The sequence below is a fragment of the Capnocytophaga sputigena genome (assembly GCF_002302495.1).
In the GTDB taxonomy this organism is placed as follows: Bacteria; Bacteroidota; Bacteroidia; order Flavobacteriales; family Flavobacteriaceae; genus Capnocytophaga; species Capnocytophaga sputigena.
This window is the reverse complement of record NZ_CP022379.1, coordinates 2,338,014-2,453,356: the sequence shown is the minus strand read 5'-3', so window position 1 is coordinate 2,453,356 and position 115,343 is coordinate 2,338,014. Positions and strand designations below refer to the sequence as shown.

The following is a 115,343-nucleotide window of genomic DNA, read 5'->3' as shown; positions in this document are numbered from 1 at the left end:
TCACCAAAGGCTTTGCTGATTGGCTGAAAAGTGCTAACCCCGATGTACTATGTTTGCAAGAGATAAAAGCCCTTGAAGACCAAATACCTACAGAAGTATTTACTGAATTAGGGTATACTTACCAATATTATCACAGTGCCGAAAAGAAAGGTTATAGCGGTGTGGCTATTCTCTCTAAAATCGAACCTAAACACGTGGAAGTAGGCACAGGAATTGACTATATGGACAAGGAAGGACGGGTGCTTCGTGCTGATTTTGAGACACTCTCAGTAATGAGTCTCTATTTGCCCTCAGGCACCAACATTGATCGTTTGGATTTCAAACTCACTTTTATGGCTGACTTCCAAAAGTATATTGATAAGCTCAAACAAACAGTGCCTAACCTCGTTATCTGTGGTGATTACAACATTTGTCACGAAGCTATAGACATACACGACCCTGTGCGCAATGCTACTGTATCAGGCTTCTTGCCCGTAGAGCGCGAGTGGTTAGACAAGTTTATGAAGAGTGGTTTTATTGATAGTTTTCGTTACTTCCACAAAGAGCCACATCAGTACTCGTGGTGGAGCTATCGCGCCAATGCTCGCAACAACAACAAAGGTTGGCGGATTGACTATCACTTAGTATCAGCCCCTTTAGAAAACCGAATGGAACGTGCGCTTATCCTTCCTGAGGCAAAACACAGCGACCACTGTCCTATTGTATTAGAAATTAGAAGTTAGGAGATAGAAAAAAGCTGTTGAACAAATTATAATGTTCAACAGCTTTTTTTATTGTCTGCCACGCTGTGGCTACCAACGAATGATGGCACTTGCCCAAGTGAAACCACTACCAAAGGCAGCAAGTACTACGAGGTCGCCGTCCTTGATTTTGCCTTGTTGAACTGCTTCAGTAAGAGCAATAGGCACAGAAGCGGCGGTAGTGTTACCGTATTTCATTATATTGTTAAACACCTGCTCATCAGTGAGTTTGAATTGGTGTTGTACAAATTGTGAGATACGCAAATTAGCTTGGTGAGGAATCAGCATATTGATATCTTCGCGAGAAAGTCCGTTAGTTTTTAGTCCTTCTTCAATCACTTCGGCAAAGCGCACTACAGCATTTTTAAATACAAACTGACCGTTCATATTAGGATAATAACTCACATCATCAGGGTCGTTTTCAGCCAATATTTGAGGCACCCATTTGGTACCTACCCCAGGGGCTATCATTGCTAATTGCTCGGCGTGCTCACCTTGGCTGTGCAAGTGAGTAGAGAGAATACCACGTTTGGGGTTATCGGAGCGAGAAACGATAGCAGCCCCTGCACCATCACCAAAAAGCACCGCCATATTGCGACCGCGAGTAGTCATATCTAAGGCAGGTGATTGGGTTTCAGCACCTATCACAAGGATATTTTTGTACATCCCCGTTTTGATATACTGGTCGGCTACTGAAAGGGCATAGATAAAGCCCGAACATTGGTTGCGAATATCGAGAGCTCCCACGTTTGGCAAGCCTAATTCTTTTTGTACTAATACCCCACAACCAGGGAAGTAGAAATCGGGGCTGAGGGTTGCAAATACGATAAAATCAATTTCTTCTTTATTAATTTTAGCGGCTTCAATAGCTTTTAAACTCGCTTTCACCCCCATTGAGGTAGTAGTATCACTGCCTTTTAGGGCGTGACGACGCTCTTTGATACCAGTGCGTTCTTGAATCCATTCATCGCTAGTATCCATTAGTTTCGACAAGTCGTCGTTAGTAACTACATTGTCAGGGACATAAAATCCTAATCCCTTAATTCTTGATGTATACATATTTTTAGTTTTTAGTTGTCTAAATAAACACTTCTAATAAATCCATCCCTTTAGTTTTCACCTCTAACTTGTGGCAAGAAGCAGGGAAAAGCACTGTTTCACCTTGTTTGATAGGCAATTCGGTAGTGCCATCACCGATGGTACCTTCACCTTTTACGCACATATAGATATGGAAAGAATCATCTTGAGCAAGCGACTTCTCAAAACCAGCTGTAAGAGGCAATAAATTAGTAATAAAATAGGGGCAATTCACCACTTTATTCACCTCATTAGCATTTTGAGTGTACTGCACTTTAAAGTCGTCTTTTTTCTCATAGTCGATGGCATCGAGAGCGAGTTCAGTGTGGAGTTCACGCAAGTTGCCATTTTTATCGCGACGGTTGAAGTCGTACACGCGGTAGGTGATGTCGCTAGTTTGTTGTATTTCGGCAATGATAATTCCCTTACCTATGGCGTGCACTTTGCCTGTATTGATGAAGAAAGTATCGCCGTCTTTCACTTTTTCATAGTTGAGAATATCAGTAAGCGTACCATTGTCTAAATGCTGTTGATACTCTTCTTTGGTAACCGTTTTGTTGAATCCTACAATCAATTCAGCACCTGCATCAGCATGAAGCACATACCACATTTCGGTTTTACCAAAAGAATTGTGGCGTTCTTTTGCCAATTTATCGTTAGGATGTACTTGTATAGAGAGGTCTTCACGTGCATCTATAAATTTAATAAGGATAGGGAAATCGCGACCAAAACGCTGGTGTACGTGTTTGCCTAATAGTTCATTAGGGTACAAATCAATAAGTTCTTGGAGACTTTTACCTTCAAGAGCGCCGTTGGCTACTATGGAGATATCGCCTGGTACTCCTGATACTTCCCAGCTTTCGCCTGTAATATCACTTTCAATAGGTTTGTTGAATAATGTTTTTAGTTTAGTCCCTCCCCAAAGACGTTCTTTGAGGATGGGTTTAAATTTTATTGGATACATTTTTATTAAGGTTGTTAATTAAACAGGGCAAAGATAATAAATAATTACGAATGACGAATAATGAATGACGTTTTTTTCAATTAAATAGTCCTTTCTTATACTGTTGATTTCGATAATACAGCATAAAAATATAGGCAGGAATTGCTATAACAGCCGATAAACCCACAGCTAAAGTAGGTAGCATTATAAGTCCGTATATCAAAAATGTGATAACATCTATGGTGAGAAAATAGTTTTTGGAATTGAAAGAAGTTTTCTTTTTTAGAACAATAGGGAGGAGTATATAAAGTAGGAATGGAGCAATAACTAAGAGTTTGTTGAGGGTATTCAGCACCCAATCACCATGTCTATACGATTCAAAGAGCAGCATCATAGGTACAGCAAAAGTTCCTACAAGGGCTTGTAATCCTTCTAATGAAAAGGAATGTAACTCAGGCATTCCTAATTTTGTTATATGATTGAATACATTGTAAAGACAAACTAATATTATATAGCAAATTACCACAATATAGCCATTACGCTTTATATTTTTAGTGAGTAAATTCATATTTTCTGTTATTTATGCCTATACACTTCTTCGAAAGGCAATCTAAACCTTTCACCCCATATACCGCGTTCTTCGCGAAGGCCACAAGCTACAACCATAGTCACCTCAGCCCCATAAGGCAAGTGCAAAAGTTTCTTAATACGACGGCTATCATACCCACCTAAGGGACAAGTATCATACCCTTCCTCTGCCATTGCTAACATAAAAGTTTGCGCTACAAGCCCGCAGCTTTTATGTACATCCACGCGCATATCACTTTCAGAGAGTTCTCGCACCATAGGGCGAAACCAACTGATGACCACCCCAAACAGTTTGCGAAAAGCACCTAGTAAGCCGAAAAAACGACTGTATACAAAGGGGATTAGTTTGCCGTAATACCTCTCTCTATCTTTAATGCGTTTGGCTTGACGTTCAGGCGGACTGTTGCGCTGTATATTACCGCGCTCAAATTCCAAAATCATCTCAGCGTGCTGACGGTGTTTGTCTTGTCGAGTCACGAAAACGACCATCTGTTGTGCCGTGGTTGCTGAAAGCTGCCCCAAACAGACTTGTGCTAATTTTTCTAACAAAGTTTTATCAGTAATATGATAAAACTCATACAGTTGCATGTTGAAACCACTAGGTGCTAGTGTAGCGAGCCTAAGGCATTCACGCACCTTTTCCTCACTAATGGGCGTAGGAGCGAAATAACGTACCGCCCTGCGGAAATTTAAAATATCTTTTAACATAGGATTAGTGTTTAGCAGTCAGCTAAAATTACCGACATTTCTTGTCAATTTTTAGTTTATGGCAGCAAATTTACAAAAAGAAACTGAAAAAACAAACTATTGCTAATTTGCTAATTATTTGTACCTTTGCCCTTTGATTTAGAACATTCTGTAATATGAACGATAATTCCTCTTATCACATTCCCGTTTTGTTGCAACAAAGTGTTGAGGGTTTGGCAATTAAGCCCAATGGCACTTATGTAGATGTCACCTTTGGCGGCGGCGGTCATTCGCGTGAAATCCTCAAACATTTAGGCAATGAGGGGCGACTTTTTGCTTTCGACCAAGATACTGATGCAGCTGCCAATGCAATAGCCGACGACCGTTTTACACTCATTCAGCAGAATTTCAAATATTTGCGACAATACTTGCGTTTCTATGGTGTTACGCAAGTAGACGGGGTTTTAGGTGATTTTGGGGTTTCTTCTCATCAATTTGATGTAGCCGAACGCGGTTTTTCTACTCGTTTTGAAGGTACTTTGGATATGCGTATGAACCAAAATGCAACGGTTTCGGCTAAAGAAATTGTAAATGAATATGATGAAGAAGATTTAAGCCGATTGTTTTTCAACTATGGCGAACTAAAAAATGCCAAAGCTATCGCTCGAGCGATTATCAATTATAGAGCACAAAAGCCTATTCAATTAGGCAGTGAGTTACAAGAAGCTGTAAAGAGTTTTCTACCCAAGTTCAAAGAAAACAAAGTGTTAGCGCAAATCTATCAGGCGATACGCATAGAGGTAAATGGCGAAATGGAGGCTTTAGAATCGTTTTTATTACAACTGCCCGATGTGGTAAAACCTGGGGGACGCATCAGTCTCATCAGTTATCACTCGCTTGAAGACCGTGCCGTGAAACGCTTTATACGCGACGGACAATTAGAAGGCACTCCCGAAAAAGATTGGTTTGGCAATGTGTCAGTTCCGTTTAAAAAAGTAGGCGGACTTATCACTCCTACCGATAGTGAAATTGCAATGAATAACCGAGCGCGCAGTGCTAAACTTCGCATTGCTGAACGCATAAACTCTTAATTCTTAACTTTTAGATAAAAAATGGGAAGAGCTACCGACGAAATTAAAAATATACTACGCGGAAAGTTTTTTGTAGGCAAAGACGCTTTTAAAAGCTGGATGTTTGTAGGCTTTCTGTTTGTGCTGATTATCATAGTGATTACCAGCTCACAGCGGGTAGATGCTAAAGTACACCAAATAGCCAAACTGAATGAAGAGGTGAATGAACTCAAAAGTCAGTTTGTGGATGTGCGTTCGCGTTTGCAGAAAGTGCGATTAGAATCATCACTATTAGAGCAATTAGATTCTAAAGGACTGAAACAGCCAGAGAAACCACCACAAAAAATTAAAGTAATCGTAGAAGAATAACATAACAAAAAGGAGATAAAGCATTGGAAAAAAGCGACAAAAAAATAACGGCTCGCACTTATTTCGTAGCATTGGTAATCCTGCTAATGATTGTAGTGATTGCCATAAAACTTATCAAAATACAAATAGAGGGAGAGGAATATCGCGCCAAAGTAGACGAAACTACCTTGCGCGAGGCTGATATTATCCCCAGTCAGGGCAATTTATACTCCGATGATGGGAGTTTATTGGCTACCTCGGTAACTCGTTACGATATTCGTTGGGATGGGATAGCCCCTTCTAAAGCCAATTTCAACAAATATGTAAAGCCGCTAAGTGATTCACTTTCAATAATGTTTGGTCGTCCAAGTAACTACTATTTGAATCTACTTAAAAAAGAGCGCAATTTAAAGAACAGATATCTACTGATAGCTAGCAATTTAGGTTATAGTGAATACGCGCGTATCAAAAAATTTCCACTGTTTAACAAAGGTCCTTACAAAGGAGGAATCATTATAGAGAAAAACATCAAACGCGAATATCCGTTAGGAGGAATTGCCCACCGCAGTATTGGTTATGCCCGTACCGATGAAACTGGCTACACTACCCGCGTAGGGCTTGAAGGTGCTTATGCCAATTACCTTTTGGGCACCAAAGGACGACGTTTAGAACAGAAAATTGCCAAAGGACAGTGGAAACTCGCTAGTGGGTTTGATATTATAGAACCTAAAGATGGTTATGATGTAGTCTCTACTATCAACATCAACATACAAGATATTGCACACCACGCACTGCTCACCCAGCTTAAAAAATACAAAGCGCAACACGGTTGTGTGATTGTAATGGAAGTGAGTACAGGTGAGATAAAAGCTATTTCTAATCTTGAGTTAAACAAAAAAACCGACACCTATACCGAGCGTTATAACTTTGCTATAGGCGAAGCTCACGAACCTGGATCAGTATTCAAATTGATGACAGTTGTCGCTGCTATGGAAACCCGCAATATCGACACCACTTATGTAGTGGATATAAAAGACGGGAAACAACAGTACTACGATAAGACTTTTCAGGATTCACAACATCACTTCACAGGGCGCATTAGCTTAAACAAAGCTTTTTCGGTATCCTCAAACGTGGGGATGACCGAGTTAGTACACTCACTATTTGCGAAAAACCCTTCGGATTTTACTACCCAATTGCTAAGTATGAACCTCAACCAGCAGTTAGGTTTGCCCATATTAGGAGAAGGAGAGCCTTTTATTCCTACACCACGCGACAAACTGTGGAGTGGGGTAACTCTCGAATCTATGTCGATAGGTTATGCCGTGAAAATCACCCCCTTACAGAGCTTGGCTTTCTACAATGCTATTGCCAATGGCGGAGTAATGGTAAAACCCCGAATGATCAAGGAAGTAAAAGAATGGAATAAGACGATAGAAAAGTTTAATGTTGAGATTATCAACGGAAAAGTGTGTTCTAAACAAACAGCTGATAAAGCTAAAGGAATGCTTGCCGATGTGGTGAGACGCTCATACGGATCAGGACATCGCCTCTATTCTCCCGATTTTTCGATGGCAGGCAAAACAGGAACTGCTCGTAAGAACTACGCCAATGCCGATGCAAGCAAACTGAGTTATATATCCTCATTTGCAGGATTTTTCCCAGTAGATAACCCAAAATATTCTTGTATAGTAGTCATTCACGAACCCGACCGCAGCGTGGGGATTTATGGTGCCGATGTATCGGGACCTGTTTTCAAAAGTATAGCTCATAAAATCTATACCAACTCACTGTTGATGGACACCGTAGAAGATGTAGAAAATGTATCGGAAAAGACTACTAAAAACTATGAAGATTACTACGCTAAGGCTGCAAAATACAAAACTGTAATGCCCGATCTTACGGGTATGAATGTAATGGACGCTATTGCCCTACTCGAAAATATGGGCTTACGAGTAAAATTTTCGGGCGAAGGCAAGGTAAGTAGTCAATCAGTTGCTAAAGGCACCAAAGTAGCGAACAATACCATAGTAGTTTTACAATGTGGAGAATTAACTGATAGAACTAACGACTAAAAATAATGCTCTTTGATGATTGGAAAGACAAATCCCCTTTGAAAATTTCTTCTACTTTACTTTGGGACTATGACCTCTCTACTTTCAATTGGGAGAAAGGGAAATTAATAGTTGTACAACGTATTGTAGAAAGAGGGTGGGACAACGATTTTTATGCCGCTATACAATTGTATGGGGGCTTAGAAGCCTTTATAGAAATAGTAAAACAAGTACCTTATCTTAACGAAAGAGATATGAATTTCGTTTCAAAGGCTTTTCTAATAGATTTAAATGATTTACAATGTTACAAGAACAAACAGTACCGAGAGCAACTTTTGAACTCCTAAAAAAGTTTTTGAACATTCGCCTTTGTAAAATGAAAATATTCTTTATCACAACATTCGTTTTCATCACCTCATTAGCTGTAGCGCAACCTTGCTCTTACAAAGATTTAGAGCAAACAATAACAAGTCTTTATACTAAAGTAAAACCTTGCAATCTCTCTATTGCTAAAATGGATTTTACTCCTGTTCTTTTATATAAAGAAACTGATTTTTTAGGTGCGATTGGCACTCACAAAAAGCGATTGGTAGTTCAGTTTACAAGTATTAAAAAAGATAATACACAACCATCATTATACCAAGTAGAAGGCTGGACACGTGTAGCTAAAAACACCCGTAAGTTTAGAGGAACTATTATTATAAACACACTAAAAACACTTGTAAATACTGAAGAAACCGACTTTAAGGAAGAAGGAATTGCTGAAGGTAACTTTCTTTTTGATGAATATGAAAACCTTCCTGTAACAGGTATTTTTAAGGGGAAAGTATTACTTTGTTGGGCTATTTCTAACAAAGGCAATTTAGAGTATAACGATTTCTATGAAGGAGCTGACCCTTATTTCAACAATGCTTTTATTGGAACGTGGACAAGCAAACAAACACAGAAAACACAACAAGTGAGTTGGGCACATCTTCGCGTACCTTGTTCAGGTGATTTAGATATAGGGGCAGGAGAGTTTATTCCCAATAAGAAATACTTAAAATACGGCTGGGACGAATTTATCAACGAAATGAAAGCCCAATACCCTGGCTATACTCCTTATAATTAGTATAAAAAATACTAACATATACAATAATCAATCAATAAATACATTATGGCTAAAATACAAGTAAAAAATTCAGATATAACTGTAATAAATCAATATGATAACGATTATATTTGTTTGACTGATATGACAACTACTTTTAAGGAAGGAAGTGGCTTAATAGGAAAATGGATAAGTAATAAAAACACTTTAGAATATTTAGGAATATGGGAAAATATCAATAATCCAAATTTTAATTACCCCGAATTCGGGGTAATTGGACAAGAAGCAGGAACAAATCGTTTTATGATGTCTGTTGGTCAATGGATAGAGCGTACTAATGCTATTGGTATGATAGTGAAAGCAGGACGTTATGGAGGAACTTATGCTAATAAAGATATTGCTTTTAATTTTGCAATGTGGTTAAGTCCTGAATTTCAAATTTATCTTGTTAATGAATTTCAGAGACTTAAAGATGATGAAAATAGCAGACTCAAATTAGAATGGAATTTACAAAGAACATTAGCAAAAGTAAATTATCAAATACATACTGATGCTATAAAAGATAATCTTATTCCACAAGAAATCAGTAATGAACAAGCAAAAAACATTTATGCAAATGAGGCAGATTTATTAAATGTTGCTCTTTTTGGAGTTACAGCAAAAGAATGGAGAAATAGCAATATAGATAAAAAAGGAAACATACGAGATTATGCAACAATAGAACAATTGGTTGTCTTGAGCAATATGGAAAGTATAAACGCTTTATTAATTAGACAAGGTTTGTCTCAGTCGGAAAGATTAATTTATCTCAATAAAACAGCTATCACTCAAATGAAATCATTACTTCAATCTAAAACAATTAAACAAGTAAAATCTAATAAATAAATTAGCTAATTAACAGACTTATCATATAAAAACTACTCCCAACAACTAAAAACTAATAACTAATGACTAATTTAAACACATTACTTAAAAACATCTCTATAAAGGCTTCTCTTTATGAAGAAGACAAACCTATTACTTCTGTTTGCTTTGATTCTCGCAAGGTGGAAAAAGGAAGTATGTTTGTTGCTATTTCTGGCACTCAATCTAACGGACACGAATATATAGACCAAGCCACTCGCAGTGGGGCAACCGCTATCGTTTGTGAACAATTACCCCAATTGCTCTTCCCCGATGTGAGCTATATCATTGTACCTAATACCCATAGTGCCTTAGCTCTTATCGCAGCTAACTTCTATGGTAATCCTTCCGAAAAACTTACCTTAGTAGGCGTTACAGGCACTAACGGAAAGACTACTATTGCAACGCTTCTCTACCAATTGTTTAGAAAAGCAGGACAAAAAGCAGGCTTGCTCTCTACCGTAGCAGTATACGTAGACGACCAGCGTTTTGAAGCTACCCACACCACCCCCGACCCTCTTCAACTAAATCATTATCTGCATTTAATGGTAGAACAAGGGGTGAAATACTGCTTTATGGAAGTCAGTTCGCACGGTATCGACCAGCATCGCACCGAAGGGCTACAGTTTGCAGGTGGTATTTTCACTAACCTCACCCGTGATCACCTCGACTATCACAAAACCTTCGCTGCCTATCGCGATGTGAAAAAGCGTTTCTTTGATGCGTTGCCTGCTACCGCTTTTGCCTTAGTAAACAACGATGATAAAAATGGGGCTTTTATGCTACAAAACACCAAAGCCCAAAAGAAAACTTACGCTCTCAAAACCTATTCAGATTATAAAGCTTATATCATCGAAAGCAGATTTGATGGCTTGTTGTTGCGCATAAATCAGCACGAGGTATGGACAAAACTCATAGGTGAGTTCAATGCCTATAACCTTTTGGCAGTATATGCAGCAGCTACACTTTTAGGTATTGATGAAATTGATGCTCTTACACTCATCAGTGCTATAGAACCCGTGGCTGGACGTTTTCAGTACGCCGTATCGGCTACGGGAGTCATTACCATAGTGGATTACGCTCATACCCCCGATGCGCTTGAAAACGTGCTGAAAACCATCAACGATATACGCACTCACAACGAGACGCTCACTACTGTAATGGGTTGTGGGGGCAATCGCGACAAAGGCAAACGCCCTATAATGGCTGATATCGCTACAACCCTCAGCGACAATGTCATCCTCACTTCTGACAACCCTCGCAATGAAGAACCTGAGACGATTCTTGCCGAAATGGAACAAGGGGTACAGCCACAACACTTCCACAAAGTACAAACCATTACCGACCGTCGCCAGGCAATACAATCCGTTTGTAAGAACGCCCAAAAAGGCGATATCATCCTCATTGCCGGTAAGGGACACGAAACTTACCAAGAAATTAAAGGGGTTAGACACCATTTTGACGACTTTGAAATTGTACGCGAGTTTTTAGAATTGTACAAGAAGTAGGGAGTTAGGAATTACGAATTAAAAATTAGACTTTGCTAAGAGTTTTAGGACTCTTAGCAAAGTTTTTTTACATCATCATCCCTCGTCATTATTTTTGCGTTTTCTTCAGTAAACAACCTTCAAAACTGACAATCTTTCAAAAAATATCTTTACAGCGGTTTCTATTTTGATATTCTGTTAAAAATCGAGAATGTTATAAAAAAGTGTTAAAAAGTTAATATTTGTTAATTTTGAAACTTTTATTTTGTTATTACGAAAGATATTGATACTTTTGAGCCGTTAAAACAAATAAAAGTATGGATAACACACACAAAATCGCTTCGTTTATCTTCTGTTTACTTTTTCCTTTTTGGCTAATAGCCCAGGAAGTAACTATCAAAGGTACCGTAAAAGATCAGGACGGTCTAGAATTGCCTGGGGCTGCTATTGTTATCAAAGGCACCAATAAAGGTATGGCTACCGATTGGAATGGAAACTTTGAAATCAAAGCTCATCAGGGGGATATTTTGGTATTCTCAACTATCGGCTATGCTCCTAAAGAGGTAAAAGTAGGTAAGGAACACAACCTAAACATCGTTCTTTCTGTTGATGTACTTGAGCTTGAAGGTACTGAGGTAGTAGCTGTCGCTTATGGAACTACCGATAAAAAATCGTTTACAGGCTCTATGGCTACTATCAAAGCCGAAACTATTCAGGCTAAACAAACTACCGATGTAGCCAAAACCTTAGAGGGGGCTGTAGCAGGGGTACAAATCTCCACTTCTTCAGGGCAACCAGGGAGTAGTTCGGCTATCCGCATTAGGGGGATTGGCTCTATCAATGCTTCTAGTTCTCCACTTATCATCTTAGATGGTGTACCTTTTGAAGGAACACTCAACGCTATCAACAACAGCGATATAGAGAGTGTGAACGTACTAAAAGATGCTTCTTCTTCAGCACTTTATGGGGCTCGTGGCGCTAATGGGGTGGTACTCATCACTACCAAAAGTGGTTCTAAAGGTCGCTTATCTATCACTTTAGACAGTAAGTTGGGCTTCAACTATCGCGGTATTCCTGAGTACGATATCATCAGCAGCCCATCCGAATACTACGAAACCCTTTGGTCTGCACTCTACAATCAGAATTTGTACACTCAAAATCAGGCTGATGCCTTGGCGCGCAGCAATGCTAGTAAGTCGCTCATTGGCAATGTGGGTAGTGGTTACAACATCTATAATGTAGCCGATGACCAAGTGGTGCTCCCTAACGGCAAACTCAACCCTGCAGCTTCTATCAAATATTCTGATGCGGCAACTTTCAACCAATGGGAGAAAGCGCTCTTCAACAACCGTGTGCGCAAAGAACACAATTTGAGTATGACCAAAGGTACAGAACACAATAGTTTCTATTTTTCTTTTGGTTATTTAGGCGATGAAGGGTATAATATGAATACTTATTTCAATCGCTATGCAACTCGTTTTTCTTATAAGGGGGATATCACTTCTTGGCTTAAGACCAATGCTTCCTCTATGATTACTTATACTGAACAACAAGGAAGTACAGAAGATAATGGCTACGACAACCCTTTTGCGTGGACGCGTACCATTGCTCCTATTTACCCTATCTATGAACACGATGCCAATGGCAATCGCTTGAGTACTTACGACTATGGGATTACCCGAAAATTCAACGATAATACCAATCCCGTGGCAACACAACGCGAGAACTTGAACTACAATCGCGATTACTATTTCAATCAGTCGCTTTCATTAGATGCAACGCTACATAAAAATCTTACCCTTTCTGCCAATGGTAATTTCTATGCCAATTTCTACGATGTGAATTACTTCACTACCCCATTAGGAGGAGCTGGCAAGAACTATGGTGGCTCATCTACTAAGTACAAATCGGATAATATAGTAATGACCTTCAACCAATTGTTGCGCTATAATAAAAACTGGGACGACTATGGTTTTGAAGCCTTTTTAGGACACGAAACTTATCTGAAGCGTTTTGGTACCATTGAAGGATCTAAGAAAAATTTTGTAGATCCGCGCAATAGTGAGTTCAACAATGCGGCTGTACTCAGTTCGCTCACTTCATACTCTCGTCGTTATTTTGTAGAAGGCTACTTCGGTCAGATAAATGCTAATTATAAACATAAGTATTATCTATCAGGCAGTTTGCGCCGCGATGGGTCTTCGGTTTTTGCTCCCGAAAATCGTTGGGGTACTTTCTGGTCAGTTGGGGCATCGTGGTTGCTCAGCGAAGAAAAATTCTTAGAAAAAGCGAAATTCGTTGATTTGATAAAACTAAAACTCAGCTATGGGGTACAAGGGAACGATGCTCTTTACCTCCCTGGAGGTGGGCGTTCGTACGTACCTTATATGACGCTCTATAGCGTAAGTACCAATGGTAATACCCCAGGGCTTGAAGCCAGCTATAAAGGTAATCGCAATATTACTTGGGAAGAGAGTGGCAACCTCAATGCAGGGATAGAACTAGGGTTCTTTAGAAACCGACTTACCTTAGAGGCTGACTATTTTGTAAAGAAAACTAAAGATTTGTTATTCAATATGCCGCTGCCTGCTTCTACTGGTTTTTCTTCAGAACCGCGCAACGTTGCCGATATGATGAACAAAGGATTTGAATTTTCACTAGGAATAACCCCAGTACGCACCGACAATGTGCAGTGGACAATCTCGCTAAACGGATTGCACTACAAAAACGAAATCACTCGCCTACCTGAAGAATTGCGCGAAAAAGGACTCTCAAGCGGCTATCAAATACTAAAAGAGGGTGGTAGTATCTACGATTTCTATATGGTGAAATGGGGAGGCGTAAATCCCGCTAATGGTGATGCGCAATTTTATGTAAAAAATGCGACTACGGGTGAATATGAACTAAAAGGCAGTGCTGATTACGATAGTTCTAGCAAACAATATGTTGGCACCTCTATCCCCGATTTGCAAGGAGGCTTTGGCACAACGCTTAGCGCCTATAATTTCGACCTTGCGGTACAATTTTCTTACCAATTCGGTGGTAAATTCTACGACTCTCAGTACGCTAACCTAATGCACTCTGGCGACTTGGGTAGAACTTGGCATACTGATATTCGCAATCGTTGGACTCCTGAAAACACTACCTCCGACATTCCTCGATTGGAGTTTGCAAACCAAAAGGTGCTTAGTCTTTCCGATCGTTTTATAGTATCATCAGACTATTTATCACTGCGCAATGTGAGTTTAGGCTACACTTTCAACCGTGAAGTAATTGAAAAATTAGGACTCACAAAACTGCGTTACTACATCACTGCCGACAACGTATATTTGTGGAGCAAACGCAAAGGATTAGACCCCCGCACCAGCTTGGCAGGTAGCAATGACTATGCAGTATATAGCCCAATCCGCACGGTATCAATGGGATTAACACTCAATTTTTAAAATCGTAAAAGCTATGAAAAAATATATACTTTCCGCCGCTTTTCTATCACTGCTTATTACTGCTTGTTCTAAGAGTGATTTCGACCCCAAGGTAAACGAGTACCTCACCGACCAACGCAAAGAGGAACTCAAAGCCGATGTACAAACTAAAGCCAACCTCCTACAAGTAGAACTCAACGGTATTTACAACAACAATGTAGCACTACAGAGTAACTATCACGATTCGTTTGGGCTGAAGTCTATCCATCTGTCGTCAGACCTTACAGGGCTTGATATGGTACAAGCATCATATCACTGGTTTGGCTATGACTATTATTTCGATATGCGCAATGCAAACTATTCGCGCACTAGCTTTATGTGGTCTTTCCTCTATCGACAAATCAGTGCTATCAACACGATTTTAGCCGATTATTTTTCGGAAGTTCCCGCTGAGCAAGTGCTCTATCAAAAATATGCTGAACTCAAGTCGTTACGCGCGATTTACTATTTCTATTTGGTGAATTTGTATCAACATTCTTACAAAGGCAACGAGTCTAAATTAGGGGTGCCCCTAATGCTCAAACCTACCGATGGCAAACTACCGCGTGCCACAGTAGCCGAAGTATATCGTCAAATGGAAGAAGACCTATCAGTGGTAGATGATGCCCGCTTTACCATCACCGAAAGCAAAGAAGATGTAGACAAAGCTGTCGCTGCTGCTTATTTTGCCAAAGTGTATGCACACAAAGAGGAGTGGGCAAAGGTAGCCCAATACGCCCAAATTGTACTCAACGCAACCGATTTCAATTATACTTCTATGGCTGAAGTGCAAGGAGCTAAATGGGATATCAGTAATACCTCTTGGCTTTGGGGGTATGATATCACTCAGCAGACTACAACTTCCTTTGGGTCTTTCTATTCGCATATCGATAATACCATAACACAAGGCTATGCTGGGGGTTCAGGAGCTTATAAAAATATGTACAGCAACCTCTATGCTAAGATAGCCGATACTGATGTACGTAAGAAAATATATATCAATAGTACACTTTTCCCCACAATCGCCGATCGTTATGGATTACCCAATTACGCCAATGTGAAATACGCTACCGACCAGCGTTTCTTAAGTGATTACTGCTTCATACGCATAGAAGACCCTTTCTTTTTGTATGTAGAGGCTTTGGTAGAACAGAACAATTTGAGCGCTGCTAAAACTGCCCTTGAAGACTTTATGCACGACTATCGCGACCCTTCTTACACGCTCACTGCTACCACTCAAGCGGCTATGCGAGACGAAGTACGCACTCAGCGCCGCATAGAGTTATGGGGTGAGGGTACTTCATTCTTCGATTTCAAACGTTGGCATTTAGGGGTAGACCGAAATGAGGCTGGCAGCAACCATACTTTTATGGTAAAAGTACCCGCTGGCGATAAACGTTGGGTATACCAAATACCACAAGATGAAATAGAATCAAACTCACAAATGGTGCAAAACGAATAAAAAACATAAAAACCTAAATAGACACGAACTACCTAAAAAAGTATCCTTTTTTGGGTAGTTCTTTTTTATATCACGTAAGTATTGGCTAATTAGCAAATTAGTCGTACCTTTGCCCCCTTGATAGTTAAAAATGAAAACCGAAGAAATCCTTATAAAAGGTGCTAAACTGCACAATCTTAAAGATATTACGGTGGGGATTCCCCGCAACAAGTTGGTGGTGATTACAGGGCTTTCAGGCTCAGGTAAATCATCATTGGCTTTTGATACGCTCTACGCCGAAGGGCAACGCCGTTATGTGGAGAGCCTCTCGTCGTACGCACGTCAGTTTTTGGGTAAGTTAGACAAGCCCAAAGTAGACAATATCGTAGGGATAGCCCCAGCTATTGCTATTCAGCAGAAAGTAAACACCTCTAACCCTCGTTCTACCGTGGGCACTTCCACTGAGGTGTACGACTACTTAAAATTACTCTTCGCACGTATCGGGAAAACATATTCTCCTATTTCAGGTCAAGAGGTAAAAAAACATACCGTTACCGATGTGGTAGATGCAGTAATGCAGTATCCCGAAGGTACAAAACTATTACTTTTGGCTCCTGTGAATATCCCCAAAGACCGTACGGTAGAGCAAGTGCTCAAACTCCTATTACAACAAGGCTATGCACGCATTCTGCACAAAGAAGAAATCATCCGCCTTGAGGAAGACAACTTGCCTAAGAATCTCGACAATTTCCAATTGGTAGTAGATAGGGTAATTGTGCGTCACGATGAGGATTTTCAGCACCGCCTTGCCGATGCTGTAGATACCGCTTTTTTTGAAGGCAAAGGCGAGTGCTATATTCAGGAAATAGATGGGGTGGTACAAACGCATTTCAGCAATCGGTTTGAGTTGGACGGCATCACTTTTTTAGAGCCTAACGTACACTTGTTCAGTTTCAACAACCCTTATGGGGCTTGCCCCCAATGCGACGGTTATGGCGATACTATTGGTCTTGACGAAGATCTTATCGTGCCTAACACAGGGCTTTCGGTTTACGAAAAGGCAATTTACCCTTGGCGTGGCGAGACTATGGGCTCTTATCTCGACCAATTAGTGAACAATGCTTATAAATTCGATTTCCCCATACACAAACCTTGGTTTGAACTCACTGATAAACAGAAACAATTGGTTTGGGATGGCAACAAGTATTTCACAGGACTCACCGATTTTTTCAAAGAGTTAGAGGACAAAAGTTATAAAATACAAAACCGAGTGCTCTTAGCGCGCTATCGCGGAAAAACGCGTTGTCACGAATGCCACGGCAAGCGTTTGCGCAAAGAGGCTAACTACGTGAAAATAGCAGGTAAAAGCATTTCGGACTTGGTAGAATTGCCTATTGAAGAACTACAAGTTTTCTTTAAAGAACTCAAGCTCAACGATTACGAGCAAGAGGTTGCCAAACGATTGTTGTTAGAAATCAACAACCGCCTGCAATTCCTTGCCGATGTGGGCTTAGGTTACTTAACCCTCAACCGAAAATCGAACACACTCTCAGGGGGAGAAAGCCAGCGTATCAACTTAGCGACCTCCTTGGGCAGTAGTTTGGTAGGCTCTATGTACATACTCGATGAGCCCAGTATCGGTCTGCACCCGCGCGATACCGAACGACTGATAGGCGTACTAAAATCCTTGCGTGACTTAGGCAATACGGTGATTGTGGTAGAACACGACGAGGATATTATGAAAGCTGCTGACTATATTATCGATATAGGTCCTGAAGCCGGAACGCACGGCGGTGAAGTGGTAGCGGCAGGCACTTATGAGGAACTCCTAAAAGCCAATACCCTTACGGGGAAATACCTCAGCGGACGTTTAGCAATTGAAGTACCCAAAAAACGACGCACTTCTCCGCAACACATCACTCTGGTAGGCTGTCGTGAGAACAACCTTAAGAACATCGATGTTACTTTTCCTTTGGATATGCTCACGGTAGTTACAGGGGTATCGGGTAGCGGAAAATCTACTTTGGTGAAAAAGCTACTTTATCCTGCTATTCAGAAAGAATTAGACTTAGGCGGAGAGAAAATCGGTCAGTTTACCAAAATAGAAGGCAAATACAAGCACTTGCAAAGTGTGGAATTTGTAGACCAAAACCCTATTGGCAAATCAACTCGTTCAAATCCTATTACCTATATCAAGGCTTACGACGATATTCGCGCCCTCTTTGCAAATCAGAAGTTGGCAAAGATGCGCAATTTCCAATCCAAACACTTCTCGTTTAACGTTGATGGAGGTCGTTGTGAAGTGTGCAAAGGCGAAGGTGAAGTAACCATAGAAATGCAATTTATGGCTGATGTGCATCTCACTTGTGAGGCTTGTGGCGGCAAACGCTTCAAAAAAGAAGTTCTTGAGGTGATGTACGAAGGCAAAAACATCGATGACCTGCTAAACACTACTATCGATGATGCCGTAGCCTTTTTCCAAAAGCACAAACAAACCAAAATAGCCGAAAAACTCAAACCCTTGCAAGATGTAGGTTTGGGGTATGTAACACTGGGGCAGTCCTCCTCTACCCTATCGGGAGGGGAAGCCCAACGGATAAAATTGGCTTCTTTCCTATCAAAATCGGATAGCAAAGAAAAAGTGTTGTTCATTTTTGATGAGCCAACCACTGGTTTGCACTTTCACGACATTCGCAAACTCTTAGATTCATTGCAAGCTCTCATAGAAAAAGGGCATTCGGTTATCATTATCGAACACAATACCGAAATGATCAAATCAGCTGACTATGTAATAGATTTAGGTTTAGAAGGCGGCGCCAAAGGAGGCAATCTCGTAGCAACGGGCACCCCTGAGGAAATCGCTAAAAATAAACAAAGCTACACAGGTAAATACTTAAAACTGAAATAGCGATGAAAGAGTTAGGTAAAAATTGAGTTATCCAAGATTTTTCGGATAACTGCCAATGATGGCAAAATGTAAAATGTACAATATTAATCAAATATGGACATTCAATTCAATACAAACGAAGATTACAATAAATTAGCCCTTAGCGAGTTGCGTAAACGCCTGAAAAAAGTAAAAGAAGGCGGGGGCAAAAAAAACCTCGAAAAATTACACAGCCAAGGCAAACTCTCGGCTCGTGAACGCATAGAGTATCTCTTAGACAAAGATAAACCTCAAATAGAAATAGGCGCTTTTGCTGGTGAGGGAATGTACGAAGCACACGGCGGCTGTCCCTCAGCAGGTGTAGTGGTAGTGATAGGCTATGTTGCTGGCAAACAATGTGTAGTAGTAGCCAATGACGCTACTGTAAAGGCAGGTGCGTGGTTTCCTATCACAGCCAAAAAGAACCTACGCGCTCAGGAAATTGCAATGGAAAATCGCTTGCCTATCATCTATTTAGTAGATAGCGCAGGGGTGTACTTGCCTTTGCAGGACGAGATTTTCCCTGATAAGGAACACTTTGGTCGCATCTTTCGCAACAACGCCCTAATGAGCAGTATGGGCATCACCCAAATAGCCGTAGTAATGGGCAGTTGTGTAGCAGGCGGGGCTTATCTGCCTATAATGAGTGACGAGGCTCTAATAGTAGATAAAACGGGTAGTATCTTCTTGGCAGGCAGCTATTTGGTAAAGGCTGCTATAGGCGAAAATATCGATAATGAAACCTTAGGCGGCGCCACTACCCACTGCGAAATCAGTGGTGTAACCGACTATAAGGCAACCGATGATAAAGATGCCCTTGACCGTGTACGCCGTACAATGGCTAAACTCTCCGATGCCGAAAAAGCAGGCTTTAACCGCATTGAAGCACACAAACCGCTGAAAGACCCTAATGAAATTTACGGTATTTTGCCTAAATTGCGCTCAGAGCCTTATGATATGAAAGATATCATCCTTAGATTGGTAGACAATTCAGAATTTGATGAATATAAAGAAGGTTACGGACAAACCATCCTCACGGGCTATGCGCGTATTGAGGGTTGGGCAGTAGGCATTGTGGCGAACCAGCGCAAAGTGGTAAAAAATAAGAAAGGGGAAATGCAGTTTGGAGGGGTTATCTATTCGGATAGTGCCGACAAGGCGACCCGCTTTATTGCCAATTGCAACCAAAAGAAAATACCTTTGCTCTTTTTGCAAGATGTTACCGGTTTTATGGTAGGCTCTAAATCAGAACACGGAGGGATTATCAAAGATGGGGCTAAACTCGTGAATGCTGTGGCTAATTCGGTAGTACCTAAATTTACTGTGGTCATAGGCAATTCGTACGGTGCAGGCAACTACGCTATGTGTGGTAAGGCTTACGACCCGCGTCTTATCGTATCGTGGCACAGTGGAAATATTTCGGTAATGGGGGGCGCACAAGCTGCTAAGGTGCTCTTGCAGATAGAAACCGCCAACTTAAAGAAAAAAGGAGAAGAACTCACTCCCGAAAAAGAAGCTGCTCTTTTTGCGCATATCAAAGAGCAATACGACGAGCAAATATCACCTTACTATGCTGCTGCTCGCCTTTGGACGGATGCCATTATAGACCCATTAGAAACCCGCCAATGGGTAGCAATGGGTATAGAAGCTGCTAACAATGCCCCCATTGAAAAAGCGTTTAACTTAGGAGTGATACAAGTTTAGGTAAGAGATAAGAGGTAAGAGATAAAGCTAGTGAGGGCTCACAGCTGGGTATGTGAGTAAAGCCAGCGAGGGCTCACAGCTGGGTATGTGAGTAAACCTGCAAGAACTGCTGGGTATATGAATAAGAAAATTACTTTATTAACTTTCCGTCATAATCAATGTGGTATTCCTCATAATTAAAATCTACTAAATCAATACCTTGTGAGGTTGTCTTAAAAGCGGGAGTGCGCTCTATAGGCGACACAAAAATATCCTTCCCACTGAACTGCCAGAGGATTTCTCCCTGCTTGTTGAGGCGTACTATCTCCACCTCGCCGTGGGTAATATAATCATCTTGATAGGGGACTATCTCAAAGCAAGTAGCCATATCCACCTGCGTATGCCAAAGGAGTTCTAATGTAGGCAAAAGGACACAAAATACCTCATTGCCACAAGCTATGAGCAGTCTATCGCCGTCTAACAGTGCACTTTTCTCCCACAGACTGCTCACGCTTCCTCCTCCCGTGAGGACTACGTTTTTTATCTCCTCTTCTGTCTGATAGAGATAAACCGCTACTTGTGGTGGGTGAGCTTCTTTTTCTCTTATCTCTATCTGATAAGGATTTTTATAAAGCCAAAGGGTGTTTTTCATAATTTCGATTTTCTTTTATATCCAATAAATAGTATAAAACTCAAACTTACTGCTATATTAATTATAAAATTTAGTAGAGGGGCGTGTTCTAAAAGATTTTCATCTAATAAGAATTCAGCTCCATCTTGTTGCTTAAAAGGTTTGGTAACTACAAACTCATAGAGCGTAAATAACAGCAATCCTAAACTCAGCACAAACAATACATTTTCATAGAGTTTATTTCTATACCTGAGCAAGAAAAGGATGTTAAATACTAAAATGAAAAACGCAAAAAATAGAGGTACAGGATACCATTCTATAAGATCTAACTCCCAATAGGGAATTATTGGTCGCACACACCGGAATAAAAAGATTCCTACAGCTATATTATAGACCATTATGCCCAATGCTAATAAGATTTCAAGTAGAGAGGAAATAGATTTATTCTCTACTTTTTTTGACACGAAAGCAATTAAGAGAAATACTAACAAAGGAATTATAAGTTTCCCTGCCAGTTCTAACTCTGAAGATATAGAAGGATATAAGTGCATAATAACTTCTTTTTAAGGTTTTATAATTGCTCTTTAATAGTGTCTATCAACTCCTCTACTTTCTTGAGTTTCCCTCCAAAGTATTTTTTGTCTTCTATGATTTTTTCATAGATATCCTCTATGCTATGAGCGGGTGAGAGCGTCCATAAACTATAAGGTTTCAACTGTACTGTCCCTATTTTTTTAAGGGAAGGCAGTATCACTCCTAAATCTTTATGGTTGAACCAGCAATCGGTTTTGAGAGCGAAATCTTGATTGTTTTTCCCACAGGCAAGTTCGCTTTGCAGAAAGTCGGTCATTGTAGGATAAGTAGGGGCTAAATATCGAGTAGGAGCAAGATGATACTCTATTTTTCGGGGAGTAACCTCTACAGCTGACACAAAGCAGATGCCATAACGCTCATCAATGGTTATTGACAACACATCTCCTACTTCAAAATAAGGTGTTTTAGGTTTCTTTAGGGCAGGTTTCACAAGAGGTTTGGGGTTGTCCTCTTGCAGTTGCAGTTTGAGCTTATCAAGCGCTTTCTGTCGTTGTTTTTGGGCTTTGTTGTCTATCTCATTCCAGAGCGGTGTTGATCCTTGTTCTATGAGTTGCAAAGCTTTGGTGCGCACTTCATCTTTTGGATAGCCTATTTTCCAGAGAGCGTATGCAAAAGCCGTCCAATAGATTTCTGTAAAAAGTTCATCAATACAAAAATTAGCTTCCTCATTGAGCCAATCCTGTCTGATTGTTTCTATATCCTCACCATCTTTATAACGCTCGGTGATGTTGTTATAAATATCGTAGCCACTATCGCTATCTATGATTTTTACGCCGTCTATTGCCATAGTATTGTGTTTTTAAGGTCATATAATCGTTTCTTCTACTTTGCCTTTAATGATATTTTCAAGGGCGGTATAGAGGTCGCCTCCATAGAAATGGTAATAGGTCTTTCTTGGTGCCCAAGAGGTAAGGTCGAGCACACCCCATACACTACCTACACTATCGATACAGAGAACTTCATCGGCATTGACATCGCCAAAGGGAATAAGCTCGGTAACCCCTGCGTCTGATTCATAGTATAGCATCTCTTGGCGAGTAGGGAGGTTTTGTGAGTATATAAAAGCCATATAGCCGTCGTTGCGCTTGATATCCTTGCCGTCGAATACAGTAAGGAAGGTAACGAGTTCGTGAGGCAAATCGTCATAGCCTGCCTCGCGATAGCGCGCTTTGATAGTTTCGGTACGAGCGCGTCGCTCTTCTTTAGAGAGGGTATTGAGTAAGGCAATACCTTGTTTTTCTAAAAGGCTTTCTAATGATTTTTTCATTGTTTCTGTATTTTTTACCACTCGCGGTATTCATCGGTGATATCTACATTATCGGCTAATTCTAAACCTGTTTTGCGAATGAGTGTATTGAGCCACTCGCAAAGTTCTTCACGCTCCATTGTTTCTATAAGTCCGTATTTGTCATTGATTTTATTGATTTTCTTTACCAATTTGCCCATAGAGTTATAAACGGTAGTCGCATTTTTCTTTTGTATTGCTTCACAAAGCGTTTGCACATATTCCGTAAGGGCTGTTTCTACGGCTGTGATGCTTTCTTCTGAAAACATATCATCGCCCTCAGCCATACGCTGGCGCCATTGAGGGATAGGGATTTCGGAGAGAAAGGCTTGTATTTCAGGAATACGATTAGGGTCTATGTTTTTGTTTTGTGATTTGAGGAGGGCTTTTAGGCGGATGCGTTTCTTTTCATAGAGTTCTAATTTGAATAACATTAGCCTGTCCAGTTGTTCCTGAGGATTCAGAGCCACTAACAAGCTAAATTCCTCAAATAAAACATCATAAGTAGAACCATAATCACTCACTTCTTTACGCGTAAGCTTCTTGCCTATTTTCTGTTCAATGGTTGTTTTATCATCGCCAATGTTCAATCCAAAAGGCAGGTTTATATCAGAAATTTTTCCATCGGGTGCATTCTCAGAATCAATGGTGATTTGATGCAAAATAAGTTGGTCTTTTTCCTTGTTATAATTACCAATAGGCTCTCCATAAGCGGGAGCATATCTCACATACCCAGTAAAGAGGCAGCGAATGGTCTTTTCTTCATTATTAACTGGTACCCAAAACAAGTTGCCGTAAGCATCATATTCAGGATTAGGGTTTTGCGGTAAATGATATTTTGCAAAAAATTCTTTTATTTCGGGAGAATGGATAGGTCTGCCCAACAAATGTTGTATTTCCATATTTTATTTTATCATTTTTTTAAACAAATTCACTAAGCCAAGTATAGGTAATCCTACTATTATTGAAAGGATTACGAGTATAAAGAAAACAAAAAGAGCTATTGTTATTACAACTAAACCTAATAATGGGTTGTAGGCATTGATTTTGATTACTTTATCAATAGTGGTATTTAAGAGCCTTGAATGTATTATTCTATTTAGGTTCATTCTTCACTATTTATTTCCTAAACAAATTCACTAACCCAAGAATTGGCAATGTCACTAACATTATAGGGAATATTAGCACATAGATAATGCAGAAAATAGCTATCATCAAAAAGCAACCCAAGTGCTCGTTATAGGCAAAGGCTTTGTTAAGTCCTTCAACGAGGAGTTTAGTAATCCAAAGGTTTTCTATGGTCTTTTTTAGTTGCATCTTTCTATTTTCTCGCTTCTTCAATGGTGAGACCAAAAGAAGCTAAGCGGTGTTCTAAGTTGGAGAGGACATAGTCTTTCTCTTCAGGGAAACGTTTGGCTATTGCTTTGTAATAAGGTAATAAGCGCTCGTCATCTATCTCAGAAAGGGCTTGCATAACTGTGCAAAGGACACCAGTATCGGTCTCTTGTAGCCCTTTGATAAAGGTATCGAGGTACTGTTCTCTTTTCTTGCTTTTGCCGAGTGTATAGTAGGCAGTACTACGTATTTGGGGATTCTCATCATCGGTGAAGGGCAGGATCACTTCCTCGAAATTGTCATCTCCTTCCGTAAGGAGGTAGGTAGCAAAATCAAAAGTTCTTTCGTCGGTAATGGTAGGCAATAGCTCTTTTACAACAGACACCCAGTCGGCACAATGGTCTTTTGCATACCACCATACGAACTGAAATACCTTTTTAGGATCTTTGTTTACCAAATCTTGCAAGTAAGGTTTGGCTCGCTCATAAGAGGATTGGCTAAGAATTTCAATTAAGAAGGTTCTATCTTCATTATCTAAGGCAATGAGCTTTTCTATCTTGTCTAATAGTGTAGGTTCTAAAGGTGGTTTTTTATGATATACCCCCTCGAGGCAGTCGGTTTGAGTTTTGCGGTCGGTAGTGTGTTCATATTCATTGAGGAGCACCTCAGCGGGTTCGCCACGATGGTAGCCAAACCAAGTAGGACGGTCGTCTATAAGTTGCCCCGAAATGACCTCATCGAGGTAGCGTTCGTACCAATCTAAGAAGTTCGTTTCGAAAGCAAATTTGGGTTGCGCGAGGTCTAAATCAACATTTACTACGCGACCGGCATATTTGCCATTGAGCACCAAGACGTGTTCATAGGTACAGCCCTGACTTCCAAGAGGCAAGAGTCCACCAAATACTTTTGCTCGTTCGGCAAAATACTTATCGTCGTCTTCTTCCTCCTCTTCCTCAGAGGGCAATAGCGGATCAGTGAGTGCATCCCATTCTTCTTGAGTCATATCAGGAGAAAGGTTGCAAGGCGCTTTGAGGTAGATTTCTATTTTTTCGTAGAGCAACTCATCTACACAAGTACCAAAGGCATACAAACCGTAATAAGGTCCTGCTATAAAGTCTGATTTTTTAGCTTTGGCATCGCCTATAGTAAGCATAAAGGCACGATAGCATTCGGGGAGTTGCACGCCGTATTTCTTTTCAAAAGCAAGGACTTCTACCTCACTTACGGGTGGGTTGAGGTGGTACTGATGAGCATCGGCACCAAATACTTCTAAATTTTTATCGGCGGCTTTGGCTTGGGCAAGCTTTTGCTGAATGCGGTGGAGTTGTTCTTTCATTTGTTTATTTTTATATATTCCCATAGACCTCTATATAGGCGCAGGTGGGGAGTTTTTCTTCTAAATTGGCAATGACTTTCTGTATAAAAATCTTTACTTTATCATCGGTAAATGTACGTTGGCGCAGTTGTGTGATGATTTTTCGGTACGTGGTAGAGTCAAAGACATTGCTGGTCGTACAATTGAAATGGGGTTCTATTTTATTCCATTGAGGTTGGTATAGGGGAAATACGGACTTGAAATCTTCTAAAAGATATTGATCAAAATCTTCTATTGGGATGAAGGTAGAGCGCTTGGAAACATTGTTCAAATCGGTATCTAAAGCGCTGATGAGATAGCCCATACCTCTTTCGCTAGTGTCTCTTTTATCTTCAACACTTATAGTTAATGAAGTGCTAAAAATTTGTTTTACAGCCTTTTCGACATTATAATTGAAACGCTCGTATACACTTTTGGCTTCCCAATGCTCGCACTCGGTTTCTGCCATTATAGTGGCTATATTTTCTTGGTGATAGAGGGTTATGGCGGCAGGGATATCACCTGCAGTTTGCTCTAATAGGGTTTTGGCTTTCTGCAAGGGAAGAGCAAGCTCGGTTTTGAGGATTTGTATTTCTTTTAGATAATTCATTCAATTAACGATTAATAATTAACAATTAACAAGAGTGTCCAAAAGGTTTTATTAATAGAAGGGCGTTTGCAGCACATACCCAGCTATCGCTGGCTTTCCTACACAACATACTTCAAAAATGATTGATTATCAGAGTATTCAACTTTGGCAATTAATGTGAGTTCGACGTAAGTAATTGCTTAACAATCAACAAAACATTTTTAATCTCCCACGAATTACACGAATTTTCACGAAATTGGAACTAAAAAAACTCTTTTCTTTACATTATCTCACGAATTTTCACCTGACGGTGAATTATTTTGTAAATATATTATGATACAAAATTGTAAAATCAGTGTTTTATTATATCAAATGCGAATCAAGAGTTGAAAAAGTAGAAAAAATAAAAGTAGTCTGATAAATCACTATCTTTGTGGTGTCAAAAAAAAATCAGATATAAATGATAAATCAGACTACGGCGACAAAATTAGTAAAAATATATTTAACAATATGTCAAAAATACGATAATTATTTACAATATTTTTGTCAGCGATTTAGCAATAACAACGAACCTGTATTTACAGATCAAGAAGTTATTACAATTTATCTATTTTGCACTGGTGTTGAACACAAGTACAAAATAAAAGAAATGTATAATTTCATCAAAGATTACTGGCTTGATTGGTTCCCTAAAATACCTTCTTATCAAGCCTTTAATAATCGTTTAAACAGACTTAGCGAAGTCTTTAAGCATATATCTATTGAACAAATTTTAATAGGAATGTCAGAGCAAAGAGAAATGTCTATCAATATTTTAGACTCTTGTCCTATTGTTACTTGTAAAGGAAATGGCAAAAGAAAAGTAGCTCGTGATTTTACTGATAAAAGCTATTGTTCCTCGAAAAAAAAATGTGGTATTATGGTGTGAAACTACACGCCTTAGGTGCTTATCAAAAAGGTACTCTTCCTTATTTGAAAGATTATATTGTTACCAAAGCTAGTGAAAATGATTTAAGTGTTTTCAAAGAAAATTGGCAAGAGCTAACAGATACTTGTTTTATTGCTGACAAGATTTATCAAAGTACTGCTGTTAATGAAGTTTTGAAATCAAATAATAGTGAAATGATAACACCTATAAAAATGAAAAAGAACAAGTCAGAAGTATTAAAACAGAGAGATTTTGCTTTTGAATCTTTGTATAATAAGGCTGTTTCATTTATAAGACAACCTATTGAATCGTTCTTTAATTGGTTAAATGAAAAGACTCAAATACAATATGCTGGAAAAGTGCGCTCTAGCAAAGATCTTTTTGTCCATATCTTTGGAAAAATAGCTACTGCATTACTCTTTGAAAATTTATTTTAAACCTTGATTCGCATTACTTAATGCTTTTATACGTAATTACATTTTCTCTAAATAAATATGCTTCTGACGAACCAAAATCAACCATCCTATTTAAAATCCAAACATAATCGTCAATTAGTTTTTTGTCGTTTTTGATTTTTGAAATATGATTATAGAAAAGTCGTTTTATCATTCTCTCCGATGAAACAGATGTCAATGACAAAGAGGCAATGTTATTTGATTTGAAAAGGTCTGACAGCCAACTTATTCCTTCGGGCAAAAATTCTTTTCCTCCAATTGTAGAAAACACGTTTATTACTGATGAAGCATTGTTTTTCCCTTTTTCAAGAAACACTTTTTTATAAAACTCTTTTTTCCCATTTAAAACGCTCCAATCACTTTCATTTGGATTACCTTGATAATCCCATAGCAAATATCTAATGTCCAACAGAAGTTTTTGAATTAGCGGGAGTGTTCCATCACTTGGGATTAAATCAAACAGAACTTCCCATAGATTCCAAAAGTTGGTCTGTTGCTGTGAGTATTTTGTTTGATCAATTTTTAAATTTCCATTGTCATATAATTTCAATACAAAATAATCCAAAGTAATATTCACAAATTGAAACAAATCGTCTCTTTCAAATCTTTGTCTTTGCGTATTTTTTAACAATGAATTGACCAATGTAGTTAAAACAGATTTTGAAAAATCAAAATTTGCATCCAAAAATAAATTGGCAAGATATTGTTCAATATCTGAAATTGATTCGTGATGAAATTGTCGAGATTCTCTTCCTCTCTTATATGAATAATCTTCTTCTTTAGCTAAGTCGCCAAGAACTATTGGTAATATGTGGTTTATGAAATATATAAAATCTTTATCTGCTGTGTCGTATGGCGTAATTACAAAAGCTCTTGCCAATAAATAACTCTCTGATTTTTCTAAACTTATTTCTGCAAGGTCTAATTTTAAGTTTTTGTTAGATGCAATTTTCTGAACAAAATCATTTTCCTTTTTCAAACTTTTTTCATCTTGATTTCCATAGAAATTAGGATTTGCTTTTTTGTAACAAGCATACTTAATGAGACCAAGCCAAACTCTTTTTGCTTCATTAGGAAATTGTTTGAAAAATACTTCTCTAAAGTATTGTATGATTTTGTCAAATTCGTGGTCTTGGAACGGTGCGAATAGCATATAAATCATTGTAGTTATTATACCGTTTTTATCTTCTTCGCTATCAACATTTTGCAAAAGTAAATGGAAAGAAGATAAAGCAATATCTTTTTCCATTATGTTGATGCTCATATTAAGGCTATAATCTCTTTTAAATGTATCTTTTAGGATAGAAACTATTGCATCAGTAATTATTTCTATACACTTTGTTTTTTGCTCTTCATTTATGTTTGTTGAAAAATCTCTCAGTCCTAATACAGCTAACGTAATTGGTCTGTCATAAAGGATATTTAAGGATTTTGATGAAGAATATTGCTCATAGCAAGATAACCAAGATGAAAAATCAATAATTTCTTTCTTTTCGTAAGTTTTTAAAAGTTGTCCTGAAATATTCAAAGACTTTGTATCTGCTTCAAAACTTTCTTTATTGAATTCAATAAACTTTACAACTTCATCATCGTATTCAGGTTGAATTAGAAAACCACCAAGTTTTTCATCAAATTCTCCAACTTTATGGTTTCTGATATCCATTTCAGTTAAATTCTTTTTCCATATAACATCTTTACCTTCATTTCGTGCTTTTAGTTTGTCAATTATTTGGTGAATTTCTTTATTTAATTTTCCAACATTAAATTGGTAGTCTAAAATAAAATCTCGAAGCCCTCTTTGATATTTTTTTCTATGTGGAAGTTGATTTGATTCCCAACGCTCTTTTTGTGCAAATGAAATACGTCCATCCATTGGGGCAAGCGCTGAGTTTTCGTGAAGTGCTCGACTTAAATCCCACTCATAAAATTCCTTGACAGACAATAATGGCAACATCGCTTCTTCAACTTCTCCAGGATAAGCAATAGCAACGCTCGTTAAAACTGCTATTGGAGCAACATTATTGCTGTTTTTAAGAACATAAACAAATATAAACTTCAAGTTCTCTCTACTAACATCTGTCTTTCTTTTAGCCGTTTCTAATAAAAACTTCTCAAGGCTCATTAGCAATGATTCCAATGCGTAGTTTGTAACGCTTAAACCTCTGTAAGCCGCCCATAATTCCCACGCCGCATATAGTTTTGTTTTTGTTCCGTCATTCTGTTCTATTTCAATTTGAGAAATTTTATGTTTATATTCACAAGTAGCGTTTACATAAAATTCAACCGAATAATTGATAAAATCAATGATGAACTTCAAACCAACGATTGGGTGAATCCACAATAAATTGTAAAAAGGCGTTTTGTAAATTCCCGAAGGGAAAAAGAAATGTCTATCTCTTATTCCCCAACATTCCTCATCACTCAAAGATTGTCTTGATATAAATCTAATTTCATTTGGATAATCAGATTCTTTTGTTGGTATATATTTCCAACTTTTCCAAGCTGTTTCAATAATCAAATCAGGCAATTCTTTTATCAAACGCTGGTTTCCTATACCTGAAAGACAACTTTCAATTACATTTTTGTAAAAAGAATTTAATCTCCAAGATTCCCGATTTTCTTTCTTGGTAAATGCTCTTGCAATAAGTTGTTTAATCTCTTCCTTTGAAATTGAAGCCAAGTCAAATAAAATTGAAATCAAGTTTGATGATTTACCTTTAGCATTTTCTTCTTGCCAAAATTCTTTTTCTTCTTCAACTTCTTTCAAATAGGTTAGGACAATAGATTTTGCCGCCTCTAATTCTGCGTTTTCAATTTTTTTGTATTGAAAAAGTAATCGGTAATACCAATCAGTGAGAAAATTGAGTATTGAAAGTTTTATTGATTCTAATTGACTATTGTTCTTTTTCGTAAAAAACAATGCTTCTTTCCAACCCGAACCAATTGGCAAAAGCAAATTGCTGTTGTTCGTTTTTGGGTCGCTTTCTTTGCAGCAAGTTTTTATGATATGCAAACATCTATTGAAGAAAACAGAGTTGTCTTCAAGAAGTTCTTTCTCAAAAGAAGTAAAAAATGAATTACTGTTTTCTGACTTAAATACAGCTACCAACAATTCATCTGCCCAATATTTTTCAATAGTTTGGTCAGCAATTGTTACCTTGATCAGTTCATTTATTTTATCGTTGTTGTCAATTAAATAGTCTTCCACCCAAAGACGAAATGCTCGTCTGATAGCCGGCTCGTTTCCTAAATTGCTGAAAAAATCTTTTGGATTTGGAAAGTCTTCAAACTTTGAAGAAACATATTTTACTAATGCCCAATCTTCTAAAATATCGTGAGTAGGGGAATACTTCCTGTTGTTGTTTTCCTGAAATACAATTTCATCATTTTCTAAACAGGCTATAGCCTCTGCATCAGACTTATCGGGTCTAGTAAAGAGTTTCATTTCTCTTGCTCTCTTTACTGCAATTTCTTTAAAAGCTTCTTCACGTTTAATTGGAAGTCCATTTTTCGTGTTGGTAGAATCTACAACTAATGAGTTCCATAACTTGTCCTTAAATTCTGTCAGCGAAACATTAGTATAATCATCGTTTGTTTTACCGATTGCTAAGATTGAGAAATCCAGATATTTTGGACTTTGCAACAACTTGTTGACTTTGTCGTTTTTTAGAACACTATTTAACTGCGGAAACTTTTCAGCTACAAGTTTTAATTCTTCTTCATTAAGCGTTGGAATGTCAATTATACATATATTGTCTTTATCAATACCAAATTTTAATGTAATTAAATCAATCGCATATTTCCGTGACGAAGCAATTAATTTAATTTCTGGGTGCTCTTTAAGTAACGCTAATAACTGTTTAAAGGCACATTCAGGGTCTGCTTCCAATAGCTTTTCCAAGCTATCAACGAAAATAATTTTTTCAGGAATGAGGGAGATACATGAGAAAATATCTTGTATTGTTTCATTTACCCCTTGACTTGAGAAAACATTGGCGAGCGTAGATTCATTGAATTGGTCTGCTCTGAAAACAAATACACTTGCATTAGGATAATCTTTTTCAAGGGTCTCTTTGATTTCAGCTGATTTCCCAACTCCAGGTTTTCCTGTTACAATCGTTAGTTGGGAATTACTTAGACCTACTAAAATTTTTTCTCTTAATTCTGATCGTTGTAAATGAAATTCGCTTTCTCCTTTTCCAATATAAGTTTTTATTGGTCGTAAAATCTCATTGCTGTCTGATTTAAGTTTTTCAACGGCTTTGAAGTATGGAGTTAAATGTGTGTTATCAAAATGCTGAAAGAAATCTTTATCTCTAATACTTTCAAGTGTCACACTTCCACCATTTGGATTAAGCGTAGCAACATAAGCAAAAATACTGTCCCAAATTTCTTTTTCGGTTGCTGCCGATTTTTTGTTTTTACTGAGCTTAATCAGATTGAGAAAATATGTTTTATCAATACTCCCTTCGTTTAGGAAATCATATTCCAAAACATCAACACATTTCAAAAACTCCCAAAGTTCTTTATCTGTCAAATATGTATTATTATTCGCTTCTTTTAGCACCTCACGAAAAACATCTAATCGGTCTTTCTTTCCTCTTATCCTGTTTACTTCGGTAATAAAATCTGCTTCTGTTGCGTGATTTTTTGCCCAATTAAAAAGCGATTTAAGATGATTTCTTTCATCTTTAGTTAAACCATTCTTTACTATAATCAGTTTATCTTTTGATTTGTCAAAAATTGAAGTATTATTATAGTCTTTCCAAAAAGCATTAATTACCTCTTTGAATATTCTATTATCAACAGTAAATGATATGTCGTGTTTTACCTGAATCAATACACGATGTTCACCACTTGCTGATTTTGCCGTAACCATAAAATCATCAGTTTCATAGCCTCTGTTAGTTACTTGTAGTGCAACCTCCAATAATTCAGCAGAATCAAGACATGGAGCATTACCATGAATAATAAGAGTTGTAAGAAACGCCGTTTGAACGAGTTGTTCAAAGTTTGTCCCACCTCCTCCTTTTTGAAATACGCTTCCCTTTTGTGACATATTAAGTTATTCCTTTAGTATCCTCCCCATTTTAGACAATAGGTTGGTGTTTTTTACTGTTACAAATGTACTTATTCTTTTTCTATAACATAGTTATTTGCTGTTGCTATGTAGCTGCTACTGCCCATATTATATGCTACCAATTATTTTTTAATACTTTGGGTAATTTAAAGTTGTAGAACTTTATATTCCTCCCAATACCTTATGAAAAAGTAGAAAAAATAAAAGTAGTCTGATAAATCACTATCTTTGTGGTGTCAAAAAAAAAATCAGATATAAATGATAAATCAGACTACGGCGACAAAATTAGTAAAAATATATTTAACAATATGTCAAAAATACGATAATTATTTACAATATTTTTGTCAGCGATTTAGCAATAACAACGAACCTGTATTTACAGATCAAGAAGTTATTACAATTTATCTATTTTGCACTGGTGTTGAACACAAGTACAAAATAAAAGAAATGTATAATTTCATCAAAGATTATTGGCTTGATTGGTTCCCTAAAATACCTTCTTATCAAGCCTTTAATAATCGTTTAAACAGACTTAGCGAAGTCTTTAAGCATATATCTATTGAACAAATTTTAATAGGAATGTCAGAGCAAAGAGAAATGTCTATCAATATTTTAGACTCTTGTCCTATTGTTACTTGTAAAGGAAATGGCAAAGGAAAAGTAGCTCGTGATTTTACTGATAAAAGCTATTGTTCCTCGAAAAAAATGTGGTATTATGGTGTGAAACTACACGCCTTAGGTGCTTATCAAAAAGGTACTCTTCCTTATGCTGGAAAAGTGCGCTCTAGCAAAGGACTTTTTGTCCATATCTTTGGAAAAATAGCTACTGCATTACTCTTTGAAAATTTATTTTAAACCTTGATTCGCATATCAAACTAACGTTAATTAAAGAGTGTCGTCCAAAAGGTTTTATTAATAAGTTGTCCTTTTATAAGGGCGTTTGCAGCACATACCCAGCTATCGCTGGCTTTCGTACATAACATACTTCAAAAATGATTGATTATCAGAGTATTCAACTTTGCCCAGGGTCGTAGCACGACGAGCAATTAAAACTTTGGCAATTAACAAATTACTTCATTTTGGGGCGGAAAGAGCGTTTTTTGTCAAAGCCTTTGCTGTCTATTTTTAGGTCGTTGGGTAGTTCGGGTGATTGCTCGGCTTGGGTTTTGAGGTCGGAAAGGTATTGCACGATGTGCTGCCATACAAAATCGGGGTCGATATAGATGCCGAGTTCCTGCAAATTTACATAATGGGTTGCTCTATTATCTCCTCTGTGGTCTTTGTTATAAATGAGCAACAACGGACTTTTTAACACTAACCAAGGAGGTCGGTCTTCCAGCTGAAAGATATTCCGCTCGCGCGAGGCTTCCATCTGTTCAAGCAGGGTATCACAAGTAGCCGATAAGTAGGAGGTTATCCTAATTTCTTTCCCGTCATTCATCAGCACATAGCGGTCGCCATACCACAAATCATATATGCTGTAATGCCAATCCTCAGGGTCGGCAAAATCCCAATGAGTGTATATTTTAGAGCGTGTAGCAAAGAGGTGCACAAGCGCAGTGCCCACATAGAGTGCTGAGTACAGTGCCTCATCATCGGTGGGGTCGTCAAAGGTGAGCCAACTTCTCTGAGGGAGGCTCATTCCTACCTCTGGTGGCAAACGGCGGTCATAGATGAGGTTTTCGTCTATGCCGTAGTCAGCGACTTTATAGTCGTAGTAATCTTTGAATTTAGAGATGATTTTCATTTTCAAGGGTTAGGTTTCAGGGGATAGGGGTTAGGGGTCAGACAAATCGGACGGGGCTGACAAGTCTGAGGAACATCTTTTAATTCCTATTCCTTATCTTCTAAATTATTAAGTGCCTAGTTCGGGATAATCCCAAGCGTTGTCGCTATCGGTAAGGTTGTCGTTCTCTTCTCCTTTGCAACACAACCATTCCAAACCTGCACGGCGTTCCATTACGATATCTTCGTCTAAACCTGCTAAGTCTGAACCGTATATACGAGCATTTACTGTTGTCCAGTGGTAGCGATAGTGCAAGTCTAAGGCTTGTAAGATTTCTTCTATGGGGCGCAGGGTGGTATGTGCCATAAAGTCATCAAGCCCCTCAAACTCGCCCATTGTATCCATTATCAAATCGCAATCGCAAATCTCATTGGGGAATGATAGTTCTTCTACGATGCCCAGAGCCCATAGTAATACCCATAATGACTCGTATTTCCAAGTGGCATTCATAGCTCCTGCCTCACTTATAGTACCTGCAATCACCTGCTGTTCCATATGGGTTAGCAACTCAAGGGCATTGTATTTTTCCGAAAGAAAATCTTCTGCATATACTCTATCCTCTTGGGAATATTCACCTTTACTGATAGATAAAGCACACATTATAGAAGCAAATGAGCATACCGCCCGCTCTATGACTTCTTTTTTATCACGAGGGGTTACTTCCTCTGTTTCATAACGAAAGGGCAAATGTTCTATATAAGGTACTCCTTGCGACACAAGTATTGCGATACTTCTGTTTTTGCGCTCTTGCGCAGTGATAACATTATTGTTCATAGGGCATAATTTTTTTTATTTATTCCTCAAAATTCATTTCATCTACAAAGCAATAGCCATTTTTCATAAGCATTTTCAGGTAATCATCAAAGCTGTTGGCTATGACTACCATTTCATCGGGGTCGTGAAGGAATCGTACTACTTGCCCTACTTTACCTGTAGCAGAAGGCGAAAAGTCTATAAAAAGCTGTGAGGTACCTCCATTGTTCATACAATCGGAAAAATGCAACCAATTATGAAGTTGTGAAGCATCACTCGTAATGCGATTGTCTATCTCTACCTCTTCATACTCTCGATTGATATAATCAGCATAAAAATCAAAGGCTTCATTTTGAGTTGCTACAATCTGGTGAACCGAAAGCAGATAATAAGGATAATCTCCCATATCCTCATCAGCTCCTAAAATAAGGTCGCTCACTGTGCCTTTTTCATATTCACGCCAATAAGTGCCGTCAATATGACGGAGTAAGTCCAGCAAACTCTCTGGCACTTGTGGGTAACGATTGCGGAGGACTTGCAAATCGGCTTCGGTAGCGCCGTGGGCTGTAGCCATAAGGTTTTGCCACGCTTCTTCTCCACCGTTATCGATATAGGCTTGTTTCAAGCCTTCAAGGTATTGTTCTACTAAGGTCATAATATTAAATTTATTCCATTTATACTCTCTATTTATTTTTTAGATCTAGAACTATATTCATCTATTATTTTTATCCGTTTCCGCGAGAAAAAAGTCTTTAATAAATGGTAGTTGTCAATACTCAGTTTTATGTGCAATATCCGCTCTATCTTTGAGGTATAGACCTGCATACGAGGATGTATTCTCGTAGACTTTCCTTGCTTTTTGGCAAAAAAGTGAATATGATGAATACTATTTAAGGGAACTGTATGGGTAAGTGCTTCTTTGTAAAAAATATAAAGCGATTCATTTCGTATTTCTAAAGCGTAGAAAGTACCTCTATAACTCCTTATAAAATCATAGATAAAAGCTACTATAATAGCCACTAAAACAGCTATTTCTATATACTCTACAAAAGAACTATTTTCTCCATTCTGCTTCTCTATAATTTTTTGTACTACACTCCACAATATCCACACAAAAAAAGTACAAGAGGAAATAAGTAGTAAAACCTGAATAATTCTATCATTCACGGCTTTAACCCTGATAGGAGGTAACTCTCCTTTTGCATATTGATTATAGGCAATATGCCGATCAAGTGCCCATAAATAAGCAAATAAGTACAATAATATAAAAAAGAGTAACGGCAAGAATAAGCTAATTACCTTACTTATAACATCATCATCACCAAATGCAACTAAAGGTTCTTTCAACAAAGCGTATGATAGATTGAAAATTACCGATACAATTAGTATTATACGTGCTATTTTCAGTAGCTTTTTCGCGAAAATAAATTGATTTTTAGGATCTTTTTTTCTTATTAAACTCATTATTATAAACCTTATTTACACCTATGAGGGGCTTTTATTGCCGAAAGCAGATAATAAGTATAATCTCCTTGCACTTTTAAATTAAAAAATCTTGTTAATAATAGACATCAGACGAGGCTGACAAATCGGATACCTGACACCTGATACCTAACACCTGCCCCCTGACCCCTAATACTTATAATTCACTTTGCCTAAGGCAATAGGTTGAGGATTCTGTACGACCCAAGCGGTCGCCAATTCGCATAGGCGTTTAGTACCTGTTCCATCATCTTCCAAAATATGTTTTTGAATATCGGATACTTCGGCGAGTTCATTTTCTGAAAGCGAATTACCTTGTTGCAGATAACCACTAATAGCATTCAACATCTTACGGTATTCCCTATCCCAGTTGCCCATAGCATTTCGCAGAAGTTCATCATTCACCCTACCTGCAATACGTACTACCTCGCCTTGCGCTGTGGAAGCACTACCATTGCTAGGCACTAAGCTATCCCACGCTTGCATATAGCGTTTCTCCCAAGTATCACCCGTGAGTATAATAGACGATTGTCCGTCGTGCTGGATACGGTGCGGTACGGGAGGTACATTGAAGAGTTTATATAGTTCTTGGAGGGCAGCATCGGTTTCCTCCAAATACTCTGGGTTGAAATCGTTGCGGTGAAACTCAAAATCTTCTCCTATACAAGTGATTTGTTCTTTGGCAAACTTGGTAGGTTTAAGCCCTGCTTTGAGGTATACCTCAGCGGCTTTGGCAGCTTTTACAAGATAGCCATTGCTTAATCTGGCAAGCATACGCTCCATTACATTATGCCCCATATTGTCTTTTGCTTTTATATCAGCACCTTTTTGAATGAATAACTGGGCTACTTCGGCATTGTACTCCGCAAAGTGCAAAGGAGTATTCTTATATTTATCTTGCGCCTCTATATCAGCCCCTTTTTCTAATAGAAGTGCTACTTTTTCTACATTATTCACCTGAGCGTGATAGTGTAGCGGAGTGCGCTCGTATTCATCTTTTATATTAATGTCTGCTCCTTGAGCAATGAGCCAGTCCATTAACTCTAAAGAAATATCATAAAAAGAGAGCGCAGGGGTCTTAAACGAATAGCGGTCATAAGCGTTTAGCTCACATTCATTGAAAACGGCTTTAAGCGCGTCTAAATCATTAGCTTCTAAAAGCTCTCCAAAATTTGCTGGGAGGGTTTTCTTTTTCTTTGCCATCTGTATTAGTGAAAAGTGAATTGTTAAAAGTTTAAAGGACAAAGATAGTAAATAATTGTTTATAAGCAATTGTTAATTATCAATTGTTTTGTATCTTTGCGCCAACTTTATATTTCCTAATGAAAAGAACTATCTTCATATCTTTTTTAATTCTCTCACTTTCAGCATTGATAAGCTGTGAGTCGGATGATCTTTGCGACCACAACGTAAATACGCCTCGCTTGGTGGTGCGATTCTACAACCAAAACAACACTCGTACGCCTTTTAGTGTCGCAAATCTTACTGTCTATGGTGAGGGTAACACGACTCCTTTGGTGAGCAACACTACTTTAGATTCACTTGCTTTGCCCTTGCGATTAGAATCACCTACCACTTATCTGTTTCAAACAGTGGTTTCGGGGACTACCACCAGCACGGCAACTCTTACACTCACTTATACCCCCGAACAATCGTTCGTAAGCAAGGCTTGTGGGGTAAAAATCACTTATAACACTCTTTCGGCTACTATTCAAGATGCAAGCAACTCTTGGCTGAAAGGTCTGAACATCAAGAACACTACCGTAGATAATGAAAAAAGAGCTCATATACATTTGTATCATTAGTATGTTGTGGGTTGCAGGATTAAAGGCACAAACAGCTACCCGTACGACTTCACAAACTACCATCGCCTTACCCGAAAAACAAGAAGCCCCCGTGTACAAACAACGGTATGGCTTGCGCGTGGGTGCCGACCTGAGTAAGTTGGTACGTCCTTTTTTTGACAAAGATTACTACGGACTTGAGTTGGTAGGCGATTATCGCTTGACAACAAACCACTATTTCGCGGCAGAATTAGGACACGAAAAGAGAGATAAAAACGAGGATTTCTATACTTATACTACCCAAGGTCAGTTTTTGCGTGCGGGTTTTGATTATAATACCTATGGCAATTGGTACGGTATGGAAAATATGATTTACGTAGGGGCTCGCTATGGCATTTCGCTCTTCTCTCAAGACCTTACTTCCTATACAATTCACAAGGACAACCAGTATTGGACTGAAAATATCATAGGCTCCGACCCTTCTTTCCTAAAAAAATACGACGGACGCACAGCACACTGGTTGGAATTAGTTGTAGGCATCAAAGCGGAACTCTTGCGCAACCTCTATGCAGGGGCAAGTGTGCGCGTAGGGCTATTGGTAGCACAAACGAACAACAGCGGTTTCCCTAACTACTATATTCCTGCTTTTGGCAGAGTGTACGAAGGAAGCCGATTTGGCGTAGGGTTCAACTACACACTCAGCTACCTGATTCCTCTTTACAAAAAGGAGAAAAAGAAAGAAGAGGCAGATACCCCACAAACTACCTCCTCTCCTACCCCATCGGCACCTGCTAAAAAACCGAAAGGAAGGAGATAATGACAAATTACGAATGACGAGTGACGAATTACGAATGAGTAGATATATTACTTTTTTTCTGTTATTAGTTTTTTCTGTGGTTTGGGGGCAGGATGTGGAAACAACGCTTACTGAAAAAGTAAAACTCCTTGACAAAAGTTATACTACTAAAGAATTACAGACTTTAGCTAAAGATTTTGAAACTCTTGCTACCTCAGCGGCTTCGCATTGGATCGTGAATTATTATGCGGCTTATGTGAACATACGCCTCGCTGATATGTCGCAGGGAGATATGATTGATAGTTATTGCAATCAGGCGGAGAAATATTTGAAGATAGCTGAAAAACAACCTGATGCCGATGTATCGGAAATCAATGCTTTATACGCCTATCTAAACAGTGCTAAAGTGAAAGTAAACCCGATGTTTCGCGGGTCTAAATACGGAAAAATATGTAAGGCATACATTGAAAAAGCTATCAAGGCAAATACCGAAAACCCACGTCCTTATGTGATTCGTGCCATCGGAATTTACTATAAACCTAAAATATTAGGTGGTGGCAAGGAAAAAGCAGCACCTATAGTTAAAATAGCCTTAGAAAAATTTAACCATTTCACTCCTAAAACACCTAATCACCCACATTGGGGGAAAGGAATGATACAATCAATTAACAATTGACAATTAACAATTAACAGATGCATAAAGCTGGATTTGTAAATATTATAGGGAACCCTAATGTAGGGAAATCTACCCTTATGAACGCCTTTGTAGGCGAAAAACTTTCTATTATCACCTCTAAAGCACAAACTACACGACACCGCATTTTTGGTATCGTAAGTGGTGATGATTTTCAGGTGGTTTTTTCGGACACTCCTGGGATTATCAAACCTTCATACGCCTTACAAGCCTCGATGATGGACTTTGTGAAAAGTGCTTTTGAAGATGCTGATATTCTTATCTATATGGTAGAAATAGGGGAAAAAGAACTGAAAGATGAAGTTTTTTTTAATCGCATCAATAAACTGGAAGTACCAGTGTTGTTGCTCATCAACAAAGTGGATACTTCCGACCAAAATATCTTAGAGGAACAAGTAGCCTACTGGAAAGAAAAAGTGCCTCGTGCCGAGATTTTTCCTATTTCGGCTTTACGCAACTTCCAAACTGAAGTAGTGTTCAACCGCATTATAGAACTTTTGCCCGAGTCGCCTGCTTTCTTCCCTAAAGACCAACTCACCGATAAACCAGAGCGCTTTTTCGTGAATGAGATTATACGCGAGAAAATACTATTGCACTACAAGAAGGAAATCCCCTATTCGGTAGAAGTAGAGACCGAAAGTTTTGCCGATAGTGAGACGATTATTCACATTCGCTCGGTAATAATGGTAGAGCGTGAAAGCCAAAAGGGCATCATCATAGGGCATAAAGGGGAAGCCTTAAAACGAGTAGGCGTAGAAGCTCGCACTGATTTAGAGAAGTTTTTTGGCAAACAAATACACTTAGAACTTTTTGTAAAAGTAAATAAAGACTGGCGTAGCAATGCGCGACAATTGAGGCGTTTTGGCTACGATACTAATTGATTTGTCGATTTGCCGATTTGTTAATCTGTCGATTATGTTATGATAAAAAAGATATTAAAAATACTTGTAATCATCTTTTTGCCCTTTTGCATACAAATATTTGCATCGGGGCGCAACAAGATGCGTGTAGTGAAAGAGGTGGTGGTAGACCATCAGGATGAGAATATGTACGTTACCGATGAGGCTATACGCCGCACTATCTTCAAAGATCCTCAAGCACAACACCCTATGGGACTTCTTAGGCTAAATGAAATTGAAAAGCTCTTAGACAACAATGTGATGATTGAGAAATCGGAAGTGTTTTGCACTATTGATGGCACTCTAAATGCTAAAATTAAACAGCGAGAACCTATCGCTCGTGTGTACGACGGAGCGGGAGTGTACTATATGGATACCCAAGGAAAGAAGATGCCACTCTCAAGTTCTTACTCGGCGCGAGTGCCTGTACTTAGAGGTAATACCGAGCAGTATTGGCAAGCCTCCTACGCACTGATGCAGTTTATACAAAACGACCAATGGATGGCTGAGAATATCACTGAAGTATTGGTAAAACCTAATGGCGAATACGAATTTTTGATGCGTGTGCCTACTTTTAAAGTTGTTTTTGGCAAGTTTGAAGACGAAGCGCTTAAGAAAGCTAATCTCAAAGCCTTCTATAAACAGTTAGAAAAAACTAACAAACTGAACGAATACAGCGTCGTAAATCTAAAATATATGAACCAAGTGGTGTGTAGACGATAAACAAATGACGAATGACGAGTGACGAATGACGAATGACGAATAAAAAAACAGAGGTTACTAATGAGTAGCCTCTGTTTTTTTATCTCTTATTTCTTACCTCTTATCTATTAGAAAGGTACCATTTTACGGTTTTTTGGATACCTTCTTCAAACTGCAAGGAAGGTTCCCAACCGAGTTCATTTTTCAATTTAGTAGCATCAATAGCGTAACGGAGGTCGTGACCAGCACGGTCGGTTACGAAAGTGATGAGTTTTTCGGAAGTACCTTCGGGGCGACCTAATTGCTTATCTACTTCTTTGATGATTACCTTCACCAAATCGATATTACGCCATTCGTTAAAGCCTCCAATATTGTAGGTATCACCATCTTTTCCTTGGTGGAAAATGGTATCGATAGCGCGAGCGTGATCTTCCACAAAAAGCCAATCGCGGATATTCTCACCTTTGCCATAGATTGGTAGTGGTTTATTATCCACAATATTGTAGATGCACACTGGTATCAATTTTTCAGGGTATTGGTGAGAACCATAGTTGTTAGAGCAGTTTGAAATCACTACAGGCAATTTGTAAGTGTTGTGATAAGCTCTCACAAAATGGTCGGATGAGGCTTTAGAAGCCGAATAAGGTGATTGAGGGTCGTAAGGAGTTTGCTCTGTAAAGAGGGTATTATCCATTTCTAAAGCTCCATATACCTCATCGGTAGAAACGTGATAAAAGCGTTTGCCCTGCATATTATCTTTCCACGCTTCACGAGCTGCTTGCAAGAGGCTCAAAGTACCCATCACGTTCGTTTTCGCGAAGATAAAAGGGTCTTCAATACTTCTATCCACGTGACTTTCGGCAGCGAGGTGAATGATTCCATCGATGTGATGTTCAGCGATGAGGGCTTTCATACGCTCGTAGTCGCAAATATCCGCTTGTATAAAGGTGTAGTTAGGGGCATTGGCTACATCGGCAACGTTTTCTAAGTTACCAGCGTAAGTAAGTTTGTCTAAGTTAAAAATGTGATAGTTAGGGTATTTGTTTACAAATAGCCTTACGACGTGAGAGCCTATAAAACCAGCTCCTCCTGTGATTAAGATGTTTCTTTTCATTTGTTTGTCATTTCAAAAACTAATTCACCGCCTTTTAGAAGGTCTTGGTGAGAAATATGCCATTGAGAGTATTCCTTGCCGTTGAGTTTTACAGATTGGATATATTTATTGTCCTTAGAGACATTTTTAGCAATGATTGTAAACGTTTTTCCGTTAGGCAAGTGTATGGTTACTTTATCAAATAGTGGACGACCAAATTGATACTCGGTAGAAGCTGGGTTCATAGGGTATAAGCCCATAGCACTCCAAATGTACCAAGCCGACATCTGTCCGCAATCCTCATTGCCACTAAGTCCGTTAGGGGTAGTGTTGTACTGAGTTTGCAAGATGCGATCTACCCAATATTGGGTTTTCTTAGGTTGTCCTGCTACGTTGAACATATAGGCAATATGGTGGCTAGGCTCATTGCCGTGCGCGTATTGCCCTATGAGTCCTGAAATATCAGGAGAGGTGTTATCACCAGTGATTTCAGAACTTTCGGTAAAGAGTTTTTCTAAGTGTGTTACAAAAGGTTCATTGCCTCCAAATAGGTTGATAAGTCCTTGTACGTTGTGAGGCACAAACCAGCTGTGTTGCCAAGCATTACCTTCGGTATAGTCGGTGTTTTCGCGGTGGTCGGAGCGTTTAGGGTCAAAAGGTGTGCGCCATTTACCATCAGTGCTTTTACCACGCATAAAGCCCGTTTCTTTATCAAATAAGTGAGCATAGGCTTCTGAGCGTTTGGTAAAGAAGTCGGCATCTTCAGTTTTACCTAAGGCTTTAGCCATTTGCGCTACACACCAGTCGTCGTAAGCGTATTCAAGGGTAATAGTAACCGATTCGTCTACCCCTGCGTTATAAGGTATGTAACCATATTTTTTGTACGCTTTGAGTCCGCGATCATCTTGCATCATTGTAGTTTTCATTGCCTCGTAAGCCTTTTCAGCATCAAAACCACGTACTCCTTTAAGGTAGGCTTCGGCAATCACCGCAACAGAGTGATAGCCCGTCATTGTATTGGTTTCATTGCCATAAAGTGTCCAAACGGGTAACACTTTGTGCACTTGGTAGTAAGCTAACATTGAGTTGATGATATCTGCAGTTACTTTGGGTTGCAAAAGGGTAAGCAATGGGTGCTCGGCACGGAAAGTATCCCAAAGCGATAAGGTAGAATAAGCTGTGCCTTCGGTTTTTACAATCTCGTCGTTTTGCAATCTAAACCATCCATTCTTGTCAGAAAAAGTTACAGGCGCTACTTGCGCGTGATAGAGAGCAGTGTAGAAAATGGTTTTGAGAGAATCAACAGGAGTTTCTACTACTATACTGCTGAGATTCTTCTCCCATTGTCGCTGAGCTTCTTCTTTCACTTTATTAAAATTAAGTGGATGCGATTCATCAGCTATTTGTTGAAAATGGCGACTTTCAGAAGTCATTTCTATTCTTGTCCTAAACAACTCTACACCTTCATACTTAAAGCTTCCTATTGCTTTATCTGCAAAATCAGCAAATTGTCGTGTTTTAGGATCATCTGTATCTACCATTTTTTCAAACCCTAAATTTTCTAAAGCATTATCTTCACTTACTGATGAAAGTGCTACTTTCACTTCAAGAGTTTTATTCTTATTATTAAAAAAGAACTGACCTGAAGGAATTTGTCTCATTTCATCTAACAAGTGAGGGTTTATCTCTAAACGCACTGGTCTGTATTTTTCATTTTCTTGTAATTCTTTTTCTAATTCATCTTCAAATTCCTTTACTCTATCTACTTTTTTTAATTTTTTAGGGTCTTTGGTCGTAATTACCTTATTGAGATTTGCTTTTTTAATAGGTTTAGAAAACTGAATAGCAAAGTATACTTTTTGATTAGGTGCCCAGCCTTCACTATAGCGATAGCCAGTGATCAAATCTTCCGCTTCCTGTTGTATATAGGTTACTGTAGGGCTATCCCAGTTGATAGCAAATCCCAAGTTCAGTAGTACTGATTGTTCTGCTCCTTTTTCAAAAGTATAACGATGTACAGCATAACGTTGTGCCGCTGTGAGTTCTACATTCACTTTGGGATCTTCTAAATACACTTGGTAATAGCCAGGTTCTGCTTTTTCGTTCTTATGGCTGTACTTTGATTTATAAGGCACCATATCGCGAAACTCTTTGGCATTCACGGGATATTGCTCTTTGCGACCGTATTTGAGTACGCTGAGGTCATACTCTTTAGTAGTAGGCATTAGCAAAATGTCGTTTAGGTCGCCTATACCCGTACCACTGAGGCTCAAATGTCCAAAACCAACCATAAGGCTATCGGAATGGTGATAACCAGAACACCAATCCCAGTGACTAAGACCATTCACGGGGCTGACTTGTATCATACCGAAAGGCGTAGTTGCCCCAGGATAAGTATGTCCGTGTCCGCCGGTGCCAATAAATGGGTCTACATAGCTAATCAACGGTTTTTGAGGGGGTTGCACTTCTTTCTGCAAGGGATTTTGGGGATTGTTGCAGGCAGCAAGCACTAAGGATGCCACTGCTAAAAGGGTGATATGTTTTAACTTCATTGTAATAATAATTAATTTAATTGGGGCAAAGATAATAAATAATTACGAATGACGAGTTACGAATGACGATTTTTTGCGGTATTCGCATTTAAAAATCTACCCTCTTTTTGCTATATCGAACTGAGGTTAAATGCTAAAGTTTTATAACTTACATAGGTGAGGTAGCAGCTTTTTTCATCTCTAATATTTCCCTTACTATATCCGCACTAAAAAATAAGAAAAACATACTTATCAAAAAGAATAGAATAGTAAGTATTATAGAAGCTGTATTACTACCAAAAAACTTAGGTTTCTCTTTTTTTACTATTTTTATTCCTTTACCACTTCTATTATATTTCAAGTAAAACAAAGTCATCACAATTATTATTATGATTACTTTTTGAATTGTACTTAAATAACAATTAAAAAAATATGCTAATGGTATATCAATCAGTCCATTGATTATTAAAGAGAAAATAAAACCTAATGCCCAAACAGTGTTTGAATGTGGATAATCATCAGGCATAACCTTTGCATAAAAAAGATAAATATAATAATAAAGCACGTCGATCATTTGCCGTAATTTTCATAAAAATAATTCCAAAAATATTCATTGGATTCAGAAGGTTTTCCATAGTACCATCTTATAATGTTTAACATAACGGCGTTTTTGTTTTTTAAGGTCTGTATTGCCGTAGTACATCGCGGCTCTGCTCTCAAAAGCATCATATTCAAAGCTAATGCGTTCTTTGTCTTTTACATATATCTGAGCAGGGGCTTTAAATAGCAGGGAAAGGGTATTTTTCTAAATGGGTATCGCCTACTTCGTTGGTGATAGGTTACAAAATCATCTCATTAAAAAAAAGATGTTGTTTAATAGTTTCATCTTTTACATCAAGTACAAGAATAAAATAAGCATTATCCTTTTTATATTCTAAAATGTATTTAATAGCTCTTTTAGCACTTCTCAAAGCATAATCAGCATCAGACTCATTTTTTTTTCTTTCGCAACTCCAATTGTCATAATTATGTTCAAAATAGCCTTTATTATTAACATTGACTACATCTCCTCCTAAAATAGCAATTCTACTCTTTAGACACTCTTCTAAAATCTCTAAGGCATCATTCTTTGAAAAAGATTTTTGTATTGTTCCATATACAGGAGCTCCTTTTTTTAGTAGTGCTATTAATTTATCTGTTAAATTCATAAGAAAACTATTGTTATCACATTACCTAACTTTTACGAATATTTTACAGCTATAAAACAATCTCTGAATAAGGTAATTTTAAAATCTTTTTACTTTGTTTGTTAATTTCAATTTGTCTTAGAAAAGTATCCCTATTATCTATCACTTCTTGCAAAGAGACTAACCAACTATTTATAGAACCATTAGATTCTTCAAAAGATTTATTATCCCATTTTACATTATAAATATCTCTAAATACTTGTTGAGCTCTTTCTTTATTCAGATACAAGGCTATCTTCATTTTAATTTCTTGATATTTTGCATAACTGAAAGAGTTAGTAGCTCCTCCATTAAAAGGGGCTTTTCTAATATAACTTTCTAAAAGAACATTTATTTTATCAATTTGTATGTCTACTTCTAAAGAAATTGGAAGTTGTTTATCAATACAACTTACCACTTCTTTAAAATACTCATTGTGTTTTAAATAAGGTATATCACACTGAAACCCTTTCTTATTATAAAACTCTTGTAATAATATTTCTTCAGAGAGGTTTGTGCCTAAATCTTTATCAAACAGAGTATAGATAACAAAATGAGGTCTATATTGTTCCATAAAAGGAACCTTTATCAATTCTATACCAACAATAAGAGTCCCTAAAACTTTAAAAAATTTATTTTGAGTATAGCTCCCTAACTGGGGGAAAGCACTTTGCCATTCTTTGTTAATTTCTTGCTTGAGTTCTCTGTCTATTTTCATACTACTATGGTTTGATTTTAAAAACTTTATAACCTTTATAATTTCTTTGATACTTTTGAAATTGTCCTTTTCAAGGTAAACGTACGAATTTTTAAACTAGAACTTTTATTATAATCTTATCTTACCAAGATAAATACAAAGGAGGATATCCTTTTAAAGTAGCTTTAAAATTTAAAGAAAAAGAATTAATTTCAATGTATCTAATCGTTTTAACACATTCTCTTTTCTGATTGAAAAAACTAATCTTAATATAATATTTACCGTATTTTTTTATTCTAATAAAAGATGTAAAAAGAATTTTTACAAATTCTTTAAAGTATTTTTCTTCTTTTGGAGAGGAAAGTGATAAATCTAATATTTCTTTTGCTTCATCAATATCTATTTGTACTCCAAAGGAATTTAATATTATTGAAAAGAAAATGTTATTAGGTTTATTATAATGTAACTTTAAATAATTTTCACAGCTTATAGCGTCTGTTACAAAATATTCATTCTTCAAAATTGAAGGTAAGTTCAGAGAATAGAGCACTTCGTCTATTATCTTTATTTGATTTACAATTTCTCTTGAATATCTCATTTCTTTAAATTAAATTCAAGATTATATAAAGAACCTAACTCTCCTAAAATAGGATATATTCCGTCCTCTTTGTGAAAAATAGAATGGAATGAAGGGAAGTAATATTCAATCTTCCCTAATATATTATTGTAAAAATCGTCTTTAATAAGTTGAAAGTGCATTTTAAAAACTCAACATTTCGTGTATAATTCTATCAAGATCCTTTCTGTGTTTATCATTATCTTTGTTGTAGCCTGTATTCAATTCTTTTGTTAAAATACATTCCAAGTAAAGTGCTAATTCTCTCTTGTTGTTTAATCTTTTTACTATAGAGGGAATATACTTTTGATATTCATCTTGTGCCAAATCCTCTCCTACATCAAGAGGATCCCAGTTTGATAAAATATCATTTATGTACTCAAAAATATTTTTCATAAATATTTTAATTTGAATTATGACAACCTTCTAGTATTCTCTCTACATTGCTATTATCAGACAAATCCCAATACCACCATTTATTTATGTTATTCATTTCTTCTTTAAATCTTCTAATATAAGCTATTTTAAATATACCCATAAATAATATAAAAATTTTCCCCATTTCATTTTCAGGAAGATTAATCACTCTTTCTAAATTATAAGAACTTATTCCTTTTTTTAATAATACACAAGGTGTGTAACCACTTTTTAGCTTTTCTTTCTTAATAGCTAAATCTACATCTTCTTCTTTAGGTTTTGATTGAATAATTAAAAAGCTCATTTCTTGTAAAAAACTTCTTTTTTGACACAATGAATAAGCTTCAAATTTTTCTTGCAAAACAGTCAAAGGTATTAATCCTTGTCCGTATTTATTAATTAATATTTCTATTTCAAATTTCATCGTGGATATATTGTTATATAAGGTTTATTAGTATCAATCTTCATTTGGTTCATAAATTTCTAAGTTATAAGCAATTTCTGTTAAGAGATCAATAATAGCCTCATTACAGATTGTTTCATTCCAAGCTATATCTTAAAAAGTTTTTACTGCTTCTATTCTTTCTCACTCTTCAGTTATTAGAGCCTTTTTTAGCAAGTTTATTAATCGACATTCTTCCACTATTTTGTGTTTGAAGTTGTCATTATAACCTAAATTTACTAACAAAGTGTCTATATTTTTTATTGCTTCATCTAACATTCTATCCATTTTTTCTCCATCATAGTAAATAGAAGTATCTATACTCCAATTCCCATTAGAAGGCTCATAAAATTCTAAGTCATAAGCAATATCCGTTAGTAAATCATTTATTTTCTCATCTGTGATAGCTTCATCTTCCCAGACTTCTTTTAGAAAAAAATTGATATTATCAAATCGTTCTTGCCCTTCTGTTTTAAAAGCTTTTTCTAATATGTTTCTTAATTGATATATCTTTTCCATTACTTTGATTATTTGTTTATAGGAATCATCCTATCTTTTATAAGAGATAGAACTATAATCATAATATGTTTCATCTTTTTATATTATTTTTTGATGCAAAAAGTTATTACCTAATGCGTTCTAAATATTCTGTTGGACTTTCGTTGTAAAAATCTTTAAAGCATTTGGCAAAATAGGATGGTGAGGAGAAGCCTACTTCATAAGCAACTTCCGAGATGCTCTTGGCTTTGCTGTTGAGCAACTGCTTGGCGTATTTTACTCGTATGGTGCGAATGAGTTCGTTAGGTGAATAGTCGGTGAGGGATTTGATTTTGCGGTATAGGTTAGAACGCGACAAGCCTAAGGCATCGGCAATTTCGTCGATATTCAGTTCGGGGTTGGCGATAGAGTTTTCAACATATTGGGTGAAATCGGTGATAAATTGTTGTTCTACCTTGCCTAAAGTCTCTTGTTTGGTTTCGTTTAGGAGGAAATTACTAAAGCTCTCGCGTATCTTCTTGCGGTTCTCGATAAGTTTGCGTACCCTTGTTTTCAGCAGTTTTACGTTGAAAGGCTTGGAGATATAGGCATCAGCACCGCTCTCGAAGCCTACTTGTTTCTGTTCGTCTAAAGCATAGGCGGTGAGCAAAATCACAGGAATATGATTGGTAGCTACGTTGGTTTTCAGTAACTGACACAAATCAAAACCATCGGTTTTAGGCATCATCACATCGCTAATAACTACATCGGGGAGGTGTTTTTTAGCGACTTCAAAGCCTTCTTCACCATTTTCGGCTTCTATAAGATTGTAGCTATCACTGAGGATATAGCGAATAAACTGGCGCATATCCTCGTTGTCTTCCACAATCAGTACGGTAGGTTTTTCAGGAGCTGAGGGTGAAGCTGTTGGCAACTTGAGTTTTTCGTCAGATGCTGGCAATGAAGGCAATAAATCGAGGTGGGTTTCGATGTAATTGCTATCGTATACTGTTTTTGCCGATATTTGTTCTTGGGTGAAAGGCAGGCGAATGAGGAAAGTTGTCCCCTCGCCCTCTGTACTCTCCACGCTGATAGTACCATTGTGTGAGGCTACTAAGGCTTGTACCAACGCCAAGCCAATACCCGAACCTTCGCTATCGGGGTTTATTTTGTAGAAGTGTTCAAACACCTCATTTTGTTTGTCTTTTGGGATATATGAACCGCTGTTGAACACACGTAGAGCTGCATATTCTCCTTGTTTTTCTAAAGATACAGAAATACGTCCTTCTTGAGGTGTGAACTTCAGCGCATTGGAAAGCAGGTTGAAGTAGATTTTCTCTACTTTTTCCTTATCGAAAGGCATTTCAAAAGAAGTATCTTCGGCAAGGAACTGAAAATTGAGTTTCTTTTGCTTGATACGGTCGGTGAAAAAAGAATTGAGTTCGGTGAGGAAGCTCTTCAAATTGCCTTTGGTGAAATACATTTGCATTTTGTTATTCTCATAACTGCGGAACTCAATTACTTCGGAAATGAGATGCAAAAGTCGGTTGCTATTCTTTTTGATGAGGAATAACAAGTCTTGTTCTTCTTTGGGGAGAGAATTGTGCGCTAAGAGTGTTTGCACAGGTCCTAAGATGAGAGACAAGGGAGTTTTAAATTCGTGAGAGATATTGGTAAAGAAAAGCAATTTGGCTTGGGTCGCCTCTTCTAATTGTTTAGAGACGATTTCCAACTGTTCTTTTTGGCGTTTCAGTTCGCTATTAGTCTTACTTTTAGCGCGATAAGCCCTAATAGCCATCAGTAAGAAGACAGTGATAAGCACAATAGCTGTAATAGAAAGGTAGAGCAGCATTCGTTGGTTTGTATGCTGGATAAGGCTCTCACTGAGTTGCTTATTGATATTCTCTATTTTGGCTTGTTTTTCAGCAATTTGTTCGGTTTGCAACTGCAAAATGCGCACATTACTCTTATCTACCACTGTGGTATTGAGGATATTCTCGCGCTGAAAAGGCTGTTTGTGGAGGATTTTCATCGCAAGTTCTATGACTTTTTCACCGCCTGTAGGGTAGATAAACGATGCATCTTGCACGCTATTTTCTATATTTTGTATGCCCACTTGTTGCAAGGCATCTACCCCAATGATAAAAGGAATTTTGCCATTGAACTGCATTGCAGCCTCGTGCGTACCTGCTGCCATTGGGTCGTTCATCGCAAACACAAGGTCGATATGAGGGTGCTCTTGGAAGATTTGTTGCATTTGCGTTTTAGCATCAGCTTGAAGGAAGTTGCCCCAAGTTTCGGCTACTATTTGCACCTCGGGGGCGTTTTTGAGAGCATCGACAAAGCCTTTATGACGATCGGCATCGGAGGTTGAGCCCTTAGTACCACGCACTTCGGCTATATTGCCTTTGCCTTTGAGGACACCTATAGCATAGAGACCTGCTTCTTTGCCTATTTGGTAATTATTAGCTCCTACATAGGCTGTATAACTTTCGGTAGCGATTTTTCTATCGACCAAAATCACGGGAATACCTTGCTGGTAAGCCTTTTCAATAACTGGTGTACAGGCTTCCGACTCGTTAGGTGAAACGACAAGCACATCTACCTTTTGCTCTATGAACCACTCTATATCGGCGATTTGCTTGGGAGTATCGTCTTTCACACTGCGAATGAGCACCTCAGCATCAGCCTGATAAAGGGCTACTTCGCGTTTTAACTCCTCGTTCATCGTTTGTCGCCAAAGGTCTTCACTGCACTGCGACACCCCTATCACATAACGGGGGTTTCGCTCCCTTTGGCAAGCGAGGCAAGCAAAGAGAGCGAAGTATAAAAAAAGTATATGATACCTTCTAAAAGTCATTTTATCTAAACAACTCTAAATGAGCATCGGCAAGGCGAGGCATCGCACCGTGTTGCTGACACACGTAAGCCGATACTTCTACCGCCAATTGATGTGATTGGGCAATACTACGACCATTGAGGTAAGAGGCTACAAAAGCAGCCGTGAACGAGTCGCCTGCACCTACTGTATCGGCGATAGTAACCTTAGGCGTACCTAAGAACGATTTCTCATTAGGCGTGAACACATAACTACCTCTCGTACCTTGTGTTAAGATAAGGAATTTGAGGTTGTATTTCTCCAATAGGTGCTTGCATACTTCTTCATCAGTTCCTTGCAAATTGAACATTTCGGCAATTTTTACTATCTCCTCATCGTTGATTTTCAATGCAGTTGCCTTGTCTAAAGAATCGGCGATTACCTCTTTGCTGAAGTATTTCAAGCGGAGATTGATATCGAATACTTTGAGACTCTCGGCTGGCATCAAATCTAAGAACTTGTGGATAGTGGCACGCGATACTTCACTGCGCTGTGCTAATGACCCAAAGCACACGGTATTAGTGTTCTTTGCTAAGTTCTCAATTCGCGAAGAGAATGGAATATTGTCCCACGCTACATTTTCGCTAATCTCATAGGTAGGCACCCCACGACCGTCTAACTGTACTTTTACGGTACCTGTAGGAAAATCAGTTTTTTCGATGATGTAGTTGAGTTCTTTCTCTTCTAAACTTTTTAGTATTTCCTTACCGAGGAGGTCGCCACCAATGGCACTCACAGCATAGCCGTTGAAGCCGAATTGCGACACGTGGTAAGCGAAATTAGCGGGCGCGCCGCCTAATACTTTTCTTTCAGGGAAGACATCCCAAAGGATTTCTCCCAATCCTACTACTGTATTTTTCATTGTATTATATGTTATCCTCTCCCCTGCCCTCCTCTAAGGGTGTGAGGCGAGAGTGTTGTTGTTAATTCTTTTCTTTTTCAGCGTACAAAGTTATAAATTCTTTTTGAGAATTTCTATTGTTTTCTGAGTTTTCTGAACTATCTGAACTATCTGACGAGGCAGACTTGGCGGACAAGGCAGAGTTTTCCAACTATATTGTTAGGCGTTGGCTTTGAGTCGGGTGCTCATTAGCAACAGATATAATACTCCTATGCTGAGGACAATAAGGGCTCCTATCTGTGAACCGTTCATCGCATCGGAGGCTAAGCCCATTGCAAAAGGGAAGATAGTACCACCAAAGAGTCCCATAATCATTAAGCCTGATACTTCGTTTTTCTTAGTAGGATTCTGCAAGAGGGCTTGCGAGAAGATGATTGAGAATACATTGGAGTTACCGAAACCTACCAAAGCAATAGCAGTGTAAAGCATTGTCTTATCACTGAAAAAGAACAGTATCGCCATTGAGGCTACCATACAAAGCACACTAAGGGTAAAGAAACTCTTAGGAGATACTTTGGTGAGAATATAAGCTCCTGACAGACATCCTATGGTACGGAACAAGAAATACCAGCTGGTGGCAAAAGAGGCTTGGGTAGTGGTAAGCCCTAAACGTTCCATAAAGATAGTGGGCGCTGAGGCATTAACTCCTACGTCTATCCCCACGTGGCACATAATACCAATGAAACACAAGAGTACATAAGGGTTGGCAAGCAGTGCAAAACACTCGGTAAAGGTGGCGTTCTTACTATCGTTTTTTTCTTCTTCAATATGAGTAGCTCCCAGCCACAAGAGAGTTACTACCGAAATAGCTACAAAAAGCAGGAAGAAGAGTCGCCAATCATTAAATTTATCAAAGCAGAAACTCATCAGCAAGGGGGCAGAAAACGAGGCTATTGCCTTGATAAACTGACCAAAAGTGAGTGAACTTGCGAGTTTGTCACCTTTTACGATGACTGACATCAGAGGGTTTAACGATACTTGCATCAGTGTGTTACCAATACCAAGCAAGGAGAAAGCTACCAGCATAGTGGTATAGTTGTAGCTAATAAAGGGCACTACCATCGCTAAGATAGTAATCACTAAGCTGAGGAGTACGGTTTTACGACGACCTATTTTGCTCATCAGTACGCCTGTGGGGACTGAGAAAAGCAGAAACCAAAAGAATACCATTGCAGGGAGCGCTTTGGCGGTGGTTTCGGTCAAGCCAAAATCGTCTTTTACAAAGTTAGAAGCGGCGCCTACAAGGTCTACGAAGCCCATACAGAAGAATGATAGGAGTACAGGCAATAAATATTTTAGATAGTTATTATTTTGTTGCATACTATGAATATATTATTAGTCTCACGCACTCCCCTCTCCTTGTGAGAGGGGCAGAGGGAGAGGATTATTATTTCAATTTATAGACAGTTACATCGTTAAGGGTGAGGGTACCTTTGCTGGTATTGAAGCGGAGAGTATTGTACACTTCGGTAGGAAATACCGCATTGGTTTGTACTACTTCACCATTGTTCACAAAGAGTTCGGTAGAAGATTTGTCTACCAATAAGCGTACGGTATAGCTTTTCTTAGCTACCATTGGTGCTTTGATAAGCGTTTCGGCGAAGTTGGCATTGAAAGCTACACTGCTCTTACTGCGGTCTACCGATAGAGTTTTATTAGCGCCGTCGAATAGGTATTTAATAGTTTCACCTTTGGCGTTCTCAAGGGCAAAGCTAAAGCTATCGGTTTCGTTAGGGGTTACCGTGAAAGTGAGTTCATAAGCTCCTTGATTATTGGGCAAGAAGTTTTCGAACGTTATAGCATCGGAGGTGTTGGTACGTGTTTTATCACCTAAAAGCACTGCTTCACGACGCAAGCTCTCCAACTCTTTTACGGGCTCACTGGCTACTACCAAGTGCTCGCCATTATGCACCAAACGCAAAACGCGGGCAACGGTCATCGCGCTACGGAAGTTTTCAGTAGGGGTTTCATTGGCGTAATCCCAGTTGCTCATCCAGCCTATGAACAAACGGCGACCATCGGTGGCGGGAACATTACTCCACGTTACGCCTGCATAATTATCGCGTCCGTAGTCTAACCAAAGTGGATAGTTCATAGTATCGGGGGTGAAGGTTTTGCCATCGAAATTACCGATAAAGTACTGAGTAGCACTTCCGCCGTTAGGTCCGCCTGGGTTGATACTCACGAAGAGCACCCATTTGGTTTTTCCTTCATAAGTAAGGGGGAAGAGATCGGGGCATTCCCACACGCCACCGTGTCCGCCTAAGCCTTCTCCAAACTCACTGAGGCGTGTCCATTCTTTGAGGTTCTTAGAGCCATAGAAGGTAATCGTTTGGGTAGTAGCAAGGCTCATCACCCATTGTTTAGAAGGTGCGTGCCAGAATACTTTCGGGTCACGAAAGTCAATGATATTAGCATCGGTGAGGACGGGGTTACCTTCGTATTTGGTGAAGGTTTTTCCGCCATCGAGGCTGTAGGCAATAGACTGTGTTTGGCGTTCGCCTGCTGAGGTGAAAATAGCTACCATAGCACCTTTGCCAAAGCCAGCTGTGTTATCGTGGTCGATGACTGCGCTGCCTGAGAAAATCGCTCCTAACTTATCGGGGGCTAATACTAAAGGTTTGTATTCCCAATTCACCAAGTCTTTGGAAACAGTATGACCCCAGTGCATATTGCCCCAGCGCGCTCCGTAAGGGTTGTATTGATAGAAGAGGTGGAACACTCCGTCGAGGTATACCATTCCGTTAGGGTCATTCATCCAGCCGTATTGGGGGGTGAAGTGGTATAGCGGACGGTATTTTTCGTTGTAGTTGAAGTTATATTCAGCCGACTGTTTGATTTCGGCTAAGCCCATATCGGTAGTTTTGGCTACTGCGAAAGTAAGGGTTACTTTCTTGCCTTTGTACGCCTCGATAGCGATAGGCACCCAGTAGTCGATTTTGTTTTGGGCGATACGGATGGTCATTGGCTCGCCTACGGGGTCACCTTCTACCGAGAGTTGAACTTTGTTTTCAACTGCTTGGTCTTCGATAGGGATGAGCAGGTACTTGTCTTTGGCTTCAAAGGTACGGGTGTAATCAGTCATAAAAACGCTTTTTTGTTTGTTGCCTTGTTCGATTTGGTCTATAAGGATGTGCCCCCAACCGCCGCGTTGGTTATCGACAATGCGGATAGTAGCTTTCTTGTTTTTATAGGCTTTGACATCCCAAGTGAGCCATTGTAGGGTTTCGGTTTCGTAGAGGGAACGCGTTTGTAGCACGCTTTTTCCGTCGACTAATAGCTCGATATAGGTATCGGGGTGTGTGCCTCCTCCTATGAGGAAGTTGATGTAATCGCGCTCGATGGTGAACTCTTTGGAGGTTAGTGCTCCACGAGAGTCGTCGCCATTGTTGAAGCTATTGGCAAGGTGCTTGCCTTCAAAGCCTGTTACGGGCTGCTGACCGGTATAGCTACCGGTGGCGGGAGTCGCGCCAAAGGCGTCGCCTTCTACCGCCCAATTGGCATAAGTGCCTGATTCGAAGTCCTCGATAATGAGGTCATCGGTGTTTTGCTGGCAGGCAGTGAGCGTTAAGACTCCTAATCCTGCTATTAGTTTGTTATTCATATACTTTTATTTAAATCCTCACCCCGTTCATCACATACTCTCTTGCAAGTATTCAGAGACTACTCCCAAGGAGAGGGGCAAGCTGCAAAGGTGATGGGGGTTTGTTTATTCTATTTTTTTGGTGTGGCAAATGTAGTTATTTTATTTGGTTTTTACAAATTTATGGGGTATAGACTTTGTCAAAGTCTATGGACTTTGACAAAGTTTATGTATACCACAATTTATAAAGTAATGAAAGAATAATTCTTTTTGCGTTTTTCGCAATGTTTTAGATAAAATATTGCGTTTTTTTCAATGGGTTTTCTATTGCTTAGCACCACTTAATAACCACATAGTGTCCACTTAATCAATACTTAAGAAATTAATAACGAATTTTAGAAAACGTTGCGAATTCTTCAATTCTTAGAATTGGAAGTTGGCTGTTCCGTTAGCAAAGATTCCCCAAGGGTTTTGGTTCATCTTGTAGCAACGGATAGAAAGGGCTACTACATCGTTCACATAGATTGCTGCTGCTGAGCCTTCTTGCACTATTTTCACAGTGTATTCCTTGTTGGCGTTCGTGGGGAGTTTTATGCTATTGATGGTAGCAGTGCCTCCGTCTCTAATCACGCGGTTGAGTTGCAACTCTCCTTTGTTGAGATTAAGCGTTACGCGGTAGGTTTCATAAAGGTTACCACAAGCACCCAACATCACCCCAAACTCGGTGGCGGTATTGGCTTTTATTTTGGCAACTATCTTGTTAAACCCAGTGCCAAGGCGGTCGAACACACGGTTATTGTTGTCTAAGGCTATATTGCCAAGTGAGGCAGATATGGCTTGCTTGCTATCAAAAGCAGTGGGCATTTTCACGTTAAGGGTTCCATCGGCGTTTTGAGTGAGCTCGTGCACTGCCAATGAACCTCCCCAGTGGTAGGCGGCGTTATCTTCGTAGTTGATACGTGACGGATTCCACCCCCATATATAGCGGTGAGTGCCGTCGGTAGCGGTTTTTCCGGCATAGAACACACGGTCGTCTAAATCTTGTTGTGCAGGGGTAATCCAATCGGTGCTTCCTACGCGACGGTATCTGTATTGCACACGGCGTACGCTTTCTTCGATGTTGGAGAATATCAAATATTGGTAGTTTCCTTGTGTAAACACATCGGGACACTCTACCATAAAGGCAGAAGGGTCAGTATAAAAGAAAGGAGTATTCGGGTCTTTCGTCCAGTTCTTAAGGTCGGTAGAGGTGAATTGTGCTACGACACCTTTCCATACACCTCCTCCTATATCGGCACGGGTGCTAACGAGCATCTTGTAGTTGCTTCCTTCTTTGAAGACAATAGGGTCGCGGAACTCATTGCGGTCATACTTATCAGGGGCACGGAAGGAGTGTTGTGTATCCTTTGTCCACGTTTTCAAGTCGGTAGAGGTAGCCCAATAGATGATTTCTTTGGGGTCTAAATCGCCGTTATGCCCTGTGTAGAAAGCGTAATAGGTATTCCCATCTTTGAATACTGAACCTGTACCGAGGGCATCTTCGTGCGAACCGTCGGCACCACAAGCGATTGCTTCACCATTATCAGTATAATTCACCAAATCAGTAGTGGTTGCACTATACCAAGGGTGGAAGGTTGCAGGTGCTGGACGTTGGTCGTAGAGATAGAAGATATGGAACTTACCGTTGTCATAGAACGGCATAGGGTCTCCCACCCAAGCGTTCTTGGGCTGAAAGAAATGTTTATAAGTACGACCGTAATCTTGTACGGCATAACAAGTAGCGGCATCGGGAGCCGCATTAGGGTCGTTACTACAATATTCTTTTTTTTCACAAGCTATTAGGGCGGTAGCGCAAAGCGCTAATGTAAGTGTTCTTTTCATCATCTTTATTTATTAGTTTGCTAAATATTCTAAAGCGTTGGCAGTAAGCAATTCGATATTGCTTTTGTAGGTATTAGCAGGTGAATTATCTTCGTTATACCAGTCGTAGCCTTCAATACCTATACAAATGGTGCGACCTGCATTGCCACGTTTGATATATTCAAAAATCGCTGCGCGGTTCATAGCATCATTCCAGTGGAAACTTGCTAATAACTTAGCACCACTGGCAGTTTGCCAGCCTGCTACATTATTGGCATAATCACCCCACTCAAAGTTCCATAAGGCATTATGTGCTTTGGCTTTTACCCCTCTAGAGAGTAAGAAGGCGACATCGTTAGAACCTGTTTTCTTAGTCAATCCTTTGAAAAGGGGGTGGCTTTCGTTGCCTTTATAGCAAATACCCCAGTCATCACCAATTGCAAATGGACTGTTGCCTTCTCCCCACATATTGTTTACCACCTTGCCGTCTAAGGCGATACCTAAATCGACTACGTACTGTACAGCCCAAGAAGAGAATAAGAACGAACCTCCAGCAGCATAGAATTGTTTCATCTTGTTCACAACAGCATCTGCTTTGGCTTCAGCAGGCAACTCTTTGTTGTTATCCCAATGCCACCAAATCACTTTATAGTCGGTAAGATTAACTTTACCGTCCTTGATGTCACTAAATGAAATGTATTTGGCGGTATCGTAGTTTTCGGCAAGCCAAGTGTAGGCAGCTTTCTCGTCTTCATTGGCGATAGCAGAAGCACTCTTAGCTGTACCTACAAAGGCAATAGGCGCAAAGTTGGTAGGTATAATCTCTACATTATACGCAAAACTCTCACCACGGTAGTTCATAGTGTAAGTAACGCTTTGAGTAAAGTTTTGGGCAACTCCCGAAGCAGGGCTTACAGTAGCATTAGGGGTAGTGCTAAAAGTAGGAGTTAGCGCAGTTACTGCTTCTCCTTTGGGGTATTTCACACTTATTTTACCCGTACTGTGGTCGATAGTAGCTTTGTATTTTCCGATTACAAAGTTCTCTATCTTAGGGTACTGAGCGGTAACGGTATAATCCCAATAGAGGTTGCCATTAAAGATGCGATACTTGGCACCTTTACTCAAATCTACTCCCGTAGCACCTTTAGGCACTGAGGTAGCTCCCTCGGGCAAGCTGAGGGAGGTTGACATATTGGTAAGCGTAGCCGACCAAGGAGCGTAAACGGTAATGGTTTGTTTCTCCTCGTCGATAATTCCATCGATACCATTGGCTTGGAAGGCATTGATTTTAGCCTCTTTATCGTTGATAAGTTCGCCTTCGTGTTTCTCGTCGCAGCTAAACAAGCCGAGCAAAGCTGCCATCCCGAGGGCGAGTTTGTGTACTGTTGTTTTCATATTAGAATCCTGCATTTTGTTTGTAAATACCTTTTACGTACCCTATTTGGTTTTGTGGAATAGGGATGTACTCATTCTTGTTTTTAGTGAAATAAGCACTGCTAAATATTGCTGGGCGACGTGTTTTCTCTTTAGTAAAATAGTCGTTGAGCACTTGGTCGGCGATACCCCAACGCACAAGGTCGAAGAAGCGACTGCCTTCCATAGCAAACTCTAAACGGCGTTCCCAACGGAGTGCTTTGCGTGCGTTTTCTTGATTCCAAGTGATATTTACGCCATCTTGGTATAAGGCGATATCAGCATTGGTTGCATAAGGAATCATAGAAGTACTTTGTTTGGCACGTTGGCGCACTTGGTTGATAAGTGGCAAGGCTTCGTTGCTACGGTTGAGCTCGATAAGGGCTTCGGCGCGCATTAGGAGTACATCGGCATAACGTATTACGATACGGTTCTTAGAATTACCGCGGAAAGGGTTGATATTGCGGAAGCAAGAGCAAGAAGGGTCTACATTTTCTTTGAGGGAGGCATAGAAGCCGTACACATTGCTATTGCGATTCCAGTCGTTTTTGTAAATCAAATCGGCATTGTACTTATAAGGCAAGCCAGGTAAGGCAACGGTGTGGAACAAACGAGGGTCGGCTTTATCGTTAGCCGCATTGTAATCGTTGTTGTTGAAGTTATCAAAATCGGGCAATCCATTGATTGTTTTGAAGGCGTTGACCAAGTTTTGACTTGGTTTGTGGAAGTCACAACAGCCTAACTTCTGAGGTACAGATAGCACATCACCCCAATTGAGACTTCCGTATTGAGTACCATCGTCTACTGAGTATTGCACCGCAAAGAGCGACTCTTTACCATTTTCATAGCCCCCAGGTAGGAAGTTGAAGGCAAAATCTTCTTCTAAACCGTAAGTAGAGCCTAACACAGCGCTGGTATAGGTGAGCACTTCTTGTAAATCTTGGCTGTTGATACTAGTTACGCTGTTGTTTTCACTTTGGCGATAGGCTTTGTACAAGTAAGTTTTAGCAAGGTAAGCCGCTGCTGCCCCTTTGGTTGCTCTCCCTTTTTGTGCTTGAGTGGCAGGCAATAGGTCGTAAGCTTTCTTAAAATCAGCAGCTATTTTTTGCCATTGCTCATCGTTAGGCAAGGTATTAGGGGTAGTTTCGTAATCGGCATCGGGAGTATTCTCATCTACAAACGGAATGTGACCAAATACGTTTTTAAGAATAAAGTAGAAGTGTCCACGCAAAAAGTACATTTCGCCTATGCGTGATTGGCGATTAGGCACTTCGGCATCCGATGCTTGTTGTAAGGCTTTCAGAGCGGTATTGGTGCGCGAAATTGCTTGGTAACACATAAACCAGAATTTATCGGCTTCGGCATAAGTAGGGTCGATATTTTGGGCAGTTTCATAGAAGTGAAATACCTGAATATCACTCACGTCTTGTCCGCCTTTGTAAGCATCATCAGCACGCACGTTGCCATATATCCAAAGGCTAAAAGGAGAATCGTAGTGGTCGTTACCTAAAGAGGCATAAGCAGCGGTTGCAAGTCCATCAGCTTTAGAGATTGCCTCTTTTTCGCTCATAATCCCTTGTGGATTATCGTCTAAAAAACTGCAGCTTGTTGTAAAAAGCGCTGCACATATCGCGGTGGTATATATTATCTTTTTCATTTGTCTGTTATTTTTAGTGGGCTAAAAACTAGCATTGAGTCCCATCGTAAAGGTGATTGGGATAGGATAGCCGTAGTTAGGATTTTCAGGGTCTTTACCAGTGAACGATTTGCTTTTGAGTGTCCATAGGTTCTGACCGCTTACATACAAGCGCAACTTGCTGAGTTTTATCCTTTCAGATAGTTCTTTAGGCAAGGTATAGCCCAATTGTACGTTGCGAAGTTTGAGGTATGAACCGTTTTCCACATAGTAAGTAGACATACGTCCTTCGTTGTTGTCGTCTACGCTTGATACACTTGGAATATCAGAATCAGGGTTGGTAACGGGGTCGAAAGCATCGAGCAAACGGCGACCTTTGTTACCATACGTATCTTGTACACTCCAGAAATCGGTGTGGCGTTTTACGTTAGAAACCACATCTACGTTCTGTACGCCTTGGAAGAAAGCAGTGAAATCGAAGTTTTTATACTCCAAATTGAGGTTAAGACCATAGATAAAATCGGGTTGTGGATTGCCTATCCAAGTGCGATCGTCTTCATCGATTTTGCCATCGTTGTTCAAATCGCGGTAGCGAATACGACCGATACCTTTACCATTTTGTTGTGGATGTTGGTCTACTTCTTCTTGAGTTTTGAAGATACCATCGGCTACATAGCCATAGAAGTTATTAGAACCTATAGGGCGACCTAAACCATTGTCCCATTTACCATTACCACCATAAGAGTTGATTACTGAAGTAGGGAGCTCTGTAATTTTATTCTTGTTGGTAGCGACATTAGCATTGATATCGTATTTGAGTCCGCCTTTAGTTTCATTGCGATAGCCCACTGATACTTCTAAACCTTTATTCTCAACAGCAGCACCATTTACCCATTGGTAAGCGCCTTCTCCTTTGATACCTGCATAAGGAGGTTCTACCAAGATGTCTTTAGTTTTCTTGATATAGTATTCAGCTGAGCCATACAAGCTATTATCGAAGAAACCGAAATCGATACCAAAGTTAGTTTGGGTAGTGGTTTCCCATTTGAGGTTTTTGTTACCAAGACGTGTACGACGGAATCCTGAAGCCAATTGTCCTGAGCCCTTACCGTCGAGGTCGTAAGAGGTTTTCCAGATACCATTCCATATAAAGTCGCCTGTTACCCCATAGTAAGGGTCGAAGATGTCGTAGATAGCGTAGTTGTTGATATCTTGGTTACCGTTTTGTCCCCAACCAAAACGCAATTTGAGGTCGGAAACAGTATGGTTGATTTTCTCCATAAAGGACTCTTGAGAGATGCGCCATCCTAAGTTGAACGCAGGGAAAGTACCCCAGCGATTATCTTTGGCAAAACGTGAAGAACCATCGTGGCGGAGGGTTACTGAAGCGAGGTATTTATTATCGAAAGCATAGTTGATTTTTCCGAAGAAAGAGAGCAGCTTGTAGCCCGTAGTTGAACCACTACCACTCACACCCCCAGTTGCCAATGAAGGCCACATATATTCAGGTGTTTCTACTGCGAGGTTATTCCCTTTGATAGCGAAATTAAGGTCGTTCTGTGAGTACATCTCCATCCCTGCAAGGGTTTCAAAACGACTCTTGCCGAGTTCAAAGTCGTAGGTAGCAGTATTAGCCCAGTTCCATTTTGTCCAGTGGGCTTGCTCGAGTTGAGAGAAAGTTTTTTCTTTGCCTTCTTCCATAAATCCTGAAACATACGAACGGTTGAGCACACGTTTATAGAAGTTGCCATAGTCTATACCAAAGTTAGAACGCACATTCAATCCTTTGATAGGCTGGATATTCACAAAGGCATTTCCAAACATACGCCAATAGTTGTAGCGATTATCCTTATTATCGGCTACAAGGCGTGCAGGGTTCTGACGGTCGGGCAATCCGTTTACAGGTCCGCCCCAGTGTTTGCCATCGGTAGTGCGTACTGGAATAAAAGGTACCGCTATCATTGCCGATTCGGTGATTTGGTGCGGTTGTTCTACCTCGCTGGTACGGTTTACGGTGAAATTTTCACCTATGGTTACCACATCTCCAAAGAGCTTGTAATCAGTATTGATACGAGCTGAAAGACGAGAGAAGTCAGTATTTTTTACAAGTCCATCGTTGTTGTAATAGCCCAAAGAGAGGAAGTAATTCCCTTTTTCAGTACCATTAGTAACTGAAAGGTTGTACGATTCGGTTACCCCCATACGGGTGATTTCTTTGAACCAATCGGTATTAGAAGGTAACATAGGGCTACCTGTTTTATCAAAATACTCACGGGGGTAGTACAAATTGTTGAGGGTAGCGTGTCCGTTGGCATCGGTAGTGTAATCATAGTGAATGCCTAATGGGTTTTGGTTAGGGTTGTTGCCACGATTCACCGCCGCTTTCCAAAGCACTTGTGCGTACTCGTTAGCATTGAGCATTTTCATACGTGAGTGGAACATCGATACAGTAGTATAATGGTCGAAATCTACTTTTAGCACACCTTTCTTACCTTTTTTAGTGGTAATAACAATCACCCCATTGGCAGCACGCGACCCGTAGATACTAGCAGCCGAAGCATCTCGCAACACTTGTATACTCTCAATATCGTTAGAGTTTAGTTCGTGCATACCGCCTTGGGTAGGTACTCCGTCAATAATATAAAGAGGGTCATTGTTGTTGAGTGTACCGATACCGCGAATGCGAATGGTTGCTTTCCCTGCAGGACCACCATTATCGGTTACTTGCATCCCTGCTACACGACCTTGTAGGGCTTTCATAGGGTTGTTCTCGGAGGTAGACATCATTTCGTTTACCTTTACTACCGATACTGCCCCTGTAAGGTCGGTTTTGCGTTCAGCGCGATACCCTACCGATATGGTAACCCCTTCTAAGGCAGTTACTTCTTCTTCTAGGGTTATACTTATATTCTTGCGTCCTTTCACAGCTACGGTTTGGGTTTTGTAGCCAATGTATGAAAAGACCAAACTATCGGTGGCAGCGACGGGATGAAGGGTATAATTCCCGTCAAAATCAGTAGAAGCGCCTACTGTTTTGTTTTTCACCATCACCGTTACACCCATCATAGGGCTGTTATCAGCTTTTGCTTTTACCACTCCTTTTACCTCTTGGGCGAAAAGAGCACCCGAAAAGTTACAGAGCAAAAGCGATAGTAAAATGCGTTTGTTTATTTTTCTACTCATCATATTGGTATGTTTTTTCGATTAATTTTCGGTGGCAAAGGTAGGGAAAAAGAAAGCAAACCACTATCAAAAAATGGTCAATCACTATCAAATTTGTGGCTATTTTTTGATAGTAAGCAATAGCTGTAATAAACTAAAATATTGTAAATGAATAATTTCATTATTTTTAACAAATAATGAACAAAAAATGATAGCGGTTTTTCTATTAGTTTCGTTTTAACAAACAAAAACAATTTGCTAATTTCCCAATTTGGTCATTTGCTAATTCTTTCATACTTTTGTAGTCTATTTAATTCAACACTCAATAAATATGAAACTTCTAAACATTTTTATCATTGCTACCTTGCTCCTCACACTGCAAAGTTGTATCAAAAGCGAAGCTCCCAATGCTGAAGCCGATATCCTCACTTGTGAAGTAGATGGCAATGTACTGATTCGCAAACCTGTGATCCAAAATACCGAGGTAAAACTCTATGTAAACTCTTTGGATAACGTGAAAAACCTCGCCCCGCGCTTTACCCTCACACAAGGTGCAACTATCAGCCCTACCAGTGGTACAACCCGCGATTTTTCTACCCCTCAAACTTATGTGGTAACTTCCAAAGATGGCAAATGGCAGAAAACATATAAAGTGAGCTGTTTTACTAATGATATTATCGCCCACTATCACTTTGAAAATGCTCGTATCACTGATGGCTACTACACTTTTTATGACACCTCAGTAAGCGGACAAGAAATTGCTTGGAGTAGCGGAAATGCAGGTTTTAAATTTACTAAAAGCGATGCTAAACCCAATGAGTTCCCTACAAGTCAAGATGAGAATGGCTACAGAGGAAAATGCGTAAAACTTGTAACACAAAGCACCGGAGTTTTAGGAAAAACTTTTGGTGCTCCTATCGCAGCAGGTAATCTCTTTATAGGGGCTTTTGAAATAGATTTGTTCAGTCCTGCAAAATCTACCCATTTCGGGATTCCTTTCAAGCGAAAACCTACTCAACTTTCTGGCTACTACAAATACAAAGCAGGTGAAAAACTTACCGATAAAAACGGCAATGTGATACCTAACCAAAAAGACAAATGTGATATTTACGCTGTGTTTTACGAAACAACTGCCCAAGTACCTCATTTAGATGGTACTAACATCAAAACACACAATAACATCGTGCTAATAGCACAACTAACCGACAAGAAGGAAAGTGATAGCTGGGTGCAATTCTCTATTCCTTTTAAAACAGTTAAAGGTCGTTCTATCGATGCTAAAAAACTAAAAGAAGGAAAGTACAACCTCGCTATAATACTCAGTTCTAGTGAAAAAGGTGCTGATTTTACAGCAGCTGTAGGCAGTACTCTTTATGTTGATGAAATACAATTACACTATGAATAATCAGGTTATGAAAACAAATATTTTTGTTGTATGTTTAATACTATTTGGCAGTTTATTACACGCTCAAAATGAACGTACTGAAACGCTTGTACAATCAGAAGAAAAAGGTTGGGAATACGAGCTAAAAGCGGGCGTAAACATCGGGGGAGCAAGCCCTACGCCCCTTCCTGAAGAAATTCGCAAAATAAAAGGGTATAGCCCCAAATTCAACGGCTCTTTTGAAGGTACTGCCACCAAATGGCTCACCCCTAAATGGGGTATCTCAGCAGGTTTGCGCTTAGAAGAAAAAGGTATGGAAACTGATGCAAATGTAAAGAACTACGGAATGGAAATTATAGAACAAGGTAACCACGTGGCTGGTTTTTGGACAGGTGATGTGCATACAGTCTATAAAAGTTCATTCATCACCTTACCTATAGTGGTGAATTATCGCCTTGCAAACCGATGGAAAATTCATTTGGGAATATTCGCTTCTTACCGTATGGACGGCAATTTCTCTGGCTATGTAACCGAAGGTTATTTACGTGAAGGTAGCCCAATAGGCGAAAAAGTTAGTTTTTCTAACGGACAAACCGCTTCTTATGATTTTAGCAATCATCTGCGTCATTGGCATTGGGGGACACTAATAGGAGGTTCTTGGCAAGCCTTTAAACACTTTAACATCAATGCCGAACTATCCTATGGGATAAACAATATCTTTAAAAAAGACTTCAAAACCATTACCTTTAATATGTACCCTATCTATATGAACATAGGTTTTGGGTATCATTTCTAAGTAATTTTACAAAAACTTTCTAAATAGTTACACTTTGCCAAAGCTGTTCGAACTGATAATCAATTATTTTTTATTATATCTTGTGGGGATGTTATGCAAACGTCCTCACATTTTTTTTAAACTCTTCACCTCAATATTTTCCTCTCCTTTAAATTAAAAAATTAAAGAAAATAATTTTAATAAAATCGTAACTAAAAGATTGACTTTTACTTACGTTTAAATTGTAAAATTTTATAAAAAAAGTTAATTTTTTATTTGTTTATATTATAAGTTTGTTATACTTTTGTCCCGAAAAACAAAGCCAATAACATTAAATTTATAGATAGTATGAAAAACATGTATTCTTTTTGGGCAATATTTTGCCTATTCACTCTTTTCGTGATAAGTTGTTCTAAGGACGACGAGACTACTGATCCCGTAGGTACTAAAACCTCTACTAACCAAACTGGCACTACCACTGCCACCACACAAACAGGCACGACTACTAGCACTACCCAAACAGGCACAACTACTAGTACTACCCAAACAGGCACAACTACTAGTACTACCCAAACAAGCACAACTACTAACACTACCCAAACAGCTGTAGTGGAAGTAATTGTAAGTGGTGAAGTGAACGGCATTAACTTAAAAGTTACAGACGCTCCTGCAAATCAAAACCCTAAAACGATAGCTAATGTACCTTTAAAAAATGCTGACACCAAGTTTGAAGCAAATAAACACATTGGTAAAACCCTTTACTTTGTGTTAGAGAAAAATGGTATGCCAGTATCCGATGTCGTTGAAAAAGAAATCCGCGCTGGTGATAACATCGTAAACCTCATCGTTAAAAAGAAAAAAGAAGATGGTAAGGCTACTGTAAAAATCAAAGTAACCCAAGACGGCAAACCCGTTGCTAATAAAAAAGTATATGGTATAGGTGGTGCCTTAGCTTTTCAAGGCATTATCAATATGATAGCTTTTTCAGGTGAACAAGTAGCCGAATACCAATCAGAACTAAAAGGCGTTACTGATAATGATGGAATTATACAATTTGTTTTTACTCCCGCAGATAAAAATGTTACCGATTATCACTTTTTTATCATTACTGAGGAAGAACCTCATTATCTATCAGTAGATGTAGATCTTGATGGAACTCTAAAAGAAGCTACTATCAACATCCCTAAAAAATCTACCGTTACTTTTGTAGTTACCGATAGTGAAAATGAAGCTGTAGAAAACGCTACTGTAAGTATCAATAATCTTTCTCTAAGAACTGATAATAAAGGTAGAGTAATGATTCCTTTAGCAATGGCTACTTACAATTATTCAGTTACCCTCCCTTGTGGCACCAATAAAAAAGGAAAAATATCACTCACTAGCGATAAAACTGAAAACGTAAAATTTGATACTGCTGAACGCGGACAAGTGATTGTTGAAAACAAAACCGACAAGAAATGCACTGTAAAATTCAAAGGTCAAAGTTATGAGTTAGAGGCAGGTGCCACCAAAGTTTTTATGAATCTAAATGTTTATAATAAGATTTATGACATTGATTTTTATGTAAATGGCAACAGAGTTGAAAAACTCTATAACGGAATGCTCACTTGCTCTCAAAAGAAAATAACTTTCACTCTAAATTCTGAAGATATTAAATAATGTCTTTCCTAAAATAAATTATTTAAGAGGTTAGCTTTTTTAGCTAACCTCTTTTTTTGTTGCTAAATGCGGTTTTTGCACAGTTTTTGCTGTCATTCCTCGTTAAACATCAATAGTTACTAAAAATGATCTATCATATTAAAGGAATGGGATCACTATGAATAATCAGGTTATGAAAACAAATATTTTTGTTGTATGTTTAATACTATTCGGCAGTTTGTTACACGCTCAAAATGAACGTACTGAAACGCTTGTACAATCAGAAGAAAAAGGTTGGGAATACGAGCTAAAAGCGGGCGTAAACATCGGGGGAGCAAGCCCTACGCCCCTTCCTGAAGAAATTCGCAAAATAAAAGGGTACAGCCCCAAATTCAACGGCTCTTTTGAAGGTACTGCCACCAAATGGCTCACCCCTAAATGGGGTATCTCAGCAGGTTTGCGCTTAGAAGAAAAAGGTATGGAAACTGATGCAAATGTAAAGAACTACGGAATGGAGATTATAGAACAAGGTAACCACGTGGCTGGTTTTTGGACAGGCGATGTGCATACAGTCTATAAAAGTTCATTCATCACCTTACCTATAGCAGTGAATTATCGCCTTGCAAGCCGTTGGAAAATTCATTTGGGAATATTCGCTTCTTACCGTATGGACGGCAATTTCTCAGGCTATGTAACCGAAGGTTATTTACGTGAAGGTAGCCCAATAGGCGAAAAAGTAAGTTTTTCTAACGGGCAAACCGCTTCTTATGATTTTAGCAATCATCTCCGCCATTGGCATTGGGGCGTACTGATAGGAGGCTCTTGGCAAGCGTTCAAGCATTTCAATATCAATGCTGAACTCACCTACGGAACAAATAATATCTTTAAAAAGGACTTTAAAACAATTACTTTTGATATGTATCCTATCTATATGAATATAGGTTTTGGGTATCACTTTTAAGCACTTTATAATATCTTAATCCTTAAAAGAAATATATGACAAAGTTATTTGTAAAAAATATGGTCTGCCATCGTTGTATAATAGTACTCGATGAACAGTTAAAAGCATTAGGTTTAACACCACAAAGCATCAATTTGGGTGAAATTACTTTTACACAGGAACTTTCTTCTGATGAGATACAAGCTATCAAACAAGCTCTCTTACCCTTAGGATTTGAGGTGATGAACGATAAGAAAAGTGTTCTTATTGAAAAAATTAAATCTATCATTATCAATTTGATACATAACCAAGACAACAAACTATCGTTTAACCTTTCTGAAATACTCAGCAGTGAATTAGGTCGAGATTACGGGGCTTTATCGCGTTTGTTTTCTGAGGTAGAAGGCAGAACTATTGAAAAATTCTTTATTGCTCAAAAGATTGAGAGAGTAAAGGAACTCTTAGTATATGACGAACTGACGCTTAGTGAAATAGCTTATCAACTCAACTATTCAAGCATAGCGCACTTAAGCAATCAGTTTAAAAAAGTTACAGGACTCACCCCTAGCTTTTTCAAGCAGATAAAAGATAACAAACGTAAGTCTTTAGATGAGGTTTAAAATCTTACAAATTAAATACAAAATTGTGTAATATCCAAGTAGATGTTTTGCTGTATCTTTGCAGCGTAAAACAAATAACTTTTTAACATTTACAATTTATGGAATACAATATAGAAGGTATGGGGTGCACAGGTTGTGCCAATACCATACAAAAAAAGCTCTCTGAAGTAGCAGGCGTAACAGCTGTTACCGTAGATTTCGCTACTAAAAAAGCTACTGTCGAAACTGATAGAGAAATCCCTTTTGAAGCTCTTGAAAAAGCCTTAGAGGGTACTCATTATAGCATTCATCAGTCTTCAAATTCTGAAGGCTCTGGTGTTTTCTATTGTCCTATGCACTGCGAAGGCGATAAAACCTACGATCACCCTGGTGATTGTCCTATATGTGGTATGGATTTAGTAGAGCAAGTAGGAGGAGCTCAACAACATCATCACCACCAAGAGTCTCCCAAAAAAGTTAAAGGCAATGGCGTTTTCTATTGCCCTATGCACTGCGAGGGCGACAAAACCTACGACCACCCTGGCGATTGCCCCGTGTGTGGTATGGATTTAGTAGAGCAAGTAAGCACAGAGGCTCCTGAAGGTGAAAGTGCGGAAGAGCAAAAGCGCAAAAAGTTACGCCGTCACTTTTGGGGTGCCGTAGCTTTTACACTCCCTATCTTTATCATCGCAATGAGCGGAATGTGGCACAACAATCCGCTGTATGAGTTAATGCCTATAAGTGCGTGGAATTGGGTGCAGTTTGCACTCTCCTTGCCTGTGGTGTTCTATTTCTGTTGGGTATTTTTTGAAAGGGCTTGGCGAAGTATCCGCACCTTGCGCTTCAATATGTTTACCCTCATCGGGATAGGTGCTGGCGTAGCGTGGCTTTTCAGTGTTGTAGGTCTCTTAGCCCCCGATATTTTCCCTGAACAATTCAAAGAACACGGCTCAGTACACTTGTATTTTGAGGCGGCTACTGTTATCCTTACCTTAGTACTTTTAGGACAAGTGCTTGAAGCCGATGCCCACAGTCGTACGCAAGGGGCTATCAAAAAACTGTTGAATTTAGCTCCTAATGAGGCTACTAAAATTGTTCACGGCGAGGAAATAAGAGTCTCTATAGAAGAAGTAACCTTAGGCGATTTGCTGCGTGTAAAACCTGGTGAGAAAATCCCCGTTGATGGTGTAATTACCGAAGGCAATGCAAGCATAGATGAGAGTATGATTACGGGAGAGCCCATTCCTGCTGAAAAAGGAGTGGGCAGTAAAGTGTCGGCAGGTACGCTCAATGGTGCTCAATCGTTTGTGATGAAAGCCGAAAAAGTAGGTAGTGACACCCTGCTCTCTCAAATAGTGCAATTGGTACAACAAGCCAGCAGTAGTCGCGCACCTATTCAAAACTTAGCCGATAAGATAGCCTCCTATTTCGTGCCTATTGTTATCACCATTTCGGTAATTACCTTTATAGTATGGTCTGTATTGGGTGGTGAAAACGCTTATATATATGCCTTGCTCAATGCGGTTGCTGTGCTCATTATTGCCTGTCCTTGTGCGCTGGGGTTAGCAACTCCTATGTCGGTAATGGTAGGCGTAGGTAGAGGAGCGCAACACGGTATTTTGATACGCAATGCCGAAGCCTTAGAGGTGATGAACAAAGTAAACACTTTAGTCATCGACAAAACAGGCACACTTACTGAGGGGAAACCCAGTGTGAGCGAAGTATTTACCTTTGGCAACAGAAGTGAAAAGGACTTGTTACAAGTGCTCTATAGTCTCAATCAGCATAGTGAACACCCTTTAGCAAAAGCTACCAATGCATACACTCAAGCACAAGGTGCTACTCCCCTACCCTTTACTAACTTTGAAGCCTTGGCGGGCAGAGGGGTAAAAGCCTCTTACGAAGGAAAAAATTATTTCTTTGGCAATGAACGATTGATGGAAGAAATCGGTGCTCCTTTATCCGAAGAAATACAAACTGTAGTAAAAACAGCGCAAGCAGCAGGAAAAACTGTTTCACTTCTCGCCATAGAAAAAGAAATCATTGGGGTAGTAACCATCACCGATAGAGTAAAAACCTCTACTGTTCAAGCCTTACAAGAGTTACAAGACTTGGGGGTAGAAATCGTAATGCTTACAGGCGATAACCCTACTACTGCCGCTGCGATAGCCAAAGAAATAGGCATCAGCAACTACAAAGCAGGTATGCTCCCTCAAAACAAACAAGCTGAAGTAGCGCGTTTGCAAGCTGAAGGAAAAATCGTAGCAATGGCAGGCGATGGTATCAACGATGCGCCTGCTTTGGCACAAGCCAACGTAGGCATCGCAATGGGCACCGGTACTGATATCGCTATAGAAAGTGCTGAAATCACCTTAGTAAAAGGCGATTTAAATGGTATTGTAAAAGCCAAAAAACTCAGCAAAGCGGTAATGAAAAACATACGCGAGAATCTATTTTTTGCTTTGGTATACAACGCTGTAGGTATCCCCGTTGCTGCAGGAGTGCTATACCCTATCTTTGGCATTTTGCTCTCCCCTATGCTCGGAGCTTTAGCAATGAGTTTTAGTTCAGTAAGTGTCATCAGCAATGCCCTACGCTTAAAAAGAACCAAACTCTGAAACCTGACCCCTGACCCCTGAAACCTGACTCCTGAGACCTAATAATACAATGGAAATAACAAAAGAAAACAGAAAATGGTTAGACGATTTGCACCTCAACCACCCCGTAGTGATTGCGGGACCTTGCAGTGCCGAAACCGAAGAACAAGTGCTAAAAATAGCGCATAGCCTCAAAAATACCGATGTATCTTTCTTCCGTGCTGGAATTTGGAAACCTCGTACCCGTCCTGGTATGTTTGAAGGTGTAGGCGCCTTAGGACTCCAATGGCTACAACACGTAAAAGAAGAAACAGGCTTAAAAACAGCGACCGAAGTAGCTAATAAAGACCACGTAAAGCTCGCTTTAGAACACAATATCGATATGTTGTGGATAGGTGCGCGCTCTACCGTGAGCCCTTTTATCATTCAAGAGATAGCCGATGAATTAGAAGGTACTGATAAGATTATCTTAGTAAAAAACCCCGTAAACCCCGACCTTCCTTTGTGGATAGGAGCTTTAGAACGCCTGCAACGTGCGGGTATTAAGAATTTAGGGGTGATACACCGCGGTTTCTCTACTTACGAAAAAACCAAATACCGCAATATTCCTGAATGGCAATTGGTGATTGAACTGCAAAACAAATTCCCTAATTTGCCAATTATCTGCGACCCTTCACATATCACCGGCAAACGCGATTTGATATTCGATGTATCACAAACAGCTCTCGACCTCAATTTCGAGGGATTGATGATTGAAACCCACTGCAATCCTGATACCGCGTGGAGCGACGCTGCCCAGCAAGTCACCCCCGAGCGCCTTGTTGAAATAATGAACGATTTGCGTATTCGAAAAACATCTGCCTCAGAAGAAGATTATGTAAGTCAGTTAGGAAATTTGCGCTCACGCATCGATATTATTGATGAGCAGTTATTGGATTTACTCAAAAAACGTATGGATATCGCCGATGAGATTGGCGGTTTGAAAAAAACAAACAACGTAGCCATTTTGCAAAACACCCGTTGGCACGAAATCCTTGGCAAAATGATTTTAGAAGGCGAACAACGCAATCTCAGTGAAGAGTTTGTTATTCAGGTATTTAAAGCCATTCACCAAGAGTCTATCAATCGTCAAGAAAGAGTCGTGAGATAATTTACCGATTTGCTAACAACTAAAAATAAAAATAATGAATTATCAAAATGTAACTGATTTGCCTAATAACAATACTGTATTTTTGGTATGGGCATTTAAGAAGAATATAACGAAAAAACTACTAAACAGCACTTTTGAAAAAGTATGTGGGTTGGTAGGCAACCTCAACAACTCGGTAGCCGACCGCTTTCCCGAAGGTCGTGCCAGTGTAACCATAGGCATTAGCCACAGCGCGTGGCTTGCTTTGGGGCTACCCAAACCGCTCCCTAAAGAACTCAAAGATTTTCAGCCTATCAAGGGGAGTAAACACACGGCTGTAGCCACCGAAGGCGACTTGCATTTTCATATCCGCGCACACAACCAAAGTTTGGCTTACGATATGGCAGCTGCCATTAGCGAGGTAATGCAACCCATTGCCAACTGTATTGTAAATGTACAAGGTTTTAGATATTGGGACGGACGTGCTATCATTGGCTTTGTCGATGGCACCGAAAATCCACGTGGCGCAGAACGCGAACAGTTTGCCGTAGTAGGTAATGAAGACCCCGATTATCAAGGAGGAAGTTATCTATTCGTACAAAAATACGTACACGATATGAACGCTTGGCGTGCGCTCCCCGTTAGCGAACAAGAAAAAGTAATAGGACGTAGCAAAGAAATGGATATAGAAATGGACGACGACACCAAACCGTCAAATTCCCATTCAGCACTTGCTAATGTAGGCGATGACTTAAAAGTAGTGAGAGACAATATGCCTTTCCACGACCCTATAAGTCACCAAATGGGTACTTACTTCATCTGCTATGCCAATACGTTTAGTACAGTAGAAAAGATGCTTACCAATATGTTTATAGGCAATCCCGCTGGCAATTACGACCGCCTATTAGATTTCAGCACTGCCGAAACAGGAACACTTTTCTTTGTACCATCTTTGGATATGTTAGATGAATTTGCAGGATAAAATATGAAACTCCTTTTAACCACCTTACTATTAGTTTATTTTATGACCACTACAGCGCAAGAAGTAGTGTCTGAAACACCTTTGGATACAATTGTGCTCAATGAGGTAATTGTAAAAGCACAGCGCAAAACACAGTATACCGATAAGGCGAGTTTTACCTTTGAAAAGAAAGCTGTGAAACAAGCTCGTTATGCCAAAGACCTCTTGCGCAGTTTACCCAACCTGCACCTCAATCCTGTAACCAACCAGATTGCTACCCTTAAAAGGGGTACGCTCTTGGTATTGATAAACGGTGTAGAGGCAACTGACTTACAAATACGCGGTATCGCTCCTCAAAACGTGGCACGAATTGACTATTACGATATTCCGCCTGCGCGCTGGAGCAATAGGGCTGACACAGTAGTGGACATCATCACTCGTTCGGCTAAAGAGGGGTATTCGGTAGGGGTAGATGGGCTTTCGGCACTTACTACGGGTTTTGTAGATGCTTCGGCTTATGGTAACTACACTAAAGGGAAACATACATTGGGAGTGGAATACAAATTGGAGTTTCGCGATTACAACAACAGACATTATGAAAAACATTCCGATTATGAACTATCAGGTGTGCGTTATGCAAACGACCAACAGTCAAAATCAGGGTTTAGCTATAATGCGCACAACGCTTCGGTGCGTTATAGCGCAGTAGTACCACAAAACTACAATTTTCAAGTTAAAGCAGGAATGGAGCTTTTGAATCGCTCTGCACATAGCAACGGCATAAATCTATTTACACAAGGTACAACGGTTAGCCATCACACATTATCAGGTAAAAGTCACGACCACTGGTTGCGCCCCAAAGTAGACCTATACTTCTCTAAAAAATTAGGCAAACGTGATGAATTGAGCGTGAACGTCGTGGGGAGTTATTACAACACAAGCAAAGAGAGCCTCTCAAAGGAATGGGTGACCTCAACTGCACAAAATGTGTACAACGATGATATGGACTTGAAAGTAAAACAACGCGGTTGGGTAGGTGAAGTAGCACATACTCATCAGTTTGATATAGGCAAACTCAATTCGGGCTACCGCATTAGCAGTACTTTTATCAACAACGACTTACGTAACTTGGCAGGTACTTCGGCTTACGATGTTACCTATACCAATCAGTATTTGTACACCGAGTTTGTAGGCAAAAAGGCTAATTTTATGTACAGAGCCAGTGCTGGGCTTACCCACACCCATAACCGTAGTGCCAAAAACACTTTTACCGAATGGGTATTTACCCCAAAAGTAGTGTTGGGGTATGAATTAGCTAATAACCAGAGTTTGCGCCTCACAAGTTACTATGTACCCCGCAGTCCGCGTAGTGCAGAACTCAGTAGCAATATAGTGCAGCAAGCGCCGAACATTTTGGAGACAGGAAATCCTTACCTAAAATCACAACATATATTTTGGACTGGACTTTCGTATACTTTCAACAATGAATACACCGATTTTAACCTTCAACCCTTCTACAAAAATACTCAACGTGTGATTACTGATATTTATATCAAAGACCCCGTGCGCAACGGACTACTCAGCACTTATGAAAACAGTAAATATCACGAGGAGTTTGGCTTTTCATTAGATGGTACTTTCAAACCATTAAAGAATGATTTATTTGTATTTTCGGCTAATATAGCCCCTACACGTGAAACTTTGGTTACTGAAGCTGGACTACGCGCTCGCAATGATTATATCGACAACAACCTATCACTTACTTTTACCTATAAAGATTTGAGGATTGATTACAGTTTCAATTTTCCTGTTTATTACATAGATGGGAATACGATGAGCACTTATGAAAATAATAATGATATTTTTATAGAATACCAGTTAGGTAATTGGACACTTAAAGGTGGCGTGTTTTGGTTAGGAATGCCTTCGGAATACAAGATGAAGAGCAGTTACGAAGGTTTGGTAAACCAACATAGTTATACCCACATAGAGAACAACCGCAATATGTTAGTCTTCGGTGTTAGCTATGATTTCTCTAAAGGAAAAAACAACTCTATAGACAAAAAACTCAATAACGATACCGCTCCTGCAGCACAGTTTTAACAATCAACAAATGACTGAACCAGCAAATTATACTATATACAACGCCTCGGCAGGCTCTGGAAAAACCTATAGCCTCGTAAAGGCTTACTTGCAAATTATCCTCGGCAGCAAATACCCCGATTTGTTTAGGCAATTGCTTGCCATTACTTTCACCAATAAGGCGGTCTTTGAAATGAAGAACCGCATCATTGAGCTTTTAGGCGTATTCAGTGAGGACAAAATGCTCACCAATCCTCACCCTATGTTTAGCGAGTTAGCAAAGGATTTGAAGCTCCCCGATGAGGAACTGAGAATGCGTTCAGCTAAAACTTTGGAGCATATACTGCACAACTACGCAGCCTTTAATATCAGCACCATTGATGGCTTCAACCACCAACTGATACGCCGCTTTTCACACGATTTGCACCTCAATCCTTTCTTTGAAGTACAATTGGATAGCAAGGCTTTACTGGAGCGCGCGGTGGATAATTTGATGAGTAAAGCAGGGAATGATACTGAACTCACCCAGCTACTCATCGATTTTGCCAACGAAAAAATAGATGACGACAAGAGTTGGGATACTACTAAAGAACTGCTTGACGTAGCCGAAATGCTCACTAACGAAAACTATTATGAGCCTTTACAATTGCTGAAAGACAAGGAAATATCTGATTTTAAAGCCCTTAAAAACACCCTACTCAACCAGCGCAACAATGCCTCAAAAACGATTAAAACTTCCGCTGATGACTTTATGCAACTGATGCGCGACCACAATTTAGACAGAGGTGCTTTTAACAGAGGTTATTTATACGATTTCTTCGATAAACTGACCGCCAACAACCCTAAGGAACCTTCGTGGGGCGTTGGTTGGCAAAACAATCTATTACAAGGCGAACCGCTTTATGCTAATTCGGCAGTTAAGAAGTACGACACTGCCCTTATCGATAGTTTGCAAGAGGTGATTGCCAACCTGTTTTTGGCTATCAAAGAGGCTTTTGGCACCCTTGCCTTTGCAAACAACGCGCTGAGATATGTTGTGCCTTTGGCTTTGCTCAACCGCATACAAAAAGAAATAGAAAACATTAAAGAAGAAGAAAACATCTTGCCTATATGGGAGTTCAACGGGGTGATTTCTTCAGAACTCAGCAACCAACCCGTACCTTTTATCTACGAGCGTATTGGCGAGAAATTCCGTCACTATTTCATCGATGAGTTTCAAGATACCTCAGTGCTGCAATGGCAGAACTTTATACCGCTTATCCTCAATGCAGTACAAAGTGAGGTAAACAAACAACGCGGGTCGGTATTGCTTGTAGGCGATGCCAAACAATCGATTTATCGTTGGCGAGGAGGCAAGGCTGAGCAGTTTATGAGTCTGTATAACAATGAAGCAAACCCTTTCCTCATCAAAGGAGAAGTAAAAGACCTCGACAAAAACTTCCGAAGTTTAGAAGCCATTATCGATTTCAACAACCTCTTTTTCAACTTTGCAGCAGACCTTTTCCAAAGTGAGACTTACAAAAACCTTTATAAAAACGCTGCACAAGAATATCCCAAAAACAAAAAAGAACAATCCTTACCCAAAGGCTATTTCAATCTCTCGTTTATCACTACAGAAGAAGAGGATATGTTTACGGAAGAGAATAACAACAGCAATGCCGTTATACTCTCACCGCGCGAACACAGCTATTGTGAAGCCATTTTAGAAAAAATAGAACATGCTAACCGTGCAGGGGCTGCCGATAAGGATATTACTATATTGGTGCGCACTAACCGCGAAGGGGCTGCCGTTGCTTCTTTCCTTTCAGAACACCAAAGAAATGTAATTTCTCCCGATTCGCTATTGCTGAAAAACGTGGCATCAGTACAGTTTCTCGTTACCTTGTTGCGTTTGCTATACCACCCCGAAAGTGAAGAACTCAAACTGCAATTACTCTTTGATTATCTGCGCTTTAAATCAACTAAAGACCCTCACTTATTCCTCAGCAAATATGTAGAGGAGCCCGTAAATACTTTCCTTGCCGATTTCCAGTTTTCTATAGAGCTGTTCAACCAATATTCTCTGTATGAAGGGGTAGCTTTGGCAGTAAATTGCTTTGATCTTGCCCGTCCTTCCGATGCTTATCTCACTCACTTTATGGATATTGTATTCGATTTTAAGAATGCGCGCAAAGGAGGCTTAGCCGATTTTCTGGAGTTTTGGGACGACCAGCAAGAAAAACTCAGTATCAGTTCACCCGAAGGGTTAAACGCTATTACGGTGATGACAGTACACAAGAGTAAAGGGCTTTCTGCCCCCGTGATTATCTACGCTTTCGCCGATAGCAAACTCATTGATACACACACCGAAAAACTTTGGTTTCCTGTAGATCACGAACAGTTTAACGGTTTTGACTATCTGCTGATAAACAGCAATAAAAGTTTAGTGAACTACGCCCCGCAAGCCGAAGAACTGATGATACAATTGCACGAACAAAACCTCCTCGACCAGCTAAATGTGCTATATGTAGCGATGACGCGCCCCGAATCGTTCCTATACGTAATCACCTCACTCCCCAAAGGCAGTGCTGGAACGTATGGCACGCTCTTTAAAGAGTTTTTAGAAAAAAACGAACAGTGGAATGAGAATGTAGTGGAATATACCTTTGGGAACCCTGTATTTCCTGAGAAGAAGGAGAAAGCAGCAGCTGAAGAATCACCTATTCCTTTTCAAAAAGGTTGGCAGCAGCCGAACTACAAGATTGCGACGGGAGCTTCCCTGCTATGGGACACTCACCAACAAGAAGCCTTGGAGCGCGGTAACCTCATTCACGAGTTATTCTCAAAAATCACTTATGCCACCGACCTCGACACTGTACTCAACGATGCGCTACAAGAGGGTACTCTCACTGCCGAACAATACGAGCTATTGCACCCCCAAATGGTGCGATTACTCAGAGACAGCACTTTAGCACCCTTCTTTAGTGAGGACTACGAATACTTTATGGAACGTGAGTTTATAGATGCTAATGGCAACTATTTCCGTCCCGACCGACTTGCCTACAACCCCACCACTCGCGAAGTCTATATCATAGATTACAAAACCGGACAACCCAACGATCAATACCGCACCCAACTACAACATTACCAACAAAACCTAACAGCCATAGGCTGGCAAGTAAAAGGAAAATATTTAGTGTATTTAGATTTAGGGGAAGTGGTAAAGATTCTCTAATCTTCTCTAAAATACGCCTTAGGATTGTTCAAAAAAGTTTTAGTAATGATATAATGTTCTACTTCTTGCAAAGGGGTAGCTTGCATTCCATTTTTGGTAACTTCATAGATTAGTGCATCGGGCATTGCCATTAGGATTGGAGAATGGGTGGCGATGATAAACTGTGAACGCTCTTTCTTGAGATGTTCGCGTATGAAGTAGATGAGTGATAGTTGGTGTAAGGGCGAAAGGGCACTTTCTGGCTCATCAAAAATATAGATTCCTTGTCGCTTTACACGTTGAGTAATGATATGCAAAAAGGCTTCTCCGTGAGAAAAAGACGCTAAATTTTGTCCGTAGTTAAACATCATATTCTTATAGGTAGGATTTTGACTTTCAAACGAATCAAAAATATTACCTTTAATTACGTAATCGCCAAAATCCTCTGATCGAAAGAAAAAACCACGACCATCGCGTATCATATCAAGTTCTAAATCTTCTGCGAGCTCAGCAATAGGTTCAAACGATTCTTCTTGAAAGCCTAACGTATTGTTGATACGAGCTAAGTGGAGTTTGTAGGCAATAGCTTCAATAAGAGACGATTTACCCACCCCATTATCACCTACAATGAATGTTACGGGCTGATCAAGATTGATATGTTTAGCATAGCGCACAGCTTCAGTATTATAAGGAAATCCTTGCACTCTATCAGTGGTAATATTTAAGGAACGGATATACATAAGTAATTAGAAAATGAGAAATTATTTGAATGTGTGATGCGACAAAGATACAACATTTTGAAGGAAAAACACATCCTTTCTTTGTTATTCCAACCAAAAACATTATCTTTGCCTTTGTTTATCACTGAGATATGAAACATATTGCTATTATTTTTATATTGCTTTGCCTCGCGGGGTGTAAGCACTCCAATCCTTATAAGGACACTACTATCGAATTGGTAGAAGTAAAGTCCTTTCCGTTAGAGAAGATAAGTGTGCGAGCAATGGTGCTCTTAGAGAAAAACGTGGCTTTTGCAGGCTCCGACGCTACCTTTGGCTTTATCAACACTCAAAACCAAACTATTGCGACTTCTAACTTGAAGAATCGCGGGGTCATTTCGGATTTCCGATCTGTGGCAGCTACGAGTCAGAACTTTTTTATGCTCTCTATCGGTAACCCTGCATTGCTTTACAAAGCTGAACAAAGTGGTATGGAGGAAGTATATCGCGAGGAACACCCTGATGTATTCTACGATGTATTGCGCTTTACGGACGACCAATTTGGCATCGCTATAGGCGACCCTATTGACAATCGTCTATCGGTAGTAACAACGCTCAATGGTGGACAACAATGGACGAAACTCACGTGGTCACAATCACCCAAACTCGAAGAGGGTGAAAGTGTATTCGCTGCTAGCAACTCGGCTTTGGCGCACTATAGCAACAAACTATGGGTAGTGACAGGCGGTAGCAAAAGTAGGGTGTTGTTCTCGGACAACAAGGGCTATAAATGGCAAGACCTCGCTACCTTACCTCTCGCCCAAGGTTCAGCTACTCAAGGGGCTTTCACCATAGCTTTCTACAACGACCAGCAGGGCATCGTTCTCGGTGGTGATTATAAACAACCTACAGAGCGCAAAGGCTCTGGTGCACTCACTTTTGATGGAGGTAAAACATGGCAGCCTATCGCGACCGACAAGGCTATTGGCTATGCCAGTTGTGTGCAATACATCCCTAATAGTGAGGGGAATGCTTTGGTGGCAACTTCACCTAATGGTTTTTTCTTCTCTAACGACCAAGGCAAAAGTTGGCAACAACTTTCGAATAAATCCTATCACGCACTCCTTTTTGTAGATGAACAAACTATGGTTGCTTCGGGCAATGAGAAAATCACCCTTTTTAGAGTTGTAAAAAAATGATGGTAAGTGAGGTAACAGCTTTGCGAAAGGCAGGTGAATTGGATGAAGCATTGCGTATTGCTCTCGAGGAATTTAAGGAAAACGATAGCAGTATCAACAAATATTCGTTGGGCTGGGTGTATTACGATTTTTGCAAGAGGGCAGTAGCCGAAAACGATTTAGATGTTTTCCTACAATATGTACAAGCCCTCAAAGACCTGCATTTCAGTTCTGAAGAAGTACTCATCACTGACCAACTGCTTTGGCAATATGTAAAACTCTTCGCTCAGCTGCGCAAAACAGGAAGAATAGCACTCATTGATGTGCTGTACGAGAGTTTGAAAGGTATGTATTTCACGATGCCTTCTGAAGCATTTTCTGCCTTAGCAGAGCAGTTGCACAAAGTTTACAAAGACCGCGATGAATATTTGGAAGTAATTACTGATGTAATGCCTTTTCTGCGCGCTGAAGATTTTGCCCCTAAATCATACCAAGGTACGCTTATAACACCTTTAGCAGAACAAATTTACCGAACTTATAGCAAACATATATTAAAAAGTGGCGATAAAGAAATTATCGCCACCTTTATACCTATCTTGCATCAGTGGATGCAGGCACATCCTGAATACAATTCGCTTATTTATTACTATGTGGAAATGTGCAATTTTGCCAATATACCAATGTAATAATTATCAGTTGTTCATTGCCGAACATTGGTTGTAGAGTTCACGCCACGATGCTCCGCGTTTCTTCATTACATTTTCAAGGTATTCCTTCCACACCATTTTATCTTTATCTTCATCTTTCACTACAGCGCCTTGCAATCCCGATGCTAAATCTTCATCGGTAACAGTGCCGTTACCAAAACTACCTGCTAATGCCATACTATTGGTGATAAGCGAAATAGCTTCAGCGGTAGAAATAACTCCACTAGGCGATTTGAGTTTTTGTTTTTCATCTAAAGTAGCTCCTTTGCGCAATTCGCGGAAAATTGTTACAATCTTCTCTATGGCTTCATTGCTTGGCAAGGCAGCTTTCAGCTTGTAGTTATTAGAAATTTCGGCTACGCGTTTGGTTACGATAGATACTTCAGTTTCTAAAGTAGCAGGAGCAGGTAGCACAATGATGTTGAAACGTCTTTTAAGTGCTGATGACATTTCGTTTACACCACGGTCGCGGGTATTAGCTGTGGCAATAATAGAGAAACCACGCTGAGCTGGCAATTCTTCACTGAGTTCAGGAATGGCTATATTTTTCTCCGATAGGATAGAAATCAATGCATCTTGTACTTCGGAAGCACAACGCGAAATCTCCTCAAAACGAGCAACAGTTCCTGTCTCCATTGCGCGATAAATAGGTGATTTAAGTAAGGCTTCGTGCGATGGACCGTTAGCCAAAAGCATTGCGTAGTTCCACGAATAGCGTATATGCTCCTCACTGGTACCCGCAGTACCTTGAATCACTTTGCCTGAGTCGCCACAAATGGCAGCTGTAAGGTTTTCGGAAAGCCACGACTTGGCAGTTCCTGGCTCACCTATGAGCAACAAAGAGCGGTCGGTAAGGAGTGTAGCTATAGCGATTTCCACCAAGCGATTATGACCGATGTACTTAGGAGTAATTTCCACCCCGCAGGCAGTACCACCAGTTACAAATTTCAGCACAGCTTTAGGCGACAATTGCCAGCCTATGGGCTTTTCTTGTTTTTTATCCTCTTCTTTTAAAGCCTCTAATTCCTTAGCGTAGAGTTGTTCCGCAGGAAGGCGTAATACATTTGACATAAGCTCTATAATCCTCCCCACCTCCTCCCAAGGAGGGGAGAATGCAATATAAATAGTTAAAAAAATATATTATCCTACCCCCTCCCCTTGGGGGAGGGAAAGGGGAGGGGATACTAATTAACAAACGCGTGTTTATAGCCTTTTTGTTTATTCCAAGCACCACGAGTGAAATCAGGGATTTCTACTGGAGCACTGCCATTTTCGAGTGACAGTTTAGAAAGAGGTGCTAAGCAGCACCATTCGGCTAAATCGTATACGTCCATATCTAAAGGCAAACCATTGCGCAAACAGTAGATAAGACGGTAATCCATAATGAAATCCATGCCGCCATGTCCGCCTACTTTTTTAGCTTGTTCTTCCAAATCTTTCAATATGCGTGGTTTGTATTTTTCCATCAACGCTTTTTTAGCATCTTCAGGCATAAAGTTGTGAGCCGATAGATTTTCGTGATTAGGAACTTCAGCTTTTGCCACACTTTCGGGCTGTAACAAATAGCCTTCCATAGGGTATTTATTAGCGAAACCTTTAGTACCAGTAAGTTGATACATACGTGAATATGGGCGTGGGGTTACTACATCGTGCTGAATTTGAATAGTTTTACCTTGTTCAGTTTTAATCATTGTAATGGTAAGGTCGCCATTTTGAAAATCAGCAGCGTCTTTACCTGTTACTTTTTGGTATACTTCCTTACCTCTAAAAGGTTTAGTATCTACCGAAACCAAGTAGTTCATCTTGTCACCTCGGTGGATATTTAATGCCTGACAAACAGGACCTATACCGTGTGTAGGGTATACATCACCACGGTGTTTATGGTTATAATCAAGACGCCAATTATTCCAATATTCTGTCCAAAACTCATCGAGATTGTGGATATAAGAGCCTTCACCGTGAATCACCTCCCCTAAGAGTCCTTGTTGTACCATATTAAGAGTTGTAATCTCAAAGTAATCGTACACACAATTTTCGAGCATCATACAGTGGCGGCGTGTTTTTTCACTTGTATCAATAAGCGCCCAAATCTCATCCATATCAAGCGCTGCAGGTACTTCTATAGCCACGTGTTTGCCGTGTTGCATTGCGTAGAGTGCCATTGGGGTGTGGTGCTTCCAGTCGGTTACTATATAAACAAGATCAACATCAGGGCGTTCACAAAGGGCTTTCCAAGCATCTTCACTGCCAGTGTATTGCGGCACACGTGGGCGACCTGCTTTTTCAATTACTTGTTGAGATTTTTCCACCATTTCAGGGCGAATATCACAAATAGCGGTAATTTTAGCGCCCTCAATGTGCATATAGCGCTCCACGGCACTATAACCGCGCATTCCAAGACCGATAATCCCCACACGTACGGTGTCTAACTTATCGGTTACAAGGTTCAACACATCAGTTTGACCTTGCGTGCGCTGAGGTGTTTCTACCTTGATAGGCGTATTAGAATTTTCAGATTTAGGGTTGGTTTGAGGTTGATTGCAAGCGGTAAAACCTGCTGATAGAAAAATGCTGAGGAGCATCGAATACAATTTTTTCATAAAAGTTAAAGGTTAAAAGTGATAAGTTAAAATTTTACAATGGGCAAAGGTATAAATAATTTGTTAATTAGCAAATTAGAGAATTAGAAAAGTTTGCTTTTTCATTCAGGCATTCCAGGATACCAAGTACCACCATAGCGCGTATCTTCCCACACTTGTTTAAAATCGGGGATATTGTAATAGTTATGCTTTTTAAACTCTTCTTCGGAAGCCTTAGAATGTGGCAAAGGTAACAAATTTTCGTCATTTGTCATTCGTAATTCATCATTATTTTCTACTTTTGCAATATGAAACACATCCGAGAAAAATTAACTGAACGCCAAAAGAACAATGCCTTGCGCAAACTTAGTGAACGCTCGTTTGCTATTGATTTCTACTCTAATGATTATATAGGTTTTAGCACAAATCCCACTATCACTGAGCGTGTTAGCCAACTGATAAGCGACACAACTCCTCACGGCGCAACAGGATCGCGATTGCTATCGGGAAACTCTCATTTATTCACAGAAACCGAACGCTATATCGCTGATTTTCATAACGCTGAAGGGGCTCTTCTGTACAATTCAGGCTATGATGCCAATGTAGGTTTTTTCTCTTGCATCGTAGGTCGTGGCGATGTGATTTTATATGATAGTTATAGTCACGCTTCTATACGCGATGGCATTTCACTCAGTTTAGCACATTCGTATAAGTTCAAACACAACGATTTAGACGATTTAGAAAAATTGCTCAAAAAGTTTGCAACGGGTGACAAAACAGTGCTCATCGCTACTGAAAGTATTTTTTCAATGGATGGTGATAGTCCGGATTTAGTGCGCTTGGTAGCTTTAGCGCAACAATATGGTGCTTATATAGCAGTGGACGAGGCGCACGCTATAGGTGTTTTTGGCAAACACGGCTGTGGATTAGTACAAGCCTTAGGATTAGAAACTGAAATCTTCGCGCGCATTGTCACCTTTGGCAAAGGCTTGGGGGCTCACGGAGCAGCGGTAGTTGCTAATGATGAGGTGATACAATATTTGGTAAACTTCTCACGCTCATTTATTTATACAACAGCTATGAGTCCGCATAGTGTAGCGACTATTCGCGCAGGTTACGAACAGTTGCAACAAACGGAGGCTATGAATGCTCTTCACCACAATATAGAATATTTCAAATCGTTGATAATCCAATACGGCATTGAAGGATTTATACCTTCCGATTCAGCTATACAAGCAATGGTAGTAAGCGGTAACGATCGCGTGAAAGCTCTTGCTGAGCGTTTGCAAGCTCAAGGCATAGGGGTATTGCCCATTTTAGCCCCCACGGTACCTGCTGGTCAGGAGCGCTTGAGGGTGTGTTTGCATAGTTTTAACACCGAAAAAGAGATCAAACAATTAGTTAATTTGACAATTTGACAATTCAGTAGCTAACTTCTAATTTCTAATTCCTAAAATTTGTTAAATCCTTACATTCAATGAGTAACTCGCTTCTTCTTCTTTAAACCGAATATAAATTAGTTATTTTGTGTATTTTTTTGTTGTATAGATAATTAAAAAGCCTTACTTTTGTAGCGAAATTATTTAACGTAAATATATAAAAAAACTATAAAACGAATGGCAGGATTATTTAAAACATCTGTTGCAAGAAAGGTGGCGATGGCTCTCTCGGCACTCTTTCTCATTCTCTTCCTAATCATTCACTTGGCGGTAAACCTTACCTCAGTGATTAGTGAGAGTACTTTCAACGAGCTATCCCACTTTATGGGCACTAACCCGCTAATTCAGTTTGCTATGCAACCTGTATTGCTCGCTGGGGTGTTATTCCATTTCATTATGGGATTTGTCTTGGAAATCCAAAACAAAAAAGCTCGTGGTAGTGAGGCATATTACAGCTACAACGGGGGCGCTAACTCCACTTGGATGTCTCGTAATATGATCATTTCGGGAATTGTAATTCTCCTTTTCTTAGGGCTTCACCTCTATGATTTTTGGGTAGGTGAAATGAATTACAAGTACATCGAGCAATTAGCTCCAGACCCTACCCGCTACTACGATGAATTAGTAGAGAAATTCCACGACCCTCTACGTGTGGGATTCTATGTATTGTGCTTTGTGTTCTTGTGCTTGCACTTGCTACACGGATTCCAATCTGCTTTCCAATCTATGGGCTGGAAAGACGACGCTCGCAAAAAACTCATCAGCAGCGTAGGTAATTGGTATTCTTACATTATCTGCGGAGGCTTTATCTTCATAGCCCTCTTCCATTACATTAAATTTTTAACAGCTTAATCTTATGAGTACATTAGATTCTAAAATTCCTGAAGGTCCTATAGCGGACAAATGGACGAAATATAAAGACCATATCAACCTCGTAAACCCTGCTAACAAACGTAATATCGACGTGATTGTGGTAGGTACTGGTTTGGCTGGTGGTTCGGCTGCAGCTACCCTTGCTGAATTAGGCTACAACGTAAAAGCATTCGCTTACCAAGATTCTCCTCGCCGTGCGCACTCTATTGCTGCTCAGGGGGGTATCAATGCCGCTAAAAACTATATGGGCGATGGCGACTCTAACTATCGTTTGTTCTACGATACTGTAAAAGGGGGTGACTACCGCGCTCGTGAGGCTAACGTGTATCGCCTTGCTGAAGTATCTGGCAATATCATCGACCAATGTGTGGCACAAGGGGTTCCTTTTGCTCGTGATTACGGCGGACTCTTAGATAACCGCTCTTTTGGTGGGGTATTGGTTTCTCGTACTTTCTATGCCAAAGGGCAAACAGGGCAACAGCTTTTGCTTGGTTGCTATTCAGCTATGAACCGCCAAATTGCTCGTGGTAAAATTGATATGTACAACCGCCACGAAATGCTTGATGTGGTAATTGTAGATGGCAAAGCTCGTGGTATCATCGCTCGTAACCTTGTTACTGGTGAAATTGAACGCCACTCTGCTCACGCTGTGGTTATCGCCTCTGGTGGTTATGGTAATGTATACTTCCTTTCAACCAATGCGATGGGCTCTAACGCTACTGCAGCTTGGAAAATTCACAAAAAAGGTGCTTACTTTGCTAACCCTTGTTTCACTCAAATTCACCCTACTTGTATCCCTCGCTCAGGCGACTATCAGTCTAAATTGACTTTGATGTCCGAATCTTTGCGTAACGACGGACGTATTTGGGTGCCTAAGAAAATGGAAGATGCAGTAGCAATACGCGAAAAACGCAAAAGACCTACTGAAATCCCTGAAGAAGACCGCGATTACTACTTGGAACGCCGTTATCCTGCTTTCGGTAACCTCGTGCCTCGTGACGTAGCTTCACGTGCTGCCAAAGAGCGTTGTGATGCAGGCTATGGAGTAAACGAAACAGGTGAAGCTGTTTATTTGGATTTTGCTTCAGCTATCGAGCGTTATGGTAAAGAACAATGTAAAATTCACGGCGTAGAACCTACTAAAGAAGAAGTTATTAAACGCGGTGAAAAAATCGTAGAAGCTAAATACGGTAACCTTTTCCAAATGTACGAAAAGATTGTAGCTGAAAACCCTTACAAAACACCGATGATGATTTATCCTGCTACTCACTACACTATGGGTGGTATTTGGGTAGATTACAACTTGATGACCACTATCCCTGGTTGTTATGCTATCGGTGAGGCTAACTTCTCCGACCACGGAGCTAACCGCTTAGGGGCTTCAGCCTTGATGCAAGGTTTAGCCGATGGTTACTTTGTATTACCTTACACTATCGGCGATTACTTAGCCGCTGATATCCGTACTGGTAAAATTCCTACTGACAGCCCTGAATTTGACGAAGCAGAACGCATCGTAAAAGAGCGCTTGGCTTACTTCATCAACAATAAAGGTACCCACTCTGTAGATTACTTCCACAAGAAACTTGGTAAAGTGATGTGGGATAAAGTAGGTATGGCACGTAACGCCGAAGGCTTGAAAGAAGCTATCAAAGAAATACGCGAAATACGCGAAGATTTCTGGAAAAACGTAAAAGTACCTGGTGAACTCACTGGTATGAACGTAGAGCTTGAAAAAGCGGGTCGTGTAGCCGACTTCCTTGAACTTGGTGAGCTATTTGCTAAAGACGCTTTAGAGCGCAACGAGTCTTGTGGTGGTCACTTCCGCGAAGAGTATCAAACTCCTGATGGGGAAGCCCTCCGCGACGACGTGAATTACGCTTATGTAGCCGCTTGGCAATACACTGGTAATCCTAAAGAAGTAGTGAATACTTACAACCCTAGTGAAGAGGTAATGCATAAAGAACCTCTTGTATTTAAAGATATTGAATTGAAACAACGTAGTTATAAATAGAAAGATATGGCAACGATGAACCTAACACTCAAAGTGTGGCGACAAAAAAACTCGCAAGAGAAAGGTCGTATGGTAGATTATAAAGTAACCAACATTTCAGACCATATGTCTTTTTTGGAAATGTTGGATGTACTCAACGAACAACTCATTGAAAAAGGAGAAGAACCTGTAGCATTCGACCACGATTGCCGTGAAGGTATTTGCGGTATGTGCTCGCTCTTCATCAATGGGGAAGCTCACGGACCCGACCGTGGGGTAACTACTTGTCAGTTGCACATGCGTATGTTCAAAGATGGTGACACCATTACTATTGAACCTTGGCGCGCTACTGCTTTCCCAGTTATTAAAGACTTGATAGTAGATAGAACTGCTTTTGAACGCATTCAACAAGCAGGAGGATATATCTCTGTAAACACTTCTGGTAATACCCAAGATGCTAACGCTATTCCTATCCCTAAACGCGATGCCGACCGTTCTATGGACGCTGCGGCTTGTATAGGTTGTGGAGCTTGTGTGGCTACTTGTAAAAACTCTTCGGCTATGCTGTTTGTGGCTGCCAAAGTATCACAATTTGCCCTCCTTCCTCAAGGTCGTGTAGAGGCTACTGAGCGCGTACTCAATATGGTAAACCAAATGGAACACGAAGGTTTTGGTAACTGTACCAACACAGGAGCCTGCGAAGTAGAATGCCCTAAAGGTATTTCACTTGAAAATATTGCACGCCTCAACCGTGAATATCTCAAAGCAAGCATTCGTTAATTAGCAAATTTTAAAAATTAGCAAATAAAAAACTGCCTCAAATTGTTTGGGGCAGTTTTTTGTTGTATATTTGTGCCCAAAATTAAACCTTTACAGAAAACATGAGTAGTATCATTATTCAGCATTTTGGAGCTATTAAAATGCATAATGCTCCTATAGAGATTAAAAAAGTAACCTTTTTTATAGGTAATCAAGGCAGTGGCAAGAGTACTGTTGCTAAGTTAATAGCTACCTTTATGTGGATAGAAAAGGCCTTAGTGAGAGGTGATTATGATAGAAAATGGTTTGAAAGGAAAAATAGATTTAAAAATACTTTCTTACCATATCATCGCATTGAAAATTATCTGAAAGAAAATACTTTTATCCTATATAAAGGGGAAGCTTATATTATTACTTATGAGAATAAGTTTTTAAAGTTTGAGGAAAAGAAAAACAATAATTATTCTTTACCTCAGATAATGTATGTGCCTTCCGAACGAAATTTTATAGCTTATGTAAAAAGTCCTAAAGAATTAAAGTTATCCTCAGAAGCTTTGAAAGAATTTCTTACTGAGTTTGATAATTCAAAAGAAATAGTAAAAAGTCTTGAGTTGCCTATAAATAAGGCTATGTTAGATTATGATAAGTTAAATGATATATTAAGTCTTAAAGGAGAAGACTATAAAATAAAACTGACTGAAGCATCAAGTGGTTTCCAATCTTTTGCTCCTATTTATATGGTGTCAAATTATTTGGTTAATACAATAAGGAAAAATAGTGGAATAAAAGTTAGTATGAGTGGAGAGGAAATAAGTAGATTTAGGAAAGAAATAGAACAACTATTTACTGACGAACAAAAACGTATAGCTATTTCGGTACTCTCTAAAAAATTTAACAAAACTTCCTTTATCAATATTGTTGAAGAGCCAGAGCAAAACCTCTTTCCTACTTCACAACGCGATATGCTTTATAGCTTGCTAAAAATCAATAACGAAATAGCCGATAATAAACTAATAATAACAACCCATAGTCCTTATTTGGTGAATTATGTATCGGTAGCAGTGGAAGCAGGAAAATTAAAGCAAGGAGTTACAACAGAAAAAGAAGAACAACTTAATAAGATAGTACCTATTTCTTCAGTTGTAAATAGTGATGATTTGGCTATTTATCAACTCAATGAAAAAGAAGGAAGTGTTGAACTCTTAGACAGTTACGAGGGTATCCCTTCAGACGAGAATTTTCTAAATGATGAAATAGGACGTACTAACGAACTCTTTGCTGACCTTTTAGACTTACAATAATGGAGATAGATTTTTTAAATAGCCAATGTCAATCTGTTTCAAACAAGAAACGTTTTGGTTTATGCGATGAACAAGATAATAAAGAGCCTGCCTATCTTGATGAGCGAAACGGAGATAAATGGATTGCTGTAGTAGAAAATGAAGAATTAAAAGAAGTACATTTTATCGCTATTGATTATTGTATAGATATTTGGCGAGATAAAGAAAAAAAAGAAATGGACAACCGCTGTGACGGTATGCTTTGGTATGATAAAGCTGTTGTTTTTGTAGAATTAAAAGAAAGAGAGTCTAAGAAAAGTAAAAATGATTGGGTAAAAGATGGAGAAAAACAATTAAAGCGTACTATTGAATATTTTGAGAAAACAGAACAAAGTAATAAATTTACAGAAAAACGCGCTTATATAGCTAATAAAGCCCGTCCTATATTCAAAGAAAGTCAGTTCCAACGAATGAAAAACTTCAAAGAAGAAACAGGCTATACCCTTAGAATAGAAAACAGAATCAAAATACCATACATTTAATTATCCTACAAAAAATTGCCAAAGGTCGTAGAAAGACAAACTTTATGACCTTTGGCAAAGTTTATATTGTACAATAATTATTTACTTCCTCTCAACACAGGGTTCAATTCCTCATCATTGTACATTTTCATTTGTTTATAGACTTTCATATACTTGCGACCTGCGGCAATATCGTCTAAAAGCTGGTTGAGAGCGGTAGAGAGGTCTTTTTTCTGTTCGAGGAGTACATTCAGTTTTTCTTGGCATTTAGCGCGATGCTCAGGGGTAGCATCGGGGCGGTTTACTTCTTCCTGCATATGATAGATTTTTAGTGCTAAAATCGAAAGTCTATCCACTGCCCAAGCAGGACTCTCGGTGTTGATAGTAGCCTCAGGAAGTGGTTTTACCTCCTTATATAAATCCAAAAAATAACTATCTATATACTCTACCATATCAGTGCGATCTTGGTTAGAAGCATCAATTTTGCGCTTAAGATCGAGGGCAGCCACTGGGTCGATATGTGGGTCGCGAATAATATCCTCATAATGCCATTGCACGGTGTCAATCCAGTTCTTGCGATAAAGCAAGTGATTGAGCAAGTCGGTTGAGGGATAAGGATTTACAAAAGGCTGATATACATCATCGGCAATATGGTATTGCGCGATACTTTCTTCAAATATTTTAAAGGCTTTTTCTGAAAACATAGTCATTAATTTTTTGGCAAATATAAAGTTTTTCTTTAATAAATCAAACCTTTTGCTTAACTTTGCCACAAATTTTAATTTTTCTATGAAACACTTCATTTTTATTATCACTTTATTCATCCTCACTATGGAAAACCTACAAGCACAAAACAGCACTGATAATCAAACTATTTATCAGTTTACTGTAGAAGATATCAACGGCAACCCCTTTGCTCTTGCCGACCTCAAAGGCAAGAAAGTAATGATTGTAAACACTGCCTCAAAATGCGGTCTCACCCCTCAATACAAAGAACTCGAAGCGCTTTATCAGCAGTATAAAGACAAAGATTTTATCATTATAGGATTCCCCGCTAATAATTTTTTGGGACAAGAACCTGGTAGCAACGAACAAATCGCTTCATTTTGCAGTATCAACTATGGAGTAACATTCCCAATGATGAGCAAAATATCAGTAAAAGGAAAGAATATGCACCCTCTATATCAGTTTCTTACCCAGAAATCGAAAAATGGTGTAGAAGATTCTAAAGTAAAATGGAATTTTCAAAAATACCTCATCGGGCGAGACGGTAAATTAGAAAAGGTAATCGACCCTAAAACTTTACCATCGAGTGACGAGGTAACACAATGGATTGAAAAATAATACCGAGAGGAATGCTAAAAAAACTATTTGAAAATTACCGCTTTATCACGATACTATGGTTTGCCCTTGCGCTGGCAACTGTGGTACAGAACGTGTGGATAGCAGGCAAGTTCAACAACTATCTAATTTTTGACGGGGTATTTTGGCACACCCTCAAGCAATTGCCCCTCTACCTCCCCTACCCCGATGAGTATTTCGATACAAACCATTACGGCATCTTGTTCAGTGCAGTTATCGCTCCTTTTGCCCTGTTACCCAAGTGGATAGGTTGTACTTTATGGATAATGGCAAATGCAGCTTTCTTGTATTGGGCAATTAGGCAATTGCCTCTCTCTAAAAAGGCGATTATAGCGGTACTGCTCATTGCTGCTCACGATATGTATACTGCGGCAGCTATGCAACAGTTCAATATCAGCGTGATAGCACTATTAGTAGGTGCTTTTGTGTTTATAGAACGCAGGCAGAGTCATTGGGCAACCTTGCTCATTGTAATAGGTACACTCACAAAACTCTATGGCATTGTAGGCTTAGCATTTTTCTTCTTTGCTAAGGACAAATGGCGATTTATTTGGTCGGGGTTATTTTGGCTCATCATTTTATTTTGTTTGCCAATGCTCTACTCTTCACCCGATTATGTAGTTTCTCAATATTTTGATTGGTATGCTTCTTTGGCTGAAAAGAATGTATCCAACCTAAATACCACCACTTACAACCTGCAAAACCTATCACTTTTAGGCTTTTTGCAACGCACAGGCATTTATAACAACAACAGTATAGTCATTCTCCTCGGGTTAGGGCTATTTGCGCTACCTTATTTGCGCATTCAGCAGTACAAAAACCTCAATTTTAGATTGTTGTTATTAGCTTCAGTGAGTATTTTCCTCTGTTTGTTTAGTACAGGCACTGAAAATAGCACTTATATAGTAGCTTATGTGGGGGTTGGGATATGGTTTATGGTAAGTGAGCTCCATCCTAAACTCAAAATAACCTTATTGATATTGGCTATGTTAGGCTCACTCTCCCCTACTGATTTATTCAAACCGCTGAAAGAACCTTATATTATCCGGTATTCACTAAGAGCTGTACCTGTAACCTTGATTTGGCTTACAATAGTGTATGAAATGTTATTTATTCAGGTAAGAGATAAGAAAAATGAAAACAATAGAAATAATAGTACCGTGTTATAACGAAAGTGAAAATATACATCCATTATATGAAGCTATACAGCGTGTTTTTGCTGAAAAACTCCCTGATTATAGCTATACTTTGCTTTTTGTAAACGACGGCAGCAGCGATAATTCGCTTGAGGTGCTTAAATCTTTGGCTGAAAGTGATGTTCGCGTGAAATATCTATCGTTTTCGCGTAACTTTGGTCATCAATTAGCAGTAAAAGCAGGATTAGACCACTCGTTTGCTGATGCTGTTATTTCTATGGATTGCGACCTGCAGCACCCCCCTACCCTTTTGCCCGAGCTTATTGCCAAATGGGAAGAAGGCTATCAAGTAGTGGCAACTTTGCGCACTTATCCCGCTGATACTCCTAAAAAGAAACAAAAAAGCTCTCAACAGTTTTACAAACTTCTCAATTTGCTTTCGGATATAGAAATCAAAGAAGGTTCAGCTGATTTTAGACTCTTAGACCAATCGGTGGTAAAGGTCATTCGCTCTATGAAAGAGGACGAACCTTTCTTGCGAGGCATCGTGCCTTGGGTAGGATTCCGCCAAACTTATATCCCTTACACTGCAGCTTCTCGTTTTGCAGGTGAAAGTAAATACACCGTTAAGAAGATGCTACAATTAGCGATTACAGGTGTTACGGCTTTCAGCATCAAACCCTTATATTTCGCTGTATTTTTAGGCTTTGCATTCTCTGCCCTATCACTATTGTACATTCCTTACGTGATATACGCCTTTGCAAGTGGTACTGAAATATCGGGGTGGGCTTCACTGATTATGACGATTGTTTTCTTTGGCGGGTTACAACTCATCATTTTAGGTATCATAGGTATTTATATAGGAAAAATCTTTAAACAAACTAAAGACCGACCTTGTTATATTATTCAAGAAGAAAAATTGTAAATAAAAACACATAAAAATGAGAAATCCAATTCTAATATTGTTAATACTTTTTAGCACATTTATTCAAGCACAAGAGAAATATCAATTATCAAGTCATATTTTAGATATTTCACAAGGCAAACCTGCTCCAAATGTAAAGATAGCTCTATCTAAGCAAGATAAAAATCAAAACTGGGTATTGATAGATGAAAAATACACAGATAACAATGGGAGAATTAAAGATTTTTTGAAAGAAGAATCTAATAAAAATAATAATGGGGTTTATAAACTCACTTTTTATATTACTCCTTATTTTGAAAAATTGAAACAAAAAACATTTTACCCCTTTATAGAAGTAGTTTTTGAGATAAAAGATAATCAACATTATCACATCCCGATTACATTATCTCCATATGGTTATTCTACTTACAGAGGAAACTAATTACTATAAAAATGATTTATTTAAGTTTCGACATAGAAGAGTTTGATATGCCCAAAGAATACGGCTACGACATTGCTTTCGAGCGACAAATAGCCATTTCACGCGAGGGGCTTACCGCTATATTAAACCTACTCAAAAAACACAACGCCAAGGCTACTTTTTTTTCAACAGTAGTCTTTGCTCAGCAAGTGCCCGACCTTATAGAGCGACTTCTCAGCGAAGGGCACGAATTAGCCTCACACACTTATTACCATTCCGAGTTTGAGAATACGCACCTCAAAAGCTCTAAAGAGGCTTTAGAAAAGCAATTTGGGGTAACTATTGAGGGATTGCGTATGCCGAGAATGCTCGAAGTAAGTGCTGAGGAGGTAAAAAAAGCCGGATATCACTACAATTCATCGGTAAACCCTACATTTTTACCAGGGAGGTACAACAAATTACACGTGCCAAAGCGATTTTTCAACGAAAATGGCTTATGGCAAATCCCTACGGCAGTGAGTTGGTTTAGAGTTCCTCTATTTTGGCTATCATTTCACAATTTCCCCTTGTGGATTTATAAGTTTTTGCTAAATAGATGTGTAGCCTCTACGGGCTATGCTACTTTGTACTTCCACCCTTGGGAATTCACCAATTTACACCAAAAAGAATTCAATTTTCCAACGTACGTAATGCGTAATAGTGGTAAGCAGATGATAGCACGTTTTGAGCAGTTATTGCAATATGTAGATAAAAAAGGCTGGAAAACAAGTCTCTATAAACAATTGACAATTGAGAATTAATGACGATAAAAGAGTTGCTACACGATGCCCTTACACTCACAGAACAAGGCTTTGCCAAGGAGCATCCCAAATACATTAAAAAGCAAAAGAACAAGATACTCTTCCATACTCTATTAAACATTCCATTTGCTAAAAAATGGTTTAGTTTGATACAATCAGAAGAGTATAGATGGGTGCTTTCACAACGTCCGCGTTTCTATTTTAAGCCTTTTAGAGTGTATATGTCTACAAGGTGGACAAAACAACAACGGATGAATGCCTTGATTAATTGTTATGCTTTTATCAAACAACGACCTTTGCTAAAACGTATGGTAGAAACAGAAACTCCCATTAAACTGGCTGAGTTTACAATGAAATACAATGGCGAGAAAGGACAAATCTATTTAGGTCATAATGATCGCTACCGCAAAGAGGGCGAATTAGTTGTTTCACTACATTGTGATAGTTATCAAGAGGCTATCTGTGAAGCCTCGTTTGTGATTGATAAAGAAAATGAAGAATGGGTATGCCGTATAGGTTGCGTGCAAGGCAACAAAAGTGCCGAAACTGAGAATGCTATCAAAGAACTACAAAAACAAATGTATGCTCTTCGTCCTAAAGCTTTGATGATATTTATTATTCAGGAGTTTAGCCGACAGTTAGGATTTAGTGCTCTCTATGGGGTAGGCAGTAAAATTCAGGCTCATAATAAAAAGCACTTTATCCATATAGAATGGTTGCACAAACTCAGTTTTAGCTATGATACTTTATGGAAAGAAGCCGATGGCTCTCTCGATAAAGATGGATGGTTCAAACTACCCATTCAAATGCAACGTAAGTCTATGGAAGAAATCAAATCGAGCAAACGGTCTCTTTATCGCAGTAGATATGAGATGTTAGATAAAATTGCAGCTGAAATACAGAAAACAATTAACAAGTAACAATTAACAAATAATAATTAACAAGTAACAAGATGAAATTAGATATATTAGCTTTTGGAGCGCACCCCGATGATGTAGAATTAGGGGCAGCAGGCACCATTGCCAAAGAGATTAGTTTAGGCAGAAGTGTGGGCATTATCGACCTGACTCAAGGGGAATTGGGCACACGTGGCAGTGCTGAAATACGTCACCAAGAAGCGACTAAAGCCAAAGAATTATTAGGGGTAAGCATACGCGAAAATTTAAAATTCCGCGATGGATTTTTTGTAAATGATGAAGCTCACCAAATAGAGATTATCAAGAAAATACGCCAATATCAACCTGATATAGTGCTTTGCAACGCCATAGACGACCGCCATATCGACCACGGCAAAGGTAGCAAACTCGTGAGTGATGCTTGTTTTCTCAGCGGTTTGCGCCGCATCGAAACTACTCTCGATGGCGTAGCACAAACAGCTTGGCGACCTAAAGTGGTGTATCATTACATTCAGTGGAAGAACATAGTCCCTGATTTTGTGGTAGATATCACAGGATTTATGGAAGCCAAAGTGAATGCTGTGTTAGCGTACGGCTCTCAGTTTTACGACAGCAATAGCAATGAACCTACTACCCCTATTTCGGATAAGAATTTTTTGGATAGCGTTACTTACAGAGCACGCGATTTGGGTAGGCTAATTGGTACAGATTTTGCGGAAGGTTTTACTTGTGAGAGAGTTCCATCTGTAGAGTCTCTTTTTAATCTTAAATAACTAAAAAATGAAATTAATATTATTAACTATTGGTATATTACTGCTATGTGTAGCTGGTATGGCAATTAAGATTTGGGGCAAGAAAGGTGGTAAGTTCGCTGGCACTTGTGCAAGCCAAAATCCACATTTGAATCCTGAGGGAGAGGCTTGCAGCTTCTGCGGTCGCTTACCCGATGAACAAGAGTGCAGAAATAATAAGTAATGGCAGAGGCAGTAGCTGAAAATATAGCCGCTGCAAAAGCAGGGAAGCAACGAGCTTTTAGCTGGTTGCTTGATGAGTTTTGGACTGATGTGTACAACTTTCAGCTCAAGCGCGTGAATGATGAAGTAGAAGCAGAGGATATTAGCATACAAACCTTTGCTAAAGCGTTTGACAAGCTGCATACTTACGACGAACATTACTCTTTCCGCACTTGGCTCATCACTATTTCTAAAAATATTCATATAGATAACCTTAGAAAACAGAATGAAACACTGTTGCATTTAGACCGAGAGGAAAAACAATCTAAAACACTGATAGATGAGACTCCTATTATAGAAGATAGCCTCATAATGGAGCAACAATTCGACTACCTTTTAAAAAGCATCAAGCAACTGAAAGAACCTTACAGAACGGCTATACAACTGAGATACCTGCACGAGAAAAGTTATAAAGAGATTGCCGAAGAAATGCAATCTCCGATGAGCAGTGTGAAGATTACCCTGCTAAGAGCCAAGAAGATGCTGGCAGAGATATTAAAGAAAAACAGATGAAACCTCAAGAGATTTCATCTGTTTTTTTATGTTTATAACGCTACATTTTTGCGGTGAATATCTATTACTTCAGAGATTTCGTACTCATCAAAAAGGTTGAGAAGTTCATCTACTCCTTCTTCTAATTTCAAATCCATTTCTTCTGGATAGATAGGCAAAATACTGTAGAAATTGATAATTGTACCGTCTTTGGCTTGTAGTTTCAAGAAATCTTGAGGAGCCGATAAGTAAGGAGGCATCAGCAGGATGCACCCAAAATCGGTGTTGGCGATAGGCTCGGCATCAGGACCGTTAGGGATAGTGTGCCCTTCAGCCATCCACGTTTTGTATTGGTGAGGAAAACGCGCTATCATTTTAAGGAAGTACACAGGCCAATAGTTATCGTCGTCCTTAAAAGCCTCATCGCTGATAGGCCAGCTTTCGGGGAGATAAACCATTAACTCGGCGTGGCTATAATCGTTCGGGTCTTCCAAACCTTCGGGCAAATACATAGGATAATCGCTCATACCGGTGGTAAATAGTACGTGGTAAGGCGTTTCGGGGGTAGGTTTAATCCAATGTACATCAATATGTACGTACTCTGAGATGAGTTCGTGGAACACACTATCTATTTTGCCGATATATTTCTCGAAATGGTCGCAAATCTCGTCCATATACACACAAGAGCGATCGGGGAATACGAAATCACTACGGTCTTTTTCGGAATAGTTATAGACATTAGAGCCACCTTCGGATACATAATCAGGGGTAGGAGCGAAAATATTAGGTATATCATTTTCTTCGTCAAAATCAACTGCATCGATGAGGGAGTGCATTTCGTTGTCGTAGTACACGATTCCTTGTTCGATATCATCCGTAAGGAATTCAAGCCAATCTTCCATAGAGTCGCATTCTAAATCCATAAAAGAATCTTCGATAGAATCAAGCACCAAATCTATTTCGCCTATTTGTCCAACAACACCTTCTTTATCAGGGTCGAGGTCGATGAACATAAAGCGTGCACCATTGGAGAGGAATGGAATCCATTTAGGGTTATAGAATTGATTTTTTAGTACCCCATCCCAGCACATATCAATAGCTTCTTCTTTATCGAAGTGGAGAGATTGCCAATTAGGAACACTTTCCAACTGTTCGAGCCAATGTTGCTGAGTGCGTTTGATTTCTTCTAAAGGGATAAAGCGCATTCCATCTAAAAAGAAACTATCGTTTTCACCTTCTTTTTGTCCGTTGAAATTTTGATATAATTGTTTTACCTCTGTGGGGAGTGTAATACCCATTTCATTTTCAAAGGCAGCGATTTGTGCTTCGCTAACGCCTTTGTTGAGGCTTGCAATAAGAGGGGTAGCTTGGTTGAGAATAACGTCTAAGAATCTTTTAACTGTTTTTTCCATAGTTATTTTTCTATACAATTAGTTTTTCGCTACAAATGTACAACTTTTAATTTAGAAAACAAAAATATTTCTACTTTTTTAGGCAAGAAGTAAGAGGTAGCATATTATAGTTTCTTTAATCAAAACTGTTAAGATATTAATTGGGTTAATTATTTTTCATTTTTATTTTCTAATATTGAAAATATTATTTAATTTTGCAGCAAATTAATTTTTAAATAAAACAAAATCAGTTTATGAGTAGTAAAGTAACTTCAATTTTAAGCTATTTTGGCTTGATTGGCTGGCTAATTGCCTTTTTTGCAGGCACTAAAGATGATAAATCTATCTATCACCTTAGACAAGGTTTTGGACTTTTCCTTATAACCTTTGTTTTTGGTATTGTAATTCAAATTCTTTTAAGAGTTTCAGAATCTTTAGCCTTAGTAGGTACAGTATTATGGATTGTTCTTTTGGTATTATTCATCTTTGGATTGATTAATGCTATAAAAGAAGAGAAAAAACCGCTTCCTATCGTAGGAAAATCTTTTGAAGGATTCACTTTTATCAAATAAGCGGTAACTTAAAAACACAAAAAAGGCTATTCTTAAGAATAGCCTTTTTTATTATCTCATAATGGTTTGTGTTCTATCAGGTCCTACAGATACTACTTTGATAGGTACTTCTAATTCCTTTTCTAAGAAACTGATGTAATCCAATAGTTCTTTAGGGAGTTGCTCATAGGAGTTGAGCTTTGTGAGATCTTGATGCCAGCCTTTGAGTTCGGTATAGACAGGCGTTACGTTCTGTTCTTCGATATTATAAGGCAAATGCTTGATTTCTTTCCCTTTGTATAAATACGATGTACAAACTTTCAGAGTTTCAAAACCGCTGAGTACATCGGCTTTCATCATTGTGAGTTCGGTTACTCCGTTTACTTGTACGGCGTATTTAAGAGCTACCAAATCAAGCCAACCACAACGGCGGCGGCGACCGGTAGTCGCACCAAATTCACGACCTACTTGGGTCATTGTTTCGCCTACTTCATCAAATAATTCAGTAGGGAAAGGACCACTACCCACGCGAGTAGTATAGGCTTTGAAAATACCTATCACCTCGCCGATACTGCGAGGGGCAACCCCTAAACCTGTGCAAGCTCCTGCAGCGGTAGTATTAGAGGAAGTTACAAATGGATAAGTACCAAAATCGATGTCGAGCATAGAGCCTTGTGCGCCTTCAGCAAGTATTTTTTTGCCTGCTTTGAGGGCTTGGTAGAGGTATTCTTCACTATCGATGAGTTGGAACTCTTTGAGTACTTTCACAGCTTCAAAAAACTCGGCTTCTAATTCTTTAAGGTTATATTGTATATCCACCTTATAGTTAGTGAGCATTTCTTCGTGTTTATCGGTGAGATTGCGATAGCGTTCACTGAAGTCAGATAGTTCTATATCGCCTACGCGCAACCCATTACGACCTGTTTTATCCATATAAGTAGGGCCTATTCCTTTGAGGGTAGAGCCTATTTTGGCTTTGCCTTTAGCAGCTTCGGAAGCGGCATCTAAAAGGCGATGGGTAGGCAAAATGAGGTGAGCTTTTCGCGAAATCAGTAAGTTTTTTTTCAGATTGACTTCATAAGGAGCAAGTGCTTCTATTTCTTTTTTGAAGATGATAGGATCTATCACCACCCCGTTGCCTATAATGTTCACTGCACCTTGGTGGAAAATACCCGATGGAATGGTGTGTAACACGTGCTTGATACCATTGAACTCGAGAGTATGACCAGCATTGGGTCCTCCTTGAAAGCGAGCAATGATATCGTAGTTTTGGGTGAGGACGTCTACGATTTTTCCTTTTCCTTCGTCTCCCCACTGAAGACCTAATAATAAATCTACTGCCATTTTGTTTGATTATTTAGTTGTAGTACTCTCTTGGGTTGGGGCGGTATCGGTTCTGCGTGTACCGTAGAAATAAAGAGAGTGATTGGTAATATTGATGTTAAATACTTCTTCTATTGTTTTTTGGATAGTTTGGATACGAGGGTCGCAGAACTCTACAATCTCTCCTGTATCGGTAAGAATAATATGATCGTGCTGACGATCGAAATACGATTTTTCGTAGTAGGCTTGGTTTTGCCCGAACTGGTGCTTGCGTACCAAACCACATTCTAATAGTAGTTCGATAGTATTGTAGAGGGTTGCTCTACTCACTCGGTATTTTTTATCTTTCATATTGGCATAGAGCGTTTCTATGTCGAAATGATCATTATACTCGTAAATTTCCTTTACGATGGCATATCTTTCAGGAGTTTTGCGATGCCCGTTATCTTCTAAGTATTTGGTAAGTACCTTTTTAACTATTTCTAAGTTTTCTTCTGATACAGGTGTATTCATAGTTCAATTTCTAATCTTTTGTGGCAAAGGTAGTTTATTTTTTTTATTTCACAAAATATTTTATACTTTTGTGCTCATAAAACTACATCAGCCGAACAAGAGTATGGAAGAGCGTATTCTTACACTTATCAACGAAACCAATAGAAATATTTTTTTAACGGGAAAAGCAGGAACTGGAAAAACTACTTTGCTTCACAAAATCATAGAGACCAGCTATAAAAACACAGTGGTGGTTGCCCCTACGGGAATAGCAGCACTCAATGCGCGAGGAGTTACTATTCACTCTCAATTTCAGCTGCCTTTTGCTTCATTTTTGCCTACCTTTGAAAATCCGCCTATAGCCAATGAGTTTTTTAGGTTTGAAAACCGACAATCACTAAAAAAACACTTCCAAATGCATCGCAACAAACAGCAAGTTATCAAGAATATGGAACTGCTAATTGTAGACGAGGTGAGTATGTTACGCGCCGATGTGTTAGACGCGATGGATTATATGATGCAGTTTATCCGCAAGGATAGGCGACCTTTTGGAGGGGCACAAGTGCTTTTTATAGGCGATTTACTGCAATTGCCGCCCGTAGTAAAACAAGAAGAATGGGAGGTGCTAAAACATTACTACACAGGAATGTACTTTTTCCAATCACAAGTAATCACCCAGCACCCACTGCTGTATATAGAGCTTGAAAAAATATACCGCCAAACCGATGGGGTGTTCATTTCTATACTCAATCACCTGAGGGACAATAAACTCACCCAAGAAGATTTGCGACAATTGGCTTCACACGTGCAACCAGAGTTTGCCAAACAGCACAAAAATGAGTATATTACCCTCACCACTCACAACAATAAAGCCGATGCAATGAACCAAGAGGAGTTAGAAAAACTCCCCTCTCCCCTATTCAGTTACGAAGCCGATGTGGTAGGCGATTTTCCTGAATATCTCTACCCTATTGAAAAGGTAATTCAGCTAAAAGAAGGCGCCAGAGTGATGTTTATCAAGAATGACCCCTCAGGAGAACACCTATTTTTTAACGGAAAAATGGGAACCGTGGTAGCTCTTGGTGAGAAAGAAGTGAGCGTTGCTTTAGACGATGGCATCACTATTGATGTAGAGCGTTACGAATGGGAAAACGTACGCTACAAAGTGAACGACACAACCAAAGATATTGAAGAAGAATGTTTAGGCACTTTCACTCAATACCCTTTGCGATTGGCGTGGGCGATTACCATACATAAGAGTCAGGGGCTGACTTTTGAAAAAGCAGTGTTAGACTTAGCAAGTGTATTTGCTTCTGGGCAAGCTTATGTGGCATTCTCTCGCTTGCGTTCTTTAGATGGATTAGTACTATTGTCATCGGTAATGCAAAACGGCATTGATAACGATGAGAAAGTGATAGACTACGCCGACAATAAAGCTACTGAAGAGGAATTGCAACAAGCCTGCCGTGAGGGTAGAATAGACTTTTTGAAAGAATACATACTGAAAACTTTTAATTGGCAGCCTTTATTAGAAGAATGGTACACCCATAGCCATAACTACATAGGTGATTTGGGCAACAAAAACGCCTACAAAGGCTGGGCAATGCAGCAATATGAGCGAGTTAAAGGGCTTGTGGCTGTATCTGAAAAATTCAGCAAGCAACTATTAGGCTATTTCCAAAATCCAACTCCTATACAAACAATTTTTGAGAGAATACAGAAAGCTGTTGCCTATTTTAGTCCGCTATTAGAAACGATATGGTACGAATTGTTATATGTAGAAACCAAAGTAGCAGGACTGAAGAAAGTAAAAGAGTTTAGCAAAGAATTGAAAGAGTTAGACGATAGTCTCACAGAACTCATTAAGAAACTATTCCGTTTAGAGCAAATGGTAGTGCTGTTAGAAAAACAAGAACCTTTTAGCAAAGAAAATATACAACCTAAGAAAATGGAAGCAATGCGCAACCAGCTAATGGAGAGAGTATATACTACTTTGAAAAATGAACAATTGTTCACCAATCCGCCTAAAATAAGCATTCAAGAAGAGAAATCTAAAAAAGAGAAGAAAGAAAAGATTTCTACTTATGACATCACATTGCAATTATGGCAACAGAACAAAACAGTAGCCGAGATAGCTAAAGAACGTATGCTTACTGAAGGAACTATCTATGGACATTTAGGCAAGTTGATAGAAAGGGAAGTTTTACCAATAGATATTGTAGAGGCAATTTTCACTACAGAAGCTATTAAGGAATTAAACGAACTATTTACTGCTGAGGAAGATCTCAGTTCTTTGGCAGGAATAATTGAAAAGACTCAAAGGAGATATGAGTATGGGCAACTGCGATTGTTTAAAGAATATTTTTTGAAAAGAAATTAAAGCGACAAAAGAGGCTATACTCGCATAGAGTATAGCCTCTTAATGTATAAAGTACAAAAATAAGTTTTAGAATCTATAGGTAACCCCAGCTTTGAAACCACCTGCAGCGAAAGAGTTGTGTTCTACAAATAGTTCAGCATTCACACCGAAGTTTTCGGTAAAGAAGTAACGACCACCTGTTTGGAGGCGTACCGCAAATCCTGAATCGTAGTAAGGACTATCATAGTACCAATTATTTCTATTATTAGACCAGTTGTAATAGCCTAATGACAAACCGCCATAGAAATCTACATTTGAAGGGATTCCTTTGATATGTTTAGCAAAGTGGTAATTACCATTAGCTAAAAAGCCAATGCTATTGTATTTTACATTACCATAATTTCTACCGCGGTAAAAGAGTTCACCACCAATGGTGATTTTATCAGCAACACCGAAATCGGCGGAGCCATAAACCATAAAGCCAGGACCAGAATAGCCTATCCCACCATTGATTTGTACATCACCAGCTGATTGAGCTGAGGCTACTCCTGCAGAGAGAAGTAATCCAAAAAATAAGATAATTTTTTTCATAAATATTTACTATTAAAATGTTTTAATAGTGCAAAGGTAATATTAATTTTGAGAATAACAAAAAAAGACACATAGTTTTATGTGTCTTTTTTTATGATAGAAAGTTTAAAAAAGTTTCTATTTTTGATTCAAAGGAGACCCTTGACGAGCGATATAGTTGAGTTTCAAAGCGTTTATTTCTTGCAATTGCTCACGAATATCACTCACAAGTCCCATATTAGTATCAGCATCTACTTTCAAGGCAGTGATATAAACGTCTTTAAGAGCGTCACGCAAACCTTCTCTATAGTTAAGGATATAGTGGCTTACTTCGGAAACGTCTATAAATTTATCATTTACTTGAATTTTGGCATTAGCCCCAAACTTAGATTGATATTTAGGAAGGGGTTTACCAGCATAGATATATACTACAGGGTCTTTTTTGTCCAATTTTTGAATTTGATCGGCTACGGGCAACTTATTCTGCACCATCAAGTCACTATCTTTTGATTCTGTTACAGTCATAAAGAAAAACAAAAGCATAAAGATAATGTCAGGCAAAGAAGCCGTAGAAACTGGAGGTACTTCACCACTTTTCTTTTTAGTAAATTTTGACATATTCTCTTTAGTTTTTAGTGCTTTTTAGGCGCGGTTTCTATAAGTTTTCTTGGGAAGCGTTTTTGTAGTTCCAAGATAATAGGTTCAAGGTGGTCTTTACGTGCTTGAGGAGTACGAGCCGCGTTGAACTCTTCTTCAATTTGAACATAAGGAACCTCGTTAGGGAATTTCTTTTGGCGTTCACGTTCGCGGAGTTCGTTATAAGCTGCAATGAGTTCGTTCTGTACAGCTATATAAGTTTTGTACGAAGTTTCACGGTCGTTACGCAAAGAGATAACAGCTTTATCTGGGTTATCAGAAGATAATGGATCACGTTTACCTTTACAATGAGCGCAGGTACCATCACCATTGTTATCTAAAAAGTCAATAGCTGTTTGTTTAACGTCTTTAAGTTCCTTCAATTGGTTGTTTACTAACAACTGATTGTTTTTATTCACTACCACTACCAATACATTTTTCTCCTTCACTGGTGGAGGTGGTGGCGTATTTTCTTGTGGTTTAGGAGGTAATTTTACAGTGATCCCTGTATTACTTTCAATGGTTGTTGTTACCAAGAAGAATATCAACAAAAGGAAAGCAATATCGGCCATAGATCCTGCATTTACCTCAGGTATTGAACGTCTTGCCATAATTTTTTATTTCATTAGTGCTTTTTTCACATTGGAAGCGATAAGAGCTCCTACCGCAACAGCTACCAATATATATAAAGCGATTAGACCTGTGCTTACCCATTTTCTTACGGATTCGCTAGCTTTTTTCACATCTTCACTTGCATTAGGCTCTGCAGCTCCTGAAGAGAAGACATAACCTAAAAGAAGAACCACTACGAAACCACCAGTATAGATAAGCGTTTTCTTAAGAGCTTTAGGAGATGAAGCGATGTTCATTCCTGCTGAAATAAGTACTGCAGCGAGGGTAATACCTAATAAAACATAGGTTAATACCAAAAGAGCTTGCTGAGCAGCATAGAAAGCATTAGTGTAATCAAGTGTATTGGGGTCTTTATCACTATTGAAAGACATAACTGCCCATAATACTACACCCACTACGCCTAAAGCTATTGCTGCGTATTTTGCTATTTTATACATACTAAAAGTTATTTAATGGGTGAGTAAATTATTTAATTTTTCTTGCTACTAAAAGGTCGATAAGAGAGATAGAAGCATCTTCCATATCGTTTACGATAGCGTCGATTTTAGCAATAATGTAGTTATAGAATACTTGAAGGATCATCGCAACGATCAAACCGAATACGGTAGTAAGCAAGGCAACCTTGATATCACCAGCGATCAAAGAAGCATCCAAACCACCAGCTGTACTAATTTTATCGAACGCTTCGATCATACCGATTACGGTACCCATAAACCCTAACATCGGTGCGATAGAGATAAAGAGAGAAATCCAAGAAACGTTTTTCTCTAATTGTCCCATTTGAACACCACCATAAGATACTACTGATTTTTCAACCATATCAATACCTTCAGAAGCGCGGTCTAAACCTTGATAGAAAATAGAAGCTACAGGTCCTTTAGTATCACGACATACTTCTTTAGCTGCTTCAAGACCTTTGCTATCAAGAGCTTGCTCGATATCAGCGATCAATTTTTTAGAATTTGTAGTTGCTAAATTGAGGTAAATAATTCTCTCGATAGCTACTGCCAAACCGATGATCAAACAGAGCAAGATAGGAGCCATATAGGCAGGACCACCTTCAATGAAACGCTCTTTAAACACTTGGTGGAAGCCTTTACTTTGTTGCGCTGCTTCAGCTGCTTCCTGAGCACTAACCATAGCTACGTTTAAAATTAACATTGCTACTAGAAGTAGCTTAGATGACATTTTTTTCATTTGTTTAATCTTTTAATTTGTTAGTTGATAATTTAATGTTTAATAATATTTTTTTAGAAATAAAGCAGAGAGGAAGGGATTCGAACCCTCGATACGCTTGTGGCGTATATACACTTTCCAGGCGTACTCCTTCGACCACTCGGACACCTCTCTCTATGCTGTTTCTGAATGCCAAAGTAACAAAATATTTTTCTATCTCACAAATTTTTTCTTAATTTTTTGCTAAATTTCTCCAGCTATATTTTCTTCAAACTTGATTTTGAACATTTTATGAGAAATATTTTTTCTAAGTAAAAGCATCAATTTTGTGATTGCCGACTCGGTTGTGAGGTCTTTTCCATCTATCACTCCCATCTTTTTGAGGGCTTCGCTTGCCTCGTATTTGCCCATTATCACACTGCCTCCGGAACACTGGGTTACATTCACGATGTGTATTCCTTTTTCAATTGCTTTTTGGAGACTTTCTACAAACCAGCTATCGGTAGGAGCATTGCCTGAACCATAGGTTTCGAGTACTACCCCTTTGAGATTGGGAATATTAAAAAAGCCATTGAGCACAGCGGGGGTTATACCTGGAAACATTTTGAGGATTGCTACATTCGTCTCAAAATCTTTCCACACTTCTAAGGTAGCGCCTCGCTTGCGTGGCAGGAGATTTTCTTTCATTACCTTTAGATGTACGCCACTCTCTACCAATAATGGATAGTTGAGAGAGGCAAAGGCTTGAAAGCGTTCGGCATTTACTTTGGTTGTACGGTTGCCGCGATAGAGTTTGTACTCAAAATAGAGTCCCACCTCTTGTATTACAGATTCACCATTTTCCTTGAGGGCAGCTAACTGTATGGAAGTAATGAGATTTTCTTTAGCATCGGTGCGCAGGTCACCTATGGGGAGTTGTGATCCTGTGAATATTACGGGTTTGGTAAGCCCTTGTAGCATAAAGCTCAAAGCTGAAGCTGAGTAGCTCATTGTATCACTACCGTGAAGCACTACAAAACCATCGTAGTGATTGTATTCCTTTTCAATTACCTCGGCGATTTCAATCCAGTGTTGAGGGTTCATATCGGAGGAGTCGATCACTTTTTCAAAGGAGTGTACGGAAATATCACAATCTAAATGAGATAACTCGGGGATACGTTTGTAGAGGTTATCAAACTCGAAAGCGCGTAAAGCCCCCGTTTGGTAGTCCTTTATCATCCCGATTGTTCCCCCCGTATAGATGAGCAATACTTTTGATTTATTAGTTTCCATCGAATTTATTCTTTACAGGATTGGCGTACATTTCTAAAAATTTTTCTTGAGAAAGGTCTTCAGATTTGCTTCGGTTGTTCATTCGTCGTTCAAACTGTCTAAATTCTTTTTCGTTGTAGCAATCTTTATATATAGAGGTGTTGTTGAGCAAATCGTAGGCGATATAATTAGCGGGGAACAATTTGTACTGCTGGTGGATAGCGTGGTCTAAGCACTCGGCTAAGGCTTGTAGTTGTTTGTTTAGGTGCTGATGTGTAGCTTCTATAGTATCGATTTGCTCATAAAAAGGTTGACCTACTGAGATATGCACGCGTCCTTTTTGTCCCATCAGCCCCTGAATGATGTTCTCAAAATCCTCTTTTTTAGATTTCACGTACTCTACGCCATTGTGTTGAGCGATGAGTGCGGGCAATTTTAGCACATCGGTGGGGTCAAACTCATAGGAGATAGACATAGGCACGATGTTGAGCGTTTTGAGGTATTGCAAAGGGGTTACGCCTTCGGGGGTATTAAGGGTAAGCATTTTCAAGACACCTTGCTGGGTGCGGTCATCACCATTTTTAGTACGCCCTTCGCGCTGGGCAATCCACACATTGCGATGTTCTTCGGTGATGCAATGATGTATATACTCGGATACCAATTTGGAGTGTTCTAAAGCCTCACGAGGGGGCAGACTCCTATATATAACAATGTTTCTGTTGAGCATTGCCAATATTTTGAGGTATTTTTTCTTGAGTAGATTGTCGCCCATAGCCGATGCAGTCATTGAGAGATGATTGTCGTGCAGAGCAACATTTAACAAGGAAGTATCTAAGATAATATCGCGGTGGTTAGAAACAAATACATAACCTTTTTTAGGGTCTAAATCACTAAAGCCATCGCAAGTAAATTCAGTAATACTTTTTTCGATTGCTTTAGTAACCACTTGGTACATTATATCCACCTGAAAATCGGATACTTTTTGGCAAGCGAGGAGTCTTTTCTCTCGTTGTGCAGGAGTATCTTCAGGAAATGCATAAGCCATCATTGCACGAATCAAAGGAGTATCTTTAATTTGCAATAAGGCTTTAGGCACTTCGTCGTCATTAAACGGACGTATGGATTTAAAATAATCGGTCATTTCAGCGATTTTGTTTGCTTATTCTTTATATAACGAAAGGCAAAATAACGAAATATATTTGATAACACCTAATTAAATGTTAAATATTTTTATAGCATTCATATCAGTAAGACGGACTATCTCACTTTCAGGAAGCTCATATATATCCGATAGTTTTTCTACAACTTTCACAATATAAGCACTTTCGTTACGCTTTCCGCGATAAGGCACGGGAGCTAAATAAGGACTATCAGTTTCTAAAACTATATGGCACAAATCAATATTTTTTAAGAATTGGTTAATTTTTCCATTTTTAAAAGTTACGACTCCTCCTATTCCTAAATGCAATCCATAACCAATGGTGCGATGGGCTTGCTCTTCAGTTCCCGTAAAGCAGTGAAAAATGCCAAAGAGGTCGTCGCTTTTTTCGGATTCTAAAACTTCAAAAACCTCATCAAAAGCCTCACGGCAGTGAATAACAATAGGCAAATGGTGTTTTTTTGCCAGCTGTATTTGCCAAACAAAAGCCTCTTGCTGTTCTTTGAGGAAAGTTTTATCCCAATAGAGGTCGATACCTATTTCGCCAATGGCACAGAAAGGATGTGTAGGCATTAAGGCTTCTACGTGAGCGAGTTCTTCTTTATAATTTTCTTTCACACTACAAGGGTGCAAACCGTTCATCAAGAAAACATAATCAGGGTATTCGTTTTTTAATTGGAACATCCGTTGGGTATAACTGCTATCAATGGCTGGCATAAAACAATGGGTTACGCCTGCTGCTTTTGCGCGTGCTATCATCTCAACGCGGTTGGTATCAAATTCTTCTGAATATAAATGTGTGTGGGTATCTATCATTAGATCTTAGGACACGAGCTACAAACTCGTATCAATGGTGTTTAATTGTTTTTCAATTTCTTCTATACTTGGCAAAGATGATTTGTAATCCTTTGATAACTGATCAAATAATTTATAAGATGAAATGCCTATTGGATTATGTATATCATCTAAGGTATATTCAGCTACTACATCATTTTTATCTTTGCAGATTAACAAGCCAATAGTAGGATTATCAGCTTCAGTGCGCAACTGTCTATTTATTGCTGTTACATAAAATTTCAATTGTCCTATGTGTTCTGGCTTAAACTTGGTTGTTTTGAGTTCTACCACTACATAACAGTGCAGTTGTACGTTATAAAAAAGCAAATCAATATAAAAATCATCTCCTCCTACATTTATATGTACCTGTTTTCCATAGAAACAAAAGCCCTTCCCAAGCTCCAACAGAAACTTCGTCATATTATCTTCTAAATACTGTTGAAGTTCTTTTTCGGTATAACTTTCTGTTATTGAAAGAAAATCGAACACATAAGGGTCTTTAGTAAGTTCCTGAGCTAAATCAGAAGTAGCAATAGGTAACTGTTGCTGAAAATTAGTGATCGCTTTCCCTTGTCGCTCATATAAATTCAGCCCCATTTGATGTTCCAATACCGACCGGCTCCAGTGGTTTTCTATTGTTTTATAAACGTAGAAAATAGCCTCTTGTATATCCTTACAACGCTGCATAATCATTAGATGATGCCCCCAAGGCACACTAAACAAAGAAACTTCTAATTGGGAAACAAGTTGTTTCCCAATTGTATTTTGTTGATTATAAAACAAATACCATTGTCGCATTGATTTTAGATTCCTATAAGAAAAACCTTTCATTGTAGGAAACATCTCACACAAATCAGCACTAAGCGTTTGCAAAAAACCATCGCCCCACTTGGATTGTGCTTGCTTTTCAACTATATCTTTTCCCATTTGCCAATAAAGGTGTAACAACTCACTATTTACCTGTATAGCTGCTTTTATTTGGCTTTGCTGTATTCTCCTTTTTAAGGATTGCAACCAGTCTTTGTAATCGGTAATGTTGGTTATTTCATTCATAAATTATGAGTTTATTTTCTTCTTCCATTGCTTGCCATAGATCGCGTAATAGATATCTTCTTCGTAATATTTATAGAAACCTGGTTCTTTGTTAGCAATAAAAAAGGCTTCTTTTTCTTTGAGAAAATTCGTGAGTAACTGCTTGTTCTCTGGCTTTTCCATTTCTTTTTCCAAATTCTTAAATACCATATCAAACTGTGCAGAAGTGATTCCTTGGCAGATAAGTGGTAAGGATTTTTCATTCACTCCATAACGGTCGATAAGGACGCTCACAAAGTATTTATGTACCATTTGGTGCTCGTCATCCAACAGCGAAAAGTATTGGCTCACCAAAGGAAAGTACTCCTCCCCTATCAAGCCCAAACCAAAGACGGCATAACTGCCCGGCATACAGCTTTTCTCGCCCTCTTCTACATCATTATACCACTGAAATTCTTTCATAGCCACCTCAGCATAAGCTACTAATTTAGGGCGCAATTCCTCATATTGCAGTGCTTGGGCAAAGAAGCGATGAGTAGGCGATTTGGCAATGCCTTTGATGTCTAAAAACTGTTTAGGAGCCTTACTACTGAACTTAATATAGTAGCTGGCAGGGAAATCGGCGTTGAGCAGGGCGATGATAAAATCTAATGCTTTGTCATAAGCCGTAGCCGACTCTTGTTTGATTTTCACACTGATTTCTGCAAAAACATCATTCGCGTCACATTCCACTTCACTATCCTTGTAATGGATAAGCTCGTTAGGCAAGATACCTGTCCCCTCTTTAAGGTACATCGCCGCTTTTTTAGAGCCTAATTCCTTAGCGGCTCGCTCTAAATCCTCACAAGCAAACTTTACATCCCAGCTATATTCTTTGTATTTGATACGCCAAAGGGCTTGTGCCACAAATAGGTTTAGTTTGGCGTTATCTATATCTTTTGCTTGCAAACCTTCCTTGAGTGTATATTTTTTTGACCAATCTCCTCCTTTTATTTTGTAATATAGTTTCATAAAAACCTTTTCTTTCCACTCTCGTGTATGGTAGAGCAAGCACCATTGATATTCTTTTAAAGTCTTTTCCCATTTGGGGTCTATGAGAGTAATGCCTTTATTGAGGATTTCAACCACCTTATCCTCACTATAGCCAGTGAGTTCAAAATCGAAGAGCTTGTCAAAGAAGCTATGCAGTTCTTTTTCTTTCATTTTCTCGGTAGCTTCATAGATTACCTTTTGCACATAGGTATCCAAGCGCTCTTTGAGTTCTGCCTTGCGCTCGGGGTGTTCCAATCGCACTTGTTTGCGGGCGTGATGCCCAGTGGCTGAAAGAAAATCAAACACTAAGGTAAGTTTGTACTGAAAGCGATAATACAACTCAGGGTTGAAGAACATTTGAGTAAGTTGTTCTTCCAAAGCTGGAAGCAACTCATTGTCTATAAAATCATCAGAGAACTGGTCAAAGTCTTTAATGGTAATAAAAGGACAAGTATATTCTTCCTCATTATTATGAAACTCTATTTTGTTCTTTCTCTGTTTTATTTTGAAATAATCGGTGATACCTTCCCAAAGTTCATTTCTACCATAAGGCTTTTTAGGAAGATCTAATTCGTCAAAGGTAGCAGCTACCCCTGGTAGGATTTCTTTGATGATGCTTTCTGTGTTCATTATTATTATTATTTTTTGTTTAGTTGTTAGAAAGTAGTCCCCGCTACAAAGGAGACTTTTCTCTTATCTATTATAAAAAGTTGCTGCAGATGTTACAAAACGATTAAAGGCTGCTGTTACAATAGGGGCATTTTTAATAGTAAGGGCAAAGGGGTTCATATGAGTATAAGGATAATCGTAATCGTCTATCTGTACCTCTATGTTGATATTGCGATAACCACCTTTTAGGGTATTGAGAGCTTCGATAGGAGGTGTTACCTCATCTTTTTCTAATACCAAAGCTTTAATTTGATTTTCGAGTTGCGAAAAACGTTGCTCACGCTCTTTCTGGTAATAATTATAGCGCAACATCGTTTTGAACCAGCTTTCATCCAAATGAAGTTCACTATCTTGATAATGCCTTAGACGATCGTCGTTCTTGAAGTTAGTGCTCAGCAACTCGGCAAAGGTTTTTTGCATTGTTATTGCAGCACGACCGTCCATTATATATTTGGAGATGGGGAACATACGATCGATAGTCATTCCCCCACAAAAGCAGAAGAGTTTGGCATTGGCAAAATATCCTTTGGGGTTTGCCATCATCAGTATTACTGAGAGGAAAGAACCTATGGAGTAGCCAAAGAGGTCTATTGTAGCCGTTGGGGTAATGGTAGGGAAAGTTCCCGCTTTTAAGTCGGTGATGAACTGCACTATATCGTTATAGGTTTGCAATCCCGACCAAAATAGTCGCTGAGGGAAAGCGTCTAAACGTGTGGAGGTCGCTGCATTCACATAAGAAGTTTCGGAATTATCGGGGAACTCATTCATACGCTTTTGAGCAATGGCATACATCTCTTGGCGAGAACTCCAACGCTCAGGGGCGCGATTCATATGAAATGCTATAGGGAAAAGCACTATCGCTTTGCCTGTTTGAGTTGCCAAACCATAAGCCCACGGCAGATATTTATCCCATTTTTTCTCGTTGAGCCCGTGAAAAACGATAATCACCCCATCGGACTTTTCTGTGTTGAGAGGTTGCACAATATGATATTGGAAGTGGATATTACAATCCACATCATAGTCAGCCCAGTGCAAATCGTCTTGAGCATCATTGAGTTGAGAGGAGAATGCTAAATTATGCTCTTGGCAAAACAAATGCGGATTCCCTGGCAGGTAATGCTTAGCTCCTTCGGAAAAGAAGTTGTTATGCAAAATACGAATACCCAGTTCTGGCACTTCAGTATTGCGCTGGATATCGAAAATCTTTTTTAGTTTGTTGTACAATTCATAATATTCCATATTTTTATAAATTAGAAAATTAGCAAATTAGCAAACTTTTACATTTGCT

General features: G+C 39.2%; 103 protein-coding genes and 1 tRNA gene (1 of these 104 only partly in view). 49 read left to right on the top strand and 55 right to left on the bottom strand.

Translation table 11 applies throughout. From position 1 onward, the window contains the following. Positions 1-722, top strand: the 3' portion of a protein-coding gene (locus CGC57_RS11050; RefSeq protein ID WP_095899169.1) for an exodeoxyribonuclease III. It extends 43 nt beyond the left edge of the window; the window shows 722 of its 765 coding nt (coding positions 44-765); its start codon lies beyond the left edge, outside the window; its stop codon occupies positions 720-722. A 69-nt stretch (positions 723-791) separates the two neighbouring features. Here the strand turns inward: CGC57_RS11050 and CGC57_RS11045 are convergent, their stop codons facing one another. The 4 genes from CGC57_RS11045 to CGC57_RS11030 form a co-directional block, all read right to left on the bottom strand. Then, positions 792-1,799: a beta-ketoacyl-ACP synthase III gene (locus tag CGC57_RS11045; protein WP_095899168.1), complete on the bottom strand. Its 1,008-nt coding sequence runs from the start codon at positions 1,797-1,799 to the stop codon at positions 792-794. Between the two features lie 19 nt (positions 1,800-1,818). After that, entirely contained in the window at positions 1,819-2,781 is a 963-nt protein-coding gene (locus CGC57_RS11040) for a type I phosphomannose isomerase catalytic subunit (RefSeq protein WP_002677546.1), read from the bottom strand. 76 nt (positions 2,782-2,857) lie between these two features. Then, on the bottom strand, positions 2,858-3,328 hold the full coding sequence (locus tag CGC57_RS11035) for a hypothetical protein (RefSeq protein WP_095899167.1): 471 nt from the start codon (positions 3,326-3,328) through the stop codon (positions 2,858-2,860). 8 nt (positions 3,329-3,336) lie between these two features. After that, positions 3,337-4,056, bottom strand: coding sequence for a nitroreductase family protein (locus CGC57_RS11030; RefSeq protein ID WP_002677268.1), 720 nt, complete (start codon positions 4,054-4,056; stop codon positions 3,337-3,339). A 155-nt stretch (positions 4,057-4,211) separates the two neighbouring features. On the opposite strand from CGC57_RS11030, the gene rsmH reads away from it, so the two are divergent. From rsmH to CGC57_RS10975, 11 genes are all read left to right on the top strand, one after another. Beyond that, positions 4,212-5,126 (top strand): 16S rRNA (cytosine(1402)-N(4))-methyltransferase RsmH, encoded by a 915-nt coding sequence (gene rsmH, locus CGC57_RS11025; protein WP_095899166.1) that lies wholly within the window; start codon positions 4,212-4,214, stop codon positions 5,124-5,126. Between the two features lie 21 nt (positions 5,127-5,147). Beyond that, positions 5,148-5,474 carry an FtsL-like putative cell division protein gene (locus tag CGC57_RS11020; RefSeq protein ID WP_002677480.1) on the top strand — a complete coding sequence of 109 codons (327 nt, stop codon included), beginning with the start codon at positions 5,148-5,150 and terminating at the stop codon, positions 5,472-5,474. Positions 5,475-5,497: 23 nt separating this feature from the next. Next, positions 5,498-7,528, top strand: coding sequence for a PASTA domain-containing penicillin-binding protein (locus CGC57_RS11015; RefSeq protein WP_095899165.1), 2,031 nt, complete (start codon positions 5,498-5,500; stop codon positions 7,526-7,528). A gap of 5 nt (positions 7,529-7,533) precedes the next feature. After that, entirely contained in the window at positions 7,534-7,854 is a 321-nt protein-coding gene (locus CGC57_RS11010; RefSeq protein ID WP_095899164.1) for a DUF6922 domain-containing protein, read from the top strand. Continuing rightward, complete coding sequence (locus CGC57_RS11005) at positions 7,809-8,618, top strand: hypothetical protein (RefSeq protein ID WP_232747240.1); 810 nt, start codon at positions 7,809-7,811, stop codon at positions 8,616-8,618. Before CGC57_RS11010 ends, CGC57_RS11005 begins: the two co-directional genes overlap by 46 nt. Before the next feature lie 45 nt (positions 8,619-8,663). Then, complete coding sequence (locus tag CGC57_RS11000; RefSeq protein WP_095899162.1) at positions 8,664-9,482, top strand: KilA-N domain-containing protein; 819 nt, start codon at positions 8,664-8,666, stop codon at positions 9,480-9,482. A gap of 62 nt (positions 9,483-9,544) precedes the next feature. Then, the gene (locus CGC57_RS10995) at positions 9,545-11,008 is read left to right on the top strand and encodes a UDP-N-acetylmuramoyl-L-alanyl-D-glutamate--2,6-diaminopimelate ligase (protein ID WP_095899161.1); all 1,464 of its coding nucleotides are present in this window, start codon (positions 9,545-9,547) and stop codon (positions 11,006-11,008) included. Positions 11,009-11,304: 296 nt separating this feature from the next. Next, entirely contained in the window at positions 11,305-14,430 is a 3,126-nt protein-coding gene (locus CGC57_RS10990) for a SusC/RagA family TonB-linked outer membrane protein (protein ID WP_002677244.1), read from the top strand. Between the two features lie 13 nt (positions 14,431-14,443). Further along, positions 14,444-15,910, top strand: coding sequence for a RagB/SusD family nutrient uptake outer membrane protein (locus CGC57_RS10985; protein WP_095899160.1), 1,467 nt, complete (start codon positions 14,444-14,446; stop codon positions 15,908-15,910). A 130-nt stretch (positions 15,911-16,040) separates the two neighbouring features. After that, positions 16,041-18,797, top strand: coding sequence for an excinuclease ABC subunit UvrA (gene uvrA / locus CGC57_RS10980; RefSeq protein ID WP_095899159.1), 2,757 nt, complete (start codon positions 16,041-16,043; stop codon positions 18,795-18,797). Positions 18,798-18,890: 93 nt separating this feature from the next. Continuing rightward, a complete protein-coding gene (locus tag CGC57_RS10975) occupies positions 18,891-20,519 on the top strand; it encodes an acyl-CoA carboxylase subunit beta (protein WP_095899158.1) in 1,629 nt (542 codons plus the stop codon). A gap of 130 nt (positions 20,520-20,649) precedes the next feature. On the opposite strand, the gene CGC57_RS10970 is transcribed toward CGC57_RS10975, so the two are convergent. From CGC57_RS10970 to CGC57_RS10930, 8 genes are all read right to left on the bottom strand, one after another. After that, on the bottom strand, positions 20,650-21,150 hold the full coding sequence (locus tag CGC57_RS10970) for a hypothetical protein (protein WP_095899157.1): 501 nt from the start codon (positions 21,148-21,150) through the stop codon (positions 20,650-20,652). After that, the gene (locus CGC57_RS10965; protein WP_095899156.1) at positions 21,147-21,680 is read right to left on the bottom strand and encodes a hypothetical protein; all 534 of its coding nucleotides are present in this window, start codon (positions 21,678-21,680) and stop codon (positions 21,147-21,149) included. Before CGC57_RS10965 ends, CGC57_RS10970 begins: the two co-directional genes overlap by 4 nt. Positions 21,681-21,700: 20 nt before the next feature. Next, positions 21,701-22,510 carry a hypothetical protein gene (locus tag CGC57_RS10960; protein WP_095899155.1) on the bottom strand — a complete coding sequence of 270 codons (810 nt, stop codon included), beginning with the start codon at positions 22,508-22,510 and terminating at the stop codon, positions 21,701-21,703. 18 nt (positions 22,511-22,528) lie between these two features. Next, positions 22,529-22,990 (bottom strand): SMI1/KNR4 family protein, encoded by a 462-nt coding sequence (locus CGC57_RS10955; protein WP_095899509.1) that lies wholly within the window; start codon positions 22,988-22,990, stop codon positions 22,529-22,531. 14 nt (positions 22,991-23,004) lie between these two features. Continuing rightward, positions 23,005-23,910 carry a hypothetical protein gene (locus CGC57_RS10950; protein ID WP_095899154.1) on the bottom strand — a complete coding sequence of 302 codons (906 nt, stop codon included), beginning with the start codon at positions 23,908-23,910 and terminating at the stop codon, positions 23,005-23,007. Between the two features lie 217 nt (positions 23,911-24,127). Continuing rightward, positions 24,128-24,325 (bottom strand): hypothetical protein, encoded by a 198-nt coding sequence (locus tag CGC57_RS10940; RefSeq protein ID WP_095899152.1) that lies wholly within the window; start codon positions 24,323-24,325, stop codon positions 24,128-24,130. A gap of 4 nt (positions 24,326-24,329) precedes the next feature. Beyond that, positions 24,330-25,679: an SMI1/KNR4 family protein gene (locus tag CGC57_RS10935; protein ID WP_095899508.1), complete on the bottom strand. Its 1,350-nt coding sequence runs from the start codon at positions 25,677-25,679 to the stop codon at positions 24,330-24,332. A gap of 10 nt (positions 25,680-25,689) precedes the next feature. Then, positions 25,690-26,307, bottom strand: coding sequence for a hypothetical protein (locus CGC57_RS10930; RefSeq protein ID WP_095899151.1), 618 nt, complete (start codon positions 26,305-26,307; stop codon positions 25,690-25,692). Between the two features lie 439 nt (positions 26,308-26,746). Between CGC57_RS10930 and CGC57_RS10925 the strand changes: the two genes are divergently transcribed. Together CGC57_RS10925 and CGC57_RS10920 are read left to right on the top strand one after the other, a co-directional pair. After that, positions 26,747-27,214 (top strand): hypothetical protein, encoded by a 468-nt coding sequence (locus CGC57_RS10925; RefSeq protein ID WP_095899150.1) that lies wholly within the window; start codon positions 26,747-26,749, stop codon positions 27,212-27,214. Then, a complete protein-coding gene (locus CGC57_RS10920; protein WP_095899149.1) occupies positions 27,196-27,651 on the top strand; it encodes a transposase in 456 nt (151 codons plus the stop codon). Before CGC57_RS10925 ends, CGC57_RS10920 begins: the two co-directional genes overlap by 19 nt. Positions 27,652-27,664: 13 nt before the next feature. Here the strand turns inward: CGC57_RS10920 and CGC57_RS10915 are convergent, their stop codons facing one another. Next, positions 27,665-32,728, bottom strand: a complete 5,064-nt coding sequence (locus CGC57_RS10915) for a hypothetical protein (RefSeq protein ID WP_095899148.1) — start codon at positions 32,726-32,728, stop codon at positions 27,665-27,667. Between the two features lie 468 nt (positions 32,729-33,196). Here CGC57_RS10915 and CGC57_RS10910 point away from each other — a divergent pair, with 468 nt between their 5' ends. Further along, positions 33,197-33,604 (top strand): hypothetical protein, encoded by a 408-nt coding sequence (locus tag CGC57_RS10910; RefSeq protein WP_095899147.1) that lies wholly within the window; start codon positions 33,197-33,199, stop codon positions 33,602-33,604. Between the two features lie 214 nt (positions 33,605-33,818). Here the strand turns inward: CGC57_RS10910 and CGC57_RS10905 are convergent, their stop codons facing one another. From CGC57_RS10905 to CGC57_RS10885, 5 genes are all read right to left on the bottom strand, one after another. After that, positions 33,819-34,496 (bottom strand): hypothetical protein, encoded by a 678-nt coding sequence (locus CGC57_RS10905; RefSeq protein ID WP_095899507.1) that lies wholly within the window; start codon positions 34,494-34,496, stop codon positions 33,819-33,821. A 108-nt stretch (positions 34,497-34,604) separates the two neighbouring features. Further along, positions 34,605-35,309, bottom strand: a complete 705-nt coding sequence (locus CGC57_RS10900; RefSeq protein WP_095899146.1) for a DUF4272 domain-containing protein — start codon at positions 35,307-35,309, stop codon at positions 34,605-34,607. A 19-nt stretch (positions 35,310-35,328) separates the two neighbouring features. After that, entirely contained in the window at positions 35,329-35,943 is a 615-nt protein-coding gene (locus tag CGC57_RS10895) for an SMI1/KNR4 family protein (RefSeq protein WP_095899145.1), read from the bottom strand. Between the two features lie 32 nt (positions 35,944-35,975). Then, positions 35,976-36,752 (bottom strand): hypothetical protein, encoded by a 777-nt coding sequence (locus CGC57_RS10890; RefSeq protein WP_095899144.1) that lies wholly within the window; start codon positions 36,750-36,752, stop codon positions 35,976-35,978. A 168-nt stretch (positions 36,753-36,920) separates the two neighbouring features. After that, on the bottom strand, positions 36,921-37,973 hold the full coding sequence (locus CGC57_RS10885) for an ankyrin repeat domain-containing protein (RefSeq protein ID WP_095899143.1): 1,053 nt from the start codon (positions 37,971-37,973) through the stop codon (positions 36,921-36,923). Positions 37,974-38,092: 119 nt separating this feature from the next. Between CGC57_RS10885 and CGC57_RS10880 the strand changes: the two genes are divergently transcribed. The 5 genes from CGC57_RS10880 to CGC57_RS10860 are packed head-to-tail and all read left to right on the top strand — an operon-like array spanning position 38,093 to position 41,666. After that, positions 38,093-38,575: a DUF6452 family protein gene (locus CGC57_RS10880; protein ID WP_095899142.1), complete on the top strand. Its 483-nt coding sequence runs from the start codon at positions 38,093-38,095 to the stop codon at positions 38,573-38,575. Next, entirely contained in the window at positions 38,541-39,371 is an 831-nt protein-coding gene (locus tag CGC57_RS10875; RefSeq protein WP_095899141.1) for a DUF6048 family protein, read from the top strand. Before CGC57_RS10880 ends, CGC57_RS10875 begins: the two co-directional genes overlap by 35 nt. Before the next feature lie 34 nt (positions 39,372-39,405). Next, complete coding sequence (locus tag CGC57_RS10870; protein ID WP_095899140.1) at positions 39,406-40,026, top strand: hypothetical protein; 621 nt, start codon at positions 39,406-39,408, stop codon at positions 40,024-40,026. Positions 40,027-40,043: 17 nt separating this feature from the next. Next, entirely contained in the window at positions 40,044-40,925 is an 882-nt protein-coding gene (era, locus tag CGC57_RS10865) for a GTPase Era (RefSeq protein WP_095899139.1), read from the top strand. A 39-nt stretch (positions 40,926-40,964) separates the two neighbouring features. Then, positions 40,965-41,666, top strand: a complete 702-nt coding sequence (locus tag CGC57_RS10860; RefSeq protein WP_002677340.1) for a cell division protein FtsQ/DivIB — start codon at positions 40,965-40,967, stop codon at positions 41,664-41,666. A gap of 100 nt (positions 41,667-41,766) precedes the next feature. Here CGC57_RS10860 and rfbB read toward each other — a convergent pair whose 3' ends face one another. The 17 genes from rfbB to CGC57_RS10775 form a co-directional block, all read right to left on the bottom strand. Beyond that, complete coding sequence (gene rfbB / locus CGC57_RS10855) at positions 41,767-42,759, bottom strand: dTDP-glucose 4,6-dehydratase (RefSeq protein WP_002677492.1); 993 nt, start codon at positions 42,757-42,759, stop codon at positions 41,767-41,769. Further along, positions 42,756-45,290, bottom strand: coding sequence for a GH92 family glycosyl hydrolase (locus CGC57_RS10850; protein ID WP_095899138.1), 2,535 nt, complete (start codon positions 45,288-45,290; stop codon positions 42,756-42,758). Before CGC57_RS10850 ends, rfbB begins: the two co-directional genes overlap by 4 nt. A gap of 148 nt (positions 45,291-45,438) precedes the next feature. Further along, entirely contained in the window at positions 45,439-45,843 is a 405-nt protein-coding gene (locus CGC57_RS10845) for a hypothetical protein (protein ID WP_095899137.1), read from the bottom strand. 265 nt (positions 45,844-46,108) lie between these two features. After that, on the bottom strand, positions 46,109-46,477 hold the full coding sequence (gene imm40 / locus CGC57_RS10840) for an Imm40 family immunity protein (RefSeq protein WP_095899136.1): 369 nt from the start codon (positions 46,475-46,477) through the stop codon (positions 46,109-46,111). Positions 46,478-46,526: 49 nt separating this feature from the next. Continuing rightward, on the bottom strand, positions 46,527-47,213 hold the full coding sequence (locus tag CGC57_RS10835) for a hypothetical protein (protein WP_095899135.1): 687 nt from the start codon (positions 47,211-47,213) through the stop codon (positions 46,527-46,529). 121 nt (positions 47,214-47,334) lie between these two features. After that, positions 47,335-47,790 carry a hypothetical protein gene (locus CGC57_RS10830; protein ID WP_095899134.1) on the bottom strand — a complete coding sequence of 152 codons (456 nt, stop codon included), beginning with the start codon at positions 47,788-47,790 and terminating at the stop codon, positions 47,335-47,337. A 162-nt stretch (positions 47,791-47,952) separates the two neighbouring features. After that, a complete protein-coding gene (locus tag CGC57_RS10825) occupies positions 47,953-48,204 on the bottom strand; it encodes a hypothetical protein (RefSeq protein WP_095899133.1) in 252 nt (83 codons plus the stop codon). A 7-nt stretch (positions 48,205-48,211) separates the two neighbouring features. Continuing rightward, on the bottom strand, positions 48,212-48,649 hold the full coding sequence (locus tag CGC57_RS10820; RefSeq protein WP_095899132.1) for a DUF5958 family protein: 438 nt from the start codon (positions 48,647-48,649) through the stop codon (positions 48,212-48,214). A 162-nt stretch (positions 48,650-48,811) separates the two neighbouring features. Beyond that, positions 48,812-49,186, bottom strand: a complete 375-nt coding sequence (locus tag CGC57_RS10815; RefSeq protein WP_095899131.1) for a hypothetical protein — start codon at positions 49,184-49,186, stop codon at positions 48,812-48,814. A 106-nt stretch (positions 49,187-49,292) separates the two neighbouring features. Next, complete coding sequence (locus CGC57_RS10810; protein ID WP_095899130.1) at positions 49,293-52,004, bottom strand: hybrid sensor histidine kinase/response regulator transcription factor; 2,712 nt, start codon at positions 52,002-52,004, stop codon at positions 49,293-49,295. Between the two features lies 1 nt (position 52,005). Next, on the bottom strand, positions 52,006-52,884 hold the full coding sequence (locus CGC57_RS10805) for a carbohydrate kinase family protein (RefSeq protein ID WP_095899129.1): 879 nt from the start codon (positions 52,882-52,884) through the stop codon (positions 52,006-52,008). Between the two features lie 198 nt (positions 52,885-53,082). Next, positions 53,083-54,243 carry an MFS transporter gene (locus CGC57_RS10800; protein WP_198537258.1) on the bottom strand — a complete coding sequence of 387 codons (1,161 nt, stop codon included), beginning with the start codon at positions 54,241-54,243 and terminating at the stop codon, positions 53,083-53,085. A gap of 67 nt (positions 54,244-54,310) precedes the next feature. Beyond that, on the bottom strand, positions 54,311-56,527 hold the full coding sequence (locus CGC57_RS10795; protein ID WP_095899127.1) for a glycoside hydrolase family 32 protein: 2,217 nt from the start codon (positions 56,525-56,527) through the stop codon (positions 54,311-54,313). A gap of 402 nt (positions 56,528-56,929) precedes the next feature. Beyond that, positions 56,930-58,387: a glycoside hydrolase family 32 protein gene (locus CGC57_RS10790; protein ID WP_198537266.1), complete on the bottom strand. Its 1,458-nt coding sequence runs from the start codon at positions 58,385-58,387 to the stop codon at positions 56,930-56,932. 12 nt (positions 58,388-58,399) lie between these two features. After that, positions 58,400-59,761 (bottom strand): DUF4960 domain-containing protein, encoded by a 1,362-nt coding sequence (locus tag CGC57_RS10785; RefSeq protein ID WP_502692911.1) that lies wholly within the window; start codon positions 59,759-59,761, stop codon positions 58,400-58,402. Position 59,762: 1 nt separating this feature from the next. Then, the gene (locus CGC57_RS10780) at positions 59,763-61,436 is read right to left on the bottom strand and encodes a RagB/SusD family nutrient uptake outer membrane protein (RefSeq protein WP_095899124.1); all 1,674 of its coding nucleotides are present in this window, start codon (positions 61,434-61,436) and stop codon (positions 59,763-59,765) included. A 21-nt stretch (positions 61,437-61,457) separates the two neighbouring features. Further along, positions 61,458-64,601 carry a SusC/RagA family TonB-linked outer membrane protein gene (locus CGC57_RS10775; RefSeq protein WP_095899123.1) on the bottom strand — a complete coding sequence of 1,048 codons (3,144 nt, stop codon included), beginning with the start codon at positions 64,599-64,601 and terminating at the stop codon, positions 61,458-61,460. Positions 64,602-64,908: 307 nt separating this feature from the next. Here CGC57_RS10775 and CGC57_RS10770 point away from each other — a divergent pair, with 307 nt between their 5' ends. From CGC57_RS10770 to CGC57_RS10725, 10 genes are all read left to right on the top strand, one after another. Further along, the gene (locus CGC57_RS10770) at positions 64,909-65,982 is read left to right on the top strand and encodes a PCMD domain-containing protein (protein ID WP_095899122.1); all 1,074 of its coding nucleotides are present in this window, start codon (positions 64,909-64,911) and stop codon (positions 65,980-65,982) included. Next, positions 65,975-66,757, top strand: coding sequence for a porin family protein (locus CGC57_RS10765; RefSeq protein ID WP_095899506.1), 783 nt, complete (start codon positions 65,975-65,977; stop codon positions 66,755-66,757). The genes CGC57_RS10770 and CGC57_RS10765 overlap by 8 nt, the downstream gene beginning before the upstream one ends. A gap of 327 nt (positions 66,758-67,084) precedes the next feature. Then, positions 67,085-68,395 (top strand): carboxypeptidase-like regulatory domain-containing protein, encoded by a 1,311-nt coding sequence (locus CGC57_RS10760; RefSeq protein WP_157909315.1) that lies wholly within the window; start codon positions 67,085-67,087, stop codon positions 68,393-68,395. A gap of 157 nt (positions 68,396-68,552) precedes the next feature. Beyond that, a complete protein-coding gene (locus CGC57_RS10755) occupies positions 68,553-69,335 on the top strand; it encodes a porin family protein (RefSeq protein ID WP_095899120.1) in 783 nt (260 codons plus the stop codon). A 35-nt stretch (positions 69,336-69,370) separates the two neighbouring features. Then, the gene (locus CGC57_RS10750) at positions 69,371-69,934 is read left to right on the top strand and encodes a helix-turn-helix domain-containing protein (protein ID WP_095899119.1); all 564 of its coding nucleotides are present in this window, start codon (positions 69,371-69,373) and stop codon (positions 69,932-69,934) included. Between the two features lie 98 nt (positions 69,935-70,032). Next, on the top strand, positions 70,033-72,531 hold the full coding sequence (locus CGC57_RS10745) for a heavy metal translocating P-type ATPase (RefSeq protein WP_095899118.1): 2,499 nt from the start codon (positions 70,033-70,035) through the stop codon (positions 72,529-72,531). 49 nt (positions 72,532-72,580) lie between these two features. Then, positions 72,581-73,660 (top strand): bifunctional 3-deoxy-7-phosphoheptulonate synthase/chorismate mutase type II, encoded by a 1,080-nt coding sequence (locus CGC57_RS10740; RefSeq protein ID WP_095899117.1) that lies wholly within the window; start codon positions 72,581-72,583, stop codon positions 73,658-73,660. 34 nt (positions 73,661-73,694) lie between these two features. Continuing rightward, a complete protein-coding gene (locus CGC57_RS10735; protein ID WP_095899116.1) occupies positions 73,695-74,621 on the top strand; it encodes a Dyp-type peroxidase in 927 nt (308 codons plus the stop codon). A 3-nt stretch (positions 74,622-74,624) separates the two neighbouring features. Continuing rightward, on the top strand, positions 74,625-76,703 hold the full coding sequence (locus CGC57_RS10730) for a TonB-dependent receptor plug domain-containing protein (protein ID WP_095899115.1): 2,079 nt from the start codon (positions 74,625-74,627) through the stop codon (positions 76,701-76,703). Between the two features lie 10 nt (positions 76,704-76,713). Then, positions 76,714-79,896: a UvrD-helicase domain-containing protein gene (locus CGC57_RS10725; RefSeq protein ID WP_095899114.1), complete on the top strand. Its 3,183-nt coding sequence runs from the start codon at positions 76,714-76,716 to the stop codon at positions 79,894-79,896. Here CGC57_RS10725 and CGC57_RS10720 read toward each other — a convergent pair. Further along, positions 79,893-80,615, bottom strand: a complete 723-nt coding sequence (locus CGC57_RS10720; RefSeq protein WP_095899113.1) for an AAA family ATPase — start codon at positions 80,613-80,615, stop codon at positions 79,893-79,895. The two genes, CGC57_RS10725 and CGC57_RS10720, sit on opposite strands and share 4 nt — an antisense overlap. Positions 80,616-80,746: 131 nt before the next feature. On the opposite strand from CGC57_RS10720, the gene CGC57_RS10715 reads away from it, so the two are divergent. Further along, a complete protein-coding gene (locus CGC57_RS10715) occupies positions 80,747-81,793 on the top strand; it encodes a WD40/YVTN/BNR-like repeat-containing protein (RefSeq protein WP_095899112.1) in 1,047 nt (348 codons plus the stop codon). After that, positions 81,790-82,458, top strand: a complete 669-nt coding sequence (locus CGC57_RS10710; protein ID WP_095899111.1) for a hypothetical protein — start codon at positions 81,790-81,792, stop codon at positions 82,456-82,458. Before CGC57_RS10715 ends, CGC57_RS10710 begins: the two co-directional genes overlap by 4 nt. A 6-nt stretch (positions 82,459-82,464) precedes the next feature. Here CGC57_RS10710 and CGC57_RS10705 read toward each other — a convergent pair whose 3' ends face one another. The 3 genes from CGC57_RS10705 to CGC57_RS10695 all read right to left on the bottom strand — a co-directional run bounded on the left by CGC57_RS10705 (position 82,465) and on the right by CGC57_RS10695 (position 85,375). Then, positions 82,465-83,550: an ATP-binding protein gene (locus CGC57_RS10705; protein WP_002677472.1), complete on the bottom strand. Its 1,086-nt coding sequence runs from the start codon at positions 83,548-83,550 to the stop codon at positions 82,465-82,467. A 113-nt stretch (positions 83,551-83,663) separates the two neighbouring features. After that, positions 83,664-85,079, bottom strand: coding sequence for a Gfo/Idh/MocA family protein (locus tag CGC57_RS10700; protein ID WP_040360666.1), 1,416 nt, complete (start codon positions 85,077-85,079; stop codon positions 83,664-83,666). A gap of 101 nt (positions 85,080-85,180) precedes the next feature. Then, positions 85,181-85,375, bottom strand: coding sequence for a hypothetical protein (locus tag CGC57_RS10695; protein WP_095899110.1), 195 nt, complete (start codon positions 85,373-85,375; stop codon positions 85,181-85,183). Between CGC57_RS10695 and CGC57_RS10690 the strand changes: the two genes are divergently transcribed. The 6 genes from CGC57_RS10690 to CGC57_RS10665 all read left to right on the top strand — a co-directional run bounded on the left by CGC57_RS10690 (position 85,367) and on the right by CGC57_RS10665 (position 91,941). Then, the gene (locus CGC57_RS10690; RefSeq protein WP_095899109.1) at positions 85,367-86,476 is read left to right on the top strand and encodes an aminotransferase class I/II-fold pyridoxal phosphate-dependent enzyme; all 1,110 of its coding nucleotides are present in this window, start codon (positions 85,367-85,369) and stop codon (positions 86,474-86,476) included. The two genes, CGC57_RS10695 and CGC57_RS10690, sit on opposite strands and share 9 nt — an antisense overlap. 198 nt (positions 86,477-86,674) lie before the next feature. Continuing rightward, complete coding sequence (locus CGC57_RS10685) at positions 86,675-87,349, top strand: succinate dehydrogenase cytochrome b subunit (protein ID WP_002677443.1); 675 nt, start codon at positions 86,675-86,677, stop codon at positions 87,347-87,349. Positions 87,350-87,353: 4 nt separating this feature from the next. Continuing rightward, positions 87,354-89,381: a fumarate reductase/succinate dehydrogenase flavoprotein subunit gene (locus CGC57_RS10680; protein WP_095899108.1), complete on the top strand. Its 2,028-nt coding sequence runs from the start codon at positions 87,354-87,356 to the stop codon at positions 89,379-89,381. 6 nt (positions 89,382-89,387) lie between these two features. After that, a complete protein-coding gene (locus CGC57_RS10675; protein ID WP_002677206.1) occupies positions 89,388-90,140 on the top strand; it encodes a succinate dehydrogenase/fumarate reductase iron-sulfur subunit in 753 nt (250 codons plus the stop codon). A gap of 101 nt (positions 90,141-90,241) precedes the next feature. Next, positions 90,242-91,420: an AAA family ATPase gene (locus tag CGC57_RS10670; RefSeq protein ID WP_095899107.1), complete on the top strand. Its 1,179-nt coding sequence runs from the start codon at positions 90,242-90,244 to the stop codon at positions 91,418-91,420. After that, positions 91,420-91,941 (top strand): hypothetical protein, encoded by a 522-nt coding sequence (locus tag CGC57_RS10665; protein ID WP_095899106.1) that lies wholly within the window; start codon positions 91,420-91,422, stop codon positions 91,939-91,941. Before CGC57_RS10670 ends, CGC57_RS10665 begins: the two co-directional genes overlap by 1 nt. 77 nt (positions 91,942-92,018) lie before the next feature. Here the strand turns inward: CGC57_RS10665 and CGC57_RS10660 are convergent, their stop codons facing one another. After that, positions 92,019-92,624 carry a DUF4254 domain-containing protein gene (locus CGC57_RS10660; RefSeq protein ID WP_095899505.1) on the bottom strand — a complete coding sequence of 202 codons (606 nt, stop codon included), beginning with the start codon at positions 92,622-92,624 and terminating at the stop codon, positions 92,019-92,021. An 85-nt stretch (positions 92,625-92,709) separates the two neighbouring features. Between CGC57_RS10660 and CGC57_RS10655 the strand changes: the two genes are divergently transcribed. The 9 genes from CGC57_RS10655 to CGC57_RS10615 are packed head-to-tail and all read left to right on the top strand — an operon-like array spanning position 92,710 to position 98,965. Continuing rightward, the gene (locus CGC57_RS10655; protein WP_095899105.1) at positions 92,710-93,264 is read left to right on the top strand and encodes a glutathione peroxidase; all 555 of its coding nucleotides are present in this window, start codon (positions 92,710-92,712) and stop codon (positions 93,262-93,264) included. Positions 93,265-93,275: 11 nt separating this feature from the next. After that, positions 93,276-94,451, top strand: a complete 1,176-nt coding sequence (locus tag CGC57_RS10650) for a glycosyltransferase family 87 protein (RefSeq protein WP_095899104.1) — start codon at positions 93,276-93,278, stop codon at positions 94,449-94,451. Beyond that, on the top strand, positions 94,417-95,343 hold the full coding sequence (locus tag CGC57_RS10645) for a glycosyltransferase family 2 protein (protein ID WP_095899103.1): 927 nt from the start codon (positions 94,417-94,419) through the stop codon (positions 95,341-95,343). Before CGC57_RS10650 ends, CGC57_RS10645 begins: the two co-directional genes overlap by 35 nt. 16 nt (positions 95,344-95,359) lie before the next feature. Further along, positions 95,360-95,764: a hydroxyisourate hydrolase gene (gene uraH / locus CGC57_RS10640; RefSeq protein ID WP_002677529.1), complete on the top strand. Its 405-nt coding sequence runs from the start codon at positions 95,360-95,362 to the stop codon at positions 95,762-95,764. Positions 95,765-95,775: 11 nt separating this feature from the next. Further along, positions 95,776-96,543 carry a polysaccharide deacetylase family protein gene (locus tag CGC57_RS10635; RefSeq protein WP_095899102.1) on the top strand — a complete coding sequence of 256 codons (768 nt, stop codon included), beginning with the start codon at positions 95,776-95,778 and terminating at the stop codon, positions 96,541-96,543. Next, positions 96,543-97,463 (top strand): VirK/YbjX family protein, encoded by a 921-nt coding sequence (locus tag CGC57_RS10630; protein ID WP_095899101.1) that lies wholly within the window; start codon positions 96,543-96,545, stop codon positions 97,461-97,463. The genes CGC57_RS10635 and CGC57_RS10630 overlap by 1 nt, the downstream gene beginning before the upstream one ends. Positions 97,464-97,495: 32 nt before the next feature. Next, a complete protein-coding gene (bshB1, locus tag CGC57_RS10625; protein WP_095899100.1) occupies positions 97,496-98,212 on the top strand; it encodes a bacillithiol biosynthesis deacetylase BshB1 in 717 nt (238 codons plus the stop codon). Between the two features lie 7 nt (positions 98,213-98,219). Beyond that, positions 98,220-98,414 carry a hypothetical protein gene (locus tag CGC57_RS10620; protein ID WP_002677630.1) on the top strand — a complete coding sequence of 65 codons (195 nt, stop codon included), beginning with the start codon at positions 98,220-98,222 and terminating at the stop codon, positions 98,412-98,414. Then, on the top strand, positions 98,414-98,965 hold the full coding sequence (locus tag CGC57_RS10615) for an RNA polymerase sigma factor (protein WP_002677557.1): 552 nt from the start codon (positions 98,414-98,416) through the stop codon (positions 98,963-98,965). Before CGC57_RS10620 ends, CGC57_RS10615 begins: the two co-directional genes overlap by 1 nt. Before the next feature lie 32 nt (positions 98,966-98,997). Here CGC57_RS10615 and CGC57_RS10610 read toward each other — a convergent pair whose 3' ends face one another. Next, positions 98,998-100,356: a suppressor of fused domain protein gene (locus tag CGC57_RS10610; protein ID WP_095899099.1), complete on the bottom strand. Its 1,359-nt coding sequence runs from the start codon at positions 100,354-100,356 to the stop codon at positions 98,998-99,000. Positions 100,357-100,589: 233 nt separating this feature from the next. Here CGC57_RS10610 and CGC57_RS10605 point away from each other — a divergent pair, with 233 nt between their 5' ends. After that, positions 100,590-100,907, top strand: a complete 318-nt coding sequence (locus CGC57_RS10605; protein ID WP_095899098.1) for a hypothetical protein — start codon at positions 100,590-100,592, stop codon at positions 100,905-100,907. A gap of 51 nt (positions 100,908-100,958) precedes the next feature. Here CGC57_RS10605 and CGC57_RS10600 read toward each other — a convergent pair whose 3' ends face one another. Together CGC57_RS10600 and CGC57_RS10595 are read right to left on the bottom strand one after the other, a co-directional pair. Then, positions 100,959-102,230: an adenylosuccinate synthase gene (locus CGC57_RS10600; RefSeq protein WP_095899097.1), complete on the bottom strand. Its 1,272-nt coding sequence runs from the start codon at positions 102,228-102,230 to the stop codon at positions 100,959-100,961. Positions 102,231-102,239: 9 nt separating this feature from the next. After that, entirely contained in the window at positions 102,240-102,722 is a 483-nt protein-coding gene (locus tag CGC57_RS10595; RefSeq protein WP_040360669.1) for a Fur family transcriptional regulator, read from the bottom strand. A gap of 103 nt (positions 102,723-102,825) precedes the next feature. On the opposite strand from CGC57_RS10595, the gene CGC57_RS10590 reads away from it, so the two are divergent. Next, a complete protein-coding gene (locus CGC57_RS10590; protein WP_095899096.1) occupies positions 102,826-105,081 on the top strand; it encodes a helix-turn-helix domain-containing protein in 2,256 nt (751 codons plus the stop codon). A 66-nt stretch (positions 105,082-105,147) separates the two neighbouring features. Here the strand turns inward: CGC57_RS10590 and CGC57_RS10585 are convergent, their stop codons facing one another. The 12 genes from CGC57_RS10585 to CGC57_RS10530 form a co-directional block, all read right to left on the bottom strand. Then, positions 105,148-105,651 carry a putative outer membrane beta-barrel protein gene (locus tag CGC57_RS10585; RefSeq protein ID WP_002681723.1) on the bottom strand — a complete coding sequence of 168 codons (504 nt, stop codon included), beginning with the start codon at positions 105,649-105,651 and terminating at the stop codon, positions 105,148-105,150. Positions 105,652-105,768: 117 nt separating this feature from the next. Next, complete coding sequence (locus tag CGC57_RS10580) at positions 105,769-106,248, bottom strand: ExbD/TolR family protein (RefSeq protein WP_002681696.1); 480 nt, start codon at positions 106,246-106,248, stop codon at positions 105,769-105,771. Between the two features lie 14 nt (positions 106,249-106,262). Further along, positions 106,263-106,877 (bottom strand): ExbD/TolR family protein, encoded by a 615-nt coding sequence (locus CGC57_RS10575; RefSeq protein ID WP_095899095.1) that lies wholly within the window; start codon positions 106,875-106,877, stop codon positions 106,263-106,265. A gap of 6 nt (positions 106,878-106,883) precedes the next feature. Beyond that, complete coding sequence (locus CGC57_RS10570; protein ID WP_095899094.1) at positions 106,884-107,336, bottom strand: hypothetical protein; 453 nt, start codon at positions 107,334-107,336, stop codon at positions 106,884-106,886. Positions 107,337-107,364: 28 nt separating this feature from the next. Then, positions 107,365-108,096: a MotA/TolQ/ExbB proton channel family protein gene (locus tag CGC57_RS10565; RefSeq protein ID WP_095899093.1), complete on the bottom strand. Its 732-nt coding sequence runs from the start codon at positions 108,094-108,096 to the stop codon at positions 107,365-107,367. A gap of 65 nt (positions 108,097-108,161) precedes the next feature. After that, positions 108,162-108,249: transfer RNA gene (locus CGC57_RS10560), tRNA-Ser, on the bottom strand. Positions 108,250-108,318: 69 nt separating this feature from the next. Beyond that, positions 108,319-109,347, bottom strand: a complete 1,029-nt coding sequence (locus CGC57_RS10555; RefSeq protein WP_095899092.1) for an asparaginase — start codon at positions 109,345-109,347, stop codon at positions 108,319-108,321. Continuing rightward, positions 109,337-110,467, bottom strand: a complete 1,131-nt coding sequence (locus CGC57_RS10550; protein ID WP_095899091.1) for a 1-acyl-sn-glycerol-3-phosphate acyltransferase — start codon at positions 110,465-110,467, stop codon at positions 109,337-109,339. Before CGC57_RS10550 ends, CGC57_RS10555 begins: the two co-directional genes overlap by 11 nt. Before the next feature lie 72 nt (positions 110,468-110,539). Beyond that, positions 110,540-111,301 (bottom strand): TatD family hydrolase, encoded by a 762-nt coding sequence (locus CGC57_RS10545; protein ID WP_095899090.1) that lies wholly within the window; start codon positions 111,299-111,301, stop codon positions 110,540-110,542. An 18-nt stretch (positions 111,302-111,319) separates the two neighbouring features. Next, positions 111,320-112,375 (bottom strand): PDDEXK nuclease domain-containing protein, encoded by a 1,056-nt coding sequence (locus CGC57_RS10540; protein ID WP_095899089.1) that lies wholly within the window; start codon positions 112,373-112,375, stop codon positions 111,320-111,322. Between the two features lie 3 nt (positions 112,376-112,378). After that, complete coding sequence (locus CGC57_RS10535) at positions 112,379-114,016, bottom strand: DUF6138 family protein (RefSeq protein WP_095899088.1); 1,638 nt, start codon at positions 114,014-114,016, stop codon at positions 112,379-112,381. A gap of 63 nt (positions 114,017-114,079) precedes the next feature. Beyond that, complete coding sequence (locus tag CGC57_RS10530) at positions 114,080-115,294, bottom strand: DUF6051 family protein (protein WP_095899087.1); 1,215 nt, start codon at positions 115,292-115,294, stop codon at positions 114,080-114,082. Positions 115,295-115,343: the final 49 nt, after the last annotated feature.

Coding starts and splice junctions, on each gene's coding strand:
- CGC57_RS11045 (WP_095899168.1), bottom strand. CDS start 1,799: ATGTATACATCAAGAATTAAGGGATTAGGATTTTATGTCCCTGACAAT.
- CGC57_RS11040 (WP_002677546.1), bottom strand. CDS start 2,781: ATGTATCCAATAAAATTTAAACCCATCCTCAAAGAACGTCTTTGGGGA.
- CGC57_RS11035 (WP_095899167.1), bottom strand. CDS start 3,328: ATGAATTTACTCACTAAAAATATAAAGCGTAATGGCTATATTGTGGTA.
- CGC57_RS11030 (WP_002677268.1), bottom strand. CDS start 4,056: ATGTTAAAAGATATTTTAAATTTCCGCAGGGCGGTACGTTATTTCGCT.
- rsmH (WP_095899166.1), top strand. CDS start 4,212: ATGAACGATAATTCCTCTTATCACATTCCCGTTTTGTTGCAACAAAGT.
- CGC57_RS11020 (WP_002677480.1), top strand. CDS start 5,148: ATGGGAAGAGCTACCGACGAAATTAAAAATATACTACGCGGAAAGTTT.
- CGC57_RS11010 (WP_095899164.1), top strand. CDS start 7,534: ATGCTCTTTGATGATTGGAAAGACAAATCCCCTTTGAAAATTTCTTCT.
- CGC57_RS11005 (WP_232747240.1), top strand. CDS start 7,809: ATGTTACAAGAACAAACAGTACCGAGAGCAACTTTTGAACTCCTAAAA.
- CGC57_RS11000 (WP_095899162.1), top strand. CDS start 8,664: ATGGCTAAAATACAAGTAAAAAATTCAGATATAACTGTAATAAATCAA.
- CGC57_RS10995 (WP_095899161.1), top strand. CDS start 9,545: ATGACTAATTTAAACACATTACTTAAAAACATCTCTATAAAGGCTTCT.
- CGC57_RS10990 (WP_002677244.1), top strand. CDS start 11,305: ATGGATAACACACACAAAATCGCTTCGTTTATCTTCTGTTTACTTTTT.
- CGC57_RS10985 (WP_095899160.1), top strand. CDS start 14,444: ATGAAAAAATATATACTTTCCGCCGCTTTTCTATCACTGCTTATTACT.
- uvrA (WP_095899159.1), top strand. CDS start 16,041: ATGAAAACCGAAGAAATCCTTATAAAAGGTGCTAAACTGCACAATCTT.
- CGC57_RS10975 (WP_095899158.1), top strand. CDS start 18,891: ATGGACATTCAATTCAATACAAACGAAGATTACAATAAATTAGCCCTT.
- CGC57_RS10970 (WP_095899157.1), bottom strand. CDS start 21,150: ATGAAAAACACCCTTTGGCTTTATAAAAATCCTTATCAGATAGAGATA.
- CGC57_RS10965 (WP_095899156.1), bottom strand. CDS start 21,680: ATGCACTTATATCCTTCTATATCTTCAGAGTTAGAACTGGCAGGGAAA.
- CGC57_RS10960 (WP_095899155.1), bottom strand. CDS start 22,510: ATGGCAATAGACGGCGTAAAAATCATAGATAGCGATAGTGGCTACGAT.
- CGC57_RS10955 (WP_095899509.1), bottom strand. CDS start 22,990: ATGAAAAAATCATTAGAAAGCCTTTTAGAAAAACAAGGTATTGCCTTA.
- CGC57_RS10950 (WP_095899154.1), bottom strand. CDS start 23,910: ATGGAAATACAACATTTGTTGGGCAGACCTATCCATTCTCCCGAAATA.
- CGC57_RS10940 (WP_095899152.1), bottom strand. CDS start 24,325: ATGCAACTAAAAAAGACCATAGAAAACCTTTGGATTACTAAACTCCTC.
- CGC57_RS10935 (WP_095899508.1), bottom strand. CDS start 25,679: ATGAAAGAACAACTCCACCGCATTCAGCAAAAGCTTGCCCAAGCCAAA.
- CGC57_RS10930 (WP_095899151.1), bottom strand. CDS start 26,307: ATGAATTATCTAAAAGAAATACAAATCCTCAAAACCGAGCTTGCTCTT.
- CGC57_RS10925 (WP_095899150.1), top strand. CDS start 26,747: ATGATAAATCAGACTACGGCGACAAAATTAGTAAAAATATATTTAACA.
- CGC57_RS10920 (WP_095899149.1), top strand. CDS start 27,196: ATGTGGTATTATGGTGTGAAACTACACGCCTTAGGTGCTTATCAAAAA.
- CGC57_RS10915 (WP_095899148.1), bottom strand. CDS start 32,728: ATGTCACAAAAGGGAAGCGTATTTCAAAAAGGAGGAGGTGGGACAAAC.
- CGC57_RS10910 (WP_095899147.1), top strand. CDS start 33,197: ATGTATAATTTCATCAAAGATTATTGGCTTGATTGGTTCCCTAAAATA.
- CGC57_RS10905 (WP_095899507.1), bottom strand. CDS start 34,496: ATGAAAATCATCTCTAAATTCAAAGATTACTACGACTATAAAGTCGCT.
- CGC57_RS10900 (WP_095899146.1), bottom strand. CDS start 35,309: ATGAACAATAATGTTATCACTGCGCAAGAGCGCAAAAACAGAAGTATC.
- CGC57_RS10895 (WP_095899145.1), bottom strand. CDS start 35,943: ATGACCTTAGTAGAACAATACCTTGAAGGCTTGAAACAAGCCTATATC.
- CGC57_RS10890 (WP_095899144.1), bottom strand. CDS start 36,752: ATGAGTTTAATAAGAAAAAAAGATCCTAAAAATCAATTTATTTTCGCG.
- CGC57_RS10885 (WP_095899143.1), bottom strand. CDS start 37,973: ATGGCAAAGAAAAAGAAAACCCTCCCAGCAAATTTTGGAGAGCTTTTA.
- CGC57_RS10880 (WP_095899142.1), top strand. CDS start 38,093: ATGAAAAGAACTATCTTCATATCTTTTTTAATTCTCTCACTTTCAGCA.
- CGC57_RS10875 (WP_095899141.1), top strand. CDS start 38,541: ATGAAAAAAGAGCTCATATACATTTGTATCATTAGTATGTTGTGGGTT.
- CGC57_RS10870 (WP_095899140.1), top strand. CDS start 39,406: ATGAGTAGATATATTACTTTTTTTCTGTTATTAGTTTTTTCTGTGGTT.
- era (WP_095899139.1), top strand. CDS start 40,044: ATGCATAAAGCTGGATTTGTAAATATTATAGGGAACCCTAATGTAGGG.
- CGC57_RS10860 (WP_002677340.1), top strand. CDS start 40,965: ATGATAAAAAAGATATTAAAAATACTTGTAATCATCTTTTTGCCCTTT.
- rfbB (WP_002677492.1), bottom strand. CDS start 42,759: ATGAAAAGAAACATCTTAATCACAGGAGGAGCTGGTTTTATAGGCTCT.
- CGC57_RS10850 (WP_095899138.1), bottom strand. CDS start 45,290: ATGAAGTTAAAACATATCACCCTTTTAGCAGTGGCATCCTTAGTGCTT.
- CGC57_RS10845 (WP_095899137.1), bottom strand. CDS start 45,843: ATGATCGACGTGCTTTATTATTATATTTATCTTTTTTATGCAAAGGTT.
- imm40 (WP_095899136.1), bottom strand. CDS start 46,477: ATGAATTTAACAGATAAATTAATAGCACTACTAAAAAAAGGAGCTCCT.
- CGC57_RS10835 (WP_095899135.1), bottom strand. CDS start 47,213: ATGAAAATAGACAGAGAACTCAAGCAAGAAATTAACAAAGAATGGCAA.
- CGC57_RS10830 (WP_095899134.1), bottom strand. CDS start 47,790: ATGAGATATTCAAGAGAAATTGTAAATCAAATAAAGATAATAGACGAA.
- CGC57_RS10825 (WP_095899133.1), bottom strand. CDS start 48,204: ATGAAAAATATTTTTGAGTACATAAATGATATTTTATCAAACTGGGAT.
- CGC57_RS10820 (WP_095899132.1), bottom strand. CDS start 48,649: ATGAAATTTGAAATAGAAATATTAATTAATAAATACGGACAAGGATTA.
- CGC57_RS10815 (WP_095899131.1), bottom strand. CDS start 49,186: ATGGAAAAGATATATCAATTAAGAAACATATTAGAAAAAGCTTTTAAA.
- CGC57_RS10810 (WP_095899130.1), bottom strand. CDS start 52,004: ATGACTTTTAGAAGGTATCATATACTTTTTTTATACTTCGCTCTCTTT.
- CGC57_RS10805 (WP_095899129.1), bottom strand. CDS start 52,884: ATGAAAAATACAGTAGTAGGATTGGGAGAAATCCTTTGGGATGTCTTC.
- CGC57_RS10800 (WP_198537258.1), bottom strand. CDS start 54,243: ATGCAACAAAATAATAACTATCTAAAATATTTATTGCCTGTACTCCTA.
- CGC57_RS10795 (WP_095899127.1), bottom strand. CDS start 56,527: ATGAATAACAAACTAATAGCAGGATTAGGAGTCTTAACGCTCACTGCC.
- CGC57_RS10790 (WP_198537266.1), bottom strand. CDS start 58,387: ATGAAAAGAACACTTACATTAGCGCTTTGCGCTACCGCCCTAATAGCT.
- CGC57_RS10785 (WP_502692911.1), bottom strand. CDS start 59,761: ATGAAAACAACAGTACACAAACTCGCCCTCGGGATGGCAGCTTTGCTC.
- CGC57_RS10780 (WP_095899124.1), bottom strand. CDS start 61,436: ATGAAAAAGATAATATATACCACCGCGATATGTGCAGCGCTTTTTACA.
- CGC57_RS10775 (WP_095899123.1), bottom strand. CDS start 64,601: ATGATGAGTAGAAAAATAAACAAACGCATTTTACTATCGCTTTTGCTC.
- CGC57_RS10770 (WP_095899122.1), top strand. CDS start 64,909: ATGAAACTTCTAAACATTTTTATCATTGCTACCTTGCTCCTCACACTG.
- CGC57_RS10765 (WP_095899506.1), top strand. CDS start 65,975: ATGAATAATCAGGTTATGAAAACAAATATTTTTGTTGTATGTTTAATA.
- CGC57_RS10760 (WP_157909315.1), top strand. CDS start 67,085: ATGAAAAACATGTATTCTTTTTGGGCAATATTTTGCCTATTCACTCTT.
- CGC57_RS10755 (WP_095899120.1), top strand. CDS start 68,553: ATGAATAATCAGGTTATGAAAACAAATATTTTTGTTGTATGTTTAATA.
- CGC57_RS10750 (WP_095899119.1), top strand. CDS start 69,371: ATGACAAAGTTATTTGTAAAAAATATGGTCTGCCATCGTTGTATAATA.
- CGC57_RS10745 (WP_095899118.1), top strand. CDS start 70,033: ATGGAATACAATATAGAAGGTATGGGGTGCACAGGTTGTGCCAATACC.
- CGC57_RS10740 (WP_095899117.1), top strand. CDS start 72,581: ATGGAAATAACAAAAGAAAACAGAAAATGGTTAGACGATTTGCACCTC.
- CGC57_RS10735 (WP_095899116.1), top strand. CDS start 73,695: ATGAATTATCAAAATGTAACTGATTTGCCTAATAACAATACTGTATTT.
- CGC57_RS10730 (WP_095899115.1), top strand. CDS start 74,625: ATGAAACTCCTTTTAACCACCTTACTATTAGTTTATTTTATGACCACT.
- CGC57_RS10725 (WP_095899114.1), top strand. CDS start 76,714: ATGACTGAACCAGCAAATTATACTATATACAACGCCTCGGCAGGCTCT.
- CGC57_RS10720 (WP_095899113.1), bottom strand. CDS start 80,615: ATGTATATCCGTTCCTTAAATATTACCACTGATAGAGTGCAAGGATTT.
- CGC57_RS10715 (WP_095899112.1), top strand. CDS start 80,747: ATGAAACATATTGCTATTATTTTTATATTGCTTTGCCTCGCGGGGTGT.
- CGC57_RS10710 (WP_095899111.1), top strand. CDS start 81,790: ATGATGGTAAGTGAGGTAACAGCTTTGCGAAAGGCAGGTGAATTGGAT.
- CGC57_RS10705 (WP_002677472.1), bottom strand. CDS start 83,550: ATGTCAAATGTATTACGCCTTCCTGCGGAACAACTCTACGCTAAGGAA.
- CGC57_RS10700 (WP_040360666.1), bottom strand. CDS start 85,079: ATGAAAAAATTGTATTCGATGCTCCTCAGCATTTTTCTATCAGCAGGT.
- CGC57_RS10690 (WP_095899109.1), top strand. CDS start 85,367: ATGAAACACATCCGAGAAAAATTAACTGAACGCCAAAAGAACAATGCC.
- CGC57_RS10685 (WP_002677443.1), top strand. CDS start 86,675: ATGGCAGGATTATTTAAAACATCTGTTGCAAGAAAGGTGGCGATGGCT.
- CGC57_RS10680 (WP_095899108.1), top strand. CDS start 87,354: ATGAGTACATTAGATTCTAAAATTCCTGAAGGTCCTATAGCGGACAAA.
- CGC57_RS10675 (WP_002677206.1), top strand. CDS start 89,388: ATGGCAACGATGAACCTAACACTCAAAGTGTGGCGACAAAAAAACTCG.
- CGC57_RS10670 (WP_095899107.1), top strand. CDS start 90,242: ATGAGTAGTATCATTATTCAGCATTTTGGAGCTATTAAAATGCATAAT.
- CGC57_RS10665 (WP_095899106.1), top strand. CDS start 91,420: ATGGAGATAGATTTTTTAAATAGCCAATGTCAATCTGTTTCAAACAAG.
- CGC57_RS10660 (WP_095899505.1), bottom strand. CDS start 92,624: ATGTTTTCAGAAAAAGCCTTTAAAATATTTGAAGAAAGTATCGCGCAA.
- CGC57_RS10655 (WP_095899105.1), top strand. CDS start 92,710: ATGAAACACTTCATTTTTATTATCACTTTATTCATCCTCACTATGGAA.
- CGC57_RS10650 (WP_095899104.1), top strand. CDS start 93,276: ATGCTAAAAAAACTATTTGAAAATTACCGCTTTATCACGATACTATGG.
- CGC57_RS10645 (WP_095899103.1), top strand. CDS start 94,417: ATGAAAACAATAGAAATAATAGTACCGTGTTATAACGAAAGTGAAAAT.
- uraH (WP_002677529.1), top strand. CDS start 95,360: ATGAGAAATCCAATTCTAATATTGTTAATACTTTTTAGCACATTTATT.
- CGC57_RS10635 (WP_095899102.1), top strand. CDS start 95,776: ATGATTTATTTAAGTTTCGACATAGAAGAGTTTGATATGCCCAAAGAA.
- CGC57_RS10630 (WP_095899101.1), top strand. CDS start 96,543: ATGACGATAAAAGAGTTGCTACACGATGCCCTTACACTCACAGAACAA.
- bshB1 (WP_095899100.1), top strand. CDS start 97,496: ATGAAATTAGATATATTAGCTTTTGGAGCGCACCCCGATGATGTAGAA.
- CGC57_RS10620 (WP_002677630.1), top strand. CDS start 98,220: ATGAAATTAATATTATTAACTATTGGTATATTACTGCTATGTGTAGCT.
- CGC57_RS10615 (WP_002677557.1), top strand. CDS start 98,414: ATGGCAGAGGCAGTAGCTGAAAATATAGCCGCTGCAAAAGCAGGGAAG.
- CGC57_RS10610 (WP_095899099.1), bottom strand. CDS start 100,356: ATGGAAAAAACAGTTAAAAGATTCTTAGACGTTATTCTCAACCAAGCT.
- CGC57_RS10605 (WP_095899098.1), top strand. CDS start 100,590: ATGAGTAGTAAAGTAACTTCAATTTTAAGCTATTTTGGCTTGATTGGC.
- CGC57_RS10600 (WP_095899097.1), bottom strand. CDS start 102,230: ATGGCAGTAGATTTATTATTAGGTCTTCAGTGGGGAGACGAAGGAAAA.
- CGC57_RS10595 (WP_040360669.1), bottom strand. CDS start 102,722: ATGAATACACCTGTATCAGAAGAAAACTTAGAAATAGTTAAAAAGGTA.
- CGC57_RS10590 (WP_095899096.1), top strand. CDS start 102,826: ATGGAAGAGCGTATTCTTACACTTATCAACGAAACCAATAGAAATATT.
- CGC57_RS10585 (WP_002681723.1), bottom strand. CDS start 105,651: ATGAAAAAAATTATCTTATTTTTTGGATTACTTCTCTCTGCAGGAGTA.
- CGC57_RS10580 (WP_002681696.1), bottom strand. CDS start 106,248: ATGTCAAAATTTACTAAAAAGAAAAGTGGTGAAGTACCTCCAGTTTCT.
- CGC57_RS10575 (WP_095899095.1), bottom strand. CDS start 106,877: ATGGCAAGACGTTCAATACCTGAGGTAAATGCAGGATCTATGGCCGAT.
- CGC57_RS10570 (WP_095899094.1), bottom strand. CDS start 107,336: ATGTATAAAATAGCAAAATACGCAGCAATAGCTTTAGGCGTAGTGGGT.
- CGC57_RS10565 (WP_095899093.1), bottom strand. CDS start 108,096: ATGAAAAAAATGTCATCTAAGCTACTTCTAGTAGCAATGTTAATTTTA.
- CGC57_RS10555 (WP_095899092.1), bottom strand. CDS start 109,347: ATGGAAACTAATAAATCAAAAGTATTGCTCATCTATACGGGGGGAACA.
- CGC57_RS10550 (WP_095899091.1), bottom strand. CDS start 110,467: ATGACCGATTATTTTAAATCCATACGTCCGTTTAATGACGACGAAGTG.
- CGC57_RS10545 (WP_095899090.1), bottom strand. CDS start 111,301: ATGATAGATACCCACACACATTTATATTCAGAAGAATTTGATACCAAC.
- CGC57_RS10540 (WP_095899089.1), bottom strand. CDS start 112,375: ATGAATGAAATAACCAACATTACCGATTACAAAGACTGGTTGCAATCC.
- CGC57_RS10535 (WP_095899088.1), bottom strand. CDS start 114,016: ATGAACACAGAAAGCATCATCAAAGAAATCCTACCAGGGGTAGCTGCT.
- CGC57_RS10530 (WP_095899087.1), bottom strand. CDS start 115,294: ATGGAATATTATGAATTGTACAACAAACTAAAAAAGATTTTCGATATC.